At 45.7% G+C, this 115,343-nt stretch carries 94 protein-coding genes, 1 tRNA gene and 1 other RNA gene (2 of these 96 cut by a window edge); 39 read left to right on the top strand and 57 right to left on the bottom strand.

Features of this window, described 5'->3' with window-relative positions; all coding sequences use genetic code 11:
• From gltB (R7044_RS08475) to R7044_RS08430, 10 genes are all read left to right on the top strand, one after another.
• Window positions 1-2,479: the 3' portion of a glutamate synthase large subunit gene (gene gltB / locus R7044_RS08475; protein WP_205390715.1), read on the top strand. 2,072 nt of this gene lie to the left of the window's left edge; only the last 2,479 of its 4,551 coding nucleotides appear in the window; the start codon falls outside the window, past its left edge; its stop codon occupies window positions 2,477-2,479.
• Window positions 2,479-3,948, top strand: coding sequence for a glutamate synthase subunit beta (locus R7044_RS08470; protein ID WP_104975856.1), 1,470 nt, complete (start codon window positions 2,479-2,481; stop codon window positions 3,946-3,948). Before gltB (R7044_RS08475) ends, R7044_RS08470 begins: the two co-directional genes overlap by 1 nt.
• Before the next feature lie 448 nt (window positions 3,949-4,396).
• Complete coding sequence (gene gltB / locus R7044_RS08465; RefSeq protein WP_205390714.1) at window positions 4,397-8,860, top strand: glutamate synthase large subunit; 4,464 nt, start codon at window positions 4,397-4,399, stop codon at window positions 8,858-8,860.
• A 20-nt stretch (window positions 8,861-8,880) separates the two neighbouring features.
• Window positions 8,881-10,293: an FAD-dependent oxidoreductase gene (locus R7044_RS08460; protein WP_005381833.1), complete on the top strand. Its 1,413-nt coding sequence runs from the start codon at window positions 8,881-8,883 to the stop codon at window positions 10,291-10,293.
• Between the two features lie 91 nt (window positions 10,294-10,384).
• Entirely contained in the window at window positions 10,385-10,813 is a 429-nt protein-coding gene (locus tag R7044_RS08455; RefSeq protein ID WP_025768418.1) for a DUF1499 domain-containing protein, read from the top strand.
• A 63-nt stretch (window positions 10,814-10,876) separates the two neighbouring features.
• Complete coding sequence (mtnN, locus tag R7044_RS08450; protein ID WP_005381837.1) at window positions 10,877-11,572, top strand: 5'-methylthioadenosine/S-adenosylhomocysteine nucleosidase; 696 nt, start codon at window positions 10,877-10,879, stop codon at window positions 11,570-11,572.
• A gap of 11 nt (window positions 11,573-11,583) precedes the next feature.
• On the top strand, window positions 11,584-12,537 hold the full coding sequence (locus R7044_RS08445) for a cobalamin biosynthesis family protein (RefSeq protein WP_005381839.1): 954 nt from the start codon (window positions 11,584-11,586) through the stop codon (window positions 12,535-12,537).
• On the top strand, window positions 12,537-13,358 hold the full coding sequence (btuF, locus tag R7044_RS08440; protein WP_205390712.1) for a vitamin B12 ABC transporter substrate-binding protein BtuF: 822 nt from the start codon (window positions 12,537-12,539) through the stop codon (window positions 13,356-13,358). Before R7044_RS08445 ends, btuF begins: the two co-directional genes overlap by 1 nt.
• A 69-nt stretch (window positions 13,359-13,427) precedes the next feature.
• Window positions 13,428-14,048: a TRIC cation channel family protein gene (locus tag R7044_RS08435; protein WP_005387377.1), complete on the top strand. Its 621-nt coding sequence runs from the start codon at window positions 13,428-13,430 to the stop codon at window positions 14,046-14,048.
• A 128-nt stretch (window positions 14,049-14,176) separates the two neighbouring features.
• On the top strand, window positions 14,177-15,031 hold the full coding sequence (locus tag R7044_RS08430) for a LysR family transcriptional regulator (protein ID WP_017821479.1): 855 nt from the start codon (window positions 14,177-14,179) through the stop codon (window positions 15,029-15,031).
• On the opposite strand, the gene R7044_RS08425 is transcribed toward R7044_RS08430, so the two are convergent.
• Window positions 14,973-15,752, bottom strand: a complete 780-nt coding sequence (locus R7044_RS08425; RefSeq protein WP_005381847.1) for a TSUP family transporter — start codon at window positions 15,750-15,752, stop codon at window positions 14,973-14,975. The two genes, R7044_RS08430 and R7044_RS08425, sit on opposite strands and share 59 nt — an antisense overlap.
• A gap of 249 nt (window positions 15,753-16,001) precedes the next feature.
• Here R7044_RS08425 and R7044_RS08420 point away from each other — a divergent pair, with 249 nt between their 5' ends.
• Window positions 16,002-16,916 carry a hypothetical protein gene (locus R7044_RS08420; RefSeq protein WP_025768414.1) on the top strand — a complete coding sequence of 305 codons (915 nt, stop codon included), beginning with the start codon at window positions 16,002-16,004 and terminating at the stop codon, window positions 16,914-16,916.
• Complete coding sequence (locus R7044_RS08415; RefSeq protein ID WP_155396149.1) at window positions 16,906-17,325, top strand: hypothetical protein; 420 nt, start codon at window positions 16,906-16,908, stop codon at window positions 17,323-17,325. Before R7044_RS08420 ends, R7044_RS08415 begins: the two co-directional genes overlap by 11 nt.
• A 75-nt stretch (window positions 17,326-17,400) precedes the next feature.
• Here the strand turns inward: R7044_RS08415 and carB are convergent, their stop codons facing one another.
• The 5 genes from carB to secA form a co-directional block, all read right to left on the bottom strand.
• Window positions 17,401-20,634, bottom strand: coding sequence for a carbamoyl-phosphate synthase large subunit (gene carB / locus R7044_RS08410; RefSeq protein WP_005381854.1), 3,234 nt, complete (start codon window positions 20,632-20,634; stop codon window positions 17,401-17,403).
• Between the two features lie 16 nt (window positions 20,635-20,650).
• Window positions 20,651-21,790, bottom strand: a complete 1,140-nt coding sequence (carA, locus tag R7044_RS08405) for a glutamine-hydrolyzing carbamoyl-phosphate synthase small subunit (protein ID WP_017821483.1) — start codon at window positions 21,788-21,790, stop codon at window positions 20,651-20,653.
• 481 nt (window positions 21,791-22,271) lie between these two features.
• Window positions 22,272-23,081 (bottom strand): 4-hydroxy-tetrahydrodipicolinate reductase, encoded by an 810-nt coding sequence (dapB, locus tag R7044_RS08400; RefSeq protein WP_005381860.1) that lies wholly within the window; start codon window positions 23,079-23,081, stop codon window positions 22,272-22,274.
• 110 nt (window positions 23,082-23,191) lie between these two features.
• Window positions 23,192-23,590 (bottom strand): 8-oxo-dGTP diphosphatase MutT, encoded by a 399-nt coding sequence (gene mutT / locus R7044_RS08395; RefSeq protein WP_005387387.1) that lies wholly within the window; start codon window positions 23,588-23,590, stop codon window positions 23,192-23,194.
• 155 nt (window positions 23,591-23,745) lie between these two features.
• Window positions 23,746-26,475, bottom strand: a complete 2,730-nt coding sequence (secA, locus tag R7044_RS08390; protein WP_005387389.1) for a preprotein translocase subunit SecA — start codon at window positions 26,473-26,475, stop codon at window positions 23,746-23,748.
• 407 nt (window positions 26,476-26,882) lie between these two features.
• Between secA and R7044_RS08385 the strand changes: the two genes are divergently transcribed.
• Window positions 26,883-27,341, top strand: coding sequence for a DUF721 domain-containing protein (locus R7044_RS08385; RefSeq protein ID WP_137281709.1), 459 nt, complete (start codon window positions 26,883-26,885; stop codon window positions 27,339-27,341).
• A gap of 113 nt (window positions 27,342-27,454) precedes the next feature.
• Here the strand turns inward: R7044_RS08385 and lpxC are convergent, their stop codons facing one another.
• From lpxC to rsmI, 16 genes are all read right to left on the bottom strand, one after another.
• Entirely contained in the window at window positions 27,455-28,372 is a 918-nt protein-coding gene (lpxC, locus tag R7044_RS08380; protein WP_005381871.1) for a UDP-3-O-acyl-N-acetylglucosamine deacetylase, read from the bottom strand.
• A gap of 101 nt (window positions 28,373-28,473) precedes the next feature.
• Window positions 28,474-29,712: a cell division protein FtsZ gene (ftsZ, locus tag R7044_RS08375; RefSeq protein WP_017633617.1), complete on the bottom strand. Its 1,239-nt coding sequence runs from the start codon at window positions 29,710-29,712 to the stop codon at window positions 28,474-28,476.
• Between the two features lie 30 nt (window positions 29,713-29,742).
• Complete coding sequence (gene ftsA / locus R7044_RS08370) at window positions 29,743-31,005, bottom strand: cell division protein FtsA (protein WP_005372946.1); 1,263 nt, start codon at window positions 31,003-31,005, stop codon at window positions 29,743-29,745.
• Window positions 30,998-31,780, bottom strand: a complete 783-nt coding sequence (locus tag R7044_RS08365) for a cell division protein FtsQ/DivIB (protein WP_005387393.1) — start codon at window positions 31,778-31,780, stop codon at window positions 30,998-31,000. Before R7044_RS08365 ends, ftsA begins: the two co-directional genes overlap by 8 nt.
• 192 nt (window positions 31,781-31,972) lie before the next feature.
• Window positions 31,973-33,430 carry a UDP-N-acetylmuramate--L-alanine ligase gene (murC, locus tag R7044_RS08360; RefSeq protein WP_005387395.1) on the bottom strand — a complete coding sequence of 486 codons (1,458 nt, stop codon included), beginning with the start codon at window positions 33,428-33,430 and terminating at the stop codon, window positions 31,973-31,975.
• A 23-nt stretch (window positions 33,431-33,453) separates the two neighbouring features.
• A complete protein-coding gene (gene murG, locus R7044_RS08355) occupies window positions 33,454-34,521 on the bottom strand; it encodes an undecaprenyldiphospho-muramoylpentapeptide beta-N-acetylglucosaminyltransferase (RefSeq protein ID WP_031781122.1) in 1,068 nt (355 codons plus the stop codon).
• On the bottom strand, window positions 34,508-35,704 hold the full coding sequence (ftsW, locus tag R7044_RS08350; protein ID WP_005372933.1) for a cell division protein FtsW: 1,197 nt from the start codon (window positions 35,702-35,704) through the stop codon (window positions 34,508-34,510). Before ftsW ends, murG begins: the two co-directional genes overlap by 14 nt.
• A 14-nt stretch (window positions 35,705-35,718) precedes the next feature.
• Complete coding sequence (murD, locus tag R7044_RS08345; protein WP_225455469.1) at window positions 35,719-37,035, bottom strand: UDP-N-acetylmuramoyl-L-alanine--D-glutamate ligase; 1,317 nt, start codon at window positions 37,033-37,035, stop codon at window positions 35,719-35,721.
• A gap of 39 nt (window positions 37,036-37,074) precedes the next feature.
• The gene (gene mraY, locus R7044_RS08340) at window positions 37,075-38,157 is read right to left on the bottom strand and encodes a phospho-N-acetylmuramoyl-pentapeptide-transferase (RefSeq protein WP_005372931.1); all 1,083 of its coding nucleotides are present in this window, start codon (window positions 38,155-38,157) and stop codon (window positions 37,075-37,077) included.
• A complete protein-coding gene (murF, locus tag R7044_RS08335; protein ID WP_213891742.1) occupies window positions 38,157-39,521 on the bottom strand; it encodes a UDP-N-acetylmuramoyl-tripeptide--D-alanyl-D-alanine ligase in 1,365 nt (454 codons plus the stop codon). Before murF ends, mraY begins: the two co-directional genes overlap by 1 nt.
• Window positions 39,518-40,999 carry a UDP-N-acetylmuramoyl-L-alanyl-D-glutamate--2,6-diaminopimelate ligase gene (gene murE, locus R7044_RS08330; protein WP_158157221.1) on the bottom strand — a complete coding sequence of 494 codons (1,482 nt, stop codon included), beginning with the start codon at window positions 40,997-40,999 and terminating at the stop codon, window positions 39,518-39,520. The genes murF and murE overlap by 4 nt, the downstream gene beginning before the upstream one ends.
• A gap of 62 nt (window positions 41,000-41,061) precedes the next feature.
• Window positions 41,062-42,855, bottom strand: a complete 1,794-nt coding sequence (locus R7044_RS08325) for a penicillin-binding transpeptidase domain-containing protein (protein WP_086046525.1) — start codon at window positions 42,853-42,855, stop codon at window positions 41,062-41,064.
• Window positions 42,852-43,169: a cell division protein FtsL gene (gene ftsL, locus R7044_RS08320; protein ID WP_005372920.1), complete on the bottom strand. Its 318-nt coding sequence runs from the start codon at window positions 43,167-43,169 to the stop codon at window positions 42,852-42,854. The genes R7044_RS08325 and ftsL overlap by 4 nt, the downstream gene beginning before the upstream one ends.
• 5 nt (window positions 43,170-43,174) lie before the next feature.
• Complete coding sequence (rsmH, locus tag R7044_RS08315) at window positions 43,175-44,125, bottom strand: 16S rRNA (cytosine(1402)-N(4))-methyltransferase RsmH (RefSeq protein WP_225455468.1); 951 nt, start codon at window positions 44,123-44,125, stop codon at window positions 43,175-43,177.
• 175 nt (window positions 44,126-44,300) lie between these two features.
• An RNA gene (rnpB, locus tag R7044_RS08310) (RNase P RNA component class A) lies at window positions 44,301-44,731 on the bottom strand.
• A 167-nt stretch (window positions 44,732-44,898) separates the two neighbouring features.
• Complete coding sequence (gene rsmI, locus R7044_RS08305; protein WP_047101994.1) at window positions 44,899-45,762, bottom strand: 16S rRNA (cytidine(1402)-2'-O)-methyltransferase; 864 nt, start codon at window positions 45,760-45,762, stop codon at window positions 44,899-44,901.
• Window positions 45,763-45,830: 68 nt separating this feature from the next.
• On the opposite strand from rsmI, the gene R7044_RS08300 reads away from it, so the two are divergent.
• From R7044_RS08300 to R7044_RS08285, 4 genes are read left to right on the top strand one after another with little or no spacing between them, the layout of a single operon-like run.
• Complete coding sequence (locus tag R7044_RS08300) at window positions 45,831-47,642, top strand: penicillin-binding protein activator (protein WP_005372905.1); 1,812 nt, start codon at window positions 45,831-45,833, stop codon at window positions 47,640-47,642.
• Complete coding sequence (locus R7044_RS08295) at window positions 47,629-47,997, top strand: YraN family protein (protein ID WP_005372903.1); 369 nt, start codon at window positions 47,629-47,631, stop codon at window positions 47,995-47,997. The genes R7044_RS08300 and R7044_RS08295 overlap by 14 nt, the downstream gene beginning before the upstream one ends.
• Window positions 47,998-48,000: 3 nt before the next feature.
• Window positions 48,001-48,591, top strand: a complete 591-nt coding sequence (locus R7044_RS08290) for a phosphoheptose isomerase (protein WP_005372901.1) — start codon at window positions 48,001-48,003, stop codon at window positions 48,589-48,591.
• Window positions 48,592-48,612: 21 nt separating this feature from the next.
• Window positions 48,613-49,281, top strand: a complete 669-nt coding sequence (locus tag R7044_RS08285) for a BON domain-containing protein (RefSeq protein ID WP_005387407.1) — start codon at window positions 48,613-48,615, stop codon at window positions 49,279-49,281.
• Window positions 49,282-49,352: 71 nt separating this feature from the next.
• On the opposite strand, the gene sspB is transcribed toward R7044_RS08285, so the two are convergent.
• From sspB to zapE, 8 genes are all read right to left on the bottom strand, one after another.
• On the bottom strand, window positions 49,353-49,838 hold the full coding sequence (sspB, locus tag R7044_RS08280; protein WP_005387408.1) for a ClpXP protease specificity-enhancing factor: 486 nt from the start codon (window positions 49,836-49,838) through the stop codon (window positions 49,353-49,355).
• A gap of 17 nt (window positions 49,839-49,855) precedes the next feature.
• Window positions 49,856-50,491, bottom strand: a complete 636-nt coding sequence (sspA, locus tag R7044_RS08275; RefSeq protein ID WP_005372897.1) for a stringent starvation protein SspA — start codon at window positions 50,489-50,491, stop codon at window positions 49,856-49,858.
• A 96-nt stretch (window positions 50,492-50,587) separates the two neighbouring features.
• Window positions 50,588-51,325 (bottom strand): cytochrome c1, encoded by a 738-nt coding sequence (locus R7044_RS08270; protein WP_005372881.1) that lies wholly within the window; start codon window positions 51,323-51,325, stop codon window positions 50,588-50,590.
• A complete protein-coding gene (locus tag R7044_RS08265) occupies window positions 51,322-52,587 on the bottom strand; it encodes a cytochrome b (RefSeq protein ID WP_005372880.1) in 1,266 nt (421 codons plus the stop codon). Before R7044_RS08265 ends, R7044_RS08270 begins: the two co-directional genes overlap by 4 nt.
• Window positions 52,587-53,177, bottom strand: a complete 591-nt coding sequence (gene petA, locus R7044_RS08260) for a ubiquinol-cytochrome c reductase iron-sulfur subunit (RefSeq protein WP_005372877.1) — start codon at window positions 53,175-53,177, stop codon at window positions 52,587-52,589. The genes R7044_RS08265 and petA overlap by 1 nt, the downstream gene beginning before the upstream one ends.
• Before the next feature lie 672 nt (window positions 53,178-53,849).
• A complete protein-coding gene (gene rpsI, locus R7044_RS08255; protein WP_005372876.1) occupies window positions 53,850-54,242 on the bottom strand; it encodes a 30S ribosomal protein S9 in 393 nt (130 codons plus the stop codon).
• Between the two features lie 15 nt (window positions 54,243-54,257).
• A complete protein-coding gene (rplM, locus tag R7044_RS08250; RefSeq protein WP_005372872.1) occupies window positions 54,258-54,686 on the bottom strand; it encodes a 50S ribosomal protein L13 in 429 nt (142 codons plus the stop codon).
• 251 nt (window positions 54,687-54,937) lie between these two features.
• Window positions 54,938-56,041, bottom strand: a complete 1,104-nt coding sequence (gene zapE / locus R7044_RS08245; protein ID WP_005387411.1) for a cell division protein ZapE — start codon at window positions 56,039-56,041, stop codon at window positions 54,938-54,940.
• Window positions 56,042-56,236: 195 nt separating this feature from the next.
• Between zapE and zapG the strand changes: the two genes are divergently transcribed.
• The 3 genes from zapG (at window position 56,237) to degS (ending at window position 59,503) form a co-directional block, all read left to right on the top strand.
• A complete protein-coding gene (gene zapG, locus R7044_RS08240) occupies window positions 56,237-56,680 on the top strand; it encodes a Z-ring associated protein ZapG (RefSeq protein ID WP_005379861.1) in 444 nt (147 codons plus the stop codon).
• Window positions 56,681-56,880: 200 nt separating this feature from the next.
• A complete protein-coding gene (locus R7044_RS08235; RefSeq protein ID WP_025768400.1) occupies window positions 56,881-58,248 on the top strand; it encodes a Do family serine endopeptidase in 1,368 nt (455 codons plus the stop codon).
• Between the two features lie 190 nt (window positions 58,249-58,438).
• On the top strand, window positions 58,439-59,503 hold the full coding sequence (gene degS, locus R7044_RS08230) for an outer membrane-stress sensor serine endopeptidase DegS (RefSeq protein WP_017633606.1): 1,065 nt from the start codon (window positions 58,439-58,441) through the stop codon (window positions 59,501-59,503).
• A gap of 37 nt (window positions 59,504-59,540) precedes the next feature.
• On the opposite strand, the gene parC is transcribed toward degS, so the two are convergent.
• From parC to nudF, 6 genes are all read right to left on the bottom strand, one after another.
• Complete coding sequence (gene parC, locus R7044_RS08225) at window positions 59,541-61,826, bottom strand: DNA topoisomerase IV subunit A (RefSeq protein ID WP_017633605.1); 2,286 nt, start codon at window positions 61,824-61,826, stop codon at window positions 59,541-59,543.
• Between the two features lie 3 nt (window positions 61,827-61,829).
• Entirely contained in the window at window positions 61,830-63,710 is a 1,881-nt protein-coding gene (gene parE, locus R7044_RS08220; protein WP_005387417.1) for a DNA topoisomerase IV subunit B, read from the bottom strand.
• A gap of 249 nt (window positions 63,711-63,959) precedes the next feature.
• A complete protein-coding gene (gene yqiA / locus R7044_RS08215; protein ID WP_005379875.1) occupies window positions 63,960-64,544 on the bottom strand; it encodes an esterase YqiA in 585 nt (194 codons plus the stop codon).
• 47 nt (window positions 64,545-64,591) lie between these two features.
• Window positions 64,592-65,398 carry a 3',5'-cyclic-AMP phosphodiesterase gene (cpdA, locus tag R7044_RS08210; protein WP_005387419.1) on the bottom strand — a complete coding sequence of 269 codons (807 nt, stop codon included), beginning with the start codon at window positions 65,396-65,398 and terminating at the stop codon, window positions 64,592-64,594.
• A gap of 61 nt (window positions 65,399-65,459) precedes the next feature.
• Window positions 65,460-65,903: a DUF1249 family protein gene (locus R7044_RS08205; RefSeq protein WP_017633603.1), complete on the bottom strand. Its 444-nt coding sequence runs from the start codon at window positions 65,901-65,903 to the stop codon at window positions 65,460-65,462.
• Entirely contained in the window at window positions 65,903-66,553 is a 651-nt protein-coding gene (gene nudF / locus R7044_RS08200; protein ID WP_025768397.1) for an ADP-ribose diphosphatase, read from the bottom strand. Before nudF ends, R7044_RS08205 begins: the two co-directional genes overlap by 1 nt.
• 229 nt (window positions 66,554-66,782) lie before the next feature.
• Between nudF and tolC the strand changes: the two genes are divergently transcribed.
• Entirely contained in the window at window positions 66,783-68,111 is a 1,329-nt protein-coding gene (gene tolC, locus R7044_RS08195; RefSeq protein WP_005379884.1) for an outer membrane channel protein TolC, read from the top strand.
• A 177-nt stretch (window positions 68,112-68,288) separates the two neighbouring features.
• Here tolC and hldE read toward each other — a convergent pair whose 3' ends face one another.
• The 3 genes from hldE to R7044_RS08180 all read right to left on the bottom strand — a co-directional run bounded on the left by hldE (window position 68,289) and on the right by R7044_RS08180 (window position 74,000).
• Complete coding sequence (gene hldE / locus R7044_RS08190) at window positions 68,289-69,719, bottom strand: bifunctional D-glycero-beta-D-manno-heptose-7-phosphate kinase/D-glycero-beta-D-manno-heptose 1-phosphate adenylyltransferase HldE (RefSeq protein WP_017633601.1); 1,431 nt, start codon at window positions 69,717-69,719, stop codon at window positions 68,289-68,291.
• Window positions 69,720-69,786: 67 nt separating this feature from the next.
• Window positions 69,787-72,630 (bottom strand): bifunctional [glutamate--ammonia ligase]-adenylyl-L-tyrosine phosphorylase/[glutamate--ammonia-ligase] adenylyltransferase, encoded by a 2,844-nt coding sequence (gene glnE, locus R7044_RS08185; RefSeq protein ID WP_064368976.1) that lies wholly within the window; start codon window positions 72,628-72,630, stop codon window positions 69,787-69,789.
• 113 nt (window positions 72,631-72,743) lie between these two features.
• Window positions 72,744-74,000, bottom strand: a complete 1,257-nt coding sequence (locus tag R7044_RS08180; protein ID WP_005379890.1) for a methyl-accepting chemotaxis protein — start codon at window positions 73,998-74,000, stop codon at window positions 72,744-72,746.
• Window positions 74,001-74,105: 105 nt separating this feature from the next.
• Between R7044_RS08180 and R7044_RS08175 the strand changes: the two genes are divergently transcribed.
• A complete protein-coding gene (locus R7044_RS08175; RefSeq protein WP_025768395.1) occupies window positions 74,106-74,879 on the top strand; it encodes a potassium channel family protein in 774 nt (257 codons plus the stop codon).
• 41 nt (window positions 74,880-74,920) lie between these two features.
• Here R7044_RS08175 and R7044_RS08170 read toward each other — a convergent pair whose 3' ends face one another.
• Window positions 74,921-76,453 carry an inorganic triphosphatase gene (locus tag R7044_RS08170; RefSeq protein WP_158159554.1) on the bottom strand — a complete coding sequence of 511 codons (1,533 nt, stop codon included), beginning with the start codon at window positions 76,451-76,453 and terminating at the stop codon, window positions 74,921-74,923.
• A gap of 212 nt (window positions 76,454-76,665) precedes the next feature.
• On the opposite strand from R7044_RS08170, the gene R7044_RS08165 reads away from it, so the two are divergent.
• The 3 genes from R7044_RS08165 to R7044_RS08155 all read left to right on the top strand — a co-directional run bounded on the left by R7044_RS08165 (window position 76,666) and on the right by R7044_RS08155 (window position 79,527).
• On the top strand, window positions 76,666-77,346 hold the full coding sequence (locus R7044_RS08165) for a TIGR00153 family protein (RefSeq protein WP_005379896.1): 681 nt from the start codon (window positions 76,666-76,668) through the stop codon (window positions 77,344-77,346).
• A 131-nt stretch (window positions 77,347-77,477) separates the two neighbouring features.
• On the top strand, window positions 77,478-78,737 hold the full coding sequence (locus tag R7044_RS08160; protein ID WP_005379898.1) for an inorganic phosphate transporter: 1,260 nt from the start codon (window positions 77,478-77,480) through the stop codon (window positions 78,735-78,737).
• Between the two features lie 178 nt (window positions 78,738-78,915).
• Window positions 78,916-79,527 (top strand): TIGR04211 family SH3 domain-containing protein, encoded by a 612-nt coding sequence (locus tag R7044_RS08155; RefSeq protein ID WP_005379900.1) that lies wholly within the window; start codon window positions 78,916-78,918, stop codon window positions 79,525-79,527.
• A gap of 88 nt (window positions 79,528-79,615) precedes the next feature.
• Here R7044_RS08155 and ggt read toward each other — a convergent pair whose 3' ends face one another.
• The 3 genes from ggt to R7044_RS08140 form a co-directional block, all read right to left on the bottom strand.
• Entirely contained in the window at window positions 79,616-81,346 is a 1,731-nt protein-coding gene (ggt, locus tag R7044_RS08150; protein ID WP_025768393.1) for a gamma-glutamyltransferase, read from the bottom strand.
• A 273-nt stretch (window positions 81,347-81,619) separates the two neighbouring features.
• Window positions 81,620-82,306 (bottom strand): general secretion pathway protein GspB, encoded by a 687-nt coding sequence (locus R7044_RS08145; protein WP_005379904.1) that lies wholly within the window; start codon window positions 82,304-82,306, stop codon window positions 81,620-81,622.
• Window positions 82,306-83,922 carry an ExeA family protein gene (locus R7044_RS08140; protein ID WP_025768392.1) on the bottom strand — a complete coding sequence of 539 codons (1,617 nt, stop codon included), beginning with the start codon at window positions 83,920-83,922 and terminating at the stop codon, window positions 82,306-82,308. The genes R7044_RS08145 and R7044_RS08140 overlap by 1 nt, the downstream gene beginning before the upstream one ends.
• A 137-nt stretch (window positions 83,923-84,059) precedes the next feature.
• On the opposite strand from R7044_RS08140, the gene R7044_RS08135 reads away from it, so the two are divergent.
• The gene (locus R7044_RS08135) at window positions 84,060-85,280 is read left to right on the top strand and encodes a multifunctional CCA addition/repair protein (RefSeq protein WP_053306866.1); all 1,221 of its coding nucleotides are present in this window, start codon (window positions 84,060-84,062) and stop codon (window positions 85,278-85,280) included.
• A gap of 52 nt (window positions 85,281-85,332) precedes the next feature.
• Here the strand turns inward: R7044_RS08135 and R7044_RS08130 are convergent, their stop codons facing one another.
• Genes R7044_RS08130 through folB form a run of 3 tightly spaced genes read right to left on the bottom strand, consistent with a single transcriptional unit; the run spans window position 85,333 to window position 86,989 of the window.
• Window positions 85,333-86,136, bottom strand: coding sequence for an undecaprenyl-diphosphate phosphatase (locus tag R7044_RS08130; protein ID WP_033906080.1), 804 nt, complete (start codon window positions 86,134-86,136; stop codon window positions 85,333-85,335).
• A 14-nt stretch (window positions 86,137-86,150) separates the two neighbouring features.
• On the bottom strand, window positions 86,151-86,633 hold the full coding sequence (gene folK / locus R7044_RS08125) for a 2-amino-4-hydroxy-6-hydroxymethyldihydropteridine diphosphokinase (RefSeq protein ID WP_005387457.1): 483 nt from the start codon (window positions 86,631-86,633) through the stop codon (window positions 86,151-86,153).
• Window positions 86,630-86,989 (bottom strand): bifunctional dihydroneopterin aldolase/7,8-dihydroneopterin epimerase, encoded by a 360-nt coding sequence (folB, locus tag R7044_RS08120; RefSeq protein WP_005379859.1) that lies wholly within the window; start codon window positions 86,987-86,989, stop codon window positions 86,630-86,632. The genes folK and folB overlap by 4 nt, the downstream gene beginning before the upstream one ends.
• Window positions 86,990-87,239: 250 nt before the next feature.
• Between folB and plsY the strand changes: the two genes are divergently transcribed.
• Window positions 87,240-87,851, top strand: a complete 612-nt coding sequence (plsY, locus tag R7044_RS08115) for a glycerol-3-phosphate 1-O-acyltransferase PlsY (RefSeq protein ID WP_225455467.1) — start codon at window positions 87,240-87,242, stop codon at window positions 87,849-87,851.
• Window positions 87,852-87,885: 34 nt separating this feature from the next.
• Here the strand turns inward: plsY and R7044_RS08110 are convergent, their stop codons facing one another.
• Entirely contained in the window at window positions 87,886-88,701 is an 816-nt protein-coding gene (locus tag R7044_RS08110) for an alpha/beta fold hydrolase (RefSeq protein ID WP_005379855.1), read from the bottom strand.
• 176 nt (window positions 88,702-88,877) lie between these two features.
• Complete coding sequence (gene tsaD, locus R7044_RS08105; protein ID WP_005379854.1) at window positions 88,878-89,894, bottom strand: tRNA (adenosine(37)-N6)-threonylcarbamoyltransferase complex transferase subunit TsaD; 1,017 nt, start codon at window positions 89,892-89,894, stop codon at window positions 88,878-88,880.
• 230 nt (window positions 89,895-90,124) lie between these two features.
• Between tsaD and rpsU the strand changes: the two genes are divergently transcribed.
• The 6 genes from rpsU (at window position 90,125) to R7044_RS08075 (ending at window position 95,973) form a co-directional block, all read left to right on the top strand.
• Window positions 90,125-90,340, top strand: coding sequence for a 30S ribosomal protein S21 (gene rpsU, locus R7044_RS08100; RefSeq protein WP_001145625.1), 216 nt, complete (start codon window positions 90,125-90,127; stop codon window positions 90,338-90,340).
• 27 nt (window positions 90,341-90,367) lie between these two features.
• The gene (locus tag R7044_RS08095) at window positions 90,368-90,811 is read left to right on the top strand and encodes a GatB/YqeY domain-containing protein (RefSeq protein WP_005379720.1); all 444 of its coding nucleotides are present in this window, start codon (window positions 90,368-90,370) and stop codon (window positions 90,809-90,811) included.
• Window positions 90,812-90,960: 149 nt separating this feature from the next.
• On the top strand, window positions 90,961-92,727 hold the full coding sequence (dnaG, locus tag R7044_RS08090; RefSeq protein WP_005379719.1) for a DNA primase: 1,767 nt from the start codon (window positions 90,961-90,963) through the stop codon (window positions 92,725-92,727).
• 99 nt (window positions 92,728-92,826) lie between these two features.
• On the top strand, window positions 92,827-94,689 hold the full coding sequence (rpoD, locus tag R7044_RS08085) for an RNA polymerase sigma factor RpoD (RefSeq protein ID WP_005395986.1): 1,863 nt from the start codon (window positions 92,827-92,829) through the stop codon (window positions 94,687-94,689).
• A 155-nt stretch (window positions 94,690-94,844) separates the two neighbouring features.
• A tRNA-Ile gene (locus R7044_RS08080) sits at window positions 94,845-94,920 on the top strand.
• Between the two features lie 249 nt (window positions 94,921-95,169).
• Complete coding sequence (locus R7044_RS08075; RefSeq protein WP_017633488.1) at window positions 95,170-95,973, top strand: MetQ/NlpA family ABC transporter substrate-binding protein; 804 nt, start codon at window positions 95,170-95,172, stop codon at window positions 95,971-95,973.
• 95 nt (window positions 95,974-96,068) lie between these two features.
• On the opposite strand, the gene R7044_RS08070 is transcribed toward R7044_RS08075, so the two are convergent.
• On the bottom strand, window positions 96,069-96,344 hold the full coding sequence (locus R7044_RS08070) for a hypothetical protein (RefSeq protein WP_005383040.1): 276 nt from the start codon (window positions 96,342-96,344) through the stop codon (window positions 96,069-96,071).
• A 223-nt stretch (window positions 96,345-96,567) separates the two neighbouring features.
• Window positions 96,568-97,287 carry an SIMPL domain-containing protein gene (locus R7044_RS08065; protein ID WP_005379714.1) on the bottom strand — a complete coding sequence of 240 codons (720 nt, stop codon included), beginning with the start codon at window positions 97,285-97,287 and terminating at the stop codon, window positions 96,568-96,570.
• Window positions 97,288-97,520: 233 nt separating this feature from the next.
• On the opposite strand from R7044_RS08065, the gene R7044_RS08060 reads away from it, so the two are divergent.
• From R7044_RS08060 to dhaR, 5 genes are all read left to right on the top strand, one after another.
• Complete coding sequence (locus tag R7044_RS08060; RefSeq protein ID WP_017820256.1) at window positions 97,521-99,284, top strand: lysophospholipid acyltransferase family protein; 1,764 nt, start codon at window positions 97,521-97,523, stop codon at window positions 99,282-99,284.
• Between the two features lie 595 nt (window positions 99,285-99,879).
• Window positions 99,880-101,832, top strand: a complete 1,953-nt coding sequence (locus tag R7044_RS08055) for a PTS mannitol transporter subunit IICBA (protein WP_005379710.1) — start codon at window positions 99,880-99,882, stop codon at window positions 101,830-101,832.
• A gap of 111 nt (window positions 101,833-101,943) precedes the next feature.
• Window positions 101,944-103,092 carry a mannitol-1-phosphate 5-dehydrogenase gene (locus R7044_RS08050; protein ID WP_062730758.1) on the top strand — a complete coding sequence of 383 codons (1,149 nt, stop codon included), beginning with the start codon at window positions 101,944-101,946 and terminating at the stop codon, window positions 103,090-103,092.
• Window positions 103,093-103,178: 86 nt separating this feature from the next.
• A complete protein-coding gene (locus tag R7044_RS08045; protein WP_005379708.1) occupies window positions 103,179-103,709 on the top strand; it encodes an MltR family transcriptional regulator in 531 nt (176 codons plus the stop codon).
• A 145-nt stretch (window positions 103,710-103,854) separates the two neighbouring features.
• A complete protein-coding gene (gene dhaR / locus R7044_RS08040; RefSeq protein ID WP_225455466.1) occupies window positions 103,855-105,780 on the top strand; it encodes a dihydroxyacetone kinase operon transcriptional regulator DhaR in 1,926 nt (641 codons plus the stop codon).
• 80 nt (window positions 105,781-105,860) lie between these two features.
• Here dhaR and ptsP read toward each other — a convergent pair whose 3' ends face one another.
• From ptsP to dhaK, 3 genes are read right to left on the bottom strand one after another with little or no spacing between them, the layout of a single operon-like run.
• Window positions 105,861-108,260 (bottom strand): phosphoenolpyruvate--protein phosphotransferase, encoded by a 2,400-nt coding sequence (gene ptsP / locus R7044_RS08035; RefSeq protein WP_213913672.1) that lies wholly within the window; start codon window positions 108,258-108,260, stop codon window positions 105,861-105,863.
• 1 nt (window position 108,261) lies between these two features.
• A complete protein-coding gene (gene dhaL, locus R7044_RS08030) occupies window positions 108,262-108,897 on the bottom strand; it encodes a dihydroxyacetone kinase subunit DhaL (protein ID WP_053304323.1) in 636 nt (211 codons plus the stop codon).
• A gap of 15 nt (window positions 108,898-108,912) precedes the next feature.
• The gene (dhaK, locus tag R7044_RS08025) at window positions 108,913-109,971 is read right to left on the bottom strand and encodes a dihydroxyacetone kinase subunit DhaK (RefSeq protein ID WP_047101950.1); all 1,059 of its coding nucleotides are present in this window, start codon (window positions 109,969-109,971) and stop codon (window positions 108,913-108,915) included.
• 353 nt (window positions 109,972-110,324) lie between these two features.
• Here dhaK and R7044_RS08020 point away from each other — a divergent pair, with 353 nt between their 5' ends.
• The gene (locus tag R7044_RS08020; protein WP_005379703.1) at window positions 110,325-111,407 is read left to right on the top strand and encodes a glycerol dehydrogenase; all 1,083 of its coding nucleotides are present in this window, start codon (window positions 110,325-110,327) and stop codon (window positions 111,405-111,407) included.
• A gap of 391 nt (window positions 111,408-111,798) precedes the next feature.
• Here R7044_RS08020 and R7044_RS08015 read toward each other — a convergent pair whose 3' ends face one another.
• The 4 genes from R7044_RS08015 to R7044_RS08000 form a co-directional block, all read right to left on the bottom strand.
• Window positions 111,799-112,239, bottom strand: a complete 441-nt coding sequence (locus tag R7044_RS08015) for a DUF411 domain-containing protein (RefSeq protein WP_042521808.1) — start codon at window positions 112,237-112,239, stop codon at window positions 111,799-111,801.
• Between the two features lie 19 nt (window positions 112,240-112,258).
• Window positions 112,259-112,816 carry a hypothetical protein gene (locus tag R7044_RS08010; RefSeq protein ID WP_042521807.1) on the bottom strand — a complete coding sequence of 186 codons (558 nt, stop codon included), beginning with the start codon at window positions 112,814-112,816 and terminating at the stop codon, window positions 112,259-112,261.
• Between the two features lie 21 nt (window positions 112,817-112,837).
• Window positions 112,838-113,422, bottom strand: coding sequence for a copper-resistant cuproprotein CopI (gene copI / locus R7044_RS08005; protein ID WP_053304366.1), 585 nt, complete (start codon window positions 113,420-113,422; stop codon window positions 112,838-112,840).
• Between the two features lie 75 nt (window positions 113,423-113,497).
• On the bottom strand, window positions 113,498-115,343 hold the 3' portion of the coding sequence (locus tag R7044_RS08000; RefSeq protein WP_042521805.1) for an efflux RND transporter permease subunit. It continues 1,280 nt past the right edge of the window; only the last 1,846 of its 3,126 coding nucleotides appear in the window; its start codon lies beyond the right edge, outside the window — the gene reads right to left on this strand; it ends in the stop codon at window positions 113,498-113,500.

Here is a 115,343-nt window from a genome sequence, read left to right as displayed (position 1 = left end):
CCCTTACCTAGTGATTGAAACCATCATTGAACTTCAACGTACGAAGAAGTTGGATCCAGAAGCGAACCCGCGCGATCTGTTCAACAACTACCGTAAAGCGATTAATGGCGGTCTTCTGAAGATCTTCTCGAAGATGGGTATCTCGACGCTACAGTCGTACCATGGCGCACAAATCTTCGAAGCCTTGGGCATCCACAAATCCGTGGTAGACAAATACTTCACTGGTACGGTTTCTCGTATCCAAGGTCTCACCCTTGATGATATCGCCAAAGAAGTGCTGATCCGTCACCGCATCGGTTACCCACAACGCGAAATCCCAATTCAAATGCTGGATGTTGGTGGTGTTTACCAATGGAAACAGCGTGGTGAAAAGCACCTATTCAACCCAGAGACTATTTCTCTACTGCAAGAGTCTACGCGCAACAAGAACTACGATCAGTTCAAGCAATACGCGACAGCCGTAGATAAACAAGGTGACAACGCGGTAACTCTGCGTAGCCAGCTAGAATTCATTAAGAATCCAGCCGGTTCTATCTCTATCGACGAAGTCGAGCCAATTGACAGCATCGTGAAACGCTTCGCGACGGGTGCTATGTCATTCGGTTCTATTTCTTACGAAGCACACTCCACACTGGCTGTTGCGATGAACCGTCTTGGCGCGAAATCGAACTCTGGTGAAGGTGGTGAAGACCCAATGCGTTTCGAGCGCAAAGAGAACGGCGATTGGGAACGCTCTGCAATCAAGCAGGTGGCTTCAGGTCGTTTCGGCGTAACCTCTTACTACCTAACTAACGCTGAAGAGCTGCAAATCAAAATGGCTCAAGGTGCGAAGCCAGGTGAAGGTGGTCAGCTACCAGGCGATAAAGTAGATGACTGGATCGGTGCAACGCGTCACTCGACTCCGGGCGTTGGCCTTATCTCTCCACCACCACACCACGATATCTACTCAATCGAAGATTTGGCTCAGCTTATCTACGACTTGAAGAACGCGAACCGCGCAGGCCGTGTAAACGTGAAGCTGGTATCAGAAGCAGGCGTAGGTACGATCGCTTCTGGTGTAGCGAAAGCGAAAGCGGACGTTGTACTAATCGCAGGTTTCGACGGCGGCACAGGTGCATCACCAATGTCTTCAATCCGCCATACCGGTCTTCCTTGGGAACTTGGCTTGGCAGAAACGCACCAAACGCTACTGAAGAACGGTCTACGTAACCGTATCGTGGTTCAAGCAGATGGTCAGATGAAGACACCTCGCGACCTTGCAGTGGCAACACTACTTGGTGCAGAAGAATGGGGCGTAGCAACCGCAGCATTAGTGGTTGAAGGTTGTATCATGATGCGTAAGTGTCATAAGAACACTTGTCCTGTTGGTATCGCGACTCAGAACAAGACGCTTCGCGAGCGCTTTGATGGCCGCGTAGAAGACGTCGTTACCTTCTTCCAATACATGGCACAAGGTCTACGTGAAATCATGGCTGAGCTTGGCTTCCGCACTATCGATGAAATGGTCGGTCAAGGTCAGAAACTGAAGATCCGCCAAGACATTTCTCACTGGAAATACAAGAACCTAGATCTGTCTCCTGTTCTCCACGTTGAGCAACCACGTGAAGCTGATGGTGTATTCAACCAAGCTCAACAGAACCACAACCTAGAAGAAGTGCTAGACCGTAAGCTGATTCAAGCAGCGATTCCTGCACTAGAGAAAGGCGAAGCGGTGAATGCCGAGTTCCCTATCGTCAACACGGACCGCTCTGCAGGTACCATGTTGTCGAACGAAATCTCGAAAGTGTACAAAGATGCAGGTCTACCTCAGCCAATGAACGTGAAGTTCAAAGGTTCTGCAGGTCAGTCATTCGGCGCATTCCTAGCTAAGGGCGTGAAGTTCGAAGTGGAAGGCGACGCGAACGACTACTGGGGTAAAGGCTTATCCGGCGGTACTTTAGTACTTTATCCAGATGCGAAATCAAGCATTGTCGCGGAAGACAACATCGTGGTTGGTAACGTGTGCTTCTACGGTGCAACTTCGGGTGAGTCTTTCATTCGTGGTATGGCTGGTGAACGTTTCTGTGTTCGTAACTCAGGCGCGAAAGTAGTAGTAGAAGGCGTCGGTGACCACGGTTGTGAATACATGACTGGCGGTGCAGCCATCATCCTTGGGTCAACAGGTCGTAACTTTGCCGCAGGTATGAGTGGTGGCGTGGCTTACATATGGGATAAATCAGGTGACTTTGAGTCAAAACTGAACCCAGAGTTAGTAGACCTAGATCCAATCGAGCAAGAAGACAGAGATCTATTACTCGACATGCTAACTAAGCATGTTCAATTCACAGGAAGTGAAGTCGCTCAGTCTTTCCTAGACAACTTTGAAGCAAGCCTAGCCTCTATGGTTAAGGTAATGCCGCGTGACTACAAAGCGGTTCTTCAAAAGCGTAAAGCTGAAGCACAGTCTCAAGGAAACGAAACTCAAGTGGAGGCCGTATAATGGGTAAGCCTACTGGATTTTTAGAGCATGGTCGTGAACTACCACAGAAGATCGACCCAGCTGAACGCATCAAGAACAACAAAGAGTTCGTTCTGAACGAGGAGTTTGGTGACAAGATCAATACTCAGGCTTCTCGTTGTATGGATTGTGGTGTGCCGTTTTGTCATAACGGCTGCCCTATCGGTAACATCATCCCAGAGTTTAACGATGCGGTTTATCGTGATAGCTGGGAAGAAGCTTGGAACATTCTAAGCTCAACCAATAACTTCCCAGAGTTCACTGGTCGTGTTTGCCCTGCTCCGTGTGAAAGTGCTTGTGTACTTGGCATCAACCAAGATCCAATCACTATCTGTAATATCGAGAAAACCATCGTAGAAACGGCGTATCGTGAAGGGTACGCCAAACCAAAAACACCACGCTCTCGCACTGGCAAAACCGTTGCGATCATTGGTTCAGGTCCTGCTGGCCTTGCGGCAGCAGAGCAGCTAAACAGCGCTGGTCATACTGTGACGGTATTCGAGCGAGACGAGAAAGTGGGCGGTCTGCTACGTTTTGGTATCCCAGACTTTAAACTGAGCATGGAAGTCATTGATCGCAAGATCAATCTAATGGCAGAAGCTGGCATTGAGTTTAAAGTAAACCAACACGTCGGTGTTGATGTAAATGCTCAACAATTGCGTCAAGAGTTCGATGTGGTTCTACTAACCGGTGGCTCAACGGTTCCACGTGATTTGCCCGTTCCGGGTCGTGAACTAAAAGGCGTTCACTTCGCGATGGAATTCCTAGGTCAAAATAACCGCCGTGCCAACGACATGGATCTTAAGGGTGAAGAACTTCACGCCGCGGGTAAACACGTTGTCGTTATCGGTGGTGGTGATACGGGTTCTGACTGTGTAGGTACATCAAACCGCCACGGTGCAGCAAGCATCACTCAGGTTGAAATCATGCCGATTCCACCAGAGAAACGTCCTGCCAATATGCCATGGCCACAGTACCCGATGATCCTACGTACTTCGACGTCTCATGAAGAAGGCGTTGATCGTCACTGGAATATCCTAACCAAAGAGTTCATCGGCAATGACAAAGGTGAAGTTACCGGTCTTCGTTTAGCTGATATCGTTTGGCAAGATGCGAAACCAGGCGAGCGTCCAAGCTTCAAAGAAGTAGAAGGCAGCGAGCGTGTGATTCCATGTGATATGGCATTTCTAGCGATGGGATTCCTACACCCTGAACCAACAGGCGTACTTGCTCAACTGGATATCGCACTAGACGATCGCGGTAACGTAGCAACTCAAGATTTTGCTACTAACCAAGAAGGCGTATTTGCTGCTGGTGATATGCGAACAGGCCAATCTTTGGTGGTTCGTTGTATCAATGAAGGCCGCGAATGTGCCCGTGCTATCGATGATTACCTAATGGGTGGCACAAACCTAGAAGCAAAAGCAGATTCACTGATGCTTTCTGCTTAACGAAGCAGTCATGCTTCTCTCTTTCAATTGCCTAATAGCCATCAGCAATATCGATGGCTATCGGTGAAGAAAGAAAACAATTCCTTCCAATCTTTCTATTTTGACCAGCATTTTATGCTGGTCTTTTTTATCTCCCACAGAATCAAATGTTACTTTTTTGTAACAATCAATTTTCTATCTATTTGAAATTATTAAACTATTTTAGCTTATTAAATGGTAAATCGTATATTCACGTGATGATCCACTAATAACTTGACCTTTTTTACAATAAGCTATAGCTTGTGAAGTTGATGAAAATAAAACACTCAAAAAATGTTAAATATTTCACAACTTTTACTGAATAATTATACATAAAGCTATAAAGATGACGCATAGTTAGTCATCGATATCAACGTAAGCAGTGTTGATATATCTGTCGGGATGACGGATAAGCAAAGGGAGAATTGCAATGGCTCTTTATGATCCAAGTCTTGAGAAAGACAACTGTGGATTTGGCTTGATCGCGCATATGGAAGGCGAACAAAGCCACAAGCTGGTACGTACAGCAATTTCTGCACTTGACCGCATGACTCACCGTGGTGGTATCGCCGCCGATGGTAAAACTGGTGATGGTTGTGGTCTTCTATTACAAAAGCCCGATTCCTATTTACGTCTTATTGCCGAAGAAAATGGTTTCAACCTTGGCAAGCAATACGCCGTAGGGATGATTTTCTTCAACCAAGATCCAGTCAAAGCTCAACTCGCTAAAGACATCGTCAACAAAGAACTGGCGCAAGAGACGCTAACTGTGGCTGGTTGGCGTGAAGTACCAACTAATTCAGAAGTACTCGGTCCAATTGCGGCCAACTCGCTTCCAAATATTCAGCAAGTCTTTGTCTCTGCACCGGCAGGTTGGCGCGAACGCGACATTGAACGTCGTCTCTACATCGCACGCCGTCGCATCGAGAAACAAATCACCGAAGATCCGGATTTCTACATCTGTAGCTTATCGACTCAAGTTTTGGTGTACAAAGGCCTATGCATGCCTGCGGACTTACCGCGCTTTTATCTTGATCTTGCCGATCTACGTATGGAATCTGCTATCTGTCTGTTCCACCAGCGTTTTTCTACCAACACTCAACCGCGTTGGCCATTAGCTCAACCGTTCCGCTACCTTGCTCATAATGGTGAGATCAATACCATTGAAGGTAACCGACAATGGGCACGCGCTCGTGCTTACAAGTTCTCGTCACCACTGCTGCCTGACCTACAAACTGCAGCACCGTTTGTGAACGAGACAGGCTCAGACTCGTCTAGCCTAGATAATATGCTAGATCTCTTTTTAGCTGGCGGCATGGATATCTTCCGTGCCATGCGTATGCTTGTGCCGCCAGCATGGCAAAACCACCCTGACATGGATCCGGATTTGCGTGCGTTTTACGATTTCAACTCCAAACACATGGAACCATGGGATGGCCCAGCAGGTATCGTACTGTCCGATGGTCGTTATGCTGCTTGTAACCTAGACCGAAACGGTCTACGTCCTGCGCGTTATGTAATTACCAAAGACAAGTTGATCACTCTGGCGTCTGAGGTAGGGATTTGGAATTACGCCCCAGATGAAGTTGCCAAAAAAGGTCGTGTAGGTCCGGGGGAATTGCTCGTCATCGACACTCGTAAAGGTAAGCTTTGGCAATCTAGCGAGATCGATAATGACCTGAAATCTCGTCACCCTTATCGCGAATGGATGGAGAACAACGTTCGCAAACTAACACCGTTCTCTCAGCTGCCTGAAGATCAAGTAGGTGAGCGCAGCTTTGATGAAGACTTGCTTAAGACTTATCAAAAGCAGTTTGCTATGAGCAATGAAGAAGTCGATCAAGTATTGCGTGTCCTCGGTGATATGGGGCAAGAAGCCGTCGGTTCGATGGGTGATGACACCCCGATGGCGGTTCTTTCTTCGAAAGAGCGCTTGGTGACTGATTACTTCCGTCAGAAGTTCGCGCAGGTCACCAACCCACCAATCGATCCACTGCGTGAGAAACACGTCATGTCGCTGGCGACCAGCATCGGTCAGGAAATGAATGTCTTCTGTGAAACCGATGGCCACGCGCATCGTGTAACCTTTGATTCTCCAGTACTGCTCTATTCTGACATGCAGCAACTACTAGAGCTGAGTGACGATCATTACCGTAATACCATTCTCGATATCAACTACGACCCACAACAAAAAGATCTTAAACAAGCCATTAATGATCTGTGTGAGCAAGCAGAGCAAGTCGTTCGTGAAGGCACGGTTTTAGTGGTTCTTTCGGACAGAGCCTTGGTCAAAGGTAAGTTACCAATTCCGGCAGCAATGGCAGTCGGCGCCGTTCAAACTCGTCTGATTGACGCGAACTTACGTTGCGATGCCAACATTGTTGTCGAAACCGCAACAGCCCGTGATCCACACCAATTTGCCGTCTTACTTGGTTTTGGTGCCACTGCGGTTTACCCATACCTTGCTTATGAAGCGTTAGGTAAACTGATTGATGATAAAGCACTAGAGAAAGACTACCGCGATGTGATGCAAAACTACCAATACGGCATCAACAAAGGCCTGTACAAGATCATGTCGAAAATGGGGATCTCAACCATCGCCTCTTACCGCTGCTCACAACTGTTTGAAGCAGTTGGCTTGAGCCAAAATGTGGTCGATCTGTGTTTTAAAGGCGTCACAACTCGAATTGAAGGCGCGAATTTTGACGACTTCCAGCAAGATCTTACAAACTTATCTCGTAAAGCATGGGCGAAACGCAAATCGATTGATCATGGCGGCTTGTTAAAGTACGTCCATGGAGGTGAGTATCATGCTTACAACCCGGATGTCGTCGGCACGCTGCAACAGGCCGTTAAATCTGGCGAAAGTAACGACTATCAGAGCTTTGCTAAGCAGGTAAACCAACGCCCTGTTGCCATGCTGCGTGACTTAATGTCGCTGAAAAAATCAGACTCACCGCTGCCACTTGAGCAAATAGAACCACGCACTGAACTGTTCAAACGCTTTGACTCAGCGGCAATGTCCATTGGCGCACTTAGCCCAGAAGCGCATGAAGCACTTGCAACGGCGATGAACCGTCTTGGTGGTTACTCTAACTCGGGTGAAGGCGGTGAAGATCCTCGCCGTTTCGGTACTGAGCGTAACTCACGTATCAAACAGATTGCTTCTGGCCGATTTGGTGTAACGCCGCATTACCTGACTAATGCGGATGTACTGCAAATCAAGGTGGCACAAGGTGCGAAACCGGGTGAAGGTGGACAGCTACCAGGACACAAAGTCACCGCAGAAATCGCAAAACTGCGTTATTCGGTACAAGGCGTGACTCTGATCTCCCCTCCTCCGCACCACGATATCTATTCGATTGAAGATTTGGCCCAGCTGATCTTCGACCTTAAACAAGTCAACCCGAATGCGCTGGTTTCGGTAAAACTCGTCTCCGAGCCAGGTGTCGGCACCATCGCAACGGGTGTAGCCAAGGCTTACGCTGATCTTATTACCATTTCGGGTTACGACGGTGGTACCGCAGCAAGCCCATTAACTTCGGTAAAATACGCTGGTAGCCCTTGGGAGTTGGGGTTGGCAGAGACACAACAAGCTCTGGTTGCTAATGGTCTGCGTCATAAGATCCGCTTACAGGTAGACGGTGGTCTAAAGACTGGTTTAGACGTAGTTAAAGCCGCAATTTTAGGTGCAGAAAGCTTCGGTTTTGGTACTGCGCCAATGGTCGCTATGGGTTGTAAGTTCCTACGAATTTGTCACCTCAACAACTGTGCAACTGGGGTTGCGACTCAAGACGAGACACTGCGTAAAGAATACTTCAAAGGTCTACCAGAAATGGTGATGAATTACTTCATCGGCTTGGCAGACGAAGTGCGCGGATTACTCGCCGAACTTGGCGTTGAAAAGCTGACGGACTTGATTGGTCGTACCGATTTACTTGAGGCGGTAGAGGGATTTACAGCGAAACAGACCAAGCTGGATCTATCCAATATTCTAGAAGCTCCAGTATCACCTGAGGGTCATCCGCTATTTTGGACAGAGCCAAACAAACCGTTTGATAAAGCTGAGCTCAACCAAAAGATCATTGATGATGCCATGCATGCGGTCGAAAACGGTCAATCGGCAAGTTTCTTCTACAATGTCATCAACACTGATCGTTCTGTTGGTGCACGCTTATCTGGCGAAATAGCAAAACGCTATGGCAACCAAGGGTTGGCGGCTTCCCCTATCAAAATCTATCTTGACGGCACCGCAGGCCAGTCCTTTGGTGTTTGGAACGCAGGTGGTGTAGAGCTTTACCTCACGGGCGATGCGAACGACTACGTGGGCAAAGGCATGGCGGGTGGTAAAGTGGTTATCAAACCTCACCTTGGCACTGCATTTAAGTGTAATGAAGCAACCATCATTGGTAACACCTGTCTGTACGGCGCGACCGGCGGTAAACTATTTGCAGCCGGTAAAGCAGGTGAGCGTTTCGGCGTACGAAACTCAGGTACGATAGCCGTCATTGAAGGTGCTGGCGATAACGCTTGTGAGTACATGACTGGCGGTATTGTTGCCATTCTTGGTGCGACAGGTGTGAACTTTGGCGCGGGTATGACTGGAGGCTTTGCCTATGTTCTGGATGAGAACCAAAGCTTTGAAGGTCGAGTTAATACTGAGTCTGTCGAAGCCATCTCATTGTCCGATCTTTACATCCACCAAGAACATTTGCGTGGCCTAATTGCGGAACACCTTGAAGAAACAGGGTCGAGTCATGCTGAAAATATTTTGGCGAACTTTGATGAATGGATTCCAAAGTTCTATTTGGTGAAACCACAAGCGGCAGATCTTCGCACGCTACTTGGTCACCAGAGCCGCAGTGCCGCAGAGCTGCGTGTTCAAGCACAGTAATCATGGAGGATGTTTGAATCATGAGCCAGAACGTTTATCAATTTATCGATGTGCAGCGTGTAGATCCTGCGAAAAAGCCTATCAAAGTTCGTAAGATCGAGTTCGTTGAAATCTATGAACCGTTCACTAAACAACAGGCGACTGCACAAGCGGATCGCTGCTTAGATTGTGGCAACCCATATTGTGAATGGAAATGCCCAGTCCACAACTACATCCCTCAATGGTTAAAACTTGCCAATGAAGGTCGTATTCTTGAAGCGGTTGAACTATCGCATCAAACCAACAGCCTACCGGAAGTATGTGGGCGCGTTTGTCCTCAAGACCGCCTATGTGAAGGTTCATGCACGCTTAATGATGACTTTGGTGCCGTCACCATCGGTAACATAGAAAAGTACATTACCGACAAAGCGTTTGAAATGGGCTGGAAGCCAGATATGTCCAAGGTGGAGTGGACCGATAAAAAGGTCGCAATCATTGGAGCAGGCCCAGCTGGCTTGGCTGCCGCGGATATCCTAGTGCGCAATGGCGTTAAGCCAGTCGTGTTTGACCGCTACCCTGAAATTGGAGGCCTTCTGACCTTCGGTATTCCTTCCTTCAAGCTTGAAAAAGGCGTGATGGAAAACCGCCGCCGTGTGTTCACTGAAATGGGCGTCGAGTTCCGCATGAACATGGAAGTAGGCAAAGATGTCCAAATGCAAGAACTGCTTGATGAATACGATGCTGTTTTCTTGGGCGTTGGCACCTATAAATACATGCGTGCAGGTCTAGATAATGAAGATGCGCCGGGTGTGTATGACGCGCTGCCATTTTTAGTTTCGAACACCTACAAAGTCATGGATCTTGAGAGTAACCAACCCTTTATCGATATGGCAGGAAAGAAAGTCGTCGTACTGGGTGGTGGTGATACAGCAATGGACTGCGTTCGTACCTCAATTCGCCAAGGTGCCTCCAATGTAGTTTGTGCTTATCGTCGTGATGAGGCCAACATGCCGGGCTCTCGTCGCGAGGTAAAAAACGCAAAGGAAGAAGGCGTGAAGTTCATGTTCAACCTTCAGCCTTTGGGAGTTGAAGTGGATGCGTCAGGCAAAGTCTCGGGGGTCAAAGTGGTGAAAACCGCACTTGGTGAACCTGATGAAGCGGGTCGCCGACGCCCAGAGCCCGTTGAAGGCAGCGAGCACGTTCTACCAGCAGACGTTGTTATCATGGCGTTTGGTTTCCAGCCGCACAAAATGGACTGGTTAGCACCGTTTGATGTCGATTTGGATCAATGGGGTCGTATCAAAGCCCCTGCGAAGCAAGAGTTCCAATTCCAGACCAGCAATGAAAAGATCTTCGCGGGCGGCGATGCGGTACGAGGTTCTGATCTTGTCGTAACCGCAATTGATGAAGGACGAAAAGCGGCAGAAGGCATTCTCGATTACCTCGAAGTTTAATCTCAGCTAACCTCACAAAAAGGGTCCTGTTATTGGATCCTTTTTCTTTTGTATCCATATAATTAGAAACAAAATTATAAGAGTAAATATAATGAAAAAAGCCGCTCTCCTTTCCATTACTTTGCTCGGCTTAACCGCTTGTAGCCAAGGAGTCACAACCATGACGGATCGTTCTCAATCACCTTGTGGTGACAAACCAAACTGCGTCTCCACCCAAGACACGCGAGAAAAATACAACCTAACGCCATTTATCTTAGTTGATTCAGCGAACATCGACGCTATTGAGCAAGTTGCGCTTGAACTGCCAGGCGCGAAAACCGCGGTGAAAGAAAGCAACTACCTTCGTATCGAGTGCACATCTAAAATCATGCGCTTCGTGGATGACCTCGAACTAAAAATAGCAGGAGACCAACTGATTGTGCGCTCGGAATCTCGTGTGGGCTACTCTGACTTTGGCGTAAACAGAAAGCGCGCCGATCAATTACGAGAAAAGCTCACTCAAGCTAAGCTCATCAAATAGAAAACTGCCAACGGGGAGTGCTATACTCTCGGCCAACTAAAATATTTACCTAAAGAGAGTGTTATGAAAGTTGGTATCATCGGTGCGATGGAACAAGAAGTGACCATCCTGAAGCAAGCAATTACAAACTGCAAAACTGTAAATAAAGCAGGTTGTACGTTTTTCTCTGGTCAAATTAACGATGTCGAAGTCGTCGTACTACAATCGGGCATCGGTAAAGTTGCAGCGGCAGTGGGCACGACAATCCTTCTTGATGAATACCAACCAGACGTTGTGATTAACACAGGCTCTGCTGGCGGTTTCGATTCAAGCTTAAACCTTGGCGATGTAGTTATCTCTACAGAAGTTCGTCATCACGATGCAGACGTAACCGCTTTTGGTTATGAAATTGGCCAAATGGCCGGTCAACCAGCTGCATTCAAAGCGGATGACAAGCTAATGGACTTAGCAGAAAAAGCCCTAGCACAAATGGAAAACACTCATGCGGTTCGCGGCCTAATTTGTACTGGCGATGCGTTTGTTTGTACTGCTGAGCGTCAAGAGTTTATTCGTAAACACTTTCCGTCTGTTATCGCTGTAGAAATGGAAGCATCTGCTATCGCTCAAACTTGTCACCAATTCAACACACCGTTTGTTGTTGTGCGTGCAATCTCTGATGTCGCTGATAAAGAATCACCAATGAGCTTTGATGAGTTCCTGCCTCTAGCAGCAAAAAGCTCTTCCGAAATGGTATTCAAAATGCTGGAACTCATTAAGTAAACGACTCATTCATGGAAGAAGTTTTTCAGTCATTTTATGCCAACGGTGCGCTCCTCATTATGTGGGGTGCACTGATCTTGCACCTTTTAGTGCCAATCCCCCATTCAGCGCACCCCATCACTTTATGGCGAAAGCTAGCAGAGCAGCTAGCTAACAAAGTGAACAATAATCACAATTACTCACAGAGTGTAATCTCAGGCAGTCTTGCACTAGGCTTGATGCTGTTTCCTTGCTTGATATTACTGATTGCAGTAAAGCCATTTGTTTGGCAAATCCCTTTATATGAACTGGTTCTATTGATCATTGCGCTAGACTGGCGCAACAGCGAAACGTTAACGAAACAGCTCGTCACAAGTATCTCTTCGGAAGACAAAGCTCAGTGTCGAGCATTACTGAGACCATATCTTAATCGCGATACTGGTAGCCTCTCGATCGTTGGCATAGGTAAAGCTGGCTCAGAAACCCTGATTATGGGATACAGCCGCAACGTGATCGGCGTGCTATTTTGGTACGCACTAACAGGTGGTATTGGTGCGTTAATGTATCGACTCACAACAGAATTAGCGCGAGTGTGGTCCCCTAGCCGACGCCAATATTTGCCCTTTGGTAAACCTGTGATTCAACTGGTTGCTACTCTGGATATTATTCCACTTCGTCTCTTTGCCATACTTTTAGCTGCCGGAAAGAATACAAGTAATGTGCTCTCTGGAATACAACAGCAAGCGAAGTCTTGGCCCTTACCAGGACCTAGCTGGGTGTTATGTACTATCGGACACAAACTACAACTGTCTTTATGCGGCCCTGCTATCTATCAAGGTGTGCGTGCAGAGCGCGCAAAAATCGGTGGGCGCATTGCGCCATCGGCTATTCACCTTTCACAAATACATACGCTGCTCGTTTGGCGCGTCCTGGCTTGGATCGCAATCCAAAGTTTGCTTTTAGGAATAATTTATCAAGGATTATGATGAATAAATTATGCTTCGCATTAACGCTGTTTGTTTCGACAGCGACCTTCGCTCAACCCGCTCAACGCATTATAAGTTTAGCTCCACATGCCACCGAAATTGCCTTTGCAGCAGGGCTAGGAGAGCAGCTTGTTGCTGTCAGCGAAATGAGCGATTATCCAGAACAGGCAAAGCAGCTAGAAAGAGTCTCAAATTATCAAGGAATTAAATTAGAGCGCATTATTGCTCTTCAGCCGGACTTAGTGATTGCTTGGCCAGCCGGAAACCCCGCTAAAGAGTTGGAGAAAATTAAACAGTTCGGTATTCCTATCTATTACTCCACTACAGGTTCATTAGAAGATATCGCCAATAATATCGAGCAACTCAGCCAATACAGCGAAACTCCACAAATAGGAAAAAAAGCCGCTGAAGATTTTAGAACGCAGCTGAGTACACTAAAAGAACAGTACAACTCGAACGAGAAAGTTAGTTACTTTTATCAGTTGAGTGAAAAGCCTATCATCACTGTCGCCGGAAAGAACTGGCCAAGTGAAGTCTTTACTTTTTGCGGTGGTGAGAACATTTTCGCCGCATCTAGCGCGCCTTATCCTCAAGTTAGCATCGAGCAAGTCATTACTCGCCAGCCAGAGGTTATTTTTACTTCTCGTCACGCAATGAGTAACGATGGTATGTGGGCTGAGTGGAGTAATGAGCTTCTTGCTCTTAAAAACAAACACATCTGGTCCCTAAACTCTGATTGGATTAACCGTCCGACACCACGCACATTGAACGCGATCAAGGAAGTGTGTGAGCACTTTAAAAGCGTTCGTCAAAAACGCTAACGATTTCGTGGCAAATACCGTACAATTTCCGCCCATTTTTTCTCACACTATTTAAAGGTACTAAGTAACATGGACTCCATGCTGCTTTATATGATCGATTTGTTCGGTACCGCTGTTTTCGCTATCTCTGGCGTATTACTGGCGGGCCGTTTAAAAATGGATCCATTCGGCGTTATCGTGCTCGGCAGTGTGACTGCTATAGGTGGCGGAACAATCCGAGACATGGCGCTTGGTGCCACTCCCGTATTTTGGATAACAGATACGACTTACTTATGGGTGATATTTGTTACGTGTCTACTAACCATGCTTGTTATTCGAAGACCCAAGCGACTCTCATGGTGGGTATTACCCGTTTGTGATGCCATCGGTCTCGCTGTGTTTGTGGGAATAGGAGTAGAAAAGGCACTCGCCTACAATGCATCTGGGATGGTCGCGGTGATAATGGGGGTTATTACTGGCTGTGGCGGTGGCATTATACGAGACGTGCTGGCTCGCGAAGTTCCTATGGTATTAAGAAGTGAAGTCTATGCTACGGCATGTATTATTGGCGGCATCTTCCATACGATGGCGGTAAACATGGGTTATGACCACTCAACGGCTTTACTCGCTGGTGTAATCTCAACGCTCATTATACGTCTCGGTGCGATTCGTTGGCATCTATCCCTGCCAACTTTCGCCATTAACCGTTAAACACCAACAACATCACTCACCATGGAGTCGACCAAGTGTCGGCTCCTCTCATTTATGCTCATTTGATTCGCCAATTCTTGGGCAATTCGCTAAATTATCTCAACCATTCCTAACTTTCATTAATCATTATGTTGCTTGAAGGTATTGAAACGTTACTTGTCCTCAGTAAAGAAAAAACCATGAGCCGCACAGGCAGTCAACTCTATATTAGTCAATCTGCCGTGAGTAAACGTATTTCAAATCTAGAGAAGAAGTTAGGAAAAAAATTGATAGAGCCGAATGGTCGGCACATAAAGCTGACCTCCGATGGCCTTGCCCTCATCAACACGATCGAGCCAACGTTCAATGAGTTAAGAGGTCAGATCTATGATCAACAACAAATAGAAGATACTTCTTTGATCAAGATAGACTGCTCTGAAACCTTAGTCGCTGGATACCTCAGCATGATCATGGCAGAACACTTTGCCCATGATCAGTACATACGAATATCGACCAATCATACGCCACGCATTATTGAGAATGTGAAATCAGGCAAAGCAACATTGGGATTTTGCGCTGGCTATCTACCACCTCATCATGGATTAATGAGCCTTCACCTCGCCGATGAACCTTTCTCAATTGTCAGTCGACATTCACTTTCACAACTACCTAAAGCTATTTTGACCAATGACCTAACTAACCCTGCCAACACATATCAACAAGCTATTTTATCCAAACACGGAATCGAACCTTTGATGGAAATGGATTCGTATACTGCGGCAGCACAACTGGCTTTGGGAGGTATGGCTCCCGCTTTAATCCCTAAATCTATCCTAACGACACTTAATATCACATCTAAGTTCTGCTATGACTTTGAAGAGCTAGATCAGTTAGTTCGACCAATACATATCTGCTTACGTCACAGCACATATCGTAGCGAACGAGTTAAAGCACTGACAGAATCCATTGCTGATGTTGTTGCCAAAGAAGTTTCGTTGCCATAAGCATCGACATCACTATAACTAGAGGACGAATCCATTTTTGTCCTTTACTTACCACGACCTTCGCTCCTAACTGAGCACCAAGAAAACCGCCAACAGCCATGGTTAAGCCAAGCTTCCACACGGGCAACCCAGCGAAGATAAAAAAGAGTAGTGCCGCAATGTTTGACGTGAAATTGAGAATTTTGGTTCTAGCAGTGGCTTCGACCAAAGAAAAGTGACCTAGTGCAACAAAACAAACAGTAAAAATAGATCCAGTCCCAGGGCCAAAAAAGCCATCATAGAAACCGATCCCGCCACCAATGCATAGCGCAAACATCGCTTCAGATAACTTTGGTTCTCCATCGATTTTTCGCGTACTTGGCGCGAGTAAAAAATAGAGGGAAATGGCTATCAAAAGAACAGGGATCAAACTGGTGAGTACGCTAGCATCAATAAACTGCACAGCCTCGGCACCGATTGCAGCGCCTATAAAAGTGCAGAGTATCGCAAAACGCATTTCCTTTAAGCTAACAATACCGTTACGCACGAAATACCAGCTAGCAGAGAAACTGCCAAACGAACTTTGTAACTTATTGGTCGCTAGAGCTTGAGTCGGACTCAACCCCGCAGCCAAAAGCGCAGGGAGCGTAATGAGCCCTCCCCCACCAGCCATCGCATCAATAAAGCCTGCGGCAGTCGCAACCAAAAATAAGGCCAACAAAATTTCAACCGTGATTTCCACTACACTTCCTTTTTGAAGAGGTATCAAAGAGGAAGAAACGGTAGCACTTATTCACAAAACTACCAATGGAAAGTCAAGACACCAATCTATTCCTAATTTTCATCAGTTAATAAATCTAGAGAATGATACATTAAAAATATCAATTACATCCAAATATAGAGCCTCACCTCAAGAGCCTCTTAATATTTTGATAGAAAAAGAAAATGCTGTCTTAATAGGAAATATTTAATCTGATAAAAAACGAAAATAATGGAAGCCTTACTGACTCGACCATCAATAAAAGAACAGCAATTACGCTTAAAAATCGAACAGATAGTGAATATTAATCAGCTATTCAGCGTTATTGACGCTAAACCAGAGACTAGCGGTGCGGGTGTAATTTATATTGATAACAAATTCACCGTTGTACGCTTAAGAGACTTTAAATCCACATGCCATATCAATCCTACCTTTATCATTCTACGAGAACCGATAAAATTACAATCATCTCAAGAATTTGCAAAAAAAATAAAACAGGAAGAGTCAAAATCAAGATTCAATCAAGAGCTTCTATCAGCGAGCATTAGCTGTATTGGTGCAGCGATTGGCTGGATTGGGGTAGTTGGTTCGGGGCTAACAATACCAGTAAGTGGTCCTGTGGGCGTAACTATGTCCTATATCTCACACGCCGCTACTGTTGCTGCCACAGCTCAATGTGCTATTGGAGTAGCAAGAACCCGTATGGTATCTAAATCACCAGACAAATTATCGGATATAGACAGTAATGAGTGGTATCAAAATACAACTAAAGCTTTAGATTACATCTCCTTAGCTGGAGCGGGCGCTAGTGGATATCAAACGATAAAAATGGTTCAATCTCTTAAGCAAACCACTAAGAAAGGCGTTCCCGAGATTCTAAAAGGCTTAAACAGACAAGAAAGAACAAGATTAACTAAAGAAATCATCCGTAAAAACCTTCCGAGCATTTCGAATAAAGCTCGTAAACAGCTAATGTTGTCAGGAGAAATTCCTAAGAGGTATTCACAAGCAACAATATCCGCATCCATTTCTCATCAGCTTCTAGATGCAATTGGAGGCTCAATTAGCATAGTAGGAAGCGGTTATTCGGGAGAGTTAAGAAATCTTGCTATTGGAATCTATGAGGAATTGAAAGTTGAATACTAAATCAATTAGCATAGCAAACATCTCACTAAGTATATGTTTATACTTGGCATTGACTATTGGTCTGGCTATTAGCTTAAGCATTTGGAATGACTGGTTTTCTTTCACTCAACACATTGCTCTAGATACTTACCTCCTTACATTGGGAGCTATTACGGTTGTTGTTGTATGCATTCCAAACATTCTGACAATAAGCAAAGGATTAAGTGTTGCTGCAAAAATAAACTTACTTACTATCTCTTTTATCATTCTCACTTGCAGCATTAATTTTGTTGTAGCAAATGGTAGTACTATTTCTTCATCTTTGGGTACATTGCTTGCCATCATTAGCTTAATGATCTTCAAAAGCGAAGCATACCAATCGTTCCTAGCACACTTTAATGCTCTTCATTTTAGAAAAACCTCGATATAAAAAAGCCCGCTCAAATGAGCGGGCAATGAGGTTGTCATGTAAGCCCTGATTAATGAGCTTACTGATTTTTATCTGTTACGCGTCTAGACTCGCTTTCACTTTAGCGTGTAACTCTTGAACCGAAGTTACTGACGCTTTTGCGTCTGCAGTATGAGACATACATGTTGCGAACGCTGCATTCAGTGTCGTTGTGTAGTTCACTTTTTCTGCCAGTGCACCACGTCGTAGAACTTTCGAATCTTCAATCGCTTGACGACCAGCAGCCGTGTTTACGATGTAGGTGTATTCGTTGTTCTTGATGCGGTCAAGAATGTGTGGACGACCTTCGTGTACTTTGTTTACCAAACGTGGGTTAATACCCGCTTCGCCCAGAATTACAGCAGTACCGTGTGTCGCATCCAACTGGTAACCCAGTTTCACTAACTTAGAAGCTAGGTCAACAACACGCTCTTTATCACCTTCACGTACAGACAGTAGCGCACGACCACCTTCAGGATAAACCGCACCACAACCTAGCTCTGCTTTCGCGTAAGCTTCTGCGAACGTTGCACCCACACCCATTACTTCACCTGTTGAGCGCATTTCAGGGCCCAATAGAGGGTCAACCCCAGGGAATTTGTTGAACGGCAGAACCACTTCTTTCACTGAGTAGTAAGGAGGGATAATCTCTTTAGTAAAGCCTTGTGACTCTAGAGATTGACCCGCCATTACACGTGCAGCGATTTTCGCTAGAGGAGCGCCTGTCGCTTTCGATACGAATGGTACCGTACGAGCAGCACGAGGGTTCACTTCAATTAGATAAACGTCGTTATCTTTCACAGCAAACTGCGTGTTCATCAAACCGCGTACACCGAGTTCGAATGCTAACTTCTCAACTTGCTCACGCATCTTGTCTTGAATTTCCTGACTTAGCGTGTATGCAGGCAGTGAACATGCAGAGTCACCAGAGTGAACACCCGCTTGTTCGATGTGCTCCATGATACCGCCGATAACGACGCGTTCACCGTCACAGATAGCATCAATATCAACTTCGGTTGCATCATCCAAGAAACGGTCTAGCAGAACTGGAGACTCGTTCGATACGCTTACTGCTTCGTTGAAGTAGCGACGCAGGTCTTGCTCGTCGTATACGATTTCCATCGCACGACCACCGAGTACATAAGATGGACGAACAACTAATGGGAAGCCAATTTCTTTCGATTTCTCAACCGCTTGCTCCATCGTTGTTACTGTCGCGTTTTCTGGCTGAAGTAGACCTAAACGGTCAACAGCGGCTTGGAAGCGTTCGCGGTCTTCCGCACGGTCGATAGCATCTGGGCTAGTACCAATGATTGGCACACCAGCCGCTTCTAGAGCACGAGCCAGTTTAAGTGGCGTTTGACCACCGTACTGAACAATCACACCTTTTGGTTTTTCAACACGAGCGATAGACAGTACATCTTCCAGAGTTACTGGCTCGAAGTACAGACGATCAGACGTATCGTAGTCAGTAGATACCGTTTCTGGGTTACAGTTAACCATAATGGTTTCGTAACCGTCTTCACGCAGCGCAAGTGATGCATGAACACAACAGTAATCGAATTCGATACCTTGGCCGATACGGTTTGGACCGCCACCAAGAACCATGATCTTATCTTTGTCTGTTGGGTTTGCTTCACATTCTTCATCGTAAGATGAGTACATGTAAGCCGTGTCAGAAGAAAACTCTGCTGCACATGTATCCACACGTTTGTAAACCGGATGAATATCAAACTGCTCACGAGCACGGCGAATTTCACTTTCAGCGACACCAAGCAATTTAGACAAGCGAGCATCAGAGAAGCCTTTGCGTTTCATCTGACGAAGCACTTCTTTGGTCAAACCTGCGTAGCCGCCCGCCTTGACTTGTTCTTCGAGTTTTACAATTTCTTCGATTTGAACCAGGAACCAGCGGTCGATTTGAGTCAAGTTGAACACACCGTCGACTGACATACCCGCTCGGAATGCATCGGCGATGTACCAGATACGCTCTGCACCTGCTTCTTTAAGTTCGTGACGAATCTTAGTCAGTGCATCTGGCGCTTCCAGATCGACCATCTCATCAAAACCAGTTGCGCCAACTTCTAGGCCACGCAGTGCTTTGTGAAGAGATTCTTGTTGGTTACGACCAATCGCCATTACCTCACCAACCGATTTCATCTGAGTTGTCAGACGATCGTTTGCACCAGCAAATTTCTCGAAGTTAAAGCGAGGGATCTTAGTTACGACGTAGTCGATAGTTGGTTCAAATGACGCAGGTGTTGCACCACCTGTGATGTCGTTTTGTAGTTCGTCTAGCGTAAAGCCAACAGCCAGTTTCGCGGCAATTTTCGCAATTGGGAAGCCTGTTGCTTTTGATGCTAGCGCAGAAGAGCGAGATACACGCGGGTTCATCTCGATGATGACCATACGACCATCTTTCGGGTTGATACCAAACTGTACGTTTGAACCACCTGTTTCAACACCGATTTCACGCAGAACAGCTAGCGATGCATTACGCATAAGCTGGTATTCTTTGTCAGTCAGTGTTTGTGCTGGAGCAACCGTGATTGAGTCACCCGTATGGATGCCCATTGGGTCAAAGTTCTCGATTGAACATACGATGATACAGTTGTCCGCTTTGTCACGAACGACTTCCATTTCGTACTCTTTCCAACCGATGAGTGACTCATCGATAAGAAGTTCGTTGGTCGGAGATAAGTCCAGACCACGACGACAGATTTCTTCGAACTCTTCTTTGTTGTACGCGATACCACCACCAGTGCCACCCATGGTGAACGATGGACGGATGATACAAGGGAAGCCAACCATATCTAAAACTTTGTAAGCTTCTTCCATGCTCTTCGCTGTATCTGCGCGAGGACACTCAAGGCCGATAGACTTCATCGCTTTATCAAAACGAGAACGGTCTTCCGCTTTGTCGATTGCATCAGCCGTTGCACCAATCATCTCTACGCCAAACTCTGCGAGAACGCCGTGCTTCTCTAAATCTAACGCACAGTTAAGTGCTGTCTGACCACCCATAGTTGGCAGAACTGCATCAGGACGTTCTTTCTCGATGATCTTGCGTACAACTTCCCACTGAATCGGCTCGATGTAAGTCGCATCTGCCATCTCTGGGTCAGTCATAATCGTTGCTGGATTAGAGTTAACTAGGATAACTCGGTAGCCTTCTTCGCGAAGAGCTTTACACGCTTGTGCGCCAGAGTAGTCAAACTCACATGCCTGACCGATAACAATCGGACCAGCACCAAGAATTAGAATACTTTGAATGTCAGTACGTTTTGGCATTATCTACTACTCCGAATTAAGCGCTGTGTTTTTTGATTAGTTCGATAAAGTGGTCAAATAGCGGTGCCGCGTCATGTGGACCAGGGCTCGCTTCTGGGTGACCTTGGAAGCTAAATGCTGGCTTGTCTGTGCGGTGGATACCTTGCAAAGAGCCATCAAATAGCGATACGTGAGTAGCACGTAAGTTTTCCGGTAATGTTGCTTCATCTGCCGCAAAGCCGTGGTTTTGCGAGGTAATCATCACAACGTTACGCTCTAAATCTTTTACTGGGTGGTTTGCACCGTGGTGACCAAACTTCATTTTCACCGTTTGCGCACCTGATGCTAGCGCCAGAATTTGGTGACCTAGACAAATACCAAAAATTGGCAGGCCTTTTTCTAGGAACACTTTGGTTGCTTCAATCGCGTAAGTACATGGTTCTGGGTCACCAGGGCCGTTTGATAAGAATACGCCATCTGGATTTAGTGCCAGAACTTCTTCCGCTGACGTTTCTGCAGGTACAACCGTTAAGCGGCAGCCACGGTCAACCAACATTCGTAAGATGTTGCGTTTTGCGCCGAAGTCGTAAGCGACAACGTGGTATGGCAGCTCGCTGTCATCTTTCGCCTCTGGAAGTCCACCTTCAAGCGTCCACGAACCTTGCTTCCATTGATACGCTTCTTTTGTTGTAACTTCTTTCGCAAGGTCCATTCCTTTTAAGCCTGGGAATTCTTTTGCTTTCGCTAGTGCCAAAGCTTCGTCTAGGTTGTTGCCCGCAACAATACAGCCGTTTTGAGCACCTTTTTCACGCAGGATACGAGTGAGCTTACGAGTATCGATATCAGCGATGCCAACGATATTTTGAGACTTAAGATAATCAGAGAGGGATTGTTCGTTACGGAAGTTAGAAGCGATTAGAGGAAGATCGCGAATCACAAGGCCTTGTGCATGAATGGAAGAGGATTCTTCATCTTCGGAAGTGGTTCCGGTATTGCCAATGTGAGGATAAGTGAGAGTGACGATTTGCTGAGAATAGGAAGGATCAGTGAGGATTTCTTGATACCCCGTCATCGAGGTATTAAAAACGACTTCACCAACGGAAAGACCATCTGCCCCTATGGACACTCCGCGGAACACTGTCCCATCTTCTAGGACCAACAGTGCTAATTTACCCAAGACAACCTCCAGAATAAAAATGCAAAAAAAATAAATCAAACTGCAAACATGCCTTCCTTTACCTATAAAATCTACATAAATAGGTATTTCAGACAAATTGGCGGTATTCTAAAGTTGGACTCGAAACCTGTCAACCTACAATCAAAAATAAATGATTAATTTCTAGCGAGTAAGGTCATTTTGAATCAGTAAGGCCCAAAAAGATAACTTTTACATGCTATTACATAGAGAGGCATAGAGGTTTAATGAATTTTACAAATTTGAACTTTTTAGAGATCACAAAAAAGTATGAATTTTTCACGCAAACGTTCACTCGACAAAAAAGACATTAGTTTTTAGACATCAAAACCCAAAACACCCACAAAACAACCAAAACAACGACAAAAGTAAGCACCAAAATACTTTCTGTTAGAATCATTTCATTTACAAATAATTCTATAGATATAAAAAAGCCGGCTACCGCCGGCGAATAATTATGTATTTAGAGTTCATTCAATCCCAAAACATCTGTCATGGTATAAAAGCCCGCTGGTTTGGCACTCAACCAAACAGCGGCCTTGACGGCGCCATTAGCAAACGTCATACGATCGGTCGCTTTGTGCGTTATCTCCACTCGTTCCCCGATATCAGCAAACATGGCTGTGTGCTCACCGACGATATCGCCAGCGCGAATTGTAGCAAAGCCGATCTCATCTTTAGTACGTTCACCTGTGATACCTTCTCGCGCATAGACAGCTACATCATTCAGCTTGTTGCCCATCGCACCAGCAATGGCTTCGCCCATCCCGATAGCGGTACCAGAAGGAGCATCAACTTTATGACGATGATGTGCTTCGACAATCTCAACATCACAGTAGTCGCCCATCACTTTGGCTGCTTTCTCAAGAAGCTTAAATACTAGGTTCACACCAACAGAGTAGTTAGGAGCCATGACAACAGGCACTTGCTTAGCGGCTTCGTCAATCAGTTCACGCTCTGCATCACTGAAACCAGTCGTCCCAATCACAATACTCTTTCCATGCTTCTTACACAGTTCAAGATTCGCCAACGTACTTACTGGGGCAGTAAAATCGATGATTACATCAAAATTATCGACGTCTTTAGCAAGATCATCCGTTAAGAACACATCGAATTTGCCTTCACCACAAAGTTCACCGATATCGACACCGACAAGTGAGGACTCAGGTCGTTCTGATCCCGCGCTCACTGTCGCCTCTGGGTTAAGGTGTGAAGCTTTAACCAAATTACGGCCCATTCGGCCTGCTGCTCCTGCGATTGCAATACGAACCATTGCGCTTTCTCTCCTTCTCTGGATAACGAGGTTTGCTCTCGTTCTCTCGTTTCGCTTAATCTGTTTAAACTAACAACATACCGTGGTTACCACAAGCAAGTTCATCAGGCTTAAGCGAACTCTTTTACGACACGCTCCAAGATAGGCACGTTCGCTTCAGGAAAGGCATAGTTACCCAATTCTCTTATCTCAACCCAGCGACCTTCTTGACCTTCTCGGCCGTAAGGCTCATTACTGAACTTAGATACCGTAATAAAATCAAACTTAAGTGATTTGTCTGGATAGTCATATTCCAAATGCTCGAAAAGGGCTTGCTCAGTAACTTCAATTCCTACCTCTTCTTCAAGTTCTCTTGCTAGAGCATGTTCAATACTTTCTCCTGACTCGACTTTCCCGCCGGGAAACTCCCAAAACCCGCCTTTATGCTTGTCGTCTGGACGCTTTGTAATAAAAATTTTTGATTTGTCTTGGTTAAAAATAATAGCCGCGACTATGTGAATTCTTTTCATAGGGGTTCCTAACTCTCAAGCCGTTACACTTCAACGGTCTTTGCATCTCTAAAACTATCCGATGCTATCAAAACTTATGAAATTCGACAGCCACAGAATTTGCTTAAAAAAAGAGCCGCCTAGGCGACTCTTTAAAACATTATCTGACTAATACGTTAGTCGATTTTGCCGTGGCACTGTTTATACTTCTTACCACTACCACAAGGGCAAGGCTCATTGCGACCTACTTTACGTTCATCACGTACCATTGGCTGACTTGAACCTTCTTCAGATTCTTCACCTTCAGAAAGAGGGTTTTGTGCTGCTGCGTGTTGCGCTTGAGCACGACGAGCGGCCTCTTCAGCTTGCGCACGACGTTGCTCTTCCATACGTTCAACTTCTTCTTGTTGCTGAACTCGAACGCGAGATAGAACAGTAATCACATCAGTTTTCAGCGCTTCTAGTAGACCTTCAAACAGTTCAAACGATTCACGCTTGTATTCCTGTTTCGGGTTCTTCTGCGCATAGCCGCGTAAGTGAATACCCTGACGCAAGTGATCCATTGCTGCCAAGTGCTCTTTCCAAAGCGTATCCAGAGTTTGAAGCATAACCGATTTCTCGAAGTTACGAAGTACTTGCGCACCCACCACTTCCTCTTTCTCTTTGTACACTTCAACGGCTAGATTGATGATCTTCTCGCGTAGCGCCTCTTCGTAAAGCTTATCGTCTTCTTCAAGCCATTGCTTCACTGGCGCATCAAGATCGAAGTCTGCTTTCAAGCGCTCTTGTAGACCTTCAACGTCCCACATATCTTCTAGTGATTGTGGCGGGATGTACTCATCAATAACCGCTGTTAGCACATCTTCACGGTTTTGCTCGATCATACCGCTGATGTCTTCAACGTTCATCAATTCGTCGCGCAGCTCGTAGACAACCTTACGCTGATCGTTCGCCACATCATCGTATTCTAGTAGCTGCTTACGGATATCAAAGTTACGGCCTTCCACTTTGCGCTGTGCTTTTTCAATTGAGCGAGAAAGCATTTTCGATTCAATAGCTTCACCTTCTTCCATACCACTTTGAATAAGGCTCGCCATACGATCAGAAGTGAAAATACGTAACAAAGAGTCTTCCATAGATAGGTAGAAGCGCGATGAACCCGCATCACCTTGACGACCAGAACGACCACGTAGCTGGTTATCAATACGGCGAGATTCGTGGCGCTCAGTACCAATGATGTGTAGACCACCAGCATCTAGTACTTGATCATGTACCACTTTCCACTCTGCTTTAATCGCATCGATTTGTTCTTGAGTTGGGTTCTCCAAAGCTTCCACTTTTGATTGCCAACTACCGCCAAGCACAATATCCGTACCACGACCGGCCATGTTGGTCGCGATAGTTACCGCACCCGGCATACCCGCTTCAGCAACAATTTCCGCTTCCTTCTCATGGAATTTCGCATTCAATACGTTGTGTTTGATCTTCGCTTTCTTCAAGGCGTTGGAGAGTAGTTCTGATTTTTCAATCGATACGGTACCAACCAATGTTGGCTGACCTTTCGCAACGCGCTCTTTGATATCTTCAATGATTGCAGCAAACTTCTCAGCTTCGGTGCGGTACACCACATCCGGCATATCGTTACGAATCATAGGTTTGTTGGTTGGGATAACCACCGTTTCCAAGCCATAAATAGATTGGAACTCAAACGCCTCAGTATCCGCAGTACCTGTCATACCAGACAGTTTTTCGTATAAGCGGAAGTAGTTCTGGAAGGTAATCGAAGCCAAAGTTTGGTTTTCGTTTTGAATCTTAACGCCTTCTTTCGCTTCTACTGCTTGGTGAAGACCTTCAGACCAACGACGACCTGGCATTGTACGACCAGTATGTTCATCAACAATTACTACTTCACCTTCGTCAGTAACGATGTAATCAACGTTGCGCTCAAACAACACATGAGCACGCAAAGCGGCATTCACGTGATGTAACATGCTGATGTTAGTCGGAGAGTAAAGTGTGTCACCCTCTTCCATAAGACCATTTTTCACCAACAGTTCTTCAACGTACTCTTGGCCCGTTTCTGTGAGGTATACTTGCTTTGATTTCTCATCAACAGTGTAGTGACCATCACCACGATATTCTTCAGAGTCTTCTTTGTCTTGCTTTTTAAGATGCGGGATCAAAAGGTTGATTCGGGTGTATAGCTCAGAGCTATCTTCAGCAGGACCAGAAATGATTAAAGGGGTACGAGCTTCATCAATTAGGATTGAGTCCACCTCATCGACAACTGCAAAGAAGCGTTCACGTTGTACGCGATCTTCGCTACGGAAAGCCATATTGTCACGAAGGTAGTCAAAACCAAATTCATTGTTCGTTCCGTACAAGATGTCAGCTTGGTACGCTTCTTTTTTCTCTTGAGGAGGCATGTTTGGCACGTTTACGCCAACAGTCATACCTAAAAATTCAAATAGAGGGCGGTTTGTCTCTGCATCACGTTTAGCTAGATAATCGTTCACTGTTACAATATGAACGCCTTTACCAGCTAGGGCATTTAGGTAAGCAGGAAGCGTTGCCGTCAGCGTTTTACCTTCACCCGTACGCATTTCAGCGATTTGACCCGCATTTAGAACCATACCACCGATAAGCTGGACGTCGAAGTGGCGCATACCGTAGACACGCTTAGATGCTTCACGAACCGTAGCAAAAGCTTCTGGAAGTAGTTTATCAAGAGTTTCACCCTTCTCTAGGCGCTCACGGAATTCAACCGTCTTTGCTTTTAACTCTTCGTCACTTAGAGCCTCGAATGTTGGCTCATAGTTATTAATTTCTTTTACAATTTTTCTAAGGCGGCGCAGTGTTCGGTCGTTGCGACTGCCAATCACTTTTGTCAGTAGCTTAGTTATCATTTTTCGTGAATCTCTCTTTATTCAGACCGTTCCCGATCTACTCATAATGCCTTCAGTCTCTGCCAGTTTGGAACTAAGAATACTGAGATAAATCATTTATCAAAGATATTGAGTTCAAACATCCATATTTCAAGGCTAAGTTTTGAAACAATGTGGCTTAGTGTAAGGATTTTTAATCGATACAACCATAAATAGACGTATTTGTTTGAAGCACTCTGAAGTTTTTACTTAAAGTGGTGACTGATTAGCCGATATTGCATACCGCAATATGTGTAATCCATCCAGAGCAAACTTTGCTTTTTACCTTGCTACATTGTAAAACTGAAGCTAAAGACGTTAATGTAAACTATACCTTGATAGAAAGCTGCTCTAGAATAGCTATATCTCAACAAAATTAGATTTTACCTATGCGTGATCACCGTCCAACCTCGACTGAAGATGTTATTGCTGAGTCACAGTTCAAGCAGATTCAAGAACATGCTGGAGAAATCTTACAGCTTAACCAAGCTTTGCAAGAGGTCTTACCCACGGGGACGGCCGATCATTGCCGAGTAGCGAATGTTCGTAACGGCCATCTATTGATCGATGTCTCTAGTGCCGCGATCAAAATGAAGATCGATTACGATCGCCTCATGATCCTAAATAAACTTCGTACTCAAGGCTTTGCCAAGCTGATGAGCGTTGAAGTGAGGATCAATCCTTCACTATATCGAAACCGCTTTCAACAAGACGACAGACCTAAGCGTCCACCACTAACCCAATCTGCAGCAAAGTCATTAATGACGATTGCCGACATGGCGCCACCGAAAATTCAAGAGCGTTTAAAACGATTAGCCGATATGGCAGAAAAGGAAGATCGTAAGTGAACGTTATTTCAATATGCTGAAAGCTTGAATGTTATTGATAAATCCAGGATTAAAGCCAAATAGCAAAAAACCAGGCATAAGCCTGGTTTTTTATTAATTCTAATGCCAAGTATTTACGCAAGCACCATATTTGGTTCTGCGAATGCTACTGGTGAGCCGACTTCTTCTTCGAATGTAGTCCACTCCCACGCTTCCTGATCTGCAAGAACAGCACGTAACAGTTGGTTATTTAAACCGTGGCCAGATTTAAAGGCACGGAATTCACCAATGATTGGGTGGCCACACATGTAAAGGTCACCAATCGCATCCAACACTTTGTGAGTCACAAACTCATTTTCAAAGCGTAGACCTTCTTCATTAAGAATACGGTAATCATCCAAAACGATAGCATTGTCAAAACTACCACCCAAAACTAGGTTTTGAGATTGTAGATATTCGATATCACGCATAAAGCCAAACGTACGTGCTCGAGAAATCTCACGAACAAAGCCTTTTGACGAGAAATCAAACAGCAAACGTTGCTCGTCTGATTCAATCGCTGGGTGATTAAACTCAATTTCGAAGTCCATACGGAAGCCGTTAAATGGTACAAATTCTGCCCATTTATCACCATCTTCAAAACGAACTGGCTTTTTGATGCGGATGAAGCGTTTTGGCGCATTTTGCGTTTCGATACCTGCTTGTTGTAGCAAGTATACAAATGGGCTTGCACTACCATCCATGATCGGAATTTCAGGTGCGTCTACTTCGACAACAATGTTATCGATGCCCATACCAGCAAGTGCCGCATTCAAGTGCTCAACAGTTGAAATACGCACACCTTCATCGTTTACCAATGCAGTACAAAGCATGGTGTCACGAACCGAAGCTGGATCAGCTGGAAAATCTACAGGTGGATTTACATCTGTACGACGGTAAATGATACCTGTATTTGCAGCAGCCGGGCGCAGAGTAAGTGTGACTTTACGACCAGAGTGGAGACCCACACCAGTTGTTTTCACTATTTCTTTCAGAGTACGTTGTCTGATCATCTGCTTGCCTCTCAAAAATTTGCTACAAAACACGGCCGTCTGTAACGTCGACCGTGAATGCTACCATAATTTTGAGCCATGTCAAATTTATGGGTTAAAGATTAATCAGCCTGACGACGCAAAAATGCCGGTATATCTAAATAACCACTTTCCTTTTCTTGCTTTGGAGCCGCAGAACTTTGGCTCGACGAAGCTGGAGAAGAAGGAGCAGTGTTTGTCGGCTGAGGAGTTACCTGTGGCTTCTCTTGCACTTGATTATTTTGCAAGGTCTGTGCCGGTTTTTCTTCAGCTTGCGTTGCCGCTGCTTGTTGCTGTGGTTGAGCTTGCGGCGTCGGTGCCACTTTCGCTTTACCACCCGCAACTAGCGTGATATCTGGCTTTTTCTCATTACCAATACCTGTCGCTACAACTGTTACGCGGATTTCGTCAGTCATATCAGGGTCTAGAGAAGTACCGATAACAACAGTCGCATTGTCAGAAGCGAATGCCTTCACTGTATTACCAACCGTCTCAAACTCGTCAAGACGCATATCCAGACCAGCAGTAATATTGACAAGAACACCACGAGCGCCCGCTAGATCGATGTCTTCCAGAAGTGGGCTAGAAATTGCCATTTCAGCCGCTTCTTCAGCACGGTCTTCACCTTTGGCGATGCCGCTACCCATCATTGCGTGACCCATTTCAGACATTACAGTTCTTACGTCCGCAAAGTCGACGTTGATCATGCCAGGGCGAGTAATTAGCTCAGCAATACCTTGAACGGCATTCTTAAGAACATCGTTAGCGCTTGCAAAAGCTTCTAGTAGTGTTACACCACGACCAAGTACTTTAAGTAGCTTTTCGTTTGGAATCGTGATCAAAGAGTCAACATGCTTAGACAGCTCATCGATACCTTGCTCAGCAAATGCCAAACGCTTTTTACCTTCAAAACTAAACGGTTTAGTTACTACCGCTACTGTTAGAATGCCAAGCTCTTTAGCCACTTCAGCAATAACAGGCGCTGCACCAGTACCGGTACCGCCACCCATACCAGCTGCGATAAACACCATATCGGCGCCAGTCAGGGAATCTTTAATTCGATCTCTGTCTTCGAGAGCTGCGTCACGGCCAACCTGTGGATTAGCACCTGCACCCAGACCTTTAGTGATATCACCACCGATCTGAATAACATTGCCAACGCTTGTCTTACGAAGTGCTTGCGCATCAGTGTTGACGCTGATGAATTCCACACCTTCGATGGATTCACGCACCATGTGTTCAACGGCGTTACCACCGCCGCCACCAACCCCAACGACCTTGATTACTGCATCGTCAGACATTTCCATCATCGGTTCAAACATGTGTTGTCTCCGTTTATCCTGCAACTCAGGTTAAAACTCTTTTTGTATCCAGTTACGCAATTTATCGAAAAAGCCAGTTACAGATGAGCGTTTAGGTTCATTATAATCGCTATCGTCGCTAGACTGCATGTCTCTTGCGTAATGAAGTAATCCAACTGCCGTAGAATGGTACGGCTCTTTTACATAGTCAGTTAATCCGCTGACTTCGAGCGGTTTGCCGACCCTTACTTGATTGCGGAATACGCGTTCCGCACATTCTACCACTCCGTCCATTTGCGCAGCACCGCCGGTGAGTACAACTCCCGCAGCCAGATGGTGCTTGATACCCTCTTCGCGCAATTTTGCTTGTACAGAGTCGATAGTTTGGTTAACCAGTCCCATAAGCTCAGAGTAGCGTGGCTCAATCACTTCTGACAACGTTTGACGTTGCAGGCTACGTGATGGTCGTCCACCTACGCTTGGTACATTAACCGTGTCATCCTTACTGACCAGTTCACTCAAAGCACAGCCATATTTGACTTTTATTTCTTCAGCATCGCTCACTGGCGTGCCAAAAGCAAAAGCAATATCACTGGTTACAGCATTTCCTGCGTACGAAAATACTTCTGTGTGACGTAACGCACCGCCAGTCCAGATGGCCACATCCATCGTGCCGGCGCCAATATCAACCACACAAACTCCAAGCTCTCTTTCATCCTCGGTGATTACTGCATTACTAGCAGCAAGCCCAGAAAATACGAGTTGTTCTACTTTAAGGCCGCAGCGTTCTACCGCCTTAATAATGTTGCGTGCCATGTCATTATGGCATGAGATAAGGTGGACACTCACTTCCATTCTTACCCCAGATAAACCAAGCGGATTTTTGATTCCTTCTTGGTAATCAATGGTGAACTCTTGCGGGATCACATGAAGAATTCGCTGTTCATCACCGATTTTAATCGATTTTGCGGTATGGATAGCGCGATCCATGTCTTCTTGAGACACCTCTTCATCAGAAATCGTGCCCATACCTTTTTCAATTCGGCTTGCGATATGCTTACCAGACAACGAAATGAAGACTCGGCTGATCTGGCACTCTGCCATTAATTCAGCTTGATCAATTGCACGTTGTACTGATTTTACAACCGACTCCAAATCATTCACGCCACCTTTATCCATGCCACGTGAGGGGCTACTACCTGCGCCAATAATATTAATTTGACCGTCTGGTAAAACCTCACCCACTAGAGCCGATACGGTTGCAGTGCCTATATCAAGACCAACAATAATGTTGTCATCAGCGGCCTTAGTCATCTGTACTCTCTTCTAACTCTTGTTCAGGAAACCAACCAACTGCGGCTCCTGTATCGTACCTAAGATCGATATAACTGATTCTTTGCGTGTCACTGCCAAGCTTGTTATAGAGCTTAAAAAAGCGCTCTATACGCTCAAGAAGAGACTCTTTACCGAGCTCTAATCGAATACCGTTATCAAGGATGATTTGCCAAGCTCGTCGCTCGTTTAATACCAGAGACGATATCGCTAAACCCAATTGCTGAAACTTAGGACTCAAATCACGGTAAGTCTGTAAGACTTCCGGTCCGCTATCTTTGGGTCCGTACAGCTTCACTTTTTCTTCTTGCAACAGAGCAACATCTCCATCAAAAACGAACCCGTTTTTATCTAACAGTTCGTTGCCATTCCAAATGGCTTCTGGTTGATGCTCCGTCAAAAAAACTTTTACTGTATCCGGCCACTGCTTTCGGATTGCGGCATGCGCTACCCATGGCAGAGCTTCGACACTTTGCTGTAATACATCAATATCCTGAGACATAAATGTACCGATGTGATCAATTCGACTAAATGCAGCCTGCACATCGTCAGCTTGGACATACTCCAGTTTCCCCTGAAGTACTATTTTGGAGAGAGGTAACCTTTGGTCATCCCACATCCAACTGATCGCCGCGTACAAAACAGAACTAATTAAAGTCACAACCACAACGAAAAATAACGCACCCAAGATTTTTTCTTGGCGACCACGGTTGTTGCCCGTGTTTGGTCGCTCGTCATTCAGTGCAATATTCAACAACGTCTTCGTTTCCTGACTTTTGTCGTGTACTTTTTACCCATATAATTGCGCAGAGGTAAAAGTCTTGACTTTAACCTTGGGATTATACTGAGCTCTTGTAAACTATCAAACACTGATAGCAATAAATCACAATGATATTGACGCAAAATCGAGATCCGAGTCTTTATCTGTCCTTCGCATCAACAATATGTGTCAGCCAAGCATCTTGTTTATATTCAATTTAAGACCTGCCAGCTGTTTCGCCACTTTACCAATATCACCCGCACCTTGCGTTAAGATTAGGTCGCCGTCTTGTATAACGTTAGCTAAAACTGAAGGTAATTGCTCGATTTCTGGAACAAAAATCGGGTCTACCTTGCCTCGGCTGCGAATTGTGCGACATAAAGCGCGCCCATCAGCACCTGCAATCGGCTTTTCACCCGCTGCGTAAACATCCAGCATGATCAATACATCCACCTGTTCAAGCACATTCGCGAAATCATCGTATAAATCACGAGTACGGCTATAACGGTGCGGTTGGAAAATCATCACCAAACGCTTGTCTTGCCAACCACTGCGTGCTGCATTAATGGTTACATCCACTTCTGTTGGATGATGGCCGTAATCATCAACAAGCATTGCATGGCCGTTGCCAGTATCAAACTCGCCAAGGTGATCAAAACGTCTTCCCGTACCTTGCGTACCAGCCATTGCCTTTAGGATCGCATCGTCTTCAATGTCATCTTCAGTAGCAACCGCAATCGCAGCAGACGCATTCAATGCATTGTGACGACCTGGAATATTCAGCGTGATATCTAAGTTAGCTCGCCCTTTACGTACTACCGTAAATTTGCCTTGCTGCCCCTCTTGACGATAATCTTCAATACGTACGTCGGCATCTTCAGAAAAACCGTAAGTTATCACTTGACGACTAATACGTGGGATTAACTCTCGAACCACAGGATCGTCAATGCAAACAATTGCTTGGCCGTAAAACGGTAGATTATGAAGGAAATCGATGAAGGTTTGCTTTAAGGTTTCAAAGTCACCACCATAGGTATCCATATGATCGGCTTCGATATTGGTAACAATGCTCACCATTGGTTGCAAGTGCAGGAATGACGCGTCACTTTCATCTGCCTCTGCAATTAGAATACGACTCGAGCCTAGACGCGCATTTGTACCTGCGCTTTTCACCAAACCGCCATTCACAAACGTTGGATCAAGACCGGCTTCAGAATAGATTTGAGTAACAAGAGCGGTCGTCGTGGTTTTACCGTGTGTACCCGCAACGGCAATACCGTGACGGAATCGCATCAATTCAGCCAACATCTCTGCGCGGCGTACAATAGGGATGCGTAATTCACGTGCCGCCATCACTTCTGGGTTTTCTTCGTTGATCGCCGTTGACACAACAACCACACTGGCTTTTTCTACATTACTGGCTTGATGACCAATAAATACCGTCGCACCTTTTGATACCAAACGCTCTGTCACAGCGTTCTCTGATAGATCAGAACCTGTGATTTGGTAGCCTTCGTTCAACAGCACTTCTGCAATGCCGCTCATGCCCGCACCACCAATACCGATGAAGTGGATGGATTTCACGCGGCGCATCTCTGGCACCATTGCGCGAATCTGAGCTAAGTCTTGTGTATGTTGGATTGTCATCAATTCTATTCTCAATAATTCGGTTAACGCTTTTCGGTCAAAGCGACAATGGCTTGTGCGACAACTCGGTCAGCATTCAATTTTGCAGCGCCACGCGCTTGCTCAGCCATTGTAAGTAAAGCTTGGCGATCCAATTGTTGGATCTGCAGAGTCAGAGACTCAACGGTTAAATCTGGTTGTTCAATCATTTTCGCCGCGCCGCAATCCACCAAGTGGTCTGCATTAAGTGCTTGCTGGCGGTCTTTGTGCATGAATGGAACAAAAATAGCGCCTACACCTGCCGCCGAGACTTCAGATACGGTTAACGCTCCAGAGCGACAAACTAAAAGGTCAGCCCATGCGTAAGCTTCTGCAACGTCATCAATGAATTCCATTACTTCTGCATTTACCACACCATTAGCTTGGTATGCTGCATTCACTTCTTCGGCGGCACCTTTACCCGCTTGATGACGAATACAGTAATCTTCGCCCAATTTCGACATCACTTCTGGCAGAGTTTGGTTAAGAATACGTGCGCCTTGGCTGCCACCCATCACCAAAATGCGAATTGGACCTTGGCGCTCTTGCATGCGCTCAGTTGGCGCTGCTAATTGAGTCACGTCTTCACGAACTGGGTTCCCAACCACTTCGGCATTTGGAAAAGCGCCTGGGAAAGCCTGAAAAACCTTCTTAGCGATTTTCGATAACCATTGGTTCGTTAAACCTGCTACTGCATTTTGTTCATGCAGAACAACAGGAATACCACTCATCCAAGCAGCAATACCACCCGGGCCGCTAACATAACCGCCCATACCAAGCACTGCGTCTGGCTGCCAGCGTTTCATGTGAGCACGAGCCTGCATAATGGCATTGATAATTTGAAATGGTGCTGCAAGAAGACGTTTAACGCCTTGACCTCGTAACCCTTTCACTTTGATAAAGTCGATTTCAATGCCATGTTTTGGCACCAAATCCGCTTCCATTCGATCCGCCGTACCTAACCAACGGATCTCCCAACCTTGTTCTTGAAGCTGTTTTGCTACCGCCAAACCTGGGAATACGTGACCGCCAGTACCACCAGCCATCACCATCAAACGTTTATTTTGTTTCATTAGCTTGTTGTTCTGATTGTTGTTGCTCGCGTTTCAAGCGGCATTCGTAATCGATACGCAGTAGTATGGACACTGCGACGGACATAATTATTAGACTAGAACCACCATAACTGATGAGTGGAAGTGTTAAACCTTTAGTTGGAACAATACCGGCGGCAGCTCCAACATTAACCAAGGTTTGAAACGCAAACCAAATACCAATTCCGAAAGCCAGATAACCTCCGAACATTTCGCCTTCTTCAAATGCACGCTTGCCGATGTAAACCGCTTTTAGCACCAAGCTAAAAATCAGCATTAAGACCAGCACTACGCCTACGAAACCAAGCTCTTCAGCAAGTACGGCAAACACAAAGTCGGTATGCGCTTCCGGTAGATATTCCAGTTTTTGAATTGAATTACCGAGACCTTGTCCGAACCATTCACCACGACCAAACGCCATCAAAGACTGAGTCAACTGATAGCCACTGCCAAATGGATCTTCCCACGGGTCAAGGAAGGAGGTTACTCGTCGCATACGGTATGGCTCGACGAGAATCAAACCTACCACAGCGCCGATACCTGCCACCATCAAGGCGAGAAACTGGGTTAGTTTTGCACCTGCGATAAAAAGCATGCCAAACAGCGTGACCAGCATCACGACGACCGTCCCCAAGTCTGGCTGACCAAGTAGTAATACTGCGAAGAAGGCAAACACCATGATTGGCTTCATAAAGCCACCAAAGAACGTTTGTCGTACTTCGTCTTGCTTTCGAACTAAGTAACCAGACATGAAGATAAACAGCGATAGCTTCGCGACTTCCGCTGGCTGAAGGTTAAACAGCCCAAGGGGAATCCAACGAGACGCACCATTAACCGACTTACCCGCCAAGAGCACGATGATCAACAGTGCGAAAGAAGCCCAAAGTAAGTAATGGCTCTTCTTAAACCACTCTTGCAAAGGCACTTGCAAAATAACAGCGGAGGTCCCTAACGCCAGCACGAGAAACGTCGCATGACGAAACATAAAGTGGAACGGCTGTTCCGTTAATCGAGAGCTGATTGGAAATGATGCAGAGGTTACCATGACCAAACCAGTCAACATCAAACCCAGTGCAATCCACACTAACTGGCGATCAAACATCGCCTCTGGGGCTGGATGCTTGAGCCAATTGCCAATACTGCGTTTAACGTTACCTAAACCCACGAAGTGTGTAACCTTTAATATGCATATTTCTGAGCAAGAGCAGCGAAAGCATCACCTCTTGCCATAAAGTTGTCGAATTGATCAAAGCTAGCACATGCAGGAGACAGCATCACCATATCACCTGGTTTTAACTGCGAAGATACTTGTTGAATCACATCTTCCATAGTGTCGAAACGTATTGCAGATTCATGCAGTGGCATAAATTCATCGCCATCAGCGCCAAAGCAACACAGTTGCAAGTTAAGCGTCGCGAAGATCGGTTTTAATGGCGAGAAGTCAGCACCTTTGCCAACACCACCAACGAGTAAGTAGAGCTTGCCTGTCGATTCCAAACCAGATAGCGCAGCCATAGTGCTGGCAATATTAGTTGCTTTAGAGTCATTCACCCATTTGACGCCTTGATTATCCGCAACCACCTGGCATCGGTGTGTCAGTCCCGTGTAATTTTTAAGTGCATTCAATGCTTTGTGATAGTTTACGTCCGCAGCTTTTAATAGCGCTAAAGCAACCAGAGCGTTAGATAAGTTGTGCTTACCAACCAACTTAATCTCATCACTTGCGACAACTCGTTGACCGTGATCGAGCAGCCAAGTACGGTTGCCATCCACCTCGAGACCAAAGTCCTGATTGTCGCTGCCAAATGTCACCAATGGCATCTCTGCGTCTGGGAAGGTGTCTTGATCATCACGGTTCACGACCGCAAGAGCAGCATGGTTAAAAATACGCAACTTGGCTTGTCGATAGTCAGACATGCCTTGATAACGATCCATATGATCTTCAGAAAGATTCAGAAACGCAGCGGCTTTGAGCTTTAAGCTTGACGTCGTTTCTAACTGGAAGCTCGAGAGTTCGAGTACATATAGGTCTGCGTCTTGTTCTAACAAGTCCAGAGCAGGCACACCGATGTTACCACCAACGCCAACATCCAAACCTGCAGCCTTAGCCATCACACCTGTGAGGTCGGTTACTGTGCTCTTACCGTTTGAGCCCGTAATCGCAATCACCGGTTTCTGCACCGCCCAAGCGAATAACTCGATATCACCTACTACTGCCGTACCTTTTGCTAATACGGCTTGGATCTCTGGTGTCGCTAGCGCAATACCAGGGTTGGTCACGATAAGATCCGCGTCAGAAAGCCAGTCCGTATTCCAACCACCACTATGCAGTTGAACACTTTCCGGCAAGCGCTCTGCACCTGGAGGGTTTACACGAGTATCAATGACTTTGACCACAAGTTGTGGCTGATTTTTTCTTAGGTGTTTAACGACAGAGAGCCCGGTAATACCGAGCCCTACGACGACAACACTATGTATGTTTTGCCAACGTTCCATATTTGATCACACTGTAAATCTTATTCTTGGAAAGTGCGATTAACGCACTTTCAATGTCGCAAGACCAATCAGAACAAGAACCATAGAAATAATCCAGAAGCGCACGATTACACGAGGTTCTGGCCAACCTTTCAATTCGTAGTGGTGGTGAATTGGTGCCATACGGAAAATGCGCTGACCACGTAATTTGTAAGAACCTACCTGTAGGATGACTGATAGCGTTTCCATCACAAATACGCCACCCATGATCACCAACACCAACTCTTGACGAACTAGAACAGCAATGGTGCCCAATGCCCCGCCAAGCGCTAGTGAACCTACATCGCCCATGAACACTTGTGCTGGGTAAGTGTTAAACCACAAGAAACCAAGGCCTGCACCTACGATTGCTGTACATACGACAACTAACTCAGAAGCATGTGGTAAGTATGGTATATGAAGGTATTCAGAGAAGTTAACGTTACCGGTCGCCCATGCAATAACCGCGAAGCCTGCTGCAACAAGAACCGTTGGCATGATTGCCAAACCGTCTAGACCATCAGTCAGGTTAACCGCGTTACTTGTACCTACAATGACAAAGTAAGTCAGAATGATATACATCAAACCAAGCTGCGGCATGATGTCTTTAAAGAATGGCACCACTAGCTGAGTTGCTGCTGTGTCTTTACCGTAAGCATACAATGCGAAAGCGACGACAAACGCGATCAACGACTGCCAGAAGTACTTCCAACGCGCGATCAAGCCATCGGTATTTTTGCGTACCACTTTACGATAATCATCAACAAATCCGACCGCACCGTAGCCAAGTAAGACTGTCAGCACCGCCCATACGTAAGGGTTGGATAAGTCTGTCCATAGCAAAATCGTGATTGAGATGGCCGCTAAGATCATGATACCGCCCATTGTTGGGGTACCACGCTTACTAAAGTGAGATTCAGGACCTTCGTTACGCACTACCTGACCAATTTGCAGCATTTGCAAACGCTTGATCATGATTGGTCCCATCCATAATGACAGACCTAGAGCGGTTAATACGCTTAGGATTGCTCGAAAAGACAAGTATTCAAACAATCGGAAAAAAGACAGGTATGGCTGTAGCAGCTCGGCAAGCCAAATAATCATTAATAATACTCCTTCAAAGCAGCAGCGACTTCAAACATACGTGCACCGTTCGCTCCTTTCACCAATATCGTATGGTTTTCAGGAACGGCTTGGTCTAGATGCTGCTTGATGTATTCAATCATCTCTTGGTGCGTCTCAAAATGAATGCCTTGGCAAAGATCACTGATCACCTTGGCGTCTGCACCATATGTGAGAACATGTTCAAATTTTTGTGGGGCAGCATGTTCCCCGACTTGACGATGAAGTGCAAGACTTTCCTCGCCCAATTCCGCCATATTACCTAAAATCAGCCAGCGTTGACCTGGGAAAGCGGCCAATAAATCAACTGCCGCTTTCATGGCTGGCACGCTCGCGTTGTAGCTGTCGTCAATCAATTTTATCTTTTCGCTCAGCGCTTCAACCTCGACGCGACCTTTCACTTTGTTCAAATGTTTAAGGCCAGCGCGAACCTCTTCTAATGTGGCGCCCATTTGTAACGCAATAATAGAAGCAGCGATCGCATTCGCAACGTTGTGTTGACCTATAATACCCAGAGACAGTTCAATTTCTTGTGAGCTTGCTGCGATATGTAAGTCAAAGCTTGCTTCACCTGCGGCGTTCAATACGATGTTAGAAGCGAAGAAGTCTGCATCAGTATTACTTTGTGAAAAAGTAATGACTTTCTTATCTGCTAACACTTCATCCCACTTGGCTTCACCATTGCTGTCTAGGTTAACAATCGCAATACCACCAGCTGAAAGGCCTTGGTAGATTTCACCTTTGGCTTGTTTCACGCCATCGATAGAACCAAAGCCTTCAAGGTGAGCGGCTGCTACATTATTCACTAACGCGATATCTGGTTTTACTAACTGAGTCGTGTAAGCAATTTCACCTATATGGTTAGCACCAAGCTCAATCACGGCATAATCATGATCCTGCTGTGAGCGCAATAATGTCAACGGAACACCAATATCATTATTGAAGTTACCCGCCGTGAATAACACTTTGCCTTTCAATTGCAGGATACTCGCAACCATTTCTTTTACGGTCGTTTTACCGCAACTTCCGGTGATGGCAACGGTAGGTGTTTTGCATGCTTGATGCACCCAAGAAGCAAACTCACCCAATGCAAGTTTGGTATCCGACACCACAATTTGCGGCACATTCACATCTAAGCGTTTTTCTACGAGTAAAGCACCGGCACCTGCATCTACCGCTTGTTGGCAAAAGTTGTGCGCATCAAAGCGCTCCCCTACTAACGCCACAAATAGAGCACCACGATCAATCGTTCGTGTATCAGTAGAAACCGCGTCGATAAGTAGATCGTCGCCGAATCGCTCACCACGAGTGATGTCTGCAATTTGAGATAACGTTACTTTGATCATGAGGTCAATCCTAAAAGTTGCATTGCGGACTCGCGGTCGGAGTAATGAATCGTTTCGCCATTACGAATCTGATAATCTTCATGGCCCTTCCCTGCTAACAAGATAATGTCGTTTGGCGAAGCATTTTCAATGGCATAAGACAGTGCTTTGAAGCGGTCATGCTGAACAACCGCTTCTGCAGGTTTTGACAGCCCAGCTAACATGTCTTTCACAATCTGAACCGGGTCTTCGCTGCGTGGGTTATCGTCAGTCAACACCACTCTGTCGCCTAGACGCTCTGCAATTTCCGCCATCATTGGGCGCTTACCTGCATCTCGATCGCCACCGCAGCCAAAAATAGCCCACAGCTGGCCTTCACAATGAACTCGTAAAGCTTGCAGCGCTTTTTCTAAAGCATCAGGAGTATGGGCATAATCAACCACGACTTTGGCCCGATCCTTAGTTTGGAATAACTCCATTCGGCCGAGTACAGGTTGCAGTTGACCTGCGGTTTCGAGTAACGCTTGTTTCTCTTGACCTAAGCTTAATAAGGTCGCAAAAGCGAGCATTAAGTTGGTTGCATTAAACTCACCAATCAAAGGCGCGTGCAATTCACCTGAGCCAAATTTACCATCGAACTTAATAGTAATCCCTGACTCTGCGTAACTGACTTCCGTCGCCCAAATTGCGCTTTCAAATTCAGTGTTCGGCTTGAGCGAGACAGCGATCGCATTACTTAACTGCGACGCCCATTGATGACCGACTTCATCATCAACATTGATAATGGCACGTTCACATTGGTGTTGCGTGAACAACCCAAGCTTTGCATTGGCATACTCTTCCATCGTGCCATGGTAATCAAGATGGTCACGACTTAAGTTAGTAAACACGCCCGCCGCAAATGATAATGCTTTGACACGACCTTGCGTCAGGCCATGAGAAGATACTTCTAGCGCGGTGTATGTGGCTTGTTGATTTGCGAGAGAGGAGAGCGTTTTCTGAATTTCAACGGCATTCCCCGTTGTATTCGCAGCTTGTTGCAAGTTATTGAGGAAGCCATTTCCTGTTGTTCCCATTACCGCCGCTTTATGGTCAAGCAGTTCTAGCCATTGCGCTATTAACTGGGTAATGGTGGTTTTGCCGTTGGTGCCGGTGACACCAATCAAATCCATATCAGGGTAAGCATAGATCTTTCCAGCAATTGCGGATAAACGTTGGTCCAACCTATCAATGTAAATGACGGGAACATCATCAATGATTTCCACCGTACCATGTGTTTTGACATCGCAGGCTTGCGCCAGGGCTGCATTTGCACCTTGCTCAATTGCAGAGGCAATGAATTTACGCCCATCCACAACATGGCCAATCACTGCTACAAACGTGGTTCCAGGTTGAACTCTTCGGCTGTCGAGCTCCAATTCAGAAACAAGAACGGACGATAAGCTAGGGCAATCCACCCAAGGGGAAAGCAGCACGTCCATACTGATGGCTTTAGTCATATTTGTTCTCCGAGCTTTGGCTCAGGTTTTCTTAATTTTGTTTGCTCAGTAAACCACAGGGCTTACTGTTGGAATTTGTTTTCGTCAGGTGCAACATTGAGTATTTGTAGCGCGCCTTTCATGATTTCAGAGAAGACAGGAGACGCTACCGAACCACCATAGTAGTCATCGCCTTGAGGCTCATTTACGATCACTACTAAAGCAATTCGCGGATCGCTAACCGGAGCAAGCCCAGCCGTGTAGGTGATGTACTCGTCGCTGTACCCACCGGCAGAAGCTTTACGTGATGTACCCGTTTTCGCTCCTACTCGATAACCAGGAACTGCCGCTCTGCGAGCCGAGCCCCCTTTTTGAGTTACGGTTTCCAACATGTCTAATACTTGACGCGCATACTTCGCACTCACCACTTGACGTGACATGTCATGATCATTGCTTTCAATAATATGAATAGGCTCGTATTTGCCAAGGTTTCCAAGCGTCGCATAAGCATGGGCTAGCTGGATTGGTGTAATTGATAGACCGTAACCAAACGCAATCGTGGCGCGTTCAATTGGCGACCAACGAGTTCGTGTAGGAAAAATACCCGTCACTTCCCCAACTAGGTTTAGGCCAGAAAGCTCACCAAAACCCACTGAACTGTACAGCCCAAGAAGCGCCTCTACCGGCATTTGCATTGCTAGCTTCGTCACACCGATATTACTCGACTTTTTAAGGATCGTGGTCAAGCTCGCTTTGCCTACGCGAGAGACATCTCTGACTCGACTACCACCTAAACGTAGGACACCATTACCGGTATCTACGATGGTATCTTTATCGGCTATCCCATTTTCTAAGGCGGCTAAAATAACGAAAGGCTTAATGGTCGAACCAGGCTCCATTGAGTCCGTGATCACTCGGTTACGCATTTGATAGCTTTGCCAATCGCTACGATTGTTAGGGTTGTAAGAAGGAGCATTAACCATGGCCAATACGGCGCCCGTTTTTACATCCAACATGACAACGGAACCTGAAGTGGCGCGGTGGTCCGCAACGGCTTGCTTAATCGCACGATACGCGATCGCCTGTAGGCGCTGATCGATGGTTAACTGAAGTGATTTACCTTCTTGCTTGTCTTGCCAAGCAATGTTTTCCACAACACGACCATAACGGTCTTTACGAATAGTTTTCTTACCCGCCGCGCCAGTGAGCCACTCATCGTAGCTACGCTCCACACCTTCTAGGCCATGCCCGTCAATGCCTGTTACACCGACTAAATGAGCACTAACCTCACCTGCAGGATAATAACGACGAGATTCCGACTTAAGGCCAACACCTGGCAGCTTTAGCTCACGAATATAGTTCGCCATGGCCGGACTGACCTGGCGCTGCAAGTAGATAAAGCGGCGTTTTTCATTGCGCTTGATTTTGTCTATTAACCCTTGTCGGTCAATACCAAGAACATCCGCTAATGCATGCCAACTTTTGGTCTGGCTTAACGCGTTTTCTTTAAATATCGTGGCAGGATCTGCCCAAACCGCCTCAACCGGTACACTGACAGCAAGCGGCTCACCATTTCGATCCGAAATAATACCGCGAGCAGAAGGAATGGATTTAACACGAACCGAACGTAGGTCACCTTGTTTAATCAGGTTATCTGGCTCAATGATTTGGATGTAGGCTACGCGTGCCACCAAAAGGGCAAATGCACAAAAAACAAAAAACAGTAATAGATGGAAGCGCCAACGAATCAAGAAAGATTCTTCGACCGCCACTTTCACTGCTTTGTTATCGGTTTTCTTATCCCCCGTAGCCGCTTTCTCTTTTGCTACAGGTTTACGCTTATTGGCTTGTTTCGTGTTGGATTTTTTTCTAATCATTTGAGCGTGACAACCACTTCTTTATCGCCATCAGGTCGTTTCATTTCAAGTTCTTTTTTGGCAAGGTCTTGAACACGACTGTGTTCCGCGAGGGCAGTTTCTTCCAACATTAAGTTACGCCATTCGCTATCTAATCGTTCTCGTTCAACCAACGTATGGTCTTTCTCGGTAATCGCTTGACGCGCATGGTGGGTAGCAAATACCACTCCCATTGCCGATGCCACGATCAATAGCAACAACAGTAATGGCCAGCGACCAACAGTGAGGAGATCTGTTGCAATCAACTTAGCAAGATTAGGAGTGGATTTCGTCATAATAATTAAAGCTTTTCCGCAATTCTTAACACAGAGCTGCGCGAGCGAGGGTTCATTTCAATTTCTTGTTTGCTTGGCTTAATCGCTTTGCTCACCGCTTTCATATTCGCACTACCAAGAGCACGAATTTGCTCTTCCGTCATTGGAATACCGTGTGGCACTTCAGGCCCTTTGCTCTCTTTACGGATAAAACGTTTGACCATACGGTCTTCCAGAGAGTGGAAGCTAATCACAGATAAACGGCCTTCAGGAGCCAGAATGCTCGCCGCGCCTTTAAGTGCCGTATCAATTTCTTCTAACTCACTGTTGATGTAAATACGAAAAGCCTGGAAAGCACGAGTCGCAGGATGTTTTTTCTCTTTAAAACTTTTCGGTGCGGCATCTGAAATCAATTTTGCCAGCTGACCAGTGCGAACCATTGGCTCATTTTCTTCGTCTTCACGGTAGGCAACAATCGCTTTTGCAATACGGCGCGCATGTTTATCTTCCCCAAACTCGCGAATGACCCAAGTGATATCATCGAGGTCTGCTTCCATCAGCCATTGAGATACTGGAACACCTGATGTCGGGTCCATACGCATATCTAGCGGACCGTCTTTCATAAAGCTAAAGCCACGCTCTGCGTCGTCTAACTGAGGAGAAGAAACGCCTAAATCCAGCAGAACACCATCCACTTTTCCAACTAGCCCATACTCTTCAGCATACTCAGCAATACCAGAAAATGGACCATGAATAATGGTGAAGCGAGGGTCATTGATTCTGCCTGCCTCAGCGATCGCTTGAGGGTCACGGTCGATACTGTACAGTCGGCCATTTTCACCGAGTTTAGATAGAATTGTCCGGCTGTGACCGCCACGGCCAAATGTTCCATCAATATAGACGCCGTCTGGTTTGATAGCTAAGCCATCAATGGATTCATTTAATAACACGGAAATATGTTGGAAGGTTTCGGTCATAGCTTTCTCGTTGAATGATCTTGAAGCGATTCTTTAGTGTACTGATTTCCTACATCATCGCCACCACAAGTCTAAAGTTAGACGTGATTTACGCCAAGTTTATTGGTAATGACATAGTTTGCGTCAATTAAATGCAAAAAACCCATCACTACCGAAGTAGAGATGGGTCTCGAATAGGTGGAGCCGACACATAAGCCGGGTTCTGTTCCGCTTGCGCGGCGGTAGCCATTCGTCTAGGCCAGCAATCACTCACTGGCTCGAGCAACCTACCCGCCTCCTTACGCGAGCAACGCAATGTGGAGGCCTATTTGGTCTTGCTTCAGGTGGAGTTTACCCTGCTACGAACTATTGCTAGTCGTCCGGTGCGCTCTTACCGCACCCTTTCACCCTTACCTGTACCCTTACGGGCCATCGGCGGTCTTCTCTCTGCTGCACTTGTCGTAGGCTTGCGCCCCCCAGGCGTTACCTGGCACCTTGCTCTATGAAGCCCGGACTTTCCTCCCCTTTGTCAGTCTCCCGAAGGACGTCAACGTCAGTCTCCCAAAGGGACTTCGACGTCAGTCTCCCGAAGGACATCAACAAAGCAGCGACTACCCAGTCAGCTCCGAGGGCGGATTGTATAGAGTTCTCACTTCAGAGTCTAGTTAGATCACAGATATGATGAAATGAATGCACTAAGTGATGACTTTTTAGTCAGCGCGCCAAAAATAGATAATAAAAAGGCCGATTCCTAAACATCAGCCCTCATTGACCATTTATCTCGCTAGCGGCACTTAGTCTAAGTTTTCTAAGCCCCATTTATATAGCGCATTCTTCTTCAAGTTATGTATTTCTGCCACCAAAGCAGCTGCTTTTTTCAAAGGCAGCTCTTTGGTCAAAATCCCTAACGTGCGTAAAGCATCTTCAGGTAGTGAGTCGTCTGTTGTTTCACGATGGCCATGTACCAACAATACCATTTCACCACGCTGTTGGTTATCGTCACTTTTCACCCATTTAATCAGCTCACCTAACGGCATGCCTTGAATGGTTTCAAAGGTTTTTGTTAGCTCTCTTGCCAACACAACTTCTCTATCTGGGCCAAGAACGTCTAACATGTCTTGTAGAGAGTCTAAAATACGGTGCGGTGACTCGTAAAAAATACACGTACGCTCTACCGAAGCAATCTCTAGGAATTTATCCTTACGACCTTTGCTTTTCGGTGGTAAAAAACCTTCGAAGCTAAAGCGATCAGATGGCAAGCCAGAGGCACTTAACGCCGTAATGACCGCACAGGCACCTGGAAGAGGCACAACTCTAACGCCCGCTTGACGACATTTTGTCACCAAGTGGTATCCTGGGTCGCTGATAAGTGGCGTACCAGCGTCAGAAACTAATGCGATAGACTGACCGGAAAGCAGCTTTTCTACCAAAACTTGTGCTTTTTGCTGCTCATTGTGGTCATGTAGAGCAAAAGTTTTGGTTTGAATATTGAAGTGAGACAGTAATTTGCCCGTATGTCGAGTATCCTCAGCGGCAATGATGTCCACAGTCGACAGAATTTCGATAGCACGTTGGGTGATATCCGCTAAATTTCCGATTGGAGTCGGTACGATATAGAGAGTTGGCCCCTCATTCGGCAACTTATTTTTATCTGTCATTTGTTTACCATCACTTCAACGATTAATATAGAGACAATTTTGTACAAAATTATAGAGAACTCACGGCAATGATTAACCATAAGAGACTCAGTGTACCACGCATACTTACTCCTGTTGCACTAGCAATTACGCTCGCCGCCTGTTCTTCAGGTCCAAGACAGCCTGATGGCGTTGATGTAACACTTGAGCCTACTCAGTCTGTTCAGAACTATATGATCCAAGCTGATAGCACGGAAGGCAGTTTACAAAATGACTGGTTGATCATGGCAACCAAAGCCGCGATTCAAGCAAACCAGTTTGATCAAGCAGAAATGTTGATCAAGCGCCTGGCTCGTCAACAGTTAACCGAAGTTCAGCAAGCAGAGTGGCAACTAGCGCGTGCGACCATACAGCAAAAACAGGGTAATTACTCTCAGTTGCTGCAATTGTTGAATTTTAAACCTTGGTGGAAGTTACCAAATGAGCAATGGAAAGACTATTACTTGATGCGTGCCGACGCTTATCAAGGTCTTAACCAAGCGTTTGAGGCAAACCGCCAACTGGTTGCATTTGGCCAATATGCATCGTCCGCGGAGCAGAGAGAGATTTCTAGCCGTATTTGGATGAACTTTGGCAGCTATTCCGAGTACGAACTGACCTCATTAGAAACAGAGCCAAATGAAGATGTTTTGGATGGTTGGCTACAACTCGCTATTTATGCGAAAACGTTGTCGGGCAACTTATCTCAACTAAAAAATACCCTAGAACGCTGGTTAAACGAGAACCCATCGCACCCAGCCGCTATCTACACACCAGAAGAGATTCAAAACATTCTCTCTCTAGACATCGTTAAACCAAACAACACCGCTTTGTTACTGCCGCTTACTGGTAAATTCTCGCCACAAGCGCAATTAATTCGTGATGGTTTTGTGTTTGCGATGATGAATGATCGTAACCGTGATCCAAGCGCTACCCTCACGGTAATAGACACTAATGCGTATAACGCCGACCAAATTAAACAACGTTTGATCAATGAAAACATCGACTTTGTTGTTGGTCCCCTAGAAAAAGAAAACGTTGAGCTATTGCACACAACCATGGATGGCTCAGAAAATGGTCCTACGATTCCAGCCCTTGCGCTAAATATTCCCGAAGATGTGCAACCAGATAGCAATATTTGCTACTTGGCATTATCACCAGAACAAGAAGCCGCACAAGCAGCGAAACACTTGTTCAGCGAAGGCTATAACTTCCCTCTGATCCTGGCACCAAAGGGCAGCTTTGGTGAGCGCGTAACTGAAGCGTTCAACAAAGAATGGCGCAAGTACAGCTCTAATAAAGTCGCAGCAAGTTATTTTGGCGACAAGCGCCAACTTCAAAAAGACATCAATGAAGTATTTGGTCTGCAAGAAAGCAAACAACGTATTGCTCAGATGCAATCACTAATGCGTATCAAGCTTGAAACACAGCCACGTAGCCGTCGTGATGTCGATGCGGTTTATATTGTTGCTAGAAGCACGGAACTGACTTTGATCAAGCCATTTATTGAGGTAGCGATTAACCCAGACGCCAAAGCTCCTCAAATTTTCTCTAGCTCGCGTAGCAACAGTGGCGGCGCGACTTACGAAGATCTAACAGGCATCATCTACAGCGATATCCCATTACTGATTGACCCAGACCCTAGCGTGACCGCTGAAATGAACGAGCTGTGGTCAGAGCAATCTAACATGGAAAAACGTTTGAAAGCACTGGGTATGGATGCGTATAAATTGATTGGGGAGCTGCCACAAATGAAGGTCGTTCCGGGCTACTCAGTTGGCGGCCAAACCGGTATTTTAAGTATCGACAATAATTGTGTTGTACAGCGTGAGCTAAGCTGGGCTGAGCGTGGGGCTCTTTAGTAAGCGCCAAATCGGAAATCAATATGAAGCTCTGGCGAAGCAGTATTTACAACGCCAGGGCTTAAACTTTATTGAACAAAATTTTCTGACTAAGGTCGGTGAGATTGATTTAATCTTCCAACAAGGTGAAACTATTGTGTTTGTTGAAGTCAAATACCGTAAGAACAATCACTTTGGCTCGGCAGCAGAAATGGTGACGCACGCTAAAATGCGCAAGCTAGTCAAAACCGCACAAGTTTGGCTTAGCCAACAAAAGCGCTTAAAACACAATATCGATTATCGATTTGATGTCATCGCCATTCATGATAATGGGCGAGATATCAACTGGATAGAAAACGCAATCTCTGAAGGATAAGCGATGCTAGACAGCATTAAAGACAGCTTTACAGAAAGTATTCAAATTCAAATCGCAGCAGCAGAGGCGCTGCCTGATGCCATTACTCATGCAGCTCAAGCGATGGTGTCGAGCCTGCTTAATGGCAATAAAATTTTATGTTGTGGTAATGGCGGCAGTGCTTCAAACGCTCAACAATTTGTTTCTTGTCTTTTAAACCGTTTTGAAACTGAGCGCCCTAGCCTACCAGCAATGGCCTTAACCGCCGATAATACCACCCTAACCGCAGTGGCCAACGATTACCACTACCAGGAAATCTTCTCAAAACAGGTACGAGCGTTTGGTCAACCAGGCGACATTTTGCTTGCCATGTCGACTAGCGGTAACAGTAAAAATATTATCAAAGCGATGGAAGCAGCCGTAACTCGAGACATGACGATTATCGCGCTAACAGGAAAAGATGGCGGAGAGATGGCAGGACTGCTCGGTGAGAACGACGTCGAAATTCGTATTCCATCACACCGCACTGCACGTATTCACGAAGTACATATGGTAACACTCCATTGCCTTTGTGATCTTATTGACCAAGTGCTTTTCCCTGCTCACGAAGAGTAACCAAGACTGAGAGTCAGAATTATGATACGTAGCCTTGTTATCTTATTAACAGCATTGAGTTTAAGTGGTTGCGCAGGTTTGTTTATCGCAGGTGCAGCAACCACAGCGAATATTGTCACGGACACACGCACGACAAAACAAATCTGGCAGGACAATAACATCGAATTCGAAGTTGCGGCGATCGGCAATAAAGCACCGTTTAAAGGTGAAGTTCGTGTCGTTGCCAGTTCATATAATGGGACTGTAGTCCTTATGGGACAAGCTCCGACACAAGACCTTATCCTTGCTTTAGAGCGAAGGGCTCGAGAAGTTAGTGGTGTAAAAGTCATACACAATCAAATCAAACAAAAAGAGCCACTCACTGTTACCCAGATTAGCAATGACAGCTGGATCACAACCAAAGTAAAGTCAGCTTTGCTTACTGATTCTGAGCTTAATGGTGTTAAGGTTAAAGTGATCACCGAAGATGGCGACGTTTTTCTGTTTGGTTATGTCACGCCAGAGCAAGGCGATCGAGCGACAGAAATCGCGCGTAATATCTCAGGCGTAAAACAAGTCATTAAAGGGTTCCAATACGGCGAAATGGAGCCTGTTGAAGTAGACTTACCGAGTGACGGTGTACAAACAATAGAAAGTGAGGCAAGTACAGAAAGTGAAAAGAACGTCGAAGTCTTTACGATTAGTGAGTAATTTCCAAAGTCTGGCTTGAAATCATCTTCAACAAGTTAAAAAGAAAAAAGCAGCGTAACGCTGCTTTTTTATTATTTAATCACTCTTAAGCTTGGTTTGCCTTTTGGTCGAGGAGCATCGTCCTCTTCGGCATCTGAATCAGAAACTAACTCAGAAGGCTCATCGCTAACCGTTGTGAACGATGGGGATGATTCTTCCTCGGTCATCGCTTCTTCTTCGATGTGAGTGTACGCTTCTTCTGGTTCAAACATAGTACCAGCACCATTCTCACGTGCATAAATAGCTTGAACAGCATACACAGGCACGATCACTGAGTGCGGACGACCGCTAAAGCGAGCATGGAAGGTAATCGCATCATTACCTAACTCAAGATTACCCACTGCACGTGGCGCAATATTCAAAATAATTTGACCATCTTGAATAAATTCAACCGGGACACGCACCCCTGGCATTGTTGCATCCACAACCAAGTGAGGAGTCAAGTCATTGTCTACTAACCAGTCGTAAAATGCGCGAAGCATATACGGGCGGCGAGCAGTCATTTTTGCAATATCCATAACGTGTTTTAAATCGCTTAGCGAACTAGGCGCATTTCACGTTCAGCTTCAGTCAAAGAAGCAAGGAACGAATCACGTTCAAATACGCGGTTCATGTATACCTTGATTTCTTTTGAACCAGGGCCAACAAGATCGATACCAAGTTGAGGCAAACGCCACAATAGTGGAGCTAGGTAACAATCGATCAAGCTGAATTCTTCGCTCATGAAGTACTCATATTCAGCAAAAATTGGCGCTAACGTCAGAAGATCATTACGCAGCTTTGTGCGTGCTTTTTCTGATTCTTCCGCATTACCTTTCATCACTTTTTCAGCGAGTGAATACCAGTTGCGTTCGATACGGTACATCATCAAGCGGCTGTTGCCACGAGCAACAGGGTAAACCGGCATTAGAGGTGGATGAGGGAAGCGCTCGTCCAAGTACTCCATGATGATTTTTGAATCGTAAAGAGCTAGCTCACGGTCAACAAGAGTTGGCACTGATTTATATGGGTTTAGCTCAACAAGCTCAGCAGGAAGGTTTGCTTCGTCAACAAGCTCAACTTCAACACTTACGCCTTTTTCAGCTAGTACAATGCGAACCTGATGGCTATACAAATCTGATGCACTTGAGAAAAGAGTCATCACAGAACGTTTATTGGCAGCTACAGCCATGGAGCCCTCCAGTACACTTACAAATAAAAACAATGGAGGCTAAGCCTCCATTGTACATCAATTAAAATTGGGAATTAGCACGGTATTTTAGCACAATTAATGCACATCGCGCCAATACTCTTTCTTGAGCATCACAACAACGATGGTTAGAAGCACTAAGAAGCCCATTACCCACCAGCCTAGAGCATGACGCTCAAGCTGCACTGGGTCACCTGAATAAACTAAGAAGTTAACGAGATCGCCAACCGCTTTGTCATATTCGCCTTCACTCAGCTCACCCGTGCCATCGGTTTCAGTACCAACAACAACTTGTACTTCTTCGCCATCTACGATTTTCGTATCGTAAATCGGCGTCGGGATGCCCTGTAGCTCTTCAAGCACATGCGGCATACCAACACTCGGGAAGACGATGTTGTTCACGCCGAATGGACGAGATGGATCAACATAGAAAGAGCGTAAGTAAGTGTATAACCAATCAGCACCACGAACTCGTGCAACCAACGTAAGATCTGGTGGTGGAGCACCAAACCAGTTTGCCGCTTGCTTCGGTGGCATAGCATTGACCATTAGATCACCGATTTTCGCTTCAGGATTGAAAATCAGGTTTTCTTTCATTAAGTCTGTTGGAATTTCCAAGTCTGTTGCTACACGCTCGTAACGCTGGTATTGCGTAGAGTGACAAGCAAAACAGTAGTTCATGAACAACTTCGCGCCGTTTTGTAGCGAAGCTTTATCCGTAAGGTCAACATTCGCTTTATCCAGCGGAACATTGGCCCCAGCTGCCATCGCTAGTGATGGCAACATAGCAAATAGAATTACAATCCACTTCTTCATTTGAATGTCACCCTCTCTGGTAATGGTTTGGTTGCTTCATTTTTGCTGTAGAAGAACAGCAACACAAAGAACATGAAGTAACACAAGCTAAAGATCTGAGATAGTAGTGTGTACGTTGGTGTAGCAGGTAACGCACCTAAAATACCCAGAGCGATAAAGGCGATAGTGAACTGTACAATATTCAATAAATGAAGTTTGCTACGGTAACGGTATGAACGAACTTTACAACGATCCAACCAAGGTAGAACAAACAGCACTGCAATTGACGCGCCCATTAGGATAACACCTAATAGTTTGTCTGGAACCGCGCGTAAGATTGCGTAGAACGGCGTGAAGTACCATACCGGAGCAATATGCTCTGGTGTCTTCAGTGGGTTTGCAGCTTCAAAGTTAGGCGGCTCAAGGAAGTACCCACCCATCTCTGGGTTAAAGAACAGCACGTAACAGAAGAAGAACAAGAAACCAGCGACACCGACCAAGTCCTTAACCGTGCCGTACGGATGGAAAGGAATCGAATCAATGATGTCATATTTCTTCGTGTAGTAATCGTGGAACTTGAATTGCGTTTTGTAATCGTCGCCCATTGAGCCTTTTGGCAGCTTAGTTTCGATACCATCCGGGTTGTTTGAGCCTACTTCGTGCAGCGCCAATACGTGCAGAACAACAAGAAGAAGCAAAACGATAGGCAGTGCAATAACGTGTAGTGCGAAGAAACGGTTTAGCGTTGCACCAGAGATGATGTAGTCACCACGAATCCAAAGTGTTAGGTCATCACCGATAACAGGAATAGCACCAAACAGGGAAATGATTACCTGCGCACCCCAGTATGACATCTGACCCCATGGAAGTAGGTAACCCATGAACGCTTCAGCCATGAGAACTAGGAAGATCAACATACCGAAGATCCACAACAGTTCACGAGGTTTTTGGTATGAACCGTAGATCAAACCACGGAACATGTGAAGATACACAACAACGAAAAACGCTGACGCTCCAGTGGAATGCATGTAACGCAGAAGCCAACCGTACTCTACATCACGCATAATGTATTCGATAGACGCAAATGCACCGTCACCTGAAGGAACATAGTTCATCGTTAGCCAAATACCCGTTAGGATTTGGTTAACAAGAACCAGCATCGCCAGAGAACCGAAAAGGTACCAAAAGTTGAAGTTCTTAGGCATTGGGTATTCAGACAAATGCTTTTTATAAGCATTCATTGCAGGAATACGCTTTTCAACCCAATCTAACATTGCTTGCATTATGCATCTCCCTCATCAACACCCACAATGAGCTTGGTATCGCTCAAATACATGTGCTTAGGAACGACAAGGTTCAACGGAGCAGGTACTCCTTGGAACACTCGACCAGCCATGTCGAACTTAGAACCATGACAAGGACAGAAGAAGCCAGATCTTACGCCCTGCACCTGCTCTGAGAAAGAGTCAGGTAGATAGGTTGGTGAACAACCTAAGTGGGTACAGAAACCAACTGCGACGAAAAACTCTTCCTTAATCGAACGAAACTCATTCTGAGCGTACTCAGGCTGCTGCTCCATTTCAGATTGTGGATCGCGAAGCTTATCACCGATCGATTTTAAGTTATCCAGAACGCTTTGAGTGCGGCGAACAATCCATACAGGTTTTCCCTGCCACTCAACACGAACCAGCTGACCTGGTTCAATTTTACTTATATCCACTTCCACCGGTGCGCCCGCCGCTTTGGCTTTAGCACTCGGATTCCATGATTTGATAAAAGGCACGGCGACGGCGACTGCCCCTAACCCACCAACAACTGCCGTTGTAGCGGTTAGAAAACGCCTGCGACCGTTATTTAAAGGCGCGTTGCTCATCCAAACATTCTCCCATTTGCTCCCTTTGGATCGTTATTATTCCGCTTATAAGAGCATGGCTAACAAATAATGAATTTAGTTCTATTTATTGGAGGGAAATGATAAAGAAAACCCTACTTTTTGACAAGATAAAGCTACCTTTTTGTAACATTTGTGAGGCAAATCGCTCGCGTCGTCACAAAAGCGGCAGAATTATAAAAAATTGATGTGATTTGTAACAAGAAAGCACCACATAGAAGCCCCGCTGAAAGCTGATAAAACCTTTTATCTTGGTAGTTTTCAGTTAATTACACAGAGAAATATTTCGTATTACGCGTTCAGCTTACTGTGTTTATATTTTCAATTTTGTAGCACGCAGAATGCTCAAAAAGGAGCGTAAGTCATTTTAAAACATGTTACAGGAAGAATAAGATACAAAGACATTCTTGCTGATGAATACATCTATGCTGCATCGCAAGAGAAAGCGTGGTGAGTCGCGATTAAATAAGGCACAGATATAAAACGGCACTGGCACCTTTCGACGAAGAGGACGAATAAGAAGGCCTGCTCGGAGTGTGATGATAAGTGAAGGCTGTTCGTTGCTTTAAATACAAAAAAGCCCGGCATAGAGCCGAGCTTTTGGTACACAGTTTCCAGAGTAACTCTGAAAGCATAATTCCCGATAAGAGGAAATTAACGCTTAGAGAACTGTGGACGACGACGTGCTTTACGTAGACCAACTTTCTTACGTTCAACGCAACGAGCGTCACGAGTAACGTAGCCAGCTGCGCGTAGAGCAGGACGTAGAGACTCATCGTATTCCATAAGCGCGCGAGTGATACCGTGACGGATAGCACCAGCTTGACCAGAAATACCGCCGCCTTTAACTGTTACGTAAAGGTCTAGCTTTTCAGTTAGTTCAACTAGCTCTAGAGGTTGTTGTACAACCATACGTGCTGTTGGACGACCGAAGTATTCGTCAAGGTTACGCTTGTTTACTACAATGTTACCGCTGCCTGGTTTAATGAAAACACGTGCAGCTGAGCTTTTGCGACGGCCAGTGCCGTAGTATTGATTCTCTGCCATTTTCGAAATCCCCAATTAGATGTCTAGTACTTGTGGTTGTTGAGCAACATGGTTGTGCTCAGCGCCCGCGTAAACTTTTAGCTTACGGTACATAGCACGGCCTAGAGGACCACGTGGAAGCATGCCTTTAACTGCAAGCTCAAGAGCCATCTCAGGTTTACGATCGATCAACTTTTCAAAAGTGATAGATTTTAGACCACCTGGGAATTCAGAGTGACGGTAGTACACTTTGTTCTTAGCTTTGTTACCAGTTACAGCAACTTTCTCAGCGTTGATAACGATGATGTAATCACCAGTGTCAACGTGAGGAGTGTATTCAGCTTTATGTTTGCCACGTAGGCGAGATGCAATTTCACTTGCTAGACGGCCAAGAGTTTTACCTTCAGCGTCTACAACGTACCAGTCGCGTTTTACAGTTTCTGGTTTAGCAACGAAAGTTTTCATGCTAACAATAACCCGTTAATTAAATTTTAAACTTTAAAGGAACACCCAATAGTGCTCCCACACTGTCTAAGAGCCCAGTCATCACCCCTTCGAGTCGTTGGTACTCTCGACCTTCAATTTCGAAATAACTTCGATAATCAGGTCTGCAGTAACGGTGGGTCGCAGGATTATAGAGAAGAGCGAAGAAAAAATCACCTTTTTTTGCGCCAAATCACTAATTTTTTCTTCACTTTTTTAAGAACCCATTGGATCTAGGCCAAATGTTCACGCGCGAGATACTCATGACTTTGCATCTCAGTAAGCCGAGACAAACAGCGCTTAAATTCGAACTCTAACTGCCCGTCAGTATATAAGTCGGCCATTGGCACTTCAGCAGAAATAATCAACTTAACATTGCGCTCGTAAAACTCATCGACCAGCGCGATAAAGCGTCTCGCCGCATCATCTATTTTTCGGTTCATTTGTTGAACATCTGCCAGTAATACCGTGTGGTAAATACGAGACAATTCAATGTAGTCATTTTGACTGCGAGCAGTTTGACACAACTGAGCAAACGACGCATGCAGCACCCCGTCGCTTGCTTCAATCACCGCTAGTTGACGGTGGTTAACTTCGATTTGATGAGCAACAAACTGACGCTCTCCAGTCAGCTGCTGATAATATTTGTTAAGGTTTATGCTAGCCTGCTCATCAAGCGGGTAATGGTATATTTCAGCCTGTTCTAACGTTCTTAAGCGATAATCAACGCCACTATCGACATTCAACACTTCACAACGTGCCAAAATCATATCGATCGCGGGCAAAAAGCGCGCTCTTTGCAAACCGTTACGATATAAGTTCTGCGGCTCAATGTTTGAAGTCGCGACTAGGATCATCTGCCGCTTGAACATTTCTTGAAGTAGCGTTGCAAGGATCATCGCATCAGTAATGTCGGAAACAAAAAATTCATCAAAGCAAACCACATCTGCTTCTTCTTTAAATTTATCCGCCACTTTTGATAGAGGATTTTCGACATCACCTAACAGCTTCAACTCATCATGTACTCGATACATAAATCGATGGAAGTGGACGCGCATTTTTCTTTGGGTCGGTAAAGCATCAAAAAATGCGTCCATAAGGTAGGTTTTACCGCGACCTACCCCACCCCAAAAGTAAAGGCCTTTTGGTGGTTCAGGCTTGTCGATTTTTTTCCCCATTAGCTTTTGCCATTTGGAAAGCTGAGGCACAGGCGCTGACTGAAATTCAACGATAGCATGGTAAAGCTTGTCTAATGCAACGACCGCTTGATACTGAGCTTCATCACGCTGAAACCCGTGTTCTGCTATGTCTTTTTGATATTGTTGTAGTGGTGTCATCGTATTAAGTCGTATAGAGGTATAGAGAAAAGGGTTACCTCGGGGTCAACTTTGAGAATAGAGAGAAGTAGTTATCAGTCCCCGAAGACATACTGCTATTTTTCTTTATCGGCTGTTCAAGCCATAGTAACATGGACAAGCACCGCGTGTAACTAAGTAGTAAAAGACTTGTTAAAACAACTATAAGGAGCAGTTATGCCTTGGATTTATGCCATTGTGGGTTTGCTGGTCGGTACAATCGTAGGCGTAGTCATTAGTAGACTAACCACCCCTGAATACAAGAAACAAAAGTCTGTGCAGAAAGAACTTGAAGCGGCCAAGTTTGAATTAGAGCAACAACGTCAAGAGCTCGTCGATCATTTTGCACAAACCGCAGAGATGTTGGACACCCTAGGTAAAGATTACACCAAGCTATACCAACATATGGCCAAGACCTCTTCTGAGCTTTTGCCAAACTTACCAGAACAAGACAACCCGTTTGATAAGAAAACGGCAATGTCGTCTGAAACCATTGCAGAAGATCAACCAGAGTTCAACGAACAACCAAAAGACTACGCTAATGGCGCCACCGGTCTTTTGAAGGATCAAGAGAAAGAAATCATTAATGCTCCCGAAGCGGTAACCGCAAAAGCATCATAATCCTCTCTTACTTCTATCTAGGGCCGATACATTTGTATCGGCCCTTTTTTGAACTTTTTCACCTCACCTTCGCTCTAACTTGGATGTGCACTGCCTCCCCTTTTGATTGTCCGAACTAGACCCTATATTAGTTGTTAACAAAGTGAACTAACCGTTCGGATATTTCTTTTTGGCAGACATGTTTCAAGAGGAGTTATTGGATGAAAAAACCACTGCTTGCGCTCACCGTTCTATCTCTGAGTTTGGGGTCGATTATTGCCCCAGTTCAAGCCACTGCCGCATTACCTTTGAATGTGGATGGCCAACAGTTACCTAGCTTGGCACCAATGCTTGAGAAGGTGACCCCAGCTGTTGTGAGTATTGCTGTAGAAGGTAAACAAGTACAAACCAGCCGCATTCCCGAGCAATTTCAATTTTTCTTTGGCCCAGACTTTCCTATGGAACAAAGGCGAGAGCGCCCGTTCAGAGGTTTAGGTTCTGGTGTCATTATTGATGCGAAGAAAGGCCATATTGTCACTAACTACCATGTGATTAAGGGGGCAGATGAGATTCGAGTTCGCCTCTTTGACGGGCGCGAGTATGACGCTACGCTCGTTGGCGGTGATGAAATGGCCGATGTTGCGTTACTTAAATTAGAGAAAGCGAAAAACTTAACGCAGATTAAGGTCGCGGATTCCGACAAACTGCGTGTCGGTGACTTTACGGTTGCGATTGGTAACCCATTTGGACTCGGTCAAACTGTGACTTCGGGTATTGTTTCAGCCCTTGGTCGTAGCGGCTTAAACGTTGAAAACTTCGAAAACTTCATCCAAACCGATGCCGCAATTAACAGCGGTAACTCTGGTGGTGCATTGGTCAACCTTAATGGTGAGCTGATCGGTATTAATACTGCGATTTTAGGCCCTAACGGCGGTAATGTGGGTATTGGCTTTGCGATTCCATCAAACATGATGAAAAACCTCACTGATCAAATTCTAGAGTTTGGTGAAGTCAAACGCGGCATGTTGGGTGTGCAAGGTGGCGAAGTAACCTCTGAGCTAGCTGATGCATTGGGTTACGAGTCAAGTAAAGGGGCCTTTATTGGTCAAGTCGTACCGGACAGCGCAGCCGATAAAGCAGGGTTAAAAGCCGGTGACGTAATTGTATCGGTGAACGGCAAAGCGATTAATACTTTCTCAGAGCTCCGCGCAAAAGTGGCAACACTGGGAGCAGGTAAAGAAATCACATTAGGTGTGGTTCGAGATGGTAAGAATAAAACCTTTGATGTAACGCTTGGCGAATCTACGAATATGAAAGCTAAAGCGGAGACATTACATGAGGGACTCAAAGGTGCGGAGTTAAGCAATACAACACCAAGTGATGTAATCCAAGGTGTTAAAGTATCGAGCGTTGCAGATAACTCTCCAGCGGCTCAATATCAATTACAACAAGGTGACATTATTATCGGTGTGAACCGTCAACGAGTGAAAAACCTTGCCGAGCTTCGTACAATCGTAGAGAAACACAAAGGTGTACTGGCTCTTAATATTCAACGTGGTGAACGTACTATTTATCTTGTCATTCGTTAACCACTTTCAAAGTGATAGGAAATAAGGTTTTCGATGCATAGTACTGAGTGATAAGGCTCGATCACTTTTCCTTATCGCTCAATAACTAATGAAAAGGGCAGCGCGATGACGTGCTGCCCTTTTGTTATTTTTCAATGTAATGCTATTCTTCATCTTCGATGCCATTTTGGCGCTCACGCATGGAGAGGATATGCTCAGCTTTTTATTACGTTCTGTCTTTTTAGGCTTGGCTACTGCCGCAGTGGTATTACTGGCGGTTCCATCTTTGCGCAACAACGTAATTCCTGCCGCGCTTGATCCTCAACCTGTTAATATCGCATCAGTCGAGTTGACGTTTAATCAAGCGGTCCGAAGAGCAGCGCCTGCAGTGGTAAACATCTACAGCCGTAAGTATGTTGAGAATGATCGCAGTAAACTCTCGACTCAAGGTCTGGGGTCAGGTGTCATTGTTAGTGAGAAAGGCTACATCATTACTAACTATCATGTGGTTGCTCAAGCTGATCAAATTGTTGTGGCATTACAAGACGGCAGAGCCGCAGCGGCTCAGCTCGTAGGGACAGATAAACGTACTGATATAGCCGTGCTGCGTGTCGAAGGTTCGAATTTGCCCGTAATCCCTCTGAACTCTAATTACAAACCACAAGTGGGCGATGTAGTACTAGCCATCGGTAACCCATACAACCTTGGACAAACCACAACGTTCGGCATTATTTCTGCCACAGGTCGTTCATCTATTAGCGATGGTCGTCAAGCATTCATTCAAACCGATGCCGCCATCAATGAAGGTAACTCTGGTGGAGCCCTAGTGAACACACAAGGCGAGCTCGTCGGCATTAACACCGCCTCTTTTCAGCAAGCGACAGACTTAGAAACTTACGGTATTTCTTTTGCGATCCCTGCGCCGCTAGCCAGTAAGATCATGCAGAAAATCATCGCTGATGGCCGCGTGATTCGTGGTTATATTGGAATCGACGGCCAAGACATTAATGCGGTCACTGCTCGCCTACTTGGAAATGAACACATAGGTGGTATTGTCGTACTTGGTATTGATCCAAATGGCCCAGCCAATGCGGCTGGCTTTCAAAAACAAGATATCATTATCAGTATTGATGGCAATAAGGTTCAGGGGCGTCAGAGCGTTATGGATATCGTCACCGATTTACGTCCTGGCACCACCGTGGACGTCGGTATCATTCGCAAAGGAAAAGAGATGACCTTGAAAGTCACCATTGCTGAAGACAAGCAAGAAGCATAAAAAATCCCAGCCATTGGCTGGGATTTTTATTTGTGCGTTACTCGCTATCGCTCGGTGTTTCCGTCGTATCGGAATCATCCAGCTCAACTTCAATGCGAGTGACTCGCTGCAAACCTCTCGGTAATAACCCACCTCGGCGACCACGTTCGCCACGGAAGTTATCAAGGTCAGACGGTTTAAGACCCAACTTTCGCTTACCCGCGTACAGCGTTAACGATGCACCTTTTGGTAAAGACATTAAGTGAGATAGTACTTCTTCTCGCTCTTTTGCTTTAGCAGCAGGAATGTTGATGATCTTATTCCCTTTACCTTTCGCCAGTTGTGGCAAGTCTTTGATTGGGAACAGCAGCATGCGACCTTGGTTAGTGATTGCTAAGATTTCATCAGAGTCTAAATCTTCAATCTCTTTTGGCGTCATGATCTCAGAGTTGGCAGGTAAAGTGACGAGCGCTTTACCACTGCGGTTTTTAGACAGCAAGTCCGCGCCTTTACATACAAAGCCGTAACCTGCATCTGAACCCACCAGCCACAGCTGATCTTCTTCACTCATGATGACTTGGCGAATACTGCTACCAGCCGTAATATTCAAGCGACCGGTAATCGGCTCACCTTGACTACGAGCAGAAGGCAGTGAGTGCGATTCCAGAGAGTAACTTCGACCGTCACTACCTAGGAATACCGCAGGCTGATTACTCTTACCTCGAGCATGCGCTAAATACTTATCACCCGACTTATAGTTTAAGCCTTCGGCATCCACGTCATGGCCTTTCGCGTGACGAATCCAACCTTTCTCAGAAAGCACAACCGTGATTGGCTCACTTGGTACGAGGTCACGTTCAGTCAGCGCTTTTGCTTCTGCACGCTCAACCATTGGAGAGCGACGGTCATCACCGTATTTCTCTGCGTCTGCTTTGATTTCTTTTTTCAGTAGTGTGTTCAGACGACGCTCAGAACCGAGTAGCTGTTCTAGCTTCTCACGCTCTTTCTCTAGCTCGTCTTGCTCACCACGGATCTTCATCTCTTCTAGTTTTGCTAGATGACGAAGTTTGGTATCTAAAATTGCATCCGCTTGGATATCGGTAATACCAAAGCGTTCCATCAGCACAGCTTTTGGATCGTCTTCAGTACGGATGATCTCAATCACTTCATCTAGGTTGAGGTAAGCAACCAACAAACCTTCCAAGATGTGTAGACGAGCCATTACTTTGTCTAGGCGGTGTTGTAGACGACGACGCACAGTCGTACGACGGAACTCGATCCACTCAGATAGAATTTGCACCAGACCTTTAACTTGAGGACGGTTATCCAAACCAATCATGTTCAAGTTAACGCGGTAACTGCGCTCAAGATCCGTTGATGCGAACAAGTGGTTCATCAACAAGTCACAATCGACACGGTTTGACTTAGGCACCACAACGATACGCGTTGGGTTCTCGTGATCCGATTCGTCACGAAGATCGTCAACCATTGGCAGCTTCTTCGCACGCATCTGGTTAGCGATTTGCTCAAGCAGTTTGGCACCCGATACTTGGTGAGGCAAAGAAGTGATAACAATATCAGAACCTTCTTTATGCCAAACCGCGCGCATTTTGATGCTGCCACGACCGTTGCGGTAAATCTTCTCGATATCCGCTTGCGGCGAGATAATTTCTGCTTCTGTTGGGTAATCTGGACCTTTGACATACTGCATCACGTCCGGCAGTTCTGCTTTCGGGTTGTCGATCAAATGAATAGTCGCATCTGCGATTTCACGAACGTTGTGCGGTGGGATGTCTGTTGCCATACCAACGGCAATGCCGGTTACACCGTTAAGCAGGATATGAGGCAGACGTGCTGGCAACATTTGTGGCTCTTTCATTGTGCCATCAAAGTTAGGTTGCCATTCAACCGTGCCCTGACCAAGTTCGCCAAGCAATACTTCAGCAAACTTAGACAGTTTTGCTTCGGTATAACGCATTGCCGCAAATGATTTCGGATCATCTGGCGCACCCCAGTTACCTTGACCATCCACTAATGGATAGCGGTAAGAGAATGGCTGAGCCATCAATACCATCGCTTCGTAACACGCTGAATCACCGTGCGGATGGTATTTACCTAGCACGTCACCAACGGTACGTGCAGATTTTTTGTATTTTGCTGATGCAGAGAGACCAAGCTCTGACATCGCATAAATGATGCGTCGTTGAACCGGCTTTAAGCCATCACCAATGTATGGCAAGGCGCGGTCCATGATTACGTACATCGAGTAGTTCAGATAAGCGTCTTCAGTGAACTTGCGCATTGGCAATTGTTCGACGCCATCGTAGGTAATTTCTGTAGACATCCGTTACACCTCTGCCAAGTCGCCGTTGTTTTGTAGCCAAGAACGACGGTCATCTGCACGCTTTTTACCTAGCAGCATGTCCATCATTTCCATGGTCGCCGTAGAGTCGTCAATGGTTAACTGCACTAAGCGACGCGTGTTCGGATCCATGGTGGTTTCACGCAACTGAAGTGGGTTCATCTCACCCAGACCTTTGAATCGTTGCACGTTGATTTTGGCTTTCTTCTTCGACAAGCGCTCTAAAATGCCATCTTTTTCATCATCATCGAGGGCGTAGAACACTTCTTTCCCGCAGTCGATTCGATACAGAGGCGGCATCGCCACATAGATATGACCCGCTTCCACTAGTGCGCGGAAGTGACGAGTAAATAGAGCACAAAGCAGCGTTGCGATGTGAAGACCATCCGAGTCCGCATCGGCAAGGATACAGATCTTACCGTAACGAAGACTCTCGAGGTTGTCGCTATCTGGGTCAATACCCAAAGCAACTGAGATATCGTGTACTTCTTGAGACGCAAGAACTTGATCGGCAGAGACTTCCCACGTGTTCAAGATCTTACCACGCAGTGGCATCACAGCTTGGAATTCACGGTCACGTGCCTGTTTTGCCGAGCCACCCGCAGAGTCACCCTCCACAAAGAAGATTTCCGTGCGACTTAAGTCCTGTGCAGAACAGTCGGTCAACTTACCTGGCAGTGCCGGGCCAGAAGCCACTTTCTTACGTACGACTTTTTTCGCCGCTCGCATACGACGATGCGCGTTAGCGATACAGACTTCTGCCAATTGCTCTGCGAGCTGAGGCTTTTCGTTCAACCAAAGACTGAACGCATCTTTTACAACGCCAGAGACAAATGCCGCGGTTTGACGAGAAGAGAGACGTTCCTTGGTCTGGCCTGCAAATTGTGGATCTTGAATTTTAACCGACAGCACGTAAGAACAGCGGTCGAAAACGTCATCACCCGTTAGCTTCACACCACGAGGTAATAGATTACGGAACTCACAGAATTCGCGCATCGCTTCCAACAAGCCTTGGCGTAAACCATTAACGTGCGTACCACCTTGAGCGGTTGGGATTAGGTTAACGTAGCTTTCGGTGATCATTTCACCGCCTTCTGGCTGCCAAATTACCGCCCAGTTTGCCGCTTCAGTATCCGCCAAGAACTCACCAGTAAATGGTTCTTCAGGAATAACTGGATAGCCTTTTACACCTTCCGCAAGATAGTCTTTAAGACCGTCTTCGTAGTACCACTTATAGTCTTTGCCATTAACTTTGTCGGTTAATGTGATTTCTAAGCCCGGACACAAAACCGCTTTTGCGCGCAGGTTGTTGACTAAGCGCGTCACAGAGAAGTTAGCCGAATCGAAGTACTTCGCATCAGGCCAGAAATGTACGCTGGTACCGCGATTGCGACGACCACATGTGCCAGTTACGGTCAGATCAGACACTTTCTCGCCGTGTTCAAATGCAATTTCATACACTTGACCATCACGACGAACTGTTACTTCAACGCGTTTTGACAACGCGTTTACTACAGATATACCTACCCCGTGCAAACCACCAGAGAATTGGTAGTTTTTGTTAGAGAACTTACCACCCGCATGTAGCTTACATAGAATTAGCTCTACGCCTGATACTTTCTCTTCTGGGTGGATATCAACAGGCATGCCTCGACCATCATCGATCACTTCGAGTGATTGGTCAGCATGTAGGATGACTTGTACTTTTGAGGCATGTCCGGCTAGCGCTTCATCGACACTGTTGTCGATAACTTCTTGGCCCAAATGGTTTGGGCGCGCTGTATCCGTATACATCCCTGGTCGGCGACGTACTGGCTCTAAGCCATTCAGTACTTCAATGGCACCAGCATTATATTGTTCAGTCATAATACGGAATTATTCTCAAAGTTTACTTGTTGCCTGAGTATCACCAATGGGCGTACCCATACTCAGGAAACGAAAAAGCCACCCTGTTCACATCACTAAGAGTTTGTAAACATGATGCATAACAAAGTAGCCAGGGTCCTCGACCCTTAAGATCTTTTGGCAAAACATAGTCGGAAAGCATACCGCCCATGTCAAGAAACGGTTGGATATATCAATAAAAACTATGAGCCTTTTCCAATCGCTTTCGAATTACAGTTCTAGAAATTCGATAATCTGTGCAGGATAACGCTCAAAGCCTACAAAACTGTGATCACCGCCTTGTTCTACTGTTTGCTTAGCGTCTGCAAACTTATCTACCGCTTGTCGATAGTCTAAAACCTCATCTTCTGTTTGTTGCAATAACCAAAAAGAATGTGGCGACGCGATGCTTTGTACATCAAGAGCTTTTAACTCGTCAATATGACAAGCTTCAAGTGTATAGGTTTCATGCGTATATGGGTTAGTTTGCTTACCCAAATAATCTACTAGCAACTCATAAGGCTTGACTGCGGGGTTGACCACTACCGCTTTAAACCCAAACTTGTCATTTAGCCACGTTGACATAAAACCGCCTAATGAACTGCCCACTAGACCAATTTTATAGTCGTCTTTATATTGCTCGATAATATCCAACAACATTTTCGCCGCTTGCTGAGGATAACAAGGTAACTGGGGAACAATCACCTTGATATCAGACCTATGTTGCTCGCAGTAGGCTCTCATCACATTCGCTTTCATGGAGAGTGGAGAGCTATTAAAGCCATGGATATAGAGAAGAAGTGAAGGTTTACTCATAGATATCTCGCACAAAAAAGCGAGCCCGAACAGAGAGCTCGGGCGCGTTAGTAGCCGTTAGAAGAGAAGTCTGGTTGGAACTGGCCATCAGGAAGCCGACCTACTTGGGTCGTAATATCGCCACAAGCGTGTAGTTGCAGCTCCCGCCAACCAGGCGAAGTGGTATCAAGGGCAAAATCATCCGAGTTAGGCTTAAACTGAACACAAGTTGAGGGTGTTGCCATCACTCGAATGCCCTTGTGAAGCACATTCATATCTTGATGAACATGACCACAGAGAATGCCTTTCACGTTATCAAAACGCTCGACAACCTGCCAAAACGCTTCGGCATCTTTTAAAGTATGTTGATCAAGCCACGCGCTTCCCACCAGTAACGGGTGATGATGCAACAAAACAAGTGTGTGTCTTTCTGGGTGTTCGGCTAGCTTTTCTTCGAGTAGCGTTAATTGCTGATCACTCAAGCGCCCATGAGGAACGCCAACAACTTGCGAGTCTAAAAGAATTAACTGCCAATGCTCGCCAAGCAACACATGCTCTGCGGCTTTGATTTGTGGCGAAGGCAAAACACTGCCCATATTAGGCTTGTAATCATGATTACCAGGTAGCCAAAAGCAGTCTTTCTCTAGCGGTTCAATGCCGTTGGCAAAGCGCTGATAAGATTCTGCACTATGGTCTTGGGAAATATCGCCCGTCGCCAAGATGTAATCAAACGCCACGTTGCGGCGTAAAACATCAGCAACAACAGCATTAAAGCTATCGACTGTTTTTACGCTTAGCAAACTTCCCTCATCGGCAGCAAACAGATGAGTATCCGTAATTTGTAAAAGTTTGATGCTGTCACTAGATGATTGCAAAATGAAAACCTGATTCGTCCACTATATCGTTATTTGTTATTTTCCTTTAGTGACGTGACGATCAATTGAAGGCAAGTGGTGTTCTACTGATACCACTTCGTAAACAAAACGTCAGCCATTCACCGAGGAATGTGTTTAATTGATGCTTTTCATCTTTCTGCATCAGTTGGTCATTGGGATAATCATACTTAGCTTTTATGCGAGAGAACTCTCCGCTTGAGCATACTTCGGCTACTCTCGCATCATGATAAAGCCTGACAGACATCGTCGGTAAAGGAAACACTGGCGTTTCATCACTCTGACATATCTCAACAACTGTGGTGTATTTTGTGATTTCATTCACGGTCAATTGGTAAACCATGTTCGCCGCTTGGTAGCAACGTACATCCCCAACTTCGGCAGAAGCAGGCAATAAGGCGTTCAACTTAGCGTAGTTGGTCTCATACGTTCTCATAAGACCAGCTAAATCAACATGATATTGTTGTTTTTCAGCCAATTGTGCCATTACTCACTCTCCACCGTTTGGGATTGTCCCCATTCTGACTTTAACTCTTGATGGTGTAATTGCAGCCATTGCAACGCAATAATCGACGCACCATTTTCAAATTTCCCGTCCTTCACCCATTGATACGCCGTTTCACGACTCATGACATGAACTCGGATATCTTCATTCTCATAGTCTAAACCATGAATGCCGTGCGCTTTAGACGCATCCACTTCACCAACAAAGACGTCTAGCTTTTCCGAGCAACCACCAGCCGAAGGATAATAAGAAGTGACAGGTATAACGCGCCCCACCTGAATCCCCGCTTCTTCGACAGCCTCTCGACGAATTACGGCTTCAGCTGATTCATCGCGGTCAATCATACCGGCGACAATTTCTAGCTGCCAAGGGTGTTCATGTTCCAACGCGCCAATACGAATCTGTTCAATGATTACGACCTGGTCCGTCTTTGGATCATAAGGAAGCATCGCTGCTGCGTGACCACGCTCGAACATTTCTCGTTCGACAACTCCACTCCAACCACCAGCAAATAGCCTATGCTGAAAGCGGTATTTCACCATTTTGAAAAAACCTTCAAATAAGGTTTCTTTCGAGATGACTTTTACATCTCGCGAAGTAAAATCTTGTTGTTGTTTGTCACGCTGTTGCATTCAACACCTCTCTGAGTGAATCCTGTAGTTTACTCATTGTTATTCGCTTGCTCAAAGGACTTGGCTCAACTTTTTGTATAATAGTTACAAATTAATTTAAGTCTTTGCTAAAAATTTATTGCACAAGTGGATAATTACGTGTAAAAAAGTGCAAACTTTAGAGTAAATATCGTGCAAATTGAGTTAAACTACTGAGAATTAACCAATCTATGGACCGCGGGAATAGAAAATGAAAAAATTGCTTCCACTATTTATCAGTGCAGCGCTAGGTAGCATGAGTACGTCTGCGTTCGCAGACTCTTTGGCTGAAATCTACGACTTGGCAAAACAAAATGATCCACAATTGCTCAGTGTAGCAGCACAACGTGACCAAGCTTTCGAAGCAATCACCTCAAGCCGTAGTGCTCTATTACCACAAATTAACCTTACTGCGGGTTACAATTTAACTCGTGGTGATACTGAATACGATTCAAATCTAATTAGCGACGTATCAAACGATGGCAACGCACTAACCGCTGGCGTTAGCTTTTCACAAGCACTTTACAACCGCGCATCTTGGATCTCTCTAGATACTGCTGAGAAAAGTGCTCGCCAAGCAGACGCAACTTACGCAGCGACGCAACAGGCACTGATTCTTCGCGTGTCACAAGCGTATTTTGAAGTTCTACGCGCACAAGATAATCTTGTTTTCGTACGTGCAGAAAAAGCCGCGGTTGGCCGTCAACTTGAGCAAACTAAACAGCGTTTTGAAGTAGGTTTGTCTGCAATCACTGACGTGCATGACGCACAAGCTCAGTACGACCAAGTGCTAGCGGACGAAGTGTTGGCAGAAAACGCGCTCACTAATAGCTACGAGTCACTGCGTGAAATTACAGGCCAAGAGCACAAAGATCTCAACATTTTGGACACTGGCCGCTTCACTGCTAGCCCATCGACCGTACCTGCTGAATCGCTCATTGATGAAGCAAAAACCAAAAACCTGACCTTGCTATCTTCACGTATTCTTCAAGACATTGCGCGTGACAATATTTCACTAGCAAGCTCTGGCCACCTACCAACGCTCTCTCTAGACGGTGGTTACAACTACGGTGATACTTCTCATAGCTCTCGTGACAACACGACAGACAACTTCAATATTGGTGTGAACCTTGCAGTACCGCTATACACAGGTGGTAACGTAACCTCTCAAACCAAACAAGCTGAATACGCATACGTGGCAGCAAGCGAAGATCTTGAAGCACAGTACCGTAGCGTAGTCAAAGATGTTCGCGCACAAAACAACAACATTAACGCCTCTATCGGCGCATTACGTGCGTATGAGCAAGCGGTTATTTCTGCACGCTCTGCACTAGAAGCAACAGAAGCTGGCTTTGATGTAGGTACTCGTACTATCGTTGATGTACTGGACGCGACTCGTCGTCTATACGATGCGAACAAAAACCTATCGAACGCTCGTTACGACTACATTTTAAGTGTTCTTCAGCTACGCCAAGCAGTTGGTACGCTAAGCGAACAAGACATCTTGGACGTTGATGCAGGTTTGAAAGCGGCAAAATAACCGCTAACTGAATACTTCAGGTCTTAATAAATAAAAACGCCAGTTGAGTTATCAGCTGGCGTTTTTTATTACTTGTAGTTCAGAGCCTAAAAGTGTCTCTGAGCATCAAGTATCAAAAAGGCCGCACTTAGCGACCTTTATGAGCAAATAGCATTTCAATGCTAACAAACAGCAGGCTTAGCCCTTACCGCCTTTGATTGCATTAATGATCTCACTGGTCGAGCAGCCATCTTCAAAGTTCAATACACGAACTTCACCACCCGCCGCAATGACTTCTTTACCACCAGCAATCTCTTCTGGTTTGTAGTCACCGCCTTTTACTAGCAAGCTTGGTAGAACTTCTGAGATCAAACGCTGCGGCGTATCTTCACTAAATGGTACAACCCAATCCACAGCGCCCAAACCTGCCAACACCGCCATGCGGCGATCGGTTGGGTTTACCGGACGACCAGGGCCTTTAAGGCGTTTTACTGACTCATCGGTATTTACCGCAACGATTAGGCGATCGCCCAGTTCAGCAGCATGGTTTAAGTAAGACACATGCCCAGCGTGCAGAATATCAAAGCAGCCATTTGTCATAACGACTTTCTCGCCACGAGCTCGTGCTTTTTTCACCGCTTCGATCAGTGCTTTTTCTGAAATCACACCGTAATCCGTGTCTTGGCTGCCATGTACCGCTTCTGCTAATTCAATCTCAGAAAGCGTTGACGTGCCTAGTTTACCAACCACAACACCTGCCGCTGCGTTTGCTAATGCACACGCTTCTTCAAATGATTTGCCTGCGGCAACAGACGCTGCCAATACAGAGATAACCGTGTCGCCCGCACCTGTCACGTCGTACACTTCTTTCGCTTGAGTTGGAAGGTGGAACGGTTCCTGGCCACGACGAATCAAGGTCATTCCGTTTTCGCTGCGTGTCACTAAAAGCGCTTCAAATTCAAACTCTTCAACCAAAGCCAGTGCTTTCTCTACTAGCTCTTGGTCAGATTTCACTTTACCTACAACGTCTTCGAACTCTTTCATGTTTGGCGTAAGAAGTGTTGCGCCACGGTAGCGTTCAAAATCCGCACCTTTCGGGTCAATGAAAACCGGAATATTTGCTGCGCGCGCTTTTTGAATGTATGCCTGAACATGCTCTAACGAACCTTTTGCGTAATCAGACATAATCACGGCTTTAACGTTTGGCAGTGCGGCATCCATTCGAGATAACACTGGCGCAGAATCTGTGTTTTCAAACTTGTCTTCGAAGTCGAGACGAATAAGCTGTTGTCCACGGCTCATTACACGAAGCTTCGTAATCGTTGGGTAATCAGGCAGTGCAACGAAATCGCACTTCACATTGAGTGAGCTCAGCGTCTCCGTCAGCACTTTTGCAGGCTCATCTTCCCCAGTTAGACCAACAATGTGAGCATGGCCACCTAGTGATGCGATGTTCATCGCAACGTTCGCAGCACCACCAGGACGCTCTTCATTGTTTTCTACTTTTACAACAGGAACCGGCGCTTCAGGAGAAATGCGCCCGGTTGGGCCATACCAGTAACGATCTAGCATGACATCACCGATGATGAGCACACCAGCGCTGTTGTAATCAGGTAGAATTGGTTTCATTGTTGGTCTCCAAAAATTAAATCGAAGTGAGTTTATCACAGCCCTTATCGAGGCTAAATATATGGTCTTAACTGAACCACTGATTCCAAGCCTGTTTTACCCACTCCCTTTCGGCAACAAACTTATCTTCCACCACATCAGCGTCTAAATTGAGTAGATTTCGGCGGTGTATTTCGTTGCGCATTGTCGTGTAAGCACGTATCAACTGCATTGCTTGGTCTTCGTCCATAACATCTTGCGCAATGAGCGTTTCAAAGATGCGCACATTATCACACCAACGCGTCAATTTCGGCTTATCGTGACTATAGTTGAGCACTAGGTACTGAGCGAGAAATTCGATATCGGTAATCCCACCTACATCTTGCTTGAGCATAAAGCGGCCTGGCTTTTTCCCCCCAAGATGACCGCGCATTTTTTCTCTCATTTCGACAACGTCTTTTTTCAGTTCAGCTTGATCGCGTGCTTTGCACAGCACATCATGCCGCGTATTGTGAAATGCAATTGCCAGTGGTTCATCACCATAAATCATGCGCGCGCGGACAAGTGCTTGATGCTCCCATGTCCACGCGTCTTGATGTTGATAGTCGTCGAACGCGTCCGTTGGACTAACCAACAAACCCGATGCACCGGACGGACGCAATCGGGTATCGACCTCGTATAAAATACCGGAAGCGGTGCGAGTGGAGAAAATATGAATGATACGCTGTGCTAAACGAAGGTAGAACTGACGACCATCAATCTCTTTTTTGCCGTCAGTGTAGACATTGACTGGGCAGTCATGCATGAAGACAATATCCAAGTCGGAGTTATAGCCGAGCTCCCACCCTCCGACTTTACCATAGCCAATTACAGCAAAGCCTTTACCTTCACGATCTTTCACATGCGTTGGCTCGCCGTACTTTTCAGACACTTGCAACCAAGCCTGACTGATCACCGCATCAACGATAGCTTCCGCTAAATAAGTTAAATGGTCACTCACTTTCATCACTGGCAATGCGCCAGCAATATCTGCCGCTGCAATACGCAAAATACAAATTTGCTTAAACTGACGCAACGCTTCCATTTGCTGTTCCATATCATCTTCAGGAATACGCGCCAAATAATCACGTAGCTCTGTACGGTAACTGTCTAATGGAATGGGATTGTACAGCTGCGCAGGATCGATCAACTCATCAAGCAAGATAGGATAACGAGACAGCTGCTCTGAAATCATTGGGCTTGCGGTACACAAACGTACGAGCTGCACCAGAGCCGCTGGATGCTCATCCAATAATTCCAAGTAAGTCGTGCGAGTGCAGATGTTGTGTAGCAAGTGAAGTACACGAGATAAACCAAACTGTGCATCAGGATGGGCAAAGACCGCATCAAACACTTTCGGCATCAAACGATTGAGCACTTCGCGTCCACGTGGGCCTAACGTTTTTTTGGCCAGATCGGTTTTAAAGTTGATGATGGTTTTCGCGCATGAAGCAAAGTCTTCAATCTGAATATCCTGCTGCAAGATATGCTCAAGAACATCTTGTTTGTCGGCCATATCCCATAGCTCATGAAAATGACGAGCAACGGTAGTCCCCTCGTCTTCTTCATCATCACCAATTAGTGATTCAAAAACTTGGTGAACATTTGCCATATGCTGCTGGGTTTGCTCAATCAATTGCTCCCAACAGCTCATTTTCATCGCGGTGGCGAGCTTTAAGCGTTCGGTTTCGCAATCAGGCAGCGTCTGGGTTTGCTTATCCGCCATTGCTTGCAACAAGTTTTCTAATTGACGCAAGTACTTGTATGCGGCTTCTAGATCGCTGACTTCTTGTGGAGTAAGCAATGCCAGTTCTTCAATGCCTTGCAGCGTTTCCAACAGCCCTCGATTACGTAAAGAAGGTTCTCGACCACCTCGAATCAATTGAAAAACTTGAGCGATAAATTCAATTTCTCGAATGCCACCCGCACCTAGCTTAATGTTGTTATTCAACCCTCGGCGGCGAACCTCGCTACTGATCATCGACTTCATTCGACGCAAAGATTGAATCGCACTGAAATCAATATAACGACGAAAAACAAAAGGGCGCAGCATTTGGCGTAGCTCTTGATACTGCGGGTACATCTCACATCCCATCACCCGAGCTTTGATCATCGCGTAACGTTCCCAATCTCGCCCCTGCTCTTGGTAATAATCTTCAAGTGCGGCATAGCTCATTACCAAGGGGCCACTTTCTCCAAATGGGCGAAGTCGCATGTCGACGCGGTAGCAAAAACCATCGAAGGTTTGTTGGTCGAGCGCTTTGATGATGCGTTGACCAAGACGAGTAAAGAACTGGGCATTGGCAATGCTGCGGCGTGCGCCTTGGGTTTCGCCATTCTCTGGATACGTGAAAATTAGATCAATATCGGAAGAAAAGTTTAGCTCGCCACCACCCAGTTTCCCCATGCCGATAATTAACATCGGCTGCACTTCACCGTCCTCACTTGTTGGCGTGCCCCACTCCTGACAACACACTTGATATTGCCATTGATAGGTTTCAAAAATCATCGCTTCTGCCAACTCAGATAAGTGGCTTAAAGACGTCTCTAGAGACCATGCATGCGTGAAATCCTTCCACGCAATGTACACCATTTCTCGATTGCGAAACTGACGCAATACGCGATGACCAGACATCTCATCAGGACATTGTTCCAACAGTTCAGCAAGGCGTGAGCGGTAAGACTCCTGACGACTTGGCTGCGCTAACATACTTGGCAACTCACGGGCTAGGACTTCATCGCGATGAATGGCTTCAGTTATAAACTGGCTTAAGCCCGCCACATAACGAAATTGCTGCGCAACCTCATCGGGCCAAAGGGGAAAATAACCTGCGTCTTGGGCGTTTTGTACGGCAGATTCAGCGATAGAAATCAGTGGCGAAGGCAGCTGCATTTTTCTTCCTTGTTTGAAAAGCACGGTAACTCATTCTTTATACCAGACTGAAAGCAAATAAAAACGCCCACAAAAGGTTTGTGGGCGTTTTATCAAAAGTTCGGGATCGAATATTAAACTTGGAAAGATTTGATCTTCTTGTCTAGCTCACCTGCATTATTTTGCATCATTTCAGAGGTTTCTAGCAGCTCGGTAACAACAACAACTGAGGCTTCAACCAACTCACGTACATTGGTGAGGTTTTGGCTCATCTCTTCTGCAACACTGCTTTGCTGACCAGACGCCGTCGCGATCTGGAAGTTCATGTCATTGATTTGCGTCACTTGCCCAACAATACCATCGAGCTCAGATCCAGCATTAGAAACTAGCTCGTTTCCATCTGCCGCTTCTACAACGCTTTTTTCCATGAGTTCTACCGCAGATTCAGCACTGGTTTGCAGCTGTGCGATCATCTCTTGAATTTCTACCGTCGCTTGTTGTGTACGTTGGGCAAGGTTACGAACTTCATCTGCAACCACAGCAAAACCCCGCCCAGCCTCGCCAGCTCGCGCCGCTTCAATCGCCGCATTCAGTGCAAGCAGGTTGGTTTGTTCAGAAATGCCTTGAATCGTCCCTACAACGCTACCAATGGCTTCAACACGTTCTTCAACTTGGTTAACCGCTTGTGCCGATGAAGCGATATCCGACGAAAGTTCACTCATTTTCGCCATTGTACTTTGCAAGAACTGCTGACCAGAAATTGCTTGTGCGGAAGCTTGCTCTGTTAGAGAAGATGCCGTCTGGGCATGTTCCGCAACCGTTTGGACCGTCGACGACATTTCACTCATCGCCGTAGCAAGTTGATCAATTTCGTTAAACTCTTCTTGCGCCGATTCCTTCGTTTCCGACATGCTCAGCGTCATGACTTCGGTGAGCGTTGATAATTCATCAGACGCATTAATTTGCATTTGAATAACATCGTGCAATTGTCGACGTGTCTTTTCTAATTCACGTGCCACGTCTCCGTATTCATCTTTACAATCCATACCAAATGGAACAGAGAGGTTCTTGCTCGCCATCAGTTTGATCGCGTCGCTCAGATACTGTGTTTGACGCAACATCACTCTAGCCGCCGCTAATAAGAGCACGACAAAAACCACAATCAATAAGGCGGTTTGCCAAGCAACTTGCGTTAAATATGCTTCATAATGCTGTTGGGCAACTTGCGCGTTTTGTGTCGCCGCTAAAAGTGAGTCGTAAAAAGTGTTTGCGTCCCACAGTTGTTTTGCCACGATCAGGACAGTACTGAAGACCATCAACATGACCATTTTAGGCACCAGTCGAATGTCGGATATGACCCTTTCCCATGGCTTAAATGCCAGCTTTTCCATTGTCAGTTCTCCACCGAGTCTTATATAGTCTTTATCTATAATCTTTATATTACTTATAGTTATGTTCGCGCTTTGCGTGGTTACGCGATTTATTTTGAGCTTCGTATGAAAAACAATGATATCAAAGACAGCACACGACCGATGGGCCTGTTGTCACTAATATTGTCTTTTATGGCACTATTTGTGATCTCTGGCTTGTTGTTTTTCCCGATCGATCACGAAACCCGTCAAGTTCTTATCGGTCTGGATTTCATAATCTGTAGTATTTTTCTACTACAGCTCACCATTGATTTGATCCGGTCCACAGATCGCTGGTTATTCCTTAAACGTCATTGGATAGATTTCGTGGCGAGCATCCCATTGATAGAGCCCCTGCGCTTTGCTCGTATTTTTCATATTATGCGAGTGGTATTAGTACTGCGTTCGTCAAAGTTCATTTTGCATCAGCTCAAAGAAAACCGCCGCGAAACCACGGTCGCCTCTATACTGCTATTGATGGTTATCCTCATAACACTCGGTTCTAGTGCAATGCTGTTTATCGAAGCGAAAAACCCAGAAGCGAATATTCGTACTGGCGCCGATGCTTTGTGGTGGGTATTTGTAACAATCTCAACGGTTGGTTACGGCGATCATTATCCTGTGACCTCCATAGGAAAGTTTTTGGCTGTCATCATCATTGTTTGCGGGGTGGGTATCTTTGGTATGATCTCGGGTCTTATCACCTCTATCCTTACTGCCCCAACGAAACAACAGACACACAGTTCAATCAATAAAGAACGTATGCTCGAGCAGCTCCTAACCCAACAAGCGCAAATACTAGAACGACTCGATTTCATGGAAAAAGAGCTACAACAACGTAAAACAGAGACAAAAAAATAGGACCATGCGGTCCTATTTTTTTGTCGTTACCACCAGAACGATCATTCACGCCAATAAGGCTGTACTTCCATACTGATCGCTCGGGTTTGATCCATTGCATGCAAAATTGAGCGCTCTTGACGGTGCAACCAGCGTTCTAACTGCTCTTTTTCTGCGTCTTCCAGCATATCAACCAACGGGAGCAAGTGGTTCAGCATTAGCAGATCATCGATACCATGCACCAGATCCGCCCATGGTAAACGGAAGCTGTTACGCTCATCCGAGTTATACAAACTCGCGAAACCAATACCAGTATAGAGGTTACGCAATAAGCGATAACGCTGATCAACGTACTCTTGCGCCGTCAAATCGCGCTCTGCTGGGAAAGCTTCCATTAGCTCAGCCCAAGTGCGATCGAGCTGAGTAACTGAAAACGGCATGATGTTACTTGCCATTTTTTCACGTGCTTTTTCATCAAGAAATGGCTGCCAACCGCGCGCCAAGATCCAGCGGCTTAGATCCAGCAGTAACCCTGTGTAACGCGCGGAATTGAGCAACCCTAGCACTTCTTCACGGCTTGGCAACTCTTGTAACTGCTGAGTCAACTCAGATACTAAGAACTTACGCGCATCCAACTTGCGCAGCACATTGCCTTTGTCATCTAAAAGCTCTTCAAGGTGTGCATGCTCATCCAACCAACTCAGTTCTTCTTCCAACCATTTAAGCTCTTGGCGCAGAATCGCGCTCGCGCGACGAGGGACAATCCCGCCAAAAATAGTCAATGTTTGACGAATGAAACGAATGGCATTATTGATTTCACGCAGTGCTTCCACGCTGTCACGCTCAGCATAAATTTGCTCGTGATAATGCCAATGAGACAAAGCGTGCTCTAAAGAGTTGATCAAGCAAAATTCAACGGTATCCGTCGGACTACTGTCCACAAGTGCCAATGATTTTACTTCATCACCCGCATAACCACTTGCAAGTCGATAACCTTTCGCCGCTTTGCTCAAGTTACCCAAGCGCATACCGCCTTGCTCGCAAAAGCTGCGTGCCAGCGTGAATAAAGCTTCGGTTTGGCCTGACTTAAGTTCCAGTTCAACTTCGCAAATCGGCTCTTGCTTCTCTTCTTCGTCTTCACCTTTGGCTACAACTAAGCCTTGGTCAAAGGCAACTTCAATCTGACTGCCATCGGGCATGCCAATCAGCCATTGTTCACGTGTGAAGTTGGTCGAGAATAATGGCATAAGCTCGGATTGCAGCGTTTCTGCATCTTTACCTGGAGGCCAAATATCTAGAGGATGAAGCGACAGATTAGGCTCGTCGCTAGTGTGCTCAGCATTGTATTCTGGTCTTTGATGTAAGCCTGCGACGACGCGTCCTGCTGTCTTTACGGTTTGGACGAATACATCATCAAAACGGCGAATTCTTAAACCAATGTCGTGCTTTCGAAGCCATTTATCGGCAGTATCAAAATAGGTGTTACCCAAGTCACGACAACTATGCTGAAGTACTTTTGTCTCAGAAATTTTTTCTTTTAAAGTTTCTGAAAATTCAGGAGAAACAAAAAACTTCAGTTCTATTTCGGTTTCCATAGCTATACCTTTCAAAGCAGATAGAAACAGGATATTGCGTAATTTCTCACACGGCAAGAGAGAAATATCGCCGGAATGATGATCTAAAACAGTTTTAATGAGCGATTTAATGCGTTACCATGCGCGCCTTTATAGCCATCGTTCAACATTTCGCCAAGCACTCAGAAATGGTGTATGTTTTTTTAAGGTTATAGTTATTAGGTTGAATGACCATGCCAGTAAATACAATTATGGGGTTATTTGCAAAGTCCCCAATTAAGCCTTTGCAACGCCACGTTGTGTGTGTCAACGAATGTTGTTCACACTTGGTGAAATTCTTTGAAGTATCTTCAAAGGGTGATTGGGAAAAAGCAGCAGAAATCCGTGCACAAATTTCTCACCTAGAGAAAGAAGCGGATGTGCTGAAACGTGAAATCCGTCTAAAACTGCCTCGCGGTTTGTTCATGCCAGTCGACCGTACTGACATGCTTGAGCTTTTGACTCAACAGGACAAACTTGCAAACCTGGCAAAAGACATTGCTGGCCGTGTATATGGTCGTCAACTTGTCATCCCTGAGGCTCTCCAACCAAACTTCCTCGCTTACGTTCAACGTTGTCTTGATGCTGCCGATCAGGCGCAAAAGGTAATCAATGAACTTGATGAATTGCTAGAAACCGGCTTCAAAGGCCGTGAAGTGACGCTCGTCGCTGAAATGATTCATCAATTAGACGTTATCGAAGATGATACCGATGCCATGCAGATTGAACTTCGCCAACAGTTGATGGTGATTGAAGCTGACATGAACCCTATCGATGTCATGTTCCTATACAAGATTCTTGAATGGGTAGGTGGTATTGCCGACCAAGCGCAGCGCGTAGGTGCTCGTTTGGAAGTCATGCTATCTCGATCTTAAAACATAAAGTTAACGACATAACGAAGAGCATAATTAACACGTGTCATAGGGACGATGACTATTTTCATCGTCTTATGGTTTGGCGCGCGTAAAATTTTGTTCCGCTTGTTATAAAACAACTAGGTATTACGATGGATATCCTTGCGAACTACGGCACTGTCCTGATTATTGTTGCAGCGATTTTTGGTTTCATGATGGCGATTGGTATTGGCGCGAACGACGTTGCTAATGCGATGGGTACATCTGTAGGTTCAAAAGCGCTAACTGTAAAACAAGCTATCATCATTGCGATGATCTTCGAATTTGCAGGTGCTTACCTTGCAGGCGGTGAAGTAACCGACACTATCCGTAAAGGTGTAATCGAAACTTCTTTATTTGCTAGTCAACCAGATGTTCTTGTCTACGGCATGATGTCTGCGCTTTTAGCAGCAGGTACATGGCTGCTTCTTGCTTCTTACATGGGCTGGCCAGTATCAACGACTCACTCAATCATCGGTGCAATCATTGGTTTTGCATGCGTATCAGTAGGTACTGAAGCGGTTGACTGGGGCAGCGTTCAAGGCATTGTTGGTAGCTGGATTATTACGCCAGTGATTTCAGGTTTCTTTGCTTACGTTATCTTTGTCAGCGCACAGCGCCTGATTTTTGATACTGAGAACCCTCTGTTTAACGCGAAACGTTTTGTACCTGTTTACATGTTCATCACAACAATGGTGATTGCACTTGTAACCATCAAAAAAGGTCTAAAACACGTTGGTCTTCACCTGACCAATGGTGAAGCCTGGATGTGGGCAGCAGCAGTTTCAGCACTTGTGATGATTGGCGGCTACGTATACATCCAGAAAAAATTCGCTAATCGCGAAGAAGACCGCAGCTTTTCTGGCGTGGAAGGTATCTTCAGCGTTCTGATGGTTATCACCGCTTGTGCGATGGCATTTGCACACGGTTCAAACGACGTTGCAAACGCCATTGGTCCACTGTCTGCTGTCGTATCGACTGTTGAACACATGGGCGAAATCAGCACGAAAAGCACCATCGCTTGGTGGATTCTACCTCTTGGTGGTATTGGTATCGTGGTCGGTCTTGCAACACTAGGTCACAAAGTAATGGCAACCGTTGGTACAGGCATCACTGAGCTAACGCCTAGCCGCGGTTTTGCAGCACAGCTAGCAACAGCATGTACGGTAGTTCTAGCGTCTGGTACAGGCCTGCCAATTTCAACCACTCAAACATTGGTTGGTGCGGTTCTCGGTGTTGGCTTTGCTCGTGGTATCGCAGCACTGAACCTAGGCGTAGTTCGTAACATCGTGGCATCATGGATCGTTACACTACCAGCGGGTGCGTTATTGGCCGTAGTATTCTTCTACGGACTTCAAGCGATGTTCGCTTAAGACACTCGTCAATAGAATGTAAGCGCTTTGTCATTATTGACTCAAACGCACAGAAAGGGAGGCTTTGCCTCCCTTCTTTGTTGCACCGAAGTTTGAAACTGCATACTATTCGTCTATTTCCGGCTCCAATCATTCGGTGCCAACGCTGTCTCCAAGAAAAATCGTTAAGGGATTTACTGTGAAAAAACTAATCATCACGGTTTTGTTTACTTTGCTAGCAGCGCCAGCGGCCCTAGCAGCAGACCGTTATATTTCTGATGACCTCTTCACTTTTATGCACTCAGGTCCAAATAACACCTACCGTATTATTGGTAGTGTTAACGCCGGTTCTAAAGTACAACTGATTAAAACCAACCGAGATACTGGCTACACGCAAGTTCGTGATGACCGTGGTCGCACTGGTTGGGTACAAAGCAAGTTTGTGACAAACCAAGAGAGCATGGCAATTCGCCTTCCTCGCATTGAGAAAGAGCTAGCCGAAGTAAAAGAGCAGCTTGCTAATGCTCGTCAAACTTCTGATGCAGAGAAAGCAGGTCTTGTTACCTCTCTCGAAACACGTAACCAACAAATTTCAGATCTAGAAAATAAATACTCTGAGATCAGTGATCAGCTTACTTCTGTTGAAACAGAAAACCGCGAGCTACGCGCAAAGCTGGATACACAAAAAGATGACATGCTGCTTAAGTACTTCACTTATGGCGGCGGTGTTGCAGGTTTAGGTTTACTATTTGGTTTGATTCTTCCGCATGTCATGCCTCGTAGAAAGCGCTCTCCTGCGGGTTGGGCATAAACCCTTACGCTTTTATCTTTAAAAAGAACGCAAAAGCCAGTCGATATTGACTGGCTTTTTAGTTTGCTTCGTTTGATAGAAGTGAGTACTACTCCCCCATTGAACTAGAGGCTCGACGACGATCCGTTGCGCCATAAAGCTTGCCATCTTTTAGCTCAATTGCATTCAAACCGCTTACCACTGGAATAACGTGCACTGGGTAGCCAAGCTCCATAAACTCAGGCACCAACATTTCTGCGAACGTTTTCTTTTCCACCAGCAAACCAGTCGGGTCATAAGACTTGGTGCGGTCTATCTTAGTGCCATACTGGATGTTTGGTAAGTCAATAGCCTCTTGCGCTGATAAATTCCAATCCAGCACCCCAACCACGGTTTTGAGTACATACCCCGGGATTTGTGAACTACCTGGTGACCCAACCACCAAACGCAAGTTATCATCACTGTCCATCACCATTAATGGCGTAATAGCCGAACGTGGACGCTTGCCCGCTTCAATTGAGTTTTGCGTAGGCTTGCCGTTAACCGTTGGCTGAGGTGAGAAGTTAGCCATCTGCGCATTCAAGATAACGCCATCGACCATCACACCCGAGCCCATACCCGTTCCTACCGTGCTGGTCATCGCAATTGCATTTCCATCTCTATCGACGATAGAAATATGCCCTGTATCTTTGCTCTCGAAGCCTTGATATTGCGCATACTGAGTTTGCGTTATCTGTCCTGCTTTTGGATCCTCTTTTAAAGTGCCATTATCAGGGATTAAATCACGTCTCTGATCTAGATAGGCTTTAGACAACAACTGTTCAACTGGCGTTTCCACATAATCCGGATCTCCGGCATACGCAATACGATCGGCTTTTGCAATTCGCATCGCTTCAGTCATGAGACGCCAAGGTTCCACATCCGTTTTCGCCATATGGGCAATGTCATAGGGTGCGAGCAGTTCAAGACTCTGAGCGACCATCACACCGCCCGAAGCTGGGTAACCAAAAGAGACGATTTTATTCCCACGGTAGTCGCTCTCAATGATGTCACGCTGCTTCACTTGGTAATGTTTAAAATCTTCTAAAGACAACTTCTCGTGTTGGTCATCAATACGACTATTAACCGTCTCTACGATGTGCTGACCAAGCTCACCACCATAAAGGTAACGATCGCCTTGTTGCGCGATCTTCCTCAGCGTCTCAGCCATCTTAGGGTTCTTCATCAAGGTTCCCGTCGGCTTAATATCGTCCCCTTGCCAATACAAGGCTTTCACTTCCGGATCTTGCTCAAGTCGGCTTTGCTCTCTTACTACGATGTCGTAGGTGTAGCTGTTCATCGCGTACCCATTGCTCGCCAATGTAATCGCCGGCTTAATCAGCTCTGCCCATGGCAACTTGCCATATTGTTCATGAGTGGTGTAAAGCAACCGCAATGTGCCCGGAACCGCAACAGAACGAGGGCCTAATATTTCGTTGCGACTGAGTACTTCCCCATTCTCAACAAACATTTCAGGGTTCGCGCTAGAGGGCGCTTCATCTCGACCATCAAGGGCCAGAAATTTTTTCTCGTCATGTTGATAAAACAGCGCGAAAGTCCCGCCGCCAATTCCGGTCATATCTGGCTCAACGACAGACATCACCATCTGCATCGCGACCATAGCATCAACAGCATTACCGCCTTCTTTCAATATTGAGTAACCGGTACTGCTCACGTAAGGATTCGTCGCACTGACCATGAAATCTTGCCCGCGACTATCTGGTGTAACTGGGAATGGGTCTGGCTTTGCTGCATAGCTTGTCGATGCAACAATGCTTAAAGAAAAAATCAGAATACGCATGTGTCTCTGTTTAGACTCCTATTATGTGATGGGGTCTAACGTGGACCAAGTCATTACTCCGAAGTTCGTGAAGATGGTGTCTTTTTACACAACGCTGACTGGAATCGCGCTATCAATAGATGAATGATATTGGTGCTATTTAAACGACTGAGGAAAGCTATATTTTGCTTGTTTGAGTATCTAGAAATCATCACCAGAATAGATGCAAAAGATGCTCTGAAAAATAAAAAGCCAGCGATATGATTTCGCTGGCTTGATGTGTTTCTACAAGAGTTACCCTTTCCACTCATACAACGCTGGTATACGAATTTGCTCACCTTGGAACTCAACAATCACAGCTTGCGGTTGTATTTCTCTTAGAGTGACCTGATCATCAACGACATCCCCCTGATGATACTCAACATTGTTAATTTTCACCCAACGGCGATTTTCATCACTAGCGTACATATGGGTTTGCAAATTAAGCGCAGGTAGACGCCCTTGCCACTGGTGAGCGTTGCGCTCTAAATCGTTCACGCGTGCCGTTTGTGATGACGAATTGTCATCATCTCGGGATAAGGCATTTTCGACCTTCCTAGCTAAATCTGGAGATAATGAGGATAAATCCAGATCATCCAAAGACAACCCGAGGTCCTCTTCAGCAGCAGAAGTCGTTTGGGTTGATGCTGAGTCGCGTGTTTCATCTCTGCTTGGTGTATGGCTCGTGTATTCATCGGGGGTGGTAAATGTACCAAAATCACGCGATAGCTCTGCACTTGGCCACTCTCTTGGCAATTGGGCCAACTGGGTGTTCTCTGGATAGTCTAATACTTTGAAAGGTGATACCACTTCGACCTTTTCTATCGGGGACGTTGTATCTACTTCAACACTCGGTGCAAAGAGATCTAAGTACCAAGCGACTCCGATAGCAGAAGCAGTGATTGGCAGCAAGAAGAGACCTATATGTTTCACAGCTGACATTATGCGTCCTCCTTCTCTATTCTCGCCAGTTGAGGCGCATCTGGCTGAACATTTTGCTGAAGTCGGTCTAGCGTTCGCTTACCTGCAATACCATCGACACCAATTCCTTGCCAACGTTGAAATAACTCGACTCGCTCTTTCATCGCACCATCAAAAATAGACGTTTCAAGCAGTGGCTCACTCACCGCTTCTGCTAATAATCGGTCTAATACTTCAATCGCAGGGCCTTCCATGTCTAAACGTAATGTTTCATTCAGCGGAGCATGCCGCAGTTCGATAATATTGCCCTGCCACAACGGCTTTAGCCACGAAACTGGCAGACGCAGACGCTGCTTGCCATTGAGCACTTCAGCTTGGTCATTACCGACGGCATATAGAATGACATACCCAACATCACCTTGATAATTCAACTCCAAGATCACAGGGCGATTTTGTTGCATCAACAGCGGCCAAGTCGCCATTTTACGCTCACAACGCATAGTCGACTGCGGTTCTGACAAACAAAGATTATCGCGAACCGATGCTTGATACCCCCACAAACGATACAAATCATTTACAGCGAGGTTCGACTGTTTTTGTGTTAACAATAAATCACGCTGCTCATCAGTTAACTGTTGGCTTACGACGGTTGGTGTTGGCTCTACTCTTGGCTCCGTCACTTGTGTCAACACTGACGTCGCTTGAGCTGGCATATAATTCACGACCGCCCACCCCGTACTTAATGCAGCAATAAGGCCTACCGTGACAGAGCCCCAAGCAGGCCAACGGAAAGTCCGGCGCTCTTTTTTATCTTGCTGATAAATATCTGCCTGAAACTGCATCACCTCTTCACAGGCCTGCTGAACGGTTTGCTTATCCACCACCACATTACCCTGGTGATAACTAATGTTGAGGGATTTGTCACAGATAAGGTTGATGAGCCGCGGTATACCGTGACTGTATTTGGCTATAAGTTTACAAGAAGCACGATTAAACAGTTGCTGGTCGCCACCTGCTGTATGTAGTCGAAATGCGATGTAATCTTCTGTCTCTTTTTCATCCAACGGCAACAGGTGATAACGCCCGGTAATACGCTGGGCAAGTTGGCGTAGTTGTGTTGTTTGTAATAACCGCTGCAATTCAGGCTGCCCGACCAACAACACTTTGAGCAATTTTCTGGTATCGGTTTCCAAGTTGGTCAACAAGCGCAACTGCTCTAGAACGTCGGCAGCAAGGTGTTGAGCCTCATCAATGACCAGCAATGTCTGCCAGCCTGAACGATAATTACGCAGCAAATATTGATGGATAACCTGGTTTAGCTGTTTGAGGTTTGCATCTGGCGGATAGGTGATTTTGAACTCATCGCAAATGGCTTCGAGCAAGTCTCTACTCGAAAACGTGGGATTGAGAATAAGACCCGCTTTGGTGTTATCACCCAAATTCGCCAGCATCGCTTTTGCGACGGTCGTTTTGCCTGTACCTACTTCGCCAGTAAGCATAGCAAAGCCACCGCCATCGCCTAGCCCAGCTTGGAGATGTGTGATTGCCTCTTTGTGACGTTGGCTTAAATACAAATAACGTGAGTTTGGAACAATCGAAAATGGTTGTTCGACAAACCCAAAAAAGTCCTTATACATTAGGCTCTCCAGCTAAAAAACCACCTGGGAATAGTCAGACATGGTATAAACGCTCTTCTTCTATTCTTAGGAGTAAAGAAAAGTACCATTGCTTGCTACAATGTCCAACGGCATATCCATAAATTAAGAGGTAATTCGTGCAAGTTTATTTAGTAGGTGGCGCAGTTCGAGATAAATTGCTCGGAATTGATAGTTATGACAACGACTGGGTGGTCGTAGGCGCGACGCCCGAGATGATGCTGTCCCAAGGATACACCGCCGTTGGTAAAGACTTTCCTGTATTTCTGCATCCCAAAAGTAAAGAAGAATATGCCCTTGCACGAACAGAGAGAAAGTCAGGTTCTGGTTACACTGGTTTTGAATGTTTCTTCGATCAAAACGTCACCTTAGAAGAAGATTTGATACGTCGTGATTTAACCATTAACGCGATGGCAATGGAGAGTGATGGCACGATCCATGACCCATATGGTGGCCAGCAAGATCTCAACGATAAACTGCTACGCCATGTATCAGACGCCTTTATTGAAGACCCTCTACGCGTTTTACGTGTCGCTCGCTTCGCAGCGAAGCTTGCTGATCTAAACTTTACGGTTGCCGACGAAACCATGCGGTTAATGCGTCACATGGCAGAGTCCGGAGAGCTGAGCACACTGACTCCCGAGCGTGTTTGGCAAGAATGGCATAAATCTCTCTCTACTCCTCGCCCTGATATTTTCTTATCGGTTCTACGAGACTGTGGTGCATTAACCGTGGTGTTACCTGAAATTGATGCACTATTTGGCGTACCTCAACCTGAGAAGTGGCATCCAGAAATTGATACTGGCATCCATACTTTGATGGTGGCAGAGCAAGCCGCAAAATTGAGTAACTCACTCCCCGTCAGGTTTGCCGCCCAAGTGCATGACTTGGGTAAGGGCGTGACGCCAGAGAGCGAATGGCCAAGCCACAAAATGCATTGCCATACAGGATTAAAACTGATCAAAAAGCTGTGCGAACGTGTCCGGGTACCAAATGAGTTTCGTGATTTAGCCTTGATGGTGTGCGAACAGCACTCCAATATTCATCGCGCGGCTGAACTTAAACCACAAACCATAATTAAAATACTCAATAAGCTCGATGTGTGGCGTAAGTCCGAACGTCTGCAAGATATCTTGCTTTGCTGCCAAGCGGATCACGCTGGTCGTAAAGGACTGGAAACGCAACCATATCCACAGGCGGATATTTTTAGGCAAGCCTACCAAGCAGCAGCGGCAGTTGACGTTCAAATCATAATCAAAGAGGGCTTTAAAGGCCCTGCGATTCGTGACGAGCAAGAAAAACGACGTATTGAAGCAGTGAAAGCAGCACTTAAGAAGTAACGAACAAACAAAAACGCCCGCGGATTTCGCGGGCGTTTTTCGTTAACATCAATTATGAACTTAATAGAAAAGCGAACAAACCGATGCCCAAAATCAGACGGTAAATCACAAACGGTGTCATGCCCATGCGTGAAATCATCTTCAAGAAGAAGTGGATACAGATGTACGCACTGATAAACGATGTGATAATGCCAGTCATTAAGAAACCAACATGGACAGGTTCACCACTGGTCACTAACTTCATGCCTAAGTAGCTACCAGCTAATGTAATGATTGGGATCGACATTAAAAATGAAAAGCGCGCAGCCGCTTCTCGAGTAAAGCCAAGGTAAAGCGCTGCTGTGATGGTCGCCCCTGAACGTGAAGTTCCAGGAATCATCGCTAAGGCTTGAGCAATACCGATAAATACAGCTTTCTTCCAACCCGTTTGGTATTCATCGGCAACGAGTTTAGCGTTTTTGTCTACCCACCATAGCAACAGGCCAAATACGATCGTAGTAGTCGCGATAACGTAAGCGCTACGTAGATACACTTCAATGATGTCTTTCATCAATAAGCCGAACACACAAGCTGGAATCGTCGCAATCACGATCATCCAAGCCAATTTAGCTTCTTTACTGCGATCTCCTTTAAAGATCGAAGCAAATAACGCTTGAAACAAAGTGATTACTTCATGACGAAAATAGATCACGACAGCCATTAATGTACCGACGTGAACAGCAACATCAAAGGCTAGACCTTGGTCTTCCCATCCTAAAATAGCGGAAGGCAGGATCAAATGGGCAGAGCTTGAAATAGGCAAAAACTCTGTCAGCCCCTGAATCAGAGCCAAAATAAAGGCTTCAAAATAACTCATGTAAACAACTCAAATTAAAAATGAAAGGAAACGGGTTTGAGCGAATCGACTGGCTGCATAGCATGCCAAATGTCTGCGACTGTGCGTCCATCGCCTGGGATCACTAATTGCGGTTCGAGATCATACAGCGGCTTTGTGACAAAAGGATATTTGTAGATATCACTGCGAGGTAGCTCAGGTTTTTTCTTGGAGACGCGCTCACCGAACAACACTATATCGAGATCCAGTGTTCGATCCTGATACTTTTGCGCGTTTTCTTCGCGTCCCCACTTAAATTCAATCTCGCGTAGTTGATGGCTCAACTCTTCTAATGACAACTCGGTACGCATTGCAACGACAAAGTTGTAGAAATTCTTGCTGCTAAAACCAATAGGTTCGCATTCATATATCGGTGATACGAGGAGATTTTCTCCAAGCCGTTGCAGCTCCTGATACGCAGCAAGCACATGTTGCTCTCTTTCTACGTTCGTCCCAACACCGATATAGGTGGTGATCATGCTCGGCCTCGCTCAATCACCACACCAACAGCACGTGCTTGCGGCACGGCGCCAGGCTTCGCTAGGCGGATTTTCACCCAAGGCACTGAGAAACGCAGCATGATAAGCTCTGCTACTTCTTCAGCCACGCGCTCGACCAGTAAGAAACGACCATTTTCAATGTGGTTAAGTACCGCCTCACTCACCTGCGAATAATCCAGTGCATCTTGCACATCATCACTTTTGCCCGCAGGTTTATTATCGTGTGCCATTTCAATATCTAGAACCAACTTTTGTTTGATTTGTTGCTCCCAGTCGTACACGCCAATTGTGGTGATTACTTCTAACTGTTCAATAAAAACTTTATCCAGAGCCATCTTATGTCCTTCTATTACAGAGGTCGGATACCCGTGAGGGGTAATTTGATCGTAGTATTCTATACCTAAGTAACATTTACTTTGGTCATCACAATGTTACTTAGGTATAAACTGCGAAAGCATCTTTATATACAAGAAATCACATAATGCAAGCTCTATCACAGTGAGGATTTCTGCATTATGTAAATTCGGGGTATGATAGCAACTACGCGGGAACCGAGCATTAAATTCCAATCCATCAAGGACTTCTATGGACGCACTGGCACTGATAATGACAATGGCCGCCTATTTATTAGGTTCGGTTTCCAGTGCGGTTTTGATCTGTCGACTCTTAAAACTGCCAGACCCACGCAGTGTGGGATCTAACAATCCTGGAGCAACGAACGTATTGCGTATTGGCGGACGAGGAGCCGCTGTTTCAGTCTTGTTGTGCGATATGCTCAAAGGCACTATCCCCGTGTGGGGCGGATACTTTCTTGGTATCGACCCTATCATTCTTGGCGTCATCGCCATTGCTGCCTGTCTTGGCCACATGTACCCCATCTTTTTCCACTTTAAAGGCGGAAAAGGTGTCGCAACCGCGCTTGGCGCTATCGCTCCGATTGGTTTGGACTTAACAGGATTGGTGATGTTAACTTGGCTGTCAGTAGCCGCGCTATTCCGCTATTCATCCTTAGCGGCTCTCGTCACGGTTTTGGTCACTCCGTTTTATACTTGGATGTTTAAACCGCAATACACGTTACCTGTTGCTATGCTGTGTTGCTTAATCGTATTTAAGCATCATCAAAATATTCGTCGGCTTTTGTCTGGCGACGAGCCAAAAATCGGCGAGAAGAAACTGGCACAAAAAAACTCGGCTTAATGCCGAGTTTTTCGTTTAAAGAGGGATGCATTGGTTACGCATGAACTCGATTCAGGAAGTTCAACAACATTTGGTTGACGAACTCCGGCTGTTCTAAACAACTGATGTGTCCCGCTTGCGGAATTTCTACCAACTCACTGCCCGTGATACAGTCTTTCATTAAATACGATTCGAAAACCGGGCGAGGCTTATCTTCACAGCCCACCGCAATTAACGTCGGCAGAGCGAATTTTTCCGAATCTTCAATCACATCACGGCGACCAAACACCATGCGCCCCATGCGAGCTACTTCCACCGCACGCTCACCGTTCAGCTCTTCTAAACTGCGTTTGAATGAAGCGACAAGTTTAGGGTTATCCTGATTGACGTTGTTGGCAAAGAACAGCGGCACAACGGCTTCAATAATTGGCGCAGGCACTGCTTGGACTTGGCTGATGGTATCAAGCATTGCAAAATACTTTTTATACGTAACTTCTGGCTCCCAGCCAATGAAGGTATCCATCAATACCAGTGACTTAACACGTTGCGGCGCTTGAGCCGTTAGCTCAGCTCCCCACATGCCGCCAACAGATAAGCCCACTATCGAGAATTCTTCGATATCTAAATGATCCATCAATGCCAACATATGTTGTGCATAGTCGGCCAATGACTGTGTCGATGCAGGTGCAGCGTCCGATTCACCATGTGCCCAAAGATCTGGCACAATACAACGGAATGACTGGCTTAAAACCTCAACTTGTGGCGCCCACATTTGGCTATCCCAAAGGTAACTATGACCAAATAGAAGCACAGGGCCCTCACCTTTATCTAGATAAGCAAGTTGCTGACCTTCAATTTCAAACTTATTCATTGTTATATCCATTTCTTATTCTTCCACGTCATCCTAGCACTGAAACAATCGCGAACTGATCGCATCAGTCAGAATGTAAAACGAGGCGGTTCATTGAATAATTAAAAATAAAGGCCTCTGAGGAGCAGAGACCTTTATTACAAAGAACCGGTTTCAAACCTACCGCATAAATTTGACTAAGCGACAGGTGTTAGTTGATCAATTGGCCAACGTGGACGAGCCTCTACTGACATATCAGCCACTTCGCCATTCTTCAAGCGCTGCATGCCTGCGTAAGCGATCATCGCACCGTTATCTGTACAGAACTCAGTACGTGGGTAGTAAACTTCGCCGCCAACTTTCTTCGCTAACTTCTCTAACTCAGCTCGCAAACGACGGTTAGCACTCACACCACCAGCAATAACAATGCGTTTCATGCCTGTTTGCTCAAGCGCGCGCTTACATTTAATAGCCAACGTAGCACACACAGCCTCTTCAAATGCCAATGCGATGTCCGCGCGGGTTTGCTCGTCATCACCGTTTGCAGCAATCGTGTTAGCCGTAAAGGTTTTTAGACCAGAGAAACTCATGTCCAAACCTGGCACATTCGTCATTGGGCGCGGGAACTTAAAGCGGCCCGGTGTACCTTTTTCCGCCAGTTTAGATAATAGTGGACCGCCTGGGTAATCCAAACCCATTAGCTTCGCTGTTTTATCAAACGCTTCGCCCGCCGCATCATCAATCGACTCACCTAGAATTTTGTACTCACCGATGCCTCTCACTTCCACCATCATAGAGTGACCGCCCGATACTAATACCGCCACAAACGGGAACGGTGGAGGGTTATCTTCCAACATTGGGGCCAATAGGTGACCTTCCATATGATGAACAGGTACCGCTGGCACTCCCCAAGCATAAGCAATACTGCGACCGATAGTCGCACCCACTAATAGCGCCCCAACAAGACCAGGCCCCGCGGTATACGCGACACCATCGATGTCTTTTGAAGTTAAGTTCGCTTCTTTTAGTGCCTCTTTAATAAGAGGAATGGTTTTCTTTACGTGGTCACGTGAAGCCAACTCAGGCACCACACCGCCGTAATCTGCGTGCAGTTTTACTTGGCTGTATAGCTTGTGTGACAAGAGACCGTTTTCATCGTCATAAATTGCGATGCCAGTCTCGTCACAAGAGGTTTCAATACCAATAATGCGCATGGTTTTCTCAGTATGCTTTCTGTATAGAGGAAATTTGGGCGTCATATTACCTCGCCTTGGTGCTGCAAACAAATTTTGTACAGACAATAATCGACAAAAGGCTTTACAAAGTAGTTGTGATCGGATTAAAATTCCGCACCATTTTTGATCAAGCTGGTAAGAGACCTAACAATTGTGATTTGGTCTGTTGAATACCAGCGTTAACGAATAACCCCTGAGGTGAAAGGCATATGCCAGTAGTTAAAGTACGTGAAAACGAACCGTTCGACGTTGCTCTACGTCGTTTTAAGCGCTCTTGCGAAAAAGCAGGTATCCTTTCTGAAGTGCGTCGTCGTGAGCACTACGAAAAACCAACTACAGTTCGCAAACGCGCTAAAGCAGCAGCTCAAAAGCGTCACGCTAAGAAGCTAGCTCGCGAAAACGCTCGTCGCGTTCGCCTGTACTAATAACTGAGCTCCAAAAGGAATTTAGTTATGGCTCTGATTGATCAACTCAAAGAAGAGCAAAAATTAGCGATGAAAGCCAAGGACAAATTGCGCCTTGGTACTATTCGTTTAGCCCTATCAGCAATCAAGCAACGTGAAGTTGACGAACAGATTACTCTGAACGATGACGACATTCTTGCAGTATTGACCAAGATGGTTAAACAACGTCGCGATTCTGTAGCGCAGTTTGAAGCAGCGGGTCGTCAAGATCTTGCTGATGCGGAACAAGCAGAAATTACCGTTCTTGAGGACTTTATGCCTCAACCACTGACAGACGAAGAAGTAGCGGCTCTCATCGAGAACGCGATTGCTGAATCTGGCGCAGCTGGCATGCAAGACATGGGCAAAGTAATGGGCGTTCTGAAACCGCAAATTCAAGGGCGTGCAGATATGGGTAAAGTAAGCGGTTTAGTTCGCGCTAAATTGGCTTAAGGTACCCCACCCAATTGCAGCAAGCCGTGCTATCCTTTGGAGCGCACGGCTTGTTTGTATCTGGATGGATGGAATGAAATCAATGGGCAATACGCTCATTCTTTTAAGGCATTCACTCCACTCATCATCTTCTTTTTTTGTTAGGTTTTATGGCTGGACACATCCCTCGCAGTTTTATCGATGACCTTCTAGCTCGACTTGATATTGTCGATATCATCGACGCACGTGTGAAACTTAAGAAAAAAGGCAAAAACTACGGCGCATGCTGCCCTTTCCACAACGAAAAGACACCCTCATTCAGTGTCAGTCAAGAAAAGCAGTTCTACCATTGTTTTGGTTGTGGCGCGCATGGAAATGCCATCGATTTTTTGATGGAGTTCGACCGACTAGAATTCGTCGAAGCCATTGAAGAACTCGCTTCATACTTGGGTTTAGATGTTCCTCGCGAACAACGTAGCGGCGGTAATGGTTCGTTTCAATCAGGCCCACAAGCAAGCAGCAGTGAAAAACGTAACCTATACGACTTAATGGGCAGCATTGCTCAATTTTATCGTAACCAACTCAAACAGCCAGCAAGTAAGGTGGCGATTGAGTATCTAAAAGATCGCGGCCTGTCTGGTGAAATCGTCCAGAAGTTTGGCATCGGCTATGTGGCTGATGAATGGGATTTAGTTCGTAAGAACTTTGGCCAGAATAAAGAAAACCAAGACATGCTCGTCACTGGCGGCATGTTGATTGAAAACGATAAAGGCAACCGCTACGACCGATTCCGTGGTCGAGTGATGTTTCCTATTCGAGACAGACGCGGCCGAGTAATAGGCTTTGGTGGTCGAGTATTAGGTGATGGGACACCAAAATATCTCAACTCACCCGAAACCCCGATATTTCATAAAGGTAAAGAGTTGTATGGCCTTTATGAAGTACTACAAGCGTACCGTGAGCCACCACAAATTTTAGTGGTTGAAGGCTATATGGATGTTGTCGCGCTTGCTCAATATGGCGTAGATTATTCCGTTGCCTCATTGGGAACCTCGACAACGGGCGATCACTTGCAAGTGTTATTCAGGCAAACAAGCACCGTCGTGTGTTGTTATGACGGTGACCGCGCAGGCCGTGAAGCAGCGTGGCGTGCCATGGAAAATGCATTGCCTTACCTAACGGATGGTCGCCAGTTAAAATTCATGTTTTTGCCGGATGGAGAAGATCCCGACTCTTATATCCGACAAAACGGAAAACAAGCATTTGAGCAGCAAGTGTCTAATGCGATGCCCTTGTCTGAATTCATGTTCAGCTCATTGACTCAGCAGGTCGATATGAGCACGAAAGAAGGCATGGCAAAACTGAGTACTCTTGCGGTTCCTCTCATTGATAAAGTCCCTGGCGGCACTTTAAGACTATACTTGAGAGAATTGCTTGGCCGCCGTTTGGGTTTGGTTGATGAACGCCAACTACAGCAGCTAATTTCAAAACAAGGTAAAGAGGATAAAAGGCCTCAACCTCATAAAGAAATCAAGCGAACGCCGATGCGAGAAGTGATCGCGTTACTGATTCAAAACCCACAATACGTAAGTATGGTGCCAGATCTAACCAGCGTTAGAGATTTGCCCATTCCTGGTCTAAGTTTATTTGTTGATGTACTTGATAAATGCCAAGCGCATCCCCATATCAACACAGGCCAATTATTAGAGCATTGGCGAAACAGCCAAAATGAGACCCTTCTGTCTCGTCTCGCGAGTTGGGACATTCCACTCGATGAGGACAACCAAGAAGAAATCTTTTTAGACTCACTGGATAAAATTATTGCCCAGTGCGTAGAAAAACAAATTGAAAACCTGCAGGCCAAAGCAAGAAGTGTCGGTTTATCAGCCGAAGAGAAAAGGGAGCTGCTAGCACTTATGCTAGATTTAAAAGCGTAACCCTGTTTAATTAGTCAGCAACGATTTAATTTGTTATAGTAAGTGGTTTGCATTTCGCATACTGATTCCTTCACCAGATTACGAAGTTGGATACCGTCTATGGATCACAATCCGCAGTCACAGCTAAAGTCACTTGTTATTAAAGGCAAGGAACAAGGCTATCTGACCTACGCCGAAGTAAATGACCACCTACCTGCTGAAATCGTAGATTCAGAACAGGTAGAAGACATCATTCAGATGATCAACGACATGGGCATTAAGGTAGTAGAAACTGCTCCTGATGCTGATGATTTAGCACTGAACGATGACACAAATATTACCGATGAAGATGCAGCCGAAGCTGCAGCCGCTGCACTTTCTAGCGTAGAGAGTGAGATTGGTCGTACAACAGACCCAGTACGTATGTACATGCGTGAGATGGGTACTGTCGAACTTCTAACTCGCGAAGGCGAAATCGACATCGCAAAACGTATTGAAGAAGGTATTAACCAAGTTCAATCGTCTGTTGCTGAATACCCAGGCACAATTCCGTACATTCTTGAGCAATTTGACAAAGTTCAAGCTGAAGAACTACGTCTTACAGACCTAATTTCAGGTTTTGTAGATCCAGATGCTGACGACACCGCTGCACCAACGGCAACACACATCGGTTCTGAACTGACTGAATCTCAGTTAGAAGAAGAAGACGATGAAGACGTTGATGACGACGAAGATAGCGATGACGATTCAGATGATTCTGAAGAAGATGTAGGTATCGATCCAGAATTAGCGCTAGAGAAATTCAACCAACTACGCAGCACCTATCAAAATCTTCAATTAGCAATCAACGAGTACGGCTATAACAGCCCGAAAGCAACCGTTGCTAATGAAATGATGCTAGACGTATTCCGCGAGTTTCGTCTAACGCCTAAACAGTTTGATCACCTAGTGAATGAACTGCGTACTGCTATGGATCGCGTTCGTACACAAGAGCGTCTGATCATGAAGTCAGTGGTTGAATACGGCAAAATGCCGAAGAAATCATTCATCGCGCTGTTCACTGGTAATGAATCAAGTGAAGCTTGGCTGGATGAAGTTCTTGCTTCAGACAAGCCATACGCTGAAAAGATCAAACGTAACGAAGAAGAAATCCGTCGTTCAATCGCTAAGCTAAAAATGATTGAAGAAGAGACTTCTCTAAACGTACAGAACATTAAAGACATCAGCCGTCGTATGTCTATCGGTGAAGCAAAAGCTCGCCGTGCGAAGAAAGAGATGGTTGAAGCGAACTTGCGTCTTGTAATTTCTATCGCGAAGAAATACACCAACCGTGGCCTACAGTTCTTGGATCTGATCCAAGAAGGTAACATCGGTCTGATGAAAGCGGTAGATAAGTTCGAATATCGTCGTGGTTACAAGTTCTCGACTTACGCAACGTGGTGGATCCGTCAGGCAATCACTCGTTCAATCGCGGACCAAGCACGTACGATTCGTATCCCGGTACACATGATCGAAACGATCAACAAGCTAAACCGTATTTCTCGTCAAATGTTGCAAGAGATGGGTCGTGAGCCACTACCGGAAGAACTGGCAGAGCGCATGCAAATGCCAGAAGACAAGATTCGTAAAGTACTAAAAATCGCTAAAGAGCCTATCTCAATGGAGACACCAATCGGTGACGACGAAGATTCGCATCTAGGTGATTTTATCGAAGATACAACGCTAGAACTTCCGCTAGATTCTGCAACTGCAACTAGCCTTAAAGTGGCAACAAAAGACGTGCTTGCAGGTCTAACGCCACGTGAAGCGAAAGTACTTCGTATGCGCTTTGGTATCGACATGAACACTGACCATACTCTAGAAGAAGTTGGTAAGCAGTTCGACGTTACTCGTGAACGTATCCGTCAGATCGAAGCAAAAGCACTACGTAAACTTCGTCACCCAAGCCGCTCAGAGACTCTGCGCAGCTTCCTAGACGAATAATCGCAGCGCATATAAGCTTTTAGAAATCAAAAAAGGTGACTTTAGGTCACCTTTTTTATTATCTACTGTTCTAAGTGGATAAAAACTAAGCGCAATTGCCCTAGTTGGTATCTAGACACCTTGCAACGCTTCCCCTATAATCGTTGTCCTATTAAGGCCCCTTAGCTCAGTGGTTAGAGCAGTCGACTCATAATCGATTGGTCCGCAGTTCAAGTCTGCGAGGGGCCACCATATTTCGAAAGGCGTAGCAGGTTAATACCTACTACGCCTTTTTTGTATCTTATATCTTTGGGTACAGTTGCGGTAACTCGTCACTAACCTCGTAATAGCTTTTCCTCTTCCCCTCTTCTTTAACTATTATCTGGCTCTCTATACGAGCAATAGAAACAAAATGTCTGCTCGTGATTTAAACCATTGACCCTCAGACAACTTCTGATAGTATGGACGTATAGACGTCTAAAACAAAAAAATGGAGCTACAATGAAAAGTATTGGTCACTTAAAGAAACTAGCTTTGATTCTCACGGCAGTAGTCGGCTTAAGCGCTTGTGGAGAAAAAGATGACTCTGTCATTAAAGTGGGCGCGACAGTTGGACCACATGCACAAGTAGTCGAGGCGGTAGCGAAGGAGGCAGCAAAGCAAGGTTTGAATGTCGAAGTCATTGAGTTTTCTGACTACGTGACACCTAATGCCGCCCTTAGCGACGGTAGCATCGATATTAACAGCTATCAGCACCAGCCATTTTTAGACAACTTCAACAGTAGCCATAACGCCCAATTAGTATCAATTGGTCAGTCCATTCTTATGCGTATGGGGCTTTATTCCAATAAGTATCGCTCACTGCAAGAGCTTCCAAACAATGCACGTATAGCGCTTCCAAATGACCCTACCAACGGTGGTCGTGGTCTGTTGCTACTCGCCGATGCAGGTTTAATTGAGCTGAAACAGGGTGTTGGCCATAAAGCCGCCCTAACTGATATCACAAAAAACGCAAAATCATTTGAATTTGTCGAGGTAGATGCCGCTCAGCTACCAAGAACATTAGATGATGTGGACGCGGCTGCGATTACAATGAACTACGTAATGTCTTCTGGTTTAGATCCGAAGAAACAAAGTATCTATCTTGAAGCAAAAGACGCCCCATTAGCAGTCATGGTCATCGCCACTCGTGACGCAGACAAAAATAATGAAGCGTATAAAAAGTTCGTTTCTATTTATCAATCTCAAGCGATTCGTGATTATCTCGATCGCACTTTCAAAGGCACAATCGAAGCAGCTTTTTAATCAATAAAGCAGCGAATATTTTACCCCACGAATCAGATAGAGAAGAGGCTAATGTTTTCTCATAGCCTCTTCTTTTCATTACTCACTAAATCGACTCATTGTCGACTTTCAGCCTCTAACTTCATTGCCAAATAAGCTTGGTCAGCAGAAACCAATTCAGGACGGTTAATCAACTTCCAGAGGAAGTATGGTGGGATTAAAAATACGATGAAGTAGAGAGATTCATGGAAGAAAACATCGGCTATCGTTTGCTGATGCTCCCAAAGTGCCGTCAGTGCGAAGAGCTCTAACATCACGCCTAATACGCCAAAGACGACAGAGACAACAATCGCTAAACCCAGTAGTTCTCTAATAAAGTGCTTGTATGCCATGATACTAATTCCTTCTAGCAATAAGTCATACTAACTTACGCTCATAAGAAACAAGTGAGCTTGATTATTATCAAACTCACCTCATCACTGTTAAGAACTTAGTTTTATAAAAAAGTACTTGTATATAGCGTCATCGAAGACTGATTTCCCTATCACAGAGCATAGATACCTCTACAAATAGAAGGTGATGGAACGACCAACTATTGACTATATGAGCGCAACTTTAATCAGATAAGTAATATTGAACCGTCGATACCACTCGTACTTTCTTAATGTAAGGCGTGTTGCTGTCTCGGTCATAAATCGAGAACTGCCCTTGAGTTGCACGTTTGATCTTACCCAGTGAACTCTGTGAGTCTTTCGCAAATTTCTCAGCCACTTCACGCGCATTCTTAGTCGCTTCTTCGATCATGTCTGGCTTCACATCATTCAGCTTAGTAAAGCTGTACTCAACACGATTTGCATAAGGATCTTGGTTAAGCAAAACGCCTTGTTTTCCTAGCTCACCTATTTCATTGATTGCCGCTCGAACAACATCAACACTCTGGCTGTAAACCGTAACGGTTCGCGAGGCCAAATAACGATACTCAATGTCTTGCTCGCTCCCATATTGCTGTGCTTTTCTGTCAATGACCGCTGGGGAAGAAAGGGAAACGCTGGTTTCAGGAAGCCCTTTGGCACTTAGAAAGTCCAAAATCAAACGGGTTTGCTGGTCAATTTCATCAAACATGGCTCCCATATCATTACTCGCTAGAGTAAATTGAATCGGCCAAATCACCGTATCAGCAGGATACTCACGCTCCGACAAACCTTTTACTGTCACGACTCTTTCATAGGCTCGGTATTTCACCGCCGTCTGCTGCATAAAATAGCCAAGGATGCCAAGACCAAGTATCAAACTTAGCCCAATCCAAAGTGCTGCTTTATTGGAAACTCGTTCCATTATTTCCCCCTGATAAATATCAACTTAGCTTAATCTTTGTTCTAGATAAGATAGCCTATCTATTGTTTTAAGAGGGAGACATAACGCGAGTTTTGATTCATAGCACAGTGATATACCGTTTTCTTTAGTCAATAAAGCTTCATTGGTTTGTCACCAAAGGCTCATGCTTTTGCCTCTTAACTGTCATCTGTAATTTCTACTATCCAATCAGCAACTTGTACGCTGAGGTAAATATGGATAGTTCAACCCCTTTTCGTCTCCCTCGTAAAACGCCGTTTGGCATTGGTGAAAACGTTGCTGAATGGGCAACCGGTTTAAACCAGCTTGATAAGTTCTACGCTCAACGCCCCGTTAATGCCGATACCAAAACTTTTCTCCGCTTCACGTTGGATATTTTAGGTATCGATTATCGCATTGCTCATGGTTCACTCGACTCAGTGCCTAAACAAGGTGCTACCGTCATTGTGGCGAACCACCCGCTTGGTTGTGTGGAAGGCGTCATCTTGGCCGAACTCTTGTTGATGGTACGAGACGATATCCAAATTCTAGCCAATCAATACCTGAAAACCGTACCAGAGTTAGATCAGCTCTTCATTGGTGTCGATGTGTTTGAAGGCAAAGACGCCGTCAAATCAAATATGAAGGCCCTCAGAGCGGCTAATAAACACCTCGCAAGTGGCGGCTTATTGCTTGTCTTTCCTGCCGGTGAGGTTTCCCAGTTAGTCGATGCCAAACAGCAACGCTTGGAAGACAAAGCGTGGAGTCGAAGCGTAAGTAGCCTAATTCGCAAAAACAAAGCAACGACAGTTCCAGTATTCATCAGTGGCCAGAACTCGAAACGCTTCTATATGGCAGGGAAAATCCATCCACTTTTGCGTACCCTACTGCTTGGTCGAGAGTTGCTAAACAAACATGCGCAAACCATCGATTTATCTTTTGGCCAAGTGATCAAATTCAAAGAGATCAACACACTTAACGATGATCAAGTGGTGAACTATTTGCGGCTCAACACTTACTTGCTCAATCGTGAAACCCATTCAGTGAAGCCTTCTTCTTCATCAGAAATGCTCTCTCCAATAGCGGCAGGGTTACCCGTAGGCGAATTGCTTGAAGAGCTGAACAACTTACCAAAAGAGTCCAAGCTGCTAACAAGTGGTGAGTTCGATGTTTACTGCACGGAGTCGCAGAGTATCCCTTCCCTACTGCATGAAATTGGTCGCCTACGTGAGCTCAATTTCCGACAAGTTGGCGAAGGGACTGGACTAGCAATAGACATTGACCATTTCGATCATGATTACCTGCATCTGTTTGTGTGGGACAGAGAGAACCAATGCTTGGTGGGCGCGTATCGTTTAGGTCTGGTTGATCAACTGATTGAAAAGCGCGGCGTAGCAGGTCTGTATTCACGAACGTTGTTTAACTATGACCAACGCTTTATCGACCAAATGGGTAAATCCATTGAGATGGGGCGCTCTGTGATTGCACATCAATATCAAAAGAGCATGAGCGCGCTACTGCTACTGTGGAAAGGCATCGCAACGTTCGTTCATCAAAACCCAGATTACACTCACCTATTTGGTCCGGTAAGCATTAGCAACGATTATAGCGATACTGCACGTCAATTACTGGCTCAATCAATGACACTGCACCACTACGACAACAATTGCGCAGAGTACGTCACACCTTCTAACCCACTTCCTGAGCACCACCGTGACTGGAACACCAGCATGCTCACTGCTCTGGGTGATTTACAGCTATTGTCACGTGTCATTGCCAGAATCGATGAAGGGAAAGGAGTGCCCGTTTTGCTGCGTCAGTACTTAAGCCTCAATGGCAAGCTGGTATGCTTCAACGTCGACCCTGCATTCAATAACGCTCTAGATGGATTGATTATGGTGGATTTGCGCGATGTTCAAGAAAAGACGTTGGCAAGGTATATGGGACGCGAGCAAGCTCATGACTACCTCGTCTATCATACTAATAGCAACGATGATTAAGAACAGTGATTAAGTAGAGAGTTGGGAATCACAAGAAGAACCGTGTGGCGACTCTCTTTATTTACCCTTTCATCAACTAATTAGGCGTGCTCCGTGAAGTGCGCCGAAAAGGCTCTTATAGATACAATCTATCGAAAGATCTAGATAGCATTTATCTCACCAATTCCGTCACAAACTTTCACAAAAAACAAAAACAGATCCAGGTCACACTTTAAATCCACCACAACTCAACACAAAACGTGACATTGATCATTACAAGTATTTAATTCGAATTTCAAAAAAAATCAAAAGTGATCAAAGTCACAAAGTATTTTGATTTTAAATTTGTCAGAAGATCGGATTGATCACTAAGATTTTTATTGACAGATTTAAAAGTGGCTTTTTGTTATTAAGTTACAAGTTAATAAGTTGAACTTGGTCACTTAAAAACCGTTTCTCAGCCTAAGAAATGCGGGCGTAGATCACGAAAAACCCGTTGTCAGTTCCAATTGGAAAATGTGTGGTAAATTGATTGGGTACTAAGCAATCAAACAAACGGTTTTGGCGAACCGTTTACTACAACAAGATTCATCAGAACATCGAACGGGGAATTGTTATGATATCACCAGATGCCAAGATCAAGATACAAAATTTTGGTCGTTTTCTGTCAAACATGGTAATGCCAAACATCGGCGCGTTTATCGCGTGGGGCTTTATCACTGCTCTATTTATCCCAACGGGATGGCTACCAAACGAAACATTAGCCTCTATGGTTGGCCCAATGATTACCTACTTGCTGCCACTACTTATCGGTTACACCGGTGGTAAATTAGTTGGTGGCGATCGTGGTGCGGTAGTCGGTGCAATCACAACAATGGGTGTGATTGTAGGCACAGACATCCCAATGTTTATGGGCGCAATGATGGTCGGCCCAATGGGCGGCTGGGCTATCAAGAAATTCGATAACTACATCGATGGTAAAGTAAAAAGTGGCTTCGAGATGTTGGTTAACAACTTCTCTGCGGGCATCATCGGCATGCTATGTGCGATCCTTGCCTTCATCTTTATCGGTCCATTCGTAAAAATTCTTTCTGGTGGCTTGGCGGCAGGCGTTAACTTCCTAGTTTCTGCTCACCTACTACCACTGACTTCAATCTTCGTTGAGCCTGCGAAGATCCTTTTCCTAAACAATGCGATCAACCACGGTATTTTCTCTCCACTGGGTATCCAGCAAGCGTCTGAAACAGGTCAGTCGATCTTCTTCCTAATCGAAGCAAACCCAGGTCCTGGTCTTGGTATCCTGCTAGCTTACATGGTGTTTGGTAAAGGTACGGCTCGTCAAACGGCAGGTGGTGCATCAATCATCCACTTCTTCGGCGGTATCCACGAGATTTACTTCCCATACATCCTAATGAACCCTCGCCTAATCCTTGCGGCTATCGCAGGTGGTATGACTGGCGTATTCGTACTAACTATCTTTAACGCAGGTATCGTTTCTCCAGCATCACCAGGTTCAATCTTTGCAATCTTGTTGATGACTCAGAAAGGCTCAATCGTTGGTGTTCTAGCGTCTATCGCAGCAGCAACAGGCGTGTCATTCGCCGTAGCAGCACTGCTAATGAAGACTCAAACGTCAACAGAAGAAGACGGTGATGAAGCAGCACTAGAAAAAGCAACATCACAAATGAAAGACATGAAATCTGCATCTAAAAACGATGCGGTGGTAAACAGCCAAAGCAAAGGTGACGTAGACCTAGCGACAGTACAAAGCATCATTGTCGCTTGTGATGCGGGCATGGGCTCGAGTGCAATGGGCGCGAGCATGCTACGCAAAAAGGTTCAAGACGCAGGTCTGAACATCCACGTAACCAACCTTGCCATTAACAGCTTACCAGAGAGTGCAGATATCGTGATTACTCATAAAGACTTAACGGATCGTGCACGTAAGCATGCTCCAAACGCACACCACATTTCATTGACTAACTTCCTAGATAGCGAGATGTACAACCAGCTAGTCACCAAACTACTAGCAGCGCAAAACCAATCCGCAGCCAATGACGACCAAATGGTAAAAGTTTCGCTCGTGGCAGCAAACGACGACAACTTCGAGCCACAGCAAACGTCGGTGTTCCAAATCCAGCGTGAAAACATTCACCTAGGTTTGAAAGCTGCCAACAAAGAAGAAGCGATTCGCTTCGCGGGCAACAAGTTGGTCGAACTTGGCTACGCAGAACCAGAATACGTAGACGCGATGTTTGAGCGTGAAGCATTGGTTCCAACTTACCTAGGCGAATCTATCGCAGTGCCTCACGGTACGGTGGAAGCGAAAGACCGCGTGAAGAAAACCGGCATTGTAATCTGCCAATACCCATCGGGTATCCAATTTACTGAAGACGACGACGATGTTGCGAAACTGGTTATCGGCATTGCCGCTAAGAACGATGAGCACATCCAGGTGATTACCACCATTACGAACGCGCTCGATGAGCCGGAGGCAATTGAGAAGCTAACCAGCACCAACGATGTGGAAGAGATTCTAAACATCCTTGGCGGTCAACAAGCGGCTTAATTACCCCTTTAATTTGCTCCTGAGGCAAATGAGGTCAGCTGTCACCCCCTATGCGGTTGGCCTCCCCCTAGTTTCGTAAGTCAACATTTTAGACATTGGTAGGTAAGAATTATGAAAAACGCAGTTCATTTTGGCGCAGGTAACATTGGTCGTGGCTTCATCGGTAAACTATTAGCAGACGCAGAAGTCGAGGTGACATTCGCAGACGTTGACGCTCCACTCGTCGACCAACTGAGTCACAAGCAAGAATACAAAGTAAAAGTGGTCGGTACTGAGTGCCAAATCGACACAGTAACTCACGTCACCGCGGTTAACTCAGCCAGTGAAGATGTCATTGACCGCATTGTAAAAACCGACTTGGTAACAACAGCGGTTGGCCCTAACGTACTGGACATCATTGCAAAAACCATCGCTACCGGCATTGCTAAACGCTTTGCAGCAGGTAACGATAAACCATTGAACATCATAGCGTGTGAAAACATGGTTCGTGGCACCACACACCTAAAAGGTGAAGTGTATAAACACTTGGATGAATCATTGCACGCGAAAGCAGACGAGTTGGTTGGCTTTGTCGATTCAGCGGTAGACCGTATCGTACCACCAGCAGAAGCGGCGAACGATGACCCACTAGAAGTCACTGTAGAGAGTTTTAGCGAATGGATTGTGGATGAGCAGCAATTCAAGGGCGAAATCCCTGACATAGCTGGCATGGAAAGAACCAACAACCTAATGGCATTCGTAGAACGCAAGCTATTCACTCTCAATACAGGCCATTGCATTACCGCTTACCTAGGTTGCTTGAAAGGCCATCGTACCATTCGTGAAGCAATTGAAGACCCAAGCATTCACGCTGAAGTAAAACAGGCGATGCAAGAGAGTGGTGAAGTGCTGATCAAACGTTACGGCTTCGACCGTGACATGCACAACGCCTACATCGAGAAGATTTTAGGACGCTTTGCCAACCCATACTTAGTGGATGAGGTGGATCGCGTAGGTCGTCAACCAATTCGAAAATTGGGTGCAAACGATAGATTAGTGAAGCCTTTACTCGGTACAATTGAGTATGGCACTGAAAATCAAACACTTTTGAAAGGCATTGCCGCTGCGTTGAAGTACACTAACGACACTGACCCACAAGCCGTAGAGCTACAAAACTCATTAAAAGAAGTGGGTGTGAAGAAGACGCTAGCGACATACACAGGTCTTGCAGAAGACAGTGCTGAAGTGGCTCAAATCGAGACACTTTACAACCAACTTTGATTTACCTAGGGGAGCTCGGCTCCCCTTCTATGTCCTTCTCTGCTTGAAGAGTTGGGATAGCTAATAATTAGAAATGTATTCAGTATATGGCAGATAACATCAACGAAACCGAGATCATTGAGCGATTAAACAGCGCACCATCGGTACGAGGCTTTTTCATTGCAGCAGTCGACGTTTTTAACGATTCGATCGACGGGTTGGTGCAAAGAATCTTTCGTAAAGATAACTTCGCTGTTCAATCGGTTGTCGGTCCGCTGCTACAAGACTCTGGACCGCTGGGCGATCTGTCTGTTCGTTTGAAGTTATTGTTTGGCTTGGGAGTGCTCCCCGATGACATTTACCACGACATCGAAGACATCATCAAACTCAAAAACCAACTCAATAGTGACGCTTCAGATTACGAATTCACTGACCCGAATATTCTAGAACCAATTAAGAAACTGCACTTGGTGAAGAAAATGGGCATGGTACAACTGGAAGTCAGCGAACCAGATGACGACATCGACCTTGAGTTTTATCAGCTACAACTGCAACGTCAACAACAAATCATTAAGTCAGGGCTCTCACTTGCCATTGTCGAGATTTGCAATGAGCTCGGCAAAGACAGCCCTTTTTAATCGAAAAACTGGCAAGGAAGCCTCCTCAACTCGCCCCTCTTTTTGCACATTCTTCTATACAACGTGCGTGAAAGCCATCACAGTCCATATTCCGATGTCTCTGTAACATCAGACCAATCTATCGCTAGTATTGAAACGGTATCGCATGCTTTCAATCGAAGACACTAAAACTAAGTGGGAGTTTTTCCAGAAACACCACTGGGTATCTCCAGAATTTTCCCGCACTCCCGTCCTCGAGTCGTGGGAGCGTTGCATAAAGCAATGCAGCCCTTACACCTGGTCAAAACCACATATTGCCTCTGGATTTACCTTCTCATCTCTAATGAAGCGCAACGAACATCTCATCGAATGCGCCACGACCGTACTTGAAGACACTTACGACATGCTAGGGGACGAAGACCTGGTATTGATGGTAACCGATGGCAACGGCTGTATTCTCTCCACCGTCGGGCACGACTCTATGCGACAAGAGATGCAAACGTTCGGCATAAAACAAGGCTGTTTTCTCTCCGAAGGAAAGATAGGCACAAATGCAGTCAATCTCTGTATCAACACTCATATCCCGTGTGAAGTTTTTGCCGCCGAACATTTCAATCGCCACTTGCACTCTTATGCCTCTGTAGCGGCGCCTGTTTTTGACCAATTTGGCAAATTACGCGGTACAACATGCCTTTTCAGAAAAGCGGAAAGCTATAAGAAAGAAGACTTAGTCATCATCGCGTCGAGCGCGAAAGAAGTCAGCTTGCAAATCCACATTCAGTCGGAACAAGAGAACATGAACCGCCTCACTTGTGCGCATAACGCAACGTTAGAGTGCATGGATGACGGCCTTCTAGCGTGGGATGAAGAAAATCGCATCACCATGGTAAATCACCAGTCCGAGCGTTTGTTAAACATTGAAGCCAGTCAGGTCTTGGATAAAGAAGTCTTTTCTGTTTTGCGCTTCCCACCGAATGTCCTTACTAGTATTGAGTCAGGTGCGAGCATAAACCGTAAACTCACAACGGTAGAGGTTCGTGGCGAGTTTGTTGAGGCGATCATCACCTTGCGTCCACTCAACGACGGCACACACTTATTGTTCTTGCACCCTATCGATAAAATTCGCGAACTTGCTCAACAACAAATAGGTGGCAGTGCGCGCTATACGTTCAGCACTTTGCCCGTCATTTCACGAAAAATGAAGCATGTCATTACCGTGGCAAAACGGGCCATAAAGTCAAAATCACCGATTCTAATTACAGGTGAAGAAGGCGTAGGAAAAGCCACTCTCGCCATGGCGATTCATAACGAAAGCGCCTACAAAGAAGGACCATTCATTACGCTCAACTGCCGCTCCATCAATACAGAGCAACTGGTCAAAGAAACCCTGGGGTACGACGAAGGGCAAGGCATGCCTTCAAAGTTTGAGCTCGCCCATGGCGGTACGCTCTTTTTAGAAAAGGTGGAATATCTGTCGCCCGATTTACAAGCCGTGCTACTTAAGTTGTTAAAAACTGGGCTCGTCAGCCGCAGCGACAGTTTGCGATTGATCCCCGTAGATTTTCAACTTATTACCAGCACCGCTTCAGAGATCAGCGAGTATGTCACTCAGCGCTCATTTGGTCGGCAACTTTATTATGAAATCTCCTCGAACGAGCTGCATATTCCACCACTACGAAAGCGTAAAGAAGACATTGAATTTCTCGTCCAGCAGCTTATCAGCCATTACGAACGCCGCCACAATGTGACGATCTCGATAGAGCCAGTCGCACTGGAAGCGTTGATGAATTTTCGTTGGTCAGGCAATAACTCCGAATTAAGAAATCGAACTGAGCGAATTTTGCTTAACCGCAGTTCCAACTTAATCAAGCTGAACGATATTCCTGAAGACATTAAACTGAATTCTCGCCATACCGCAGAAAATACGCCAGTAATCACGTTAGAAGAAGCCGAGAGAAGAGCGATTGTTCAGGCTTGGAATCAGTGTGATGGCAAAATGCATTATATGGCGAAAGCATTGCAAATTGGCCGCACGACCTTATGGAGAAAAATTAATAAGTTTGGGCTGCAGGAGCAAATGAAGCTGTATTAAGTCGTGAATTGGCGTTCCTATAACAAAAGTAAAACCGGCGTAAGCACGCCGGTACAGGTGTACTAACGATAAGGTATCGATTAAACATCGACAGACAACTGACGAATCTGCGCTTTTAGTCCCGGTAGCATGCTCGAACTGGCGCTGAATTTTCGCAACCCCACGCGGAGCAATGTTTCTGTGGCATTTGGATCGCCAGCCATCTCACCACACATACTAACCGGTATGCCCGCGCGATCGCCTGCTGCACACGTGAGCTCAATGGCTTTTAGTACCGATGGTTCAAAGTAGTTCACCAATTCAGCAACAGCAGCGTTACCTCGATCGGCGGCCATAACATATTGAGTCAAATCATTGGTGCCAATAGAGAAAAAGTCGACTTCTTGGGCTAACGCATCAGCATTTAATACCGCGGCTGGCACCTCAATCATAATACCAACGGGCAAATGAGTCGCATCCAAGCCGAGTTGGTTTGCTTGATGCGCCAACAGCGCTTTTACTTTTCTCACTTCTTCAACCTGAGCCACCATCGGTATCATCAATTGAATATTCGGTTGCTCGTGAAAGGCTCTCAGAATGGCTCGAAGTTGAGCGGTAAACAATGACTCATGTTGAAGGCACAACCGCACCCCTCTCAAACCTAAAAATGGATTATCTTCCGCTGGCATAGGATAAGCGGCTAAAGGCTTATCACCGCCAACATCTAGACTACGAATCGTAAGTGGCTTATCACCAAGTGCGGCGGCAATATCACGATACACTTGGTATTGCGCTTCCTCAGTTGGCAACTCATCACTGTTTTGAAATAGAAACTCAGTCCGAAATAGACCAACGCCCTCAGCTCCTGATGTTAGTGCATCATCAATATCTTTCGGTCCACCAATATTGGCGAATACTGGAATATGGACACCATCACAGGTGACTGCGGCTTGCTGAGCACTCGCTAATGCACGTTGTCGGATGCTTTGCCACTCAATTTGCTGAGCTTCTAATTCCTGCTGTACGGCATCTGAAGGAGAGAACCATAAATGCCCTCGGAAGCCATCAATAGTCACCACTTGACCAGCACGCACAGCATCAAGGCAGCCCTGAGCTTTAACGATGGCAGGAATCCCCATCGCACGAGCAAGAATCGCACTGTGAGAGGTTTTCCCTCCCTCACTCAAACAGATACCAAGCACTTTCGATTTATCAAGCCCGGCCACATCAGAAGGCATCAGGTCGCGGGCCAACAAAATACTCGGTTCCTGAATGTCGATGGCATTAGGCGTTACGCCTGTCATTTCGACCATAACTTGGCGTGCTATATCATGCACATCTGCTTCGCGTTCCCGCATGTACTGACTTTCTGCCTGGCGAAACTCTTTGGCCAACGTTTGCAGTGATTCTACCCAAGCTTGCTCGGCTATCATGCCCGTTTGAATTCGCGACTCGACCGATGCCCATAATTCTGGGTCACTGAGCATCATGCTATGAGCGGAAAATATTTCCCCTTTCGGCTGCTTCGCTTGCTCCTGCAAATGTTGAACAACCACGCCTATCGCACGCTTAACCCGTTCAATTTCATCTTGTTCACTTTGGAAATCACGTTCAGGCACTGCTGGCATTTCATGAGTAAAAAGGACAGCAGGAGCAGTAGCGATACCGTCATTGACTCTAATACCAACAACAGCACCTTCAATCTGATTTGAGGTCATGCCATCGAGCAGAGTATCCGAGCTTTCTTCAGGTTCGATAATGCCTTGCTCAACCGCCTCTTTTTCTCCGAAGTGCTCACTAGCTAAGGCTTCAAATGCCTTGATTGCTTCACTGGATTGAGGTCCAAGTGCGCATAAGGTGATCGTCTCTTGACTACGAACGCCAAGTTTCGCAATGCTGTTCAAGCTTTTCGCGTTCACACGGCGCTCGCCTTTTTTCAACCATAATTGGCAGTCGAAAGGCGCGAGTGCACCAACAATGGCCGCAGCGGGACGAGCATGTAATCCATGCGGATTTTGCACTACCCAATCAAATGTCCGTTCTTGCTCAAAGTTCTCTGATACTGGCGCTATCTCAGCGGATGTTAGTGGCTGATCACCAAGATGCTCTCGTTTTACGCTTAACGCATTCTGTGCCTCTTCGACTACCGTCGATAAAGGTAGCCCGGCAGCAGCAGCCACCGACGCCGCCATGGTCCCTTCAACAATAGGTGCCGAGATAAGGGTGACATTTTCCCTCACATGATCATCAACCAGATCCAGAGCCATTTCCGTGCTAAGCAACGCGCTGCCAAGATCCATCAACACAACAACCCCTTGTTGATCTTGTACCTGCTCAATCGCTTCCATCACGGCAATGGCATCGGTTCCGATCGGGTTCTCTGGATCATCAATCCCAGCAGCAATCGCAAGCTTGGCTTTGCCTTGCGTCATTTGGGTGGCAAGTTCTGCCACCCCTTCTGCAAGTCGACGACTATGAGATACAACTACAATTCCCACCATCTTAATTACCTGCTATTGCCTGCTGTAGTGCTTTAATCATTAACAGAGAAGAGGTTGCACCGGGGTCTTGATGGCCAATACTACGTTCACCTAAATAGCTTGCTCGCCCTTTTTTCGCCAACATTTCAATCGTGGCAACCGCGCTCGTTTCTGCTAGCTCAACCATTTCATTCAGTAAGTGATCGGCGCTCATGCCATTTTCTAACGACGCCTTCACGCTAACTAAAACGGGTAACCAAACATCACACATGGTTTTATCACCCAGTTCCGCTTTACCACGAGACACTACGCCATCCACACCGCTTTTTAGTGCATCCACTAACTCTTCAAATGTTAATTGCTCTCGAGTTCCGACAGCGGCAGCCGTGCGAATAAACAGCGTGCCATACAGCGGACCACTTGCCCCACCAACACTAGAAAGTAAGGTCATGCCCGTATTCTTGAGAATGCTGCCGATATTTTGGTCCGCAAATTGCGGCAGTTTTTCAGCAACTTTTTTAAAGCCACGGTTCATATTGAGACCATGGTCTGCGTCACCAATATCACGATCAAGGTCGGTCAGAAAATCTTGATTCTCTTGATACGTTTTTGCACATAACTCTAGCCAGTGAACGATATGTTGTTTTTCAATTTGCATGTTTGCTCCCCCCTCTTACCACTTGATCGCGGCCGTATCGACAGGAGCATCAAACAGCTCCAACATCTCTTTGTCTGCCTTCAGAAACGTAATCGAAACGCCTTCCATATCGAGTGACGTACAGAAGTTACCGACCATATTCCGCACGATACGGAACCCCGCTTGCTCGCAGTTATGAGCAAGACGGCGGTACACTCCGTAAAGCTCTGAAGTTGGCGTACCACCCATACCATTCACCATCACGATGTAGTCGTGCTCAGCGGCGAAAGGCTCAATGCTGGATTCCACTTCATCCCATTCACCTTCGTCACGATTCCAAATACGCAATGTGCGCTGATAAGGCGTGTTTTCAGCAACTTCAGCAAACATCTCATCCACTAACGTATCGGCGTCGGTGTATTTCACTCGCTTGATACCTGGTTCACCATGGATACCAACACCAAACTCCACTTCATCATCTTCCAGAACAAAAGATGGTTTACCTGCTGCGGGTACAACACAAGCATTAAGCGCCACGCCAAATGAACGACAGTGATTATTCACGCGACGAGCCAGCGCTTCACATTGCTCCAACGAATAACCTTTGCTCGCGGCAGCCCCAACTAACTTTTCAACCAATACCGTTCCAGCAACGCCACGGCGACCAGCGGTGTATAGGCTGTCTTTGACTGCAACATCGTCATCCACCAACACCGACCCAACTTTGATACCATCGGTATGAAGCAGCTCCACAGCCGTTTCAAAGTTCAACACATCACCGGTGTAGTTTTTAATGATAAACAGCACGCCCTCACCGGTATTCACTTGGTTGCCACATTCGTACATTTGATCAGGCGTAGGTGAAGTAAATACCTCTCCTGGGCAGGCGCCTGTCAGCATGCCTTTACCAATAAAACCTGCGTGCAAAGGTTCATGACCACAGCCACCACCAGAAACCAGTGCCACTTGCCCCGGCGTTTCCTCATGCCACATGTAACGAGGTTCGTAGTTCGCTTTTAGCTCAGGGCGGGACAATGCTAGGCCTTCCATTTGCTGCAATACAACATCATCGACTTGGTTAATTAACTTTTTCATCGTTCTATCTCATTCCATTTATATTTTTATGTAGGGTATGAATTCATCTTAAACAGAGAAAAAACGTGCTCAACAAAAATCAATCTGTTTCATATTGAAACAACGACTTCGGTATTTTCGTTTCAATATGAAACGAAAAACGACAGATTCGCTTGAATAGTGATCGGCGCCATAAAGCATGCTGATGCTTATTACTTCTGACAGTCGGTTTGACACAGAGGTCATAAAAGCATGGAACAAAACCAGAGATATCCTTCACCACCTACCACACCAAACCTAATATAAACCTTATCCCTACAATGGATATTCATTGCAGTCCAAAACACACATAAAAAAGGTTAAAGGTTTGAATTATGGACAAAATTATTATCAGCCCAAGCAAATACGTCCAAGGTGAACAAGTACTTACATCTATCGCTCACTATGTGAAAACATTAGGTGAACGTCCGTTAGTAATTGCCGATGAGTTCGTGACTAACCTGGTTGGTGATGACGTCAAACAAAGCTTTGCTGACGAAAAGCTTCCACTCACTATGAACATTTTTGGTGGCGAATGTTCGCGCGTTGAGATTGAACGCATCACGGACATTTGTGCCACTCAGAAACACGATGTCATTGTCGGTATTGGTGGTGGTAAAACGTTAGATACAGCAAAGGCTGTTGCGTTTTACACAAAAATTCCTGTCGTGGTGGTTCCTACGATTGCCTCGACAGATGCACCAACCTCAGCGCTTGCGGTGATATACACACCTGAAGGTGAATTTGCAGAATATTTGATGATCCCTAAAAACCCAGACATGGTCATCATGGATACGTCAGTCATCGCCAAAGCCCCTGTTCGCTTACTTGTATCGGGGATGGGCGACGCGCTTTCCACCTACTTTGAAGCTCGTGCCAACATGACTTCTGGTAAGGCAACAATGGCTGGTGGGTTAGCGACGCGTTCAGCACAAGCGCTTGCGAAACTTTGCTATGAAACCTTGCTTGAAGATGGTGTAAAAGCAAAAGCTGCGGTAGAAAATGGTGTGAGCACCAAAGCGGTAGAAAACATTATTGAAGCCAATACATACCTAAGCGGTATCGGTTTTGAAAGCAGTGGTCTAGCGGGTGCTCACGCTATTCATAACGGCCTAACTAAGCTTGAAGAGTGTCATCATCTCTATCATGGTGAGAAAGTCGCGTTCGGCACACTAGTTCAGCTGGTACTAGAAAACGCAGCGATGGAAGAGATTAATACGGTTCTTGCATTCTGCCGCTCTGTAGGTCTACCAACCAACTTATTTGATATGGGCGTTAAAGAGCTTAACCACGCTAAGTTGCGCGAGGTCGCCGAAGCCTCAACGGCCGAGGGAGAAACCATCCACAATATGCCATTCCCAGTGACGGCAGAAAATGTCTACTCTGCAATTCTAACCGCTCACCAGTTGGGTCAATAACTCACCCCCTTAAAGTGGGCTTAAATAAAAAAGCGGCACATACTCTCGCATGTGCCGCTTGGTGTCGGAGGACATTAAAGTTTGAAACTTTTCTCTCGTGTAGAGTTTAGTACCAAGTAGCCTAGATAAAAGAAGGTAACAATAAAGTTTGAAACTAACTTAATGCCATAACTCTCTGCACAACAGAATTATGACAATAAAGTTTGAAACTTTAAGCATTGTAAGAGACCTTCCTTTCTAGGCACTTAGTCATTGGTCAACCCAGTCTCGCTTAGCAAACTTTTTGGATACAACGGAATAACGGACTCGTTTCGATTTAGTGTAAGAGCTCCTTTTAAATAAACAAAAGGGCTCCGCACTTACCTCAAGAGCCCAACTTCTTAATCGACTTTTAGTACTTATTATAAAGTTTCATCTGCCCTGTCTTATCAAAAGACACCACGTTAAAGCCTTTGTACTCCTGCCCTGGTCGTGCCATTCCCGGCGAATGCTGCGGCATACCGGGAGCGGCGATTCCTGAAATATTTTCAGGCCTTTCCTCAAGCAAACGCTTGATATCAGACTCAGGAACATGCCCTTCAATCATATATCCATCAATGACAGCTGTATGGCAGGACATCAGTTGACTAGGCATTCCAAACTCTTGTTTGACATAACTCCAGTCGCGAGCATGGTTAACATTCACTTCGTAGCCTTTCTTCTCCATAATTGCTGCCCATTCCTTACAGCAACCACACGTAGGCGATTTATAAAGCTCAATAACAGGCTTAGCAAAGACGTTAAAGCTCAAAATCAAAGATGAAAGTGCAATAAGTCTCAATTTTTTACTCATATAGTTACCTAACTAAAATCTATTTTACGTTAATACTGACGGCTTCATCGCCATAACTCAGCTCATACACTCCTTTTTCAGGAATCCACTCAAAGTGCTGAGTTTCATACGGCTCTACGCGCAGTGTTAAATGTTTACCAGCCAAAGGGGAGAGGTCAATTGACATTGACTCAAACGTTTTATTTAGTACCACCAATTGACTCTTCTCACCGCTATCTATAGAAACTGAGAGTAGCGCCTCTTTGGTGCCTTCATACATCCAATCCACTAACTGAAACGTTCCAAGATGCTCCATGTAATCTGCTAGATTTATCTTATCTTGTTCACTTAGTGCATCGCCTAAAAGCTTCATTGTTTGTTCATGCTCTAGGCTATATTTCAGATCATTTAAGGAGCTACCTCTGATGTTCCCACCAACGTTACCTCCCCCTTGACCGTATAGCCCATGACACGCAATACATCCATATCCACCTACAGTAAGAAAAGTGGACTCACCGGCTGAAATTGAGTCTTCTGAAGCATAGGTGAACAAACTCACACTAAACATACCCGCTAGCATGAATAAACGCTTTAACATCATCAGGTTCCTTTATAGCGTCTATAAACTCACTTTTTTAATCATGCCTGCTTCTGCATGCCCTGGAATATTGCATGCAAATTCAACCTTGCTATCCCCCTGGAAGTGCCAAATCAACTGCTTAGCTTTACCCGGTTTTACTGTAACTGCATTCCCAGAATCATGCATATGATGAGGCATTTTCTTCATCATTTCTCGATGTTCAAGTTGCTCTTTCGCTGAGCCAATAGTGAACTCATGATCAATCTTGCCAACATTCATAACCACAAATTGAACTACATCATTAGGTTCAATTTGTACTTCTTTTTTGAACTTGATTGTCATGTCATCTGCCAACACAACATGAACCACTTTATCTGGCTTTGCACCTGTTGCTGGCATACCAACATCAGACATGCCTTCCATCGACATCATTGAATTATCCATATCGTCATGATTCATATTACTATGGTCCATGCTCTCATGGTTCATAGAGCCATGGTTCATGTTGCTGCTATCCATATCAGCGTGATTCATCGAGCCATGATCCATGTTTGAGTGATCCATTCCTGCCATTACCGACATTGAAGTCACAGAGAATAATGTGGCTAGTAGTGTTTTTTTCATGTTCATAATGTATTCCTTACTAATTTGTGTAGAAGTTTTACGGGCTAAGTAGGTTCTCAGCCCGAGTGTATGTGTTTAGTTATGTTTAAGTTCGCGAGTTTTCCAAAGCTTGAAAATCGCAGGAAGAACCAGAAGTGTGAGTAGCAGAGCGGATGCCATGCCACCAATCATTGGTGCGGCGATACGTTGCATTACCTCAGAGCCAGTCCCCTCACCGTACATGATTGGGATCAAACCGATAATCACAGTAAGTACCGTCATCATTACTGGGCGAACGCGCAAGCCAGCTCCCTCGCGAATCGAGTTACTTAAATCATCTTCATTCAATGATTTACTTTGCTCTTTAGCATCCAACTTTGTGTAGTGCCATGCTTGGTTGAGGTACACCAACATGATGACTCCAATCTCGACAGCAACCCCTGCTAGCGCGATAAAACCAACTCCTACTGCGATTGAGAGGTTGTAGCCGAGGTAATGCATGAGCCACAAGCCACCCACCATCGCTAAAGGCAGAGTCAGCATGATAATCATCACCTCACCTACGCGTCGGAAGCTGAAGTAAAGTAGTAACATGATGATGGCAATCGTGATTGGCACAACAACACCCAAACGCTCTTTCGCACGCTCCATGTATTCATATTGACCTGACCATGCAATTGAATAACCAGCTGGCATATCAAGTTGATCTGCAACCGCTTGTTTGGCTTCCTCAACGTAAGAGCCTAAGTCTCGACCATCGATATCTACAAACACCCAGCCATTTGGACGAGCATTCTCTGTTTTAATCATTGGTGGTCCATCTTCATAGCGCACATCAGCCACATCAGCTAAGGCAATTCTAGCGCCACTAGGGGTAACCAATGGCAGTTGCTTTAGCTTAACGACTGAATCACGATAATCTTGTGGATAACGGACATTAATTGGGTAACGCTCAAGACCTTCAATGGTTTCTCCAACATTCATACCACCGACAGCGGTAGAAACTACCTGTTGTACCTCTTTAATGTTAAGACCGTATCGAGCTGCCGCTGTTCGATTGATATCAATAGTGACATAACGACCACCGGCAACACGCTCTGCATATACAGATGCAGTGCCTGCAATATTGTTAAGAATAGGTTCTAGTTGAGCACCTATTTTCTCAATTTCAGCTAGGTCTCTCCCTGCGATCTTGATACCTATTGGAGTTTTGATACCCGTTGCTAACATGTCGATGCGTGTTTTTATAGGCATCACCCATGCGTTAGTTAAACCAGGAAATTGAATTAAGTCATCAAACTCTTTTCTTAGCGACTCAGTTGTCACACCCTCACGCCACTGATCTCGCGGTTTAAGCTGAATGACCGTTTCAATCATAGTTAAGGGAGCAGGGTCTGTTGCGGTGTCAGCACGACCGACTTTACCCCATGTTGTCTGCACTTCAGGTACGGTCTTAATTAGTTTGTTTGTTTGCTGAAGTAACTCTCGTGCTTTACCAATGGAAATACCTGGATAGGTGGTTGGCATGTACATCAAATCACCCTCATCAAGAGGAGGAATAAACTCACTACCTAGTTTCGTTGTTGGATAATAAGCTGACCCCATAAGAGCAATAGCTAATACAATCATGCTTTTCGGGTACTTGAGACTAATATTCAGTAAGGGCTTATAAAGGGCAATTAGACCTTTATTAATAGGGTTCTTATTCTCTGGTAATATTTTACCGCGAATAAGATATCCCATGAGCACCGGCACTAAGGTAATAGCAAGGCCTGCTGCTGCCGCCATTGCATAAGTTTTAGTAAAGGCGAGTGGCGAGAACATCTTGCCTTCTTGGCCTTCCAATGCGAATACAGGAACAAAACTTAGCGTGATGATCAGTAGCGAAAAGAACAGCGGTGCACCAACCTCTTGCGCCGCATCACCAATCACTTGCCATCGG

This window comes from Vibrio sp. 1402 (assembly GCF_033340275.1).
This window is presented reverse-complemented; position numbering and strand designations above follow the sequence as displayed.

Bases quoted from the DNA above. Each gene is read 5' to 3' on its own strand.
- R7044_RS08470 (WP_104975856.1), top strand. From the start codon at position 2,479: ATGGGTAAGCCTACTGGATTTTTAGAGCATGGTCGTGAACTACCACAG.
- gltB (WP_205390714.1), top strand. From the start codon at position 4,397: ATGGCTCTTTATGATCCAAGTCTTGAGAAAGACAACTGTGGATTTGGC.
- R7044_RS08460 (WP_005381833.1), top strand. From the start codon at position 8,881: ATGAGCCAGAACGTTTATCAATTTATCGATGTGCAGCGTGTAGATCCT.
- R7044_RS08455 (WP_025768418.1), top strand. From the start codon at position 10,385: ATGAAAAAAGCCGCTCTCCTTTCCATTACTTTGCTCGGCTTAACCGCT.
- mtnN (WP_005381837.1), top strand. From the start codon at position 10,877: ATGAAAGTTGGTATCATCGGTGCGATGGAACAAGAAGTGACCATCCTG.
- R7044_RS08445 (WP_005381839.1), top strand. From the start codon at position 11,584: ATGGAAGAAGTTTTTCAGTCATTTTATGCCAACGGTGCGCTCCTCATT.
- btuF (WP_205390712.1), top strand. From the start codon at position 12,537: ATGAATAAATTATGCTTCGCATTAACGCTGTTTGTTTCGACAGCGACC.
- R7044_RS08435 (WP_005387377.1), top strand. From the start codon at position 13,428: ATGGACTCCATGCTGCTTTATATGATCGATTTGTTCGGTACCGCTGTT.
- R7044_RS08430 (WP_017821479.1), top strand. From the start codon at position 14,177: ATGTTGCTTGAAGGTATTGAAACGTTACTTGTCCTCAGTAAAGAAAAA.
- R7044_RS08420 (WP_025768414.1), top strand. From the start codon at position 16,002: ATGGAAGCCTTACTGACTCGACCATCAATAAAAGAACAGCAATTACGC.
- carB (WP_005381854.1), bottom strand. From the start codon at position 20,634: ATGCCAAAACGTACTGACATTCAAAGTATTCTAATTCTTGGTGCTGGT.
- dapB (WP_005381860.1), bottom strand. From the start codon at position 23,081: ATGGTTCGTATTGCAATCGCAGGAGCAGCAGGCCGAATGGGCCGTAAT.
- mutT (WP_005387387.1), bottom strand. From the start codon at position 23,590: ATGAAAAGAATTCACATAGTCGCGGCTATTATTTTTAACCAAGACAAA.
- secA (WP_005387389.1), bottom strand. From the start codon at position 26,475: ATGATAACTAAGCTACTGACAAAAGTGATTGGCAGTCGCAACGACCGA.
- R7044_RS08385 (WP_137281709.1), top strand. From the start codon at position 26,883: ATGCGTGATCACCGTCCAACCTCGACTGAAGATGTTATTGCTGAGTCA.
- lpxC (WP_005381871.1), bottom strand. From the start codon at position 28,372: ATGATCAGACAACGTACTCTGAAAGAAATAGTGAAAACAACTGGTGTG.
- ftsZ (WP_017633617.1), bottom strand. From the start codon at position 29,712: ATGTTTGAACCGATGATGGAAATGTCTGACGATGCAGTAATCAAGGTC.
- ftsA (WP_005372946.1), bottom strand. From the start codon at position 31,005: ATGACTAAGGCCGCTGATGACAACATTATTGTTGGTCTTGATATAGGC.
- murC (WP_005387395.1), bottom strand. From the start codon at position 33,430: ATGACAATCCAACATACACAAGACTTAGCTCAGATTCGCGCAATGGTG.
- murG (WP_031781122.1), bottom strand. From the start codon at position 34,521: ATGAAACAAAATAAACGTTTGATGGTGATGGCTGGTGGTACTGGCGGT.
- murD (WP_225455469.1), bottom strand. From the start codon at position 37,035: ATGGAACGTTGGCAAAACATACATAGTGTTGTCGTCGTAGGGCTCGGT.
- mraY (WP_005372931.1), bottom strand. From the start codon at position 38,157: ATGATTATTTGGCTTGCCGAGCTGCTACAGCCATACCTGTCTTTTTTC.
- murF (WP_213891742.1), bottom strand. From the start codon at position 39,521: ATGATCAAAGTAACGTTATCTCAAATTGCAGACATCACTCGTGGTGAG.
- murE (WP_158157221.1), bottom strand. From the start codon at position 40,999: ATGACTAAAGCCATCAGTATGGACGTGCTGCTTTCCCCTTGGGTGGAT.
- R7044_RS08325 (WP_086046525.1), bottom strand. From the start codon at position 42,855: ATGATTAGAAAAAAATCCAACACGAAACAAGCCAATAAGCGTAAACCT.
- ftsL (WP_005372920.1), bottom strand. From the start codon at position 43,169: ATGACGAAATCCACTCCTAATCTTGCTAAGTTGATTGCAACAGATCTC.
- rsmH (WP_225455468.1), bottom strand. From the start codon at position 44,125: ATGACCGAAACCTTCCAACATATTTCCGTGTTATTAAATGAATCCATT.
- rsmI (WP_047101994.1), bottom strand. From the start codon at position 45,762: ATGACAGATAAAAATAAGTTGCCGAATGAGGGGCCAACTCTCTATATC.
- R7044_RS08300 (WP_005372905.1), top strand. From the start codon at position 45,831: ATGATTAACCATAAGAGACTCAGTGTACCACGCATACTTACTCCTGTT.
- R7044_RS08290 (WP_005372901.1), top strand. From the start codon at position 48,001: ATGCTAGACAGCATTAAAGACAGCTTTACAGAAAGTATTCAAATTCAA.
- R7044_RS08285 (WP_005387407.1), top strand. From the start codon at position 48,613: ATGATACGTAGCCTTGTTATCTTATTAACAGCATTGAGTTTAAGTGGT.
- sspB (WP_005387408.1), bottom strand. From the start codon at position 49,838: ATGGATATTGCAAAAATGACTGCTCGCCGCCCGTATATGCTTCGCGCA.
- sspA (WP_005372897.1), bottom strand. From the start codon at position 50,491: ATGGCTGTAGCTGCCAATAAACGTTCTGTGATGACTCTTTTCTCAAGT.
- R7044_RS08270 (WP_005372881.1), bottom strand. From the start codon at position 51,325: ATGAAGAAGTGGATTGTAATTCTATTTGCTATGTTGCCATCACTAGCG.
- R7044_RS08265 (WP_005372880.1), bottom strand. From the start codon at position 52,587: ATGCAAGCAATGTTAGATTGGGTTGAAAAGCGTATTCCTGCAATGAAT.
- petA (WP_005372877.1), bottom strand. From the start codon at position 53,177: ATGAGCAACGCGCCTTTAAATAACGGTCGCAGGCGTTTTCTAACCGCT.
- rpsI (WP_005372876.1), bottom strand. From the start codon at position 54,242: ATGGCAGAGAATCAATACTACGGCACTGGCCGTCGCAAAAGCTCAGCT.
- rplM (WP_005372872.1), bottom strand. From the start codon at position 54,686: ATGAAAACTTTCGTTGCTAAACCAGAAACTGTAAAACGCGACTGGTAC.
- zapE (WP_005387411.1), bottom strand. From the start codon at position 56,041: ATGACACCACTACAACAATATCAAAAAGACATAGCAGAACACGGGTTT.
- zapG (WP_005379861.1), top strand. From the start codon at position 56,237: ATGCCTTGGATTTATGCCATTGTGGGTTTGCTGGTCGGTACAATCGTA.
- R7044_RS08235 (WP_025768400.1), top strand. From the start codon at position 56,881: ATGAAAAAACCACTGCTTGCGCTCACCGTTCTATCTCTGAGTTTGGGG.
- degS (WP_017633606.1), top strand. From the start codon at position 58,439: ATGCTCAGCTTTTTATTACGTTCTGTCTTTTTAGGCTTGGCTACTGCC.
- parC (WP_017633605.1), bottom strand. From the start codon at position 61,826: ATGTCTACAGAAATTACCTACGATGGCGTCGAACAATTGCCAATGCGC.
- parE (WP_005387417.1), bottom strand. From the start codon at position 63,710: ATGACTGAACAATATAATGCTGGTGCCATTGAAGTACTGAATGGCTTA.
- yqiA (WP_005379875.1), bottom strand. From the start codon at position 64,544: ATGAGTAAACCTTCACTTCTTCTCTATATCCATGGCTTTAATAGCTCT.
- R7044_RS08205 (WP_017633603.1), bottom strand. From the start codon at position 65,903: ATGGCACAATTGGCTGAAAAACAACAATATCATGTTGATTTAGCTGGT.
- nudF (WP_025768397.1), bottom strand. From the start codon at position 66,553: ATGCAACAGCGTGACAAACAACAACAAGATTTTACTTCGCGAGATGTA.
- tolC (WP_005379884.1), top strand. From the start codon at position 66,783: ATGAAAAAATTGCTTCCACTATTTATCAGTGCAGCGCTAGGTAGCATG.
- hldE (WP_017633601.1), bottom strand. From the start codon at position 69,719: ATGAAACCAATTCTACCTGATTACAACAGCGCTGGTGTGCTCATCATC.
- glnE (WP_064368976.1), bottom strand. From the start codon at position 72,630: ATGCAGCTGCCTTCGCCACTGATTTCTATCGCTGAATCTGCCGTACAA.
- R7044_RS08180 (WP_005379890.1), bottom strand. From the start codon at position 74,000: ATGGAAAAGCTGGCATTTAAGCCATGGGAAAGGGTCATATCCGACATT.
- R7044_RS08175 (WP_025768395.1), top strand. From the start codon at position 74,106: ATGAAAAACAATGATATCAAAGACAGCACACGACCGATGGGCCTGTTG.
- R7044_RS08170 (WP_158159554.1), bottom strand. From the start codon at position 76,453: ATGGAAACCGAAATAGAACTGAAGTTTTTTGTTTCTCCTGAATTTTCA.
- R7044_RS08165 (WP_005379896.1), top strand. From the start codon at position 76,666: ATGCCAGTAAATACAATTATGGGGTTATTTGCAAAGTCCCCAATTAAG.
- R7044_RS08160 (WP_005379898.1), top strand. From the start codon at position 77,478: ATGGATATCCTTGCGAACTACGGCACTGTCCTGATTATTGTTGCAGCG.
- ggt (WP_025768393.1), bottom strand. From the start codon at position 81,346: ATGCGTATTCTGATTTTTTCTTTAAGCATTGTTGCATCGACAAGCTAT.
- R7044_RS08145 (WP_005379904.1), bottom strand. From the start codon at position 82,306: ATGTCAGCTGTGAAACATATAGGTCTCTTCTTGCTGCCAATCACTGCT.
- R7044_RS08140 (WP_025768392.1), bottom strand. From the start codon at position 83,922: ATGTATAAGGACTTTTTTGGGTTTGTCGAACAACCATTTTCGATTGTT.
- R7044_RS08130 (WP_033906080.1), bottom strand. From the start codon at position 86,136: ATGAGTTATTTTGAAGCCTTTATTTTGGCTCTGATTCAGGGGCTGACA.
- folK (WP_005387457.1), bottom strand. From the start codon at position 86,633: ATGATCACCACCTATATCGGTGTTGGGACGAACGTAGAAAGAGAGCAA.
- folB (WP_005379859.1), bottom strand. From the start codon at position 86,989: ATGGCTCTGGATAAAGTTTTTATTGAACAGTTAGAAGTAATCACCACA.
- plsY (WP_225455467.1), top strand. From the start codon at position 87,240: ATGGACGCACTGGCACTGATAATGACAATGGCCGCCTATTTATTAGGT.
- R7044_RS08110 (WP_005379855.1), bottom strand. From the start codon at position 88,701: ATGAATAAGTTTGAAATTGAAGGTCAGCAACTTGCTTATCTAGATAAA.
- tsaD (WP_005379854.1), bottom strand. From the start codon at position 89,894: ATGCGCATTATTGGTATTGAAACCTCTTGTGACGAGACTGGCATCGCA.
- rpsU (WP_001145625.1), top strand. From the start codon at position 90,125: ATGCCAGTAGTTAAAGTACGTGAAAACGAACCGTTCGACGTTGCTCTA.
- R7044_RS08095 (WP_005379720.1), top strand. From the start codon at position 90,368: ATGGCTCTGATTGATCAACTCAAAGAAGAGCAAAAATTAGCGATGAAA.
- dnaG (WP_005379719.1), top strand. From the start codon at position 90,961: ATGGCTGGACACATCCCTCGCAGTTTTATCGATGACCTTCTAGCTCGA.
- rpoD (WP_005395986.1), top strand. From the start codon at position 92,827: ATGGATCACAATCCGCAGTCACAGCTAAAGTCACTTGTTATTAAAGGC.
- R7044_RS08075 (WP_017633488.1), top strand. From the start codon at position 95,170: ATGAAAAGTATTGGTCACTTAAAGAAACTAGCTTTGATTCTCACGGCA.
- R7044_RS08070 (WP_005383040.1), bottom strand. From the start codon at position 96,344: ATGGCATACAAGCACTTTATTAGAGAACTACTGGGTTTAGCGATTGTT.
- R7044_RS08065 (WP_005379714.1), bottom strand. From the start codon at position 97,287: ATGGAACGAGTTTCCAATAAAGCAGCACTTTGGATTGGGCTAAGTTTG.
- R7044_RS08060 (WP_017820256.1), top strand. From the start codon at position 97,521: ATGGATAGTTCAACCCCTTTTCGTCTCCCTCGTAAAACGCCGTTTGGC.
- R7044_RS08055 (WP_005379710.1), top strand. From the start codon at position 99,880: ATGATATCACCAGATGCCAAGATCAAGATACAAAATTTTGGTCGTTTT.
- R7044_RS08050 (WP_062730758.1), top strand. From the start codon at position 101,944: ATGAAAAACGCAGTTCATTTTGGCGCAGGTAACATTGGTCGTGGCTTC.
- R7044_RS08045 (WP_005379708.1), top strand. From the start codon at position 103,179: ATGGCAGATAACATCAACGAAACCGAGATCATTGAGCGATTAAACAGC.
- dhaR (WP_225455466.1), top strand. From the start codon at position 103,855: ATGCTTTCAATCGAAGACACTAAAACTAAGTGGGAGTTTTTCCAGAAA.
- ptsP (WP_213913672.1), bottom strand. From the start codon at position 108,260: ATGGTGGGAATTGTAGTTGTATCTCATAGTCGTCGACTTGCAGAAGGG.
- dhaL (WP_053304323.1), bottom strand. From the start codon at position 108,897: ATGCAAATTGAAAAACAACATATCGTTCACTGGCTAGAGTTATGTGCA.
- dhaK (WP_047101950.1), bottom strand. From the start codon at position 109,971: ATGAAAAAGTTAATTAACCAAGTCGATGATGTTGTATTGCAGCAAATG.
- R7044_RS08020 (WP_005379703.1), top strand. From the start codon at position 110,325: ATGGACAAAATTATTATCAGCCCAAGCAAATACGTCCAAGGTGAACAA.
- R7044_RS08015 (WP_042521808.1), bottom strand. From the start codon at position 112,239: ATGAGTAAAAAATTGAGACTTATTGCACTTTCATCTTTGATTTTGAGC.
- R7044_RS08010 (WP_042521807.1), bottom strand. From the start codon at position 112,816: ATGTTAAAGCGTTTATTCATGCTAGCGGGTATGTTTAGTGTGAGTTTG.
- copI (WP_053304366.1), bottom strand. From the start codon at position 113,422: ATGAAAAAAACACTACTAGCCACATTATTCTCTGTGACTTCAATGTCG.